The following is a 115,343-nucleotide window of genomic DNA, read 5'->3' as shown; positions in this document are numbered from 1 at the left end:
GAAGAATCAACCAACAAACATTAGCACTGTGCACATTGGTAGCATCAACGCTAGTATCGTTCATCCTAGGGAGGTCATGAAAACAGCCATCCTTAGCAATGCCGCTTCAATCATCTGTTGCCATCCACATCCATCTGGTGATCCAACACCAAGTCCTGAAGATATTGAGGTAACGGAACGATTAGTCGAAGTAGGGCAAATTGTTGGAATTGAGGTAATCGACCACATTATTTTGGGAGATGACAGATATGTATCATTAAAAGAGAAGGGGTATTTTTAAATGAATTTAAGTAGTGCATGAGCTCTAACATCTGAAAAAGGTGTTAGGGCTTTTTATTTTTCCATGAATGGGATGTGAAGTAAATGAAATCAGCAGTAAGGTTAAATGAAGTATTAGGAAAAAAGCTAAAAAGGAAGATAGGACTTCATGAAATAGGGTATGAAACAATGTGGTTTATGCATGATGAGTTAGATGAAGAGATAGTGCCTTTGAATATCATTTTAAATTTGGCAGAGCCAGTTGTTTGTGACAGTGCAAATTATACGGATGATAAAGGTAACTATTATACATTGATTGTCATCGAAACAGGTAACGTAAATCCTCACGAAGTATGGCTAGTAAATGATAAAGTGATACCCAATTTTATAGAAGAGTATTTAGTTTAAAAGATTAGGAAAAGTAACCGTAAAGGAGCACACTGTGTTTCTAAAAAGATTAGCGGAAATAGGAGGGGTAGAAATGTTAGAAGAATTATTAAAAGTAGTTATTATTGCAGTAGTAACGGCAGTCATTGATTATCTAATTACTGAAAAGCAAAATAAAACGTTAGCATATTAATAAGCAGAGGGAGTAGCGATTGCTGCTCCTTTGAATTTTTTTGAATTGAAAAGGTAAGGAAAACACCATAATTCTGTACTAAAAAACTAATCAACATTTGAAAATCCCCCAATTCCCCCAATGTTTTGTAGGTGAGAAACAAAAACATCTTTGAATCAATTTTTTTTGGAAAGTCAGGATGTTTTCCAATCAAACTCTCCGTAAAAAATCCTTTTACTCATTATTTAGAGGGGGATAAGGGGGATTGTTTAAAAGGTGTTTTATTAGTTTTTAAAAATCGATAAAAATTACCTATAAAAATACCTATTTTTTACTTCTGTTTTAAAATCTTTTAGGTTTTGGAATGAGCCCAGCCTGCTACTTTAAATTGGTCCTGATATAGCAGTTAATTTAAAAGAGATATATTTATGATTTTTATGATTGAAAATACATTTTTATATCATTTTTTTATTTTTGTTCGGATTATTATGAAGTTGAAAAATTATAAAAAGGTTGTATTATTCAATCTGTCAGGACATTGCGATAAAGAAAAACAAGTTACTTTATAGCAATGTATTTTGTACAGCAACATTTAAATCAAACATCTGTGATTTTATGGATGTACAAAGAGGAGGGTAGTTCAATGGATCAAGTAGAGTTGAAACCACTAGAGCAACAGGTAGCAGTAGATTTAGAAGGATTTATTCCTTCTATCTGTAAAGGAACGAATAAAACTAAGTCTAAAGCAGGTGTACTAACAATTGTAAATTCTAAAAAGAATGGTAAACGTGTTGTTCTTTCAAAAGAATTAATGCAGGAGTTAAATGAACCTAAAGAATTGCAAATTTCATATGGTTCGGAAGCTGTTGCAATTGGTTCAAACATCTTGGGTAATGAAAATTATTTCACGTTAAAACCACAGAAAACAAAATCGGTCATTTATTCTAGTGAACTTGTAAATGAAATTACAGAGCTTTATGACCTTAAATTTGTTGATAATGTATCGCAAACATTTTACCAAGTGCAGTATCAGGGAGAAGAAACGAGTAAGATTGCAATAATTTCGATGAATAAAAAATAATTAAAACAAATATAGGGGGTTTTACCATGTTACGTTACGATCTTAGTCAACCAATAAATGAATTAAGTGTTCCAGAAGAAGGGAAATATACTGCTACCATTCTTAGCATTAAAGAAGGAAAAGTACGTGATACCATTTGGGGAACAACCCCATCTGCTGTATTACTGTTTGAACTTGAAAATGGTCAAAAGGTGATGCAATCTATGTTGATTTATGTTGGGAAGGATTCTTTATTACAAAAGTTAGTCGAATCCACATTGGATACTACAGATAAGGAGGTAGACCTGTATGAGTTGATTGGAAAATCATGCATTGTGAAAATCGGACATGTACACCAACATGAAACCACTTTTGCAAATGTAGTCGATGTTTTTCCGTTAAGTGAACAACAATCTTAAACTGAAAGCTATACTTGTGCTCCCTTTCGTTGCTTGCCTATTATTCAATAATTGAAGGAGATTGTTTTATGGAAAGAATGGTTTTAAAACCAAAGGATACCGATGAGGTTCAATTAGGCCAATTTATTTTAAGAGACAAGACTTTGTATATCATAAAGGATACGAAAAACGGAAAAGAAAAAGTATTTCTTGCAAATGCCTCAAAAATTAAAAGCATTACTCGAACTATGGAAACAGGTCAACTAATGCTTGAAATTGAATACTTCTCATTTGATCGATGGGAGACTTTAAAAATTCCGAGAGGAAAATTAGTTCGAACAGAATTATCCTATTTACTGGATAAAGGTATGGATGTAGCTGGTCATAAAATGCAACCTGTCTTTCAATTTCTAGATTTCCATGAAAAAAGCATCAAGCCTACTTATGTTCATCAAAAGTTAGGTTGGATGAAGTTCCAGGAAGATACTTTATTTCGACTGAATGAAGCCATCCAAGGCAATGGGCGATTTTCTACTTATGAAGGTAAGTATTCCATTCAACCCAAAGGTAGTGAAGATGAATGGAAAAAGATCATTCAAAAGGATGTAATCGGACATACGGCGTTAGAAACTGTATTAGCTGCCAGTTTTGCTGCCCCAGTTGCTGCATGGTTAAATTTAGAACAAAAAGGTGACGTTGATTCCTTATTAATTAGTTTAGTAGGAAACTCTTCGTCAGGAAAGACAACTGCTGCAATATTAGCTGTTTCACCATTCGGTAATCCAAATATCTCTCAAGATGGGTTGATTCAAAGTTTTAATGGGACTATAAATGCTTTGCAGGCAGCTATCGCCGAGAATTATGGTGTTCCAATTGTTTTTGATGAGACATCTATGCATACAATGGGTGCAACTAATCTGACATCGTTCATTTATAAGCTGGCACAAAATAAGGAAAAGGCTAGATTGAATAAAGAATCAGAGCTTAAAGACCATCAAGCATGGTGTACAGTTATTTTCTTTACAGGAGAAGGCTCTATTCTTAAACAAGCAAAAAATAACGAGGGTTTAAGTGTTAGATTATTTGAATTTAAAAATATTAAATGGACTGATGATGCGGATCATTCAGAACGTATTAAGGTAGGATTATTGAATAACTATGGATATGCAGGAGCAACTTTTGTAGAGCATTTAATTCATTGTGGAGTGGATGCCATTGAAGAAAAATGGTCTGAGTATAAGACTTTAATGCTTGAAAAAATGCCTGAAACAAAATTTAAAACACGTATATCTAATAAGTTCGCTATCATTCTAACTGGAGCCTATTTTGCAAATGAAGCGTTGGACTTAAGCTTATCTATTGATGGAATTGCTGACTTTTTAGTTGAACAGGAACTAGATTCTATGACTAATAGAGAATTAGCACCGCGATTTTATGACCTACTTCGTCAAAAAATTATTCAATACCGTAAACATTTTAAGGTAAATAATAATTACACAGGTGAAAATCAAGAAATTTGGGGCATAATAGAAACTAAAAATAAAAAGACATATTGCTATATCCTTAATCAAAAGTATGAAGAGATAGCAGCAGAACTAGGTTTTACCGATGCTAATATACTACTAGAAGAGCTGAAAAAGATGGACGTTTTGAAACATGATGGGAATAAACTTAAAACAAAAAAAGTAGTGTTTAAAAAAGGGGAAGCCGAGCTACGTGAAATGTCTTTGACTGGTAAAGCATTTAGCTCAAGAGGTGATTATACTGTTTGTATTGTATATGATGGAGACATTTTGAAGGATTACTGTAAGGATTCATTGGATAACTTCAATCCGAACAGTGCAAATATATTTAGAAATGTTAATTCTATAAAACCAAAAAACGAGCTTGAAGCAATGGTTGAAAAAAGTAAGAGCAAAGGACTTTTTGACGAATGAAAATGGATGAGTGTCTAGTGTTTTTCAATCATGAAAATAAGCAATTAAGTGTGGGTACTCTTAAAGAATATAACAAGGATATTACTAACTTCAAAGCCTTCTTACAAAGTAAATACACTGAATATTTAGATATTATAAAGATTAATGAACAAGATTTGAATGATTATTTGAATATGCTTACGACTGATAAGGGCTATATGCCCTCCAGTCGTAACCGCCAAATGAATACGTTACGTACTTTTTTTAAGTTTTGTAAGAAAAAGCGTCTTATTGATGCAAATCCAGCTGAGTTTCTTGAACGATTAGAAGAACCTCCAAGGCAAGCGGTGTTCCTCACTTCAAATGAAGTGGGTGAATTGATTACTGCAATAGACCATAGACTTATCCAGTTAGTAGTACTGACTTTATTTTATACAGGGTTAAGAATTACTGAATGTTTAGATCTCGAACTAACCGATGTGGATTTTCAACAAAATAGCATTACGGTTAGGCATGGTAAGGGGGATAAACGTAGAGTCATTCCTCTGCATTCAGAATTAAAAACATACCTTCTAAATTACACTCAACAATGGCGAGTGAAAAGTAAATCCAAGCGACTCTTTTTGACAGAACGTACAAACGGTTTATCAGATGTATATGTTAATAAAGTACTGAAGGAAACAGTAAAAAAATTAAAGTGGGACAAGCATGTAACGTGCCATGTTTTAAGGCATTCTTTCGCTTCAGCCCTTGTACAAAATAATGTAAACATCGTTGCCATACAAGAACTACTGGGGCATGCAAGTTTAAAGACGACAAGTTCATATACACATATTCATCAGCAAACTGCTGATGAGGGTATTGAAACACTTACCATTTTCTAATTGTCCCCCAGATCCCCCGCCAATTTGAGCAAAAGACGGAATGAAAAATACATTCACATTCATTTTTTGTAGAAAGTCAGGTTGTTTTCCAACCACGATAAAATAGATTTCATTCATAAATGAGTGGGGGACATGGGGGATTAAATGAAATTTTAGTAATATATCATAAATTTAGATGGATTAATAGTAGCTGTCTTGTTTGAATGTAATGAATCAACATAAGGAAATTTACCTTTTGAAAAGGTGAATTGTATCGTTTGGCTTAGAAAAAATGGACAGTTTCAGTAATGAGATTGAATTTGTTCAACTTTTAATAAAAGTAGGGTAACAAATGAGCAAGTCTGACCTTATGTTTTTACAAATTCATAAAGCTAGATATGAATCTAATTTTCAAAATAAAAGGAGTTGCAATGATGGTAACGACAAACGAGGTTGTGTTAATACTAGCAGAAATGTGTGAAGCATATATTTTAGGCGAAAATGGAGGGAGTTCGAATGACAATGAATCAAACTAAATATGCAGCTATTTATGCACGTGTTTCCACTACAGGCAGATGAGGGGTACAGTATTGATGAACAAATTCGAGTGTTACGTGAATATTGTAAGCGAGAAGGCTACATTATTTTTGATGAATACGTAGATAGAGGTATCAGTGGTAAAAATATTAAAGGTAGACCAGCCGTACAGCGATTACTAACAGATGCTGATGAGAAAAAGTTCGATCTTGTTCTTGTATGGAAAATGAACCGATTAGCACGAAAAAGCGTAGACCTTATGAATATGGTGGAGAAATTTAATAGTAAGAACATTGCCTTCCGTTCTTACACTGAGAAATATGAAACAGAATCGCCTACTGGTAAACTCCAATTTCAAATGATGGCTGCCATTGCTGAGTATGAGCGAAACAACATTGCCGAAAATGTAAAGATGGGCATGTTAGCTCGTGCAAAAGAAGGACGTTGGAATGGTGGGCATGTTCTTGGCTACGATGTAGTAGAAATAGGGGGTGAGAATAAAAAGCGTAAAAATACTGGTCTTGTAATCAATGAACGAGAGGCAAGTATTATTCGGAAAATATTTTATCTTTACACGACAGGGAATGGTTACAAGGCGATAGCGAATCAAATTAATAAAGCTGGCTATCGAACTAAATTAGATAAGACGTTCTCCTTGAATGCCATTAAAACTATTGTTACGAATCCAGTGTATGCAGGATACATACGTTACAATGTCCGTAGAGATTGGAATGAAAAGCGTCGTAATAATATCAACCCTACCCCAGTCATTATTAAAGGGGAACACGAAGCAATTATTTCAGAAGAAACTTGGAAAATTGCTCAAGAAGTTTACAAAACAAGATCATGTAAACCAAACCGTGTACATGATGGTGAGTTCCCTCTAACGGGGATTATGCGCTGCCCTAAATGTAATGCAGGGATGGTTGTTGGGCGTACTACAAACAAGTTAAAAGATGGCACGAAAAAAGTCATTGAATACTATGTATGTGGTGCTTGGAAAAACAAAGGTACCAATGCTTGTCATTCCTATGGTGTACGTACTGATTATGCTGACCCATATGTATTAAACAAACTTGAAGAACTGATGAAAAGTGACAAGCTGATTCACCAGTTAGTCAGTAGTATTAATCATAAACAAGAGTCTTTGGTTGCTCCTATTCAAAGGGAGTATCAACAATATGCTACGGATTTAGCTACTTTAGAAAAGAAGCTTTCCAAGTTATTAGACGCTTACATGGATGAGGTAATTTCTAAAAGTAACTATCAAATGAAAGCTAGAAAACTAGAAGAACAAATTGCCTCATTAAAAGAATTAATGCACCCACTAAATGAACAATTGAATACAACAATCTCTAGTGAAGTGACATTTGAACAAGTAAAGACCGTACTACAAAATTTCCAAAAGGCTTTCAAACAATCACTTACAAGGGAGCAAAGAAAACGCTTGTTACATTTACTTCTTCATCAAATTACTATTGATGAAAATCGTAATATTGAGAGTATCCAACTCAAATTAAATAACGATTTGCTAGAAGAATTAAAACTGGGAGTAGGAGATTCATCTACGGATGAATTTTCTGCTCCCTTTTCTGTTTTAGTTGCTATTTAAGAGTAAAAACATTATGAAAAAGGTCATTCATAATTAACTAATAGTATTTTATTACTAACCTTTTATGGTAATTGATGTTAAAATAGTTTTTGTGAAGTTTTGGAAATCGTTATCTTTTATACTAAATAAAGAGAGGTAAAAGTACTATGTATAAAAAAATATTAGTATCAGTAATGGCGTTAGGATTATTTTCAACAGGAGTTTATGCAGGAACTGTTATCGGGCAATACAAAACGCCACGAGGTAATTTTGCAACAATTGAGAAAGAAGAAATTCATAAAAATCGTATTGGTATTACTGTTAACGGTAAGAAAGTAAATAGTAACTCTTGGTATAGTGAAGAGGAGAAAACATTCGTTAAATTACGTGACGTTGCTGAAATGCTAGGTGCTGAAGTTGTTTATAATGAGAAAACGATGTCAGCTGACATCATTACAAAAGACAATGTAGCTCAAAGTGGTAAGGATGAAGTAAAACCAGAGCCACCTGCAGTTGATATTACTGATTATGCTTCACAATCTAAACTAGTTGGTGATAACTATGTTTATGAAGGAAAATACTTTACTTTGTATGCTCCTAAAGATCTTAAAGGAGATATTAATGCTGCAGTAAAATATTTAAATGAAGGTGTAACATTAGCATTAAAAATTTATGAAGGTCGAATTCCTGAATTAGAGGAGAAATTAACTTCTAAGAGTACCCACCCTACTAATTATTATCTTCAATCTAAAGAGTCACAAAATTATAGCTTTGAGTTCCCAGAAAACTTTGCTTATGGTGGATTAGATAAAATGGAAACTAATATCAAAATAATGGCTCCATCACTATATAAAGGTCACGGTACATCAGTAGATGGAATGTATAACTTTGATAACAATTTCGCTCGTAAAACATATGTTTCTGAATATGTGCGAGTTGTTGATAATTTATTAATGGAGAAACATATAATGAGCCCTGACTGGTATGGAGCGGAAGTTCCGGATTGGATGTTTAAATCATATGTGAAATACAAAACATTAATCTCTGTTAATGAATACAATGCTTTTGCTAAAACTGTAAAAGGTAAAATTAAATCAACTGATGTAAAATTCACTGACGGAAACTTACGTGTTACAGTTACTGGTACTAACTATCTTAATGTTGGTGTGCTTGCTATTGCATTTTTAATCGAGACTTATGGTGAAGACAAGTATAATTCATTCATTGATAGCGAAAAAGAAACAATGAGTGAAGCATTCGTAGACAACTTTGGTAACTATAAAGATGTTGAGAAGAAATGGTCAGAATGGCTAAAGAAATGATTTAGATTATATTGAAGAAATTAGAACAGGAAGTTCATCAGCTGATAATTTACCTGTTCTTTTAGTAAATTCAAGGGCTAAGGCTTCCGCAGTGGCATCTGTAAATATATATTCTTTGAAAAGGTAGGTTTGAATGATGATACCAAATGATATGGAAGAATTAAATAGAATTTATAACGAAGCAAAAAGTATGGTAACAAAGAGAGCTACAATGTCAGGTTTAACTGCAGCTATTCCAATACCTGGTGTGGATGTAGCAGCAGATGTAAGCATCATGCTAGAACTGTTACCAGCTATCAATCGCAAGTTTGGGTTGTCCAATGAGCAAATTGACCAACTAGACCAAAATGTTAAACAACAGTTACTAGTGATTATTACATCAGTTGGAACGGAAATTGGTAAGCAATTAATTGGTAAAGTCATTGGAAAAGAAGTAGTGGCTGTATTGTTAAAAAAGGTGGCTACTCGAGTTGCTACGAAACAAGTGACTAAATTCATCCCAATTATTGGACAAGCTGTAGCAGCAAGCGTAAGTTTCGGAGCTATGAAGTACCTTGGGAATAGTCATGTAGATGAATGCTATGCAGTATGTAAAAGAGCAATTCAAGAAGGTATTGGTAAAGAAATGGATGGAAATATTGGGGATGAATATGTAGAAACACCTTTTGGGATTATGAAAAGGATAAAGGCATGATCCTTAAGTAAAAGTATTAATTATAGATAAGAATATTAAATAAAGAAGAGCCTTGGATAACAATTGTTATTCAAGGTTTTTTCAAAGGAAATGGAGAGATACGATGAAGAAAAAACAAAAATTAAGTGATATGTTAAAATTTCAACCTTCACCGAAAAAGGTAAAAGATAATGTTATGGAGAAAGTAAAAGGGGCTAAGAAAAAAATTAAGAAGAATACGAATAGCTTGAGTGACTAGAGCTACGACTTCAGTCACTCAAGCTACAATTGCAATTATTAACGGTGCACACGATAATCACTGAAAAATAATACATATATCAAACATACAGGAGGGTCATGATATGGGAAGAGGGTCTGATTATTCAGGGAAAAGTCATCAGGATATTGATCCCCAGGAGGTTAAAGGGAAAATAAATCGAGAACTCATTACCACCGAAGAGCTAGCCTTATATTTGAATGAATTCGGAACATATTACAAGAAAAAAAGTATAGGTAAAAAAACGATAGAAAATCACTTAATAAAAATTTGTAAAGAAAGTAATGGTCTGTTGAAAATTACAGACTTTCAAATCAATGGAGTATATGCAATTGATCCCAAATTTCACGGTCTATTATTAACAATTCTTGATACCAATTATTTTGATGGAAGAAAAAATAAAAGGAATTTAATTAACAGGGAGGAATTGTTTTCGGATTTAGTTGAAAATATCAATATTTATTTATTGGAAGAGGATATGCAAGAAATAATGAATAACTCCTCATATCTTAATGCTGTTCTGGAAAGTGAATTGACGAAAAGATTATCAAACGAATTGGTCATTTTATTTCGAGAGTTGTTTCATGCTGATTCCAGGGTCCGTTATAGAATGATGAAATATGTAATAGAGAGTATAAGCAAAACTAGAAAGTGGATATCGAGTACAGATGCAAAAATTTTTACGGATAAGATGGTATACGGAGCAAGAATTGCTAGGGAAGAAAACAAAGCGAATGCTGAGATCTTAAAAGAGAAGATTCGGTCAGATTCGTTAGAAGAATTTATCATGAAATGCTTGGCGGATAAAGTTAATCAAAGAAAGAAAGATGAAGAATCAGATGATGAGGAAATCATTGGATATCCGACTATATATTTAACGGATTTGTTATATCAATTAAATTTTAATAATAATACTGAAATTGAAAGACATCTAAAGGAACTTGATGACAAATTATCTTCTCAGGAGCAGTATAAGAGGATTGAAGACAAGGCAAAGGAAATCCTTAATACGGAAAACCCTTTAGAAAGTGTTATTTATAATGAACTAATTAACTTATGTAAGATATATCTAGTTGCACCTCTTGTAACAACAAAGGAATATGGAAAGATACAGGATTTTATTGAGGAATCCATGCAGAAAGATAAATGGGACATACTTAGAGAGTTTCTGAGAAAATAATTATATTTTATTTTTCTTGGACTAATCTTATCAGATGATGGCATATTAGTTTTAAAACTATATGGAGGGCTTTAATATGGCAAATATTCCTGCGAAGATAATAGAAAGAAAGTTGAAAAAAGAAGGTATTAAAGTTGATGGATATAATGTAATAAGCAGCATTGAATTGGATTATATCGCTGAGGCGAATAGATTAGGGATGAATGATGGTATAACAGAAGAATTTGAATTTGAATCTGAATATTCCATGGAGGGTATTAATATTACATTTAACGGTAAAATATGCGAAGATTATCGACAAATTTCACCTACCCAGGAAATCCCATATTATTATCCTTACATTGAATCATGTAAGATTGAGATAGAAAATTCAGAAGAAAAACTAGTTGAAATAGAAGTGTTTTGGTAAATGAACTAATAAGGAAACTTGTAATATAAAACATTCTAAAGCGAAGAAGAGAAATCGGTTATCAATGATTTTTCTTCTCCTTATTTTATTTACTTTGTTATTTAAAAGGAAGAAAAGTATTCTAGATTGAAATAAATTACAGATAAAATTTGTCATAAAAATAGACCATTTTTTAGGGAGTTATTTATTTGACTGGGGGATTTACTTTGAAAAAGAGAATAGTTGAAAGAATTTATGAACCTTGTAATGCTTGTGCATTAACTTGTAAGAATGAAGTCATTTTTTATGATAATATACAGAAAAAAGAAGATATTAAAGTGATGGTTATATTTGAACAACCTGGTGGTAGATTTGGAGATGATGATGATTATATAGAGAAATCCTTACCTGAAGAAAAAGCTAAATACTATAGGGGAACTTTCCCTTCATGGTTAGCCAAATACTACACATACAATATGGAAATTTTTCGTAATTTAAAAGAGCATAATTATATCACACAAGATCTAAAATATTTTGAAAATGCTATGGATGAGGTTTATTTTACGGATGCAATAAAGTGCAGAGTAGAGGGGAAAAGTAAGGATAAAGAAGAAAAAGTGGAAATGGAAAATACTAAGCCAAATTATAAAAAGTGTACTGAAGAGTATCTGGAACAAGAAATAGAGGAATTACCCAATTTAGAGTTGATAATAACTTGCGGAAGAAAGGCTTTTAACTCATTGAGATATTTATGTGCAAGATTTCCAAAAGAAATTAATATATCTCTAGAACCTCTTAAATCTTATCAAAATCAAAGTTTTGCCCATGGGGATATATATGAGTTCAAGTTTAAAAAAAAGAGATCTATAAAAGTAATTCACTTTGCACATCCAAGTTATATTTATAGTCGTAAGGTAAAAGAAATAAGACCAATATACAGGGAAAATAAATTTCTAAAAGATGCTTGTGCATTTGCATTTAAAAATCTCATTTAGATAAATTACATCACACCTATCACAAATAAAGGCGGTTTCTTCTGTAGGTGTGATGTCAAAACCTCACTTAGCCCTATTGAGGTGAGCCTTATCATAAATAAGGGCTTTTTGAATAAACGACTAATCATTATCAATATGATTAGTCATTTATTTTGCTTCATAATTAATAGAGAAAGCTGTATATACATCTATCTTTTTGACACGGTTTTAGACTTCTCTAGATTCAGATTAAAAATCCTGTTGCTCCACGTATTTTGTACGGTTTTAAAATCATGTCCCGTTTCATTTGCTATTTTCCGTAACGAATAACCCTTCTCCTAATACAAAAATTTGATAAGATGAACTTGTATTATTGTAAGTATCCTTTCCATTCCTCCTAATCGACTTTTTTGCCAATTAGAAGGTTAGTAGATTTGAAGGGTACGGACAATGATATTTTTTTACGTTTTAAAGGACCTATAACTGCTAGAATTTCCACTTACAATCTGCTCCGTTTTTATTTTTCCCTAAACATTTTATATTAATATGAAATTCCACGTAATCAACCATATATAAATTGACCCGTAGTCATAATTAATAATCATAAAATAAATATTCTAAAATTTAATCAATAGTATAATAAGATAAATATTGACCACGAGTATAAAAAGTATTATAAATAGTTTAGAAGTTATTTCCAAAAAGGGGAAATGTGAGTTGTCTAATACACGTATAAATTTTATGGATTTTTTAAAAGTGTTTCTTTCTTGCACTGTAATTGTCCACCATGCAGGTCAACCTTATGGCGGGGCAAATGGTTTTTGGTATGTACGAGATTTGGGTGTCGATTCTGATTTGGGCGTTTTTTTTGGGATAAACTCTGCCTTTAATATGAGTCTTTATTTTTTTCTTTCTGCTTATTTTATACCTCTTGCGTATAAACACAAAGGGAGTATAGGTTTTTTGAAAGATCGGTTGAAGAGAATTGGTATACCTTTATTATTTGGATTTATAGTAATAATTCCTTTAATAATGTACTTTTATTATAATGAATTTCGTGGTTACCCTCACCTATCGTTATATGAATACTATAAAAATATTTATCTAGGATTTGGTGAAAAGCCATTGAATTGGGCAGGACCATCTTGGCCAGACCTAAATTTTGGCCATCTTTGGTTTATTGAACATCTTCTTATTTATTCACTGATATATCTAGTATTAATGAATCTTTTTAAAAAAATTAATTTACCAAAAATTTCAATTTACCCAACACATAAACATATTTTTATATTTGTTATTATCATATCGTTAATCACTTTTTTAGTTCGAATAAGTTATTCGATTGATGAATGGATTGGTGTTCTAGGTTTTATCCAAATGGAGTATGCACACTTTCCTCAATATTTAGCATTTGTAGTTTTGGGAATAACAGCTGCTAATAATAACTGGATTTATCATATCCCTAAAAGTGTTGGTAATTTATGGTTATTTATAGGAGTTTTATTAATTGCTTTAAATGTAATTGGGTTTGTACCACATTCAAGGGGTGGATGGGATAGTAGTTCACTTATTTATGCAGTCTATGAGACCTTTTTATGTACAGGACTTTCAATTGGTTTAATTGAATTATTTCAACGTAAATTAAATAGAAAATCAAAATGGATTGAGGCTTTATCTAAAAATTCCTTTTGTGTTTATATTATTCATATTCCGGTTTTAATTGGAATTCAATATATTTTAATTAGTGTATCTGTTTCAGGCTATATAAAATTCGTATTAGCATCACTATTGGGGATCGTATTTAGCCATTTAATATCGTATTTTATTATTCGAAAATTACCGGTTATTAGTCAACTATTCTCTGGGACAAATCATAGACGTTCTCAAGGTTTAGTGAATAAATTTAATAAGAAGAGTATATATTAGTTCTCTGCTTGTCTCCAATTCTCTCTTTGACAACATCCCTGCGAGTTTTTATAACACAGGCTATTCTCGCAGGATTACTTTGGAAATCAACAGGATCTTTATGATGATATTCCTTTAAAGAAAACATCAAAACTCATCATAAGTTGTGTAATAAGATCATCTTCGCCACCACCAAGACACCAGTGGGTTAATACACCAATAAACATTTGAATAGTTAAGTCTGCCAGTGTTTCAGGGGATAATTTTTGTGTAAATTCCCCTTTTTCTTGTCCATACTTAAAAATTGGAATCAATAAAGCACGAAGATTATTCATATTATCTATGTGATTATTTAAATTATTAGCACTTGAGAGAGTTGCCATTAAAGTTGCTCTTCTTAATGACCTTGTATAGTTTAAATTATGTACGATATTAATTAACGAAGAGAGTATTTTAGGTACTACTGGACTTGTGATATTCATTAATTTTTCAGCTTCCGAATAGATTGAAAATCTTTCAAAATCTTCTATGACTGCTTCTTTTGTCGGAAAATAATTAAAAAAAGTACCCTTAGAAACTCCAGCTAATTTCACAATATCTTCAACCCTTGTCGACTCGTATCCGTTTTCCGAAAATAATTTGAAAGCAGCGTTTGTTATAGCTAATTTAGTTTGTCGTTTCTTTTCTTCCCTTCCCAACTTTATTCACTCCATTTCTTGCAATAACGTTATTATTAATTCTACTATAAATAACTGTTTAAAAAGTATTATTATGAATAACAGACAGCTATTATTGATATGCTCCCAATTAGGTAGACAGATAAAGAAATTCATCTTATCATTACATTTAAATTTATCGAATTATCCATAGGCGAAAATTCTGTAAAACGAAATTTGGTGTGAAGCTTCATTTACGCCTTGCCTATATGGCAAAAAGGTATTGTTATCCGGATTAAGCCTTACTGACAAATGCCATCGAAAATGACCACCATCATTTAGGAGTATTCATTGATGACAAAGAATGCATGTACATCTTTGGCCGTGGCTACTTAGATTACGAACGGTTTAATCGAATGACAGAGGAAGGGTATTTTGCTGTTACTCGTTTGCGTTACCCGAAAATCCATCTGTTTTATCCGATGAACTGGTCGTAATTGAGACGACACAAAATCGGTCTGAAAATGTACTTTTCTTAATTAAAGTCCTCGATTCAAAAGGGAACGAACGTATTTACAAATCAGTAGTTATTTAAAAGCTGCTTTATGGAAATCTCTACGTAAAATTCAAGGAGAGAGCGTTTTATAAAGAATTAATCATCGTTGTTGCACAAGCCACAGGATATAGTAAAAAGTGGTTGATTACTACCTTTGTTTAACTACTTACGCATATATTTTAACGTAATTTCCCATTTTTTATTTCCGGCTTGGAGAGTAAAAACGACCACACTGAAATGTAAAATTTGTAGAAAAAGTATCAGGCACTATTAAAAGTGCCTGATACTTTTTTGTTTTATTGGGAGTGGATTGGGTATTAACTATCATAAGCAAGTTATATAGCAAGAAAGGTTTGTAGGAATAATCGAAAGAGAAAGGAGTTATAGCCAACATGTTGTTGAATAAAAAGTTTTTATTGGTCTTAAGTACAATCGTAGCCTGCATGTTGTCTGGTTGTGGAGAGAAGCAGAAGCTTGAAGATGGATCTGAACTGATCAATAAAAATCAATTTGTTTTTGCTACTTCTGGTGAATTTAAGCCATTTAGTTATATAAATGACGATCTTACAATGTCGGGCTTTGATATTGAGGTTGGTGAAGCGATTGCAAAGGAAATGGGCCTTGAGCCGGTTCAGAAACGAATCAAGTTCAAAGGGATTGTTGAAGGGGTGAAAACGGGAAGAGCGGATGCAGCCGTTGCAAGTCACACGATTAACCCGCAGCGGAGTAAACATGTTTCTTTCTCTACCCCCTATTATTATTCAGGGCCGAAAATTTTCACCAGACCGGATAGTAAAATTAGGACTGTTGAAGATTTAGAGGGAAAGGAAGTAGCTGTTGCAAAAGGATCAACATATGCCGATACAGCTTCCAAGTATACAGACAACATCAAAACATATGACAGCGATATTACGGCATTAAAGGCGTTGAGTAGTGGGCGTCATGATGCAGTAATTACAGATTTTGTTACAGGAAAAACTGCTGAAAAGGAAGGTTTTAAGATTAAAGGACAGCAATTAATTAATCGCAGTGAACAAGCGATTGTGTTGCCTCAGGATAATCCAAAGCTATTGAAGCGAGTAAATGAATCTTTGGAACAACTTCGGGAAAATGGAACATTGACTCAAATCAGTATCAAATATTTTGGTGAGGACATTACCGAAAAATCAGAATAAACCAATGCTATAAAAGAAAGGAAGTAGTACTTTGCCAAGTTTTTCGCATTTTTTTCAAATACTAATGGAAACAAAAGGTGTATTCTTTAAAGCTATGCTTTTAACATTAGAGCTGACGGTGGTTTCTATCTTACTGGGAATCATCATCGGACTAGTCTTTGCCTTATTAAAAATTTCTAATATAAAAATTTTAGAACTTATTTCAGATATATATGTCTATTTGGTTCGAGGAACACCACTGATTGTTCAAATATTTATCCTCTACTTCGGAATTAGCGGGATTTTCCTTCTTCCTGATTTTTGGGCTGCTTCCCTTGCTCTAGCGCTACATAATGGAGCTTATATTTCTGAAATCCTTCGTGGAGCAATTCAGTCAGTCGATAATGGCCAATTTGAAGCAGGACGTTCTTTGGGAATGACAAAGACACTGACATTAAGAAGGATTATTCTCCCACAGGCATTCCGTAGAGCATTGCCGCCTTTAGGCAATCAATTTATCATCAGTTTAAAAGATTCTTCGTTAGCCGCATTTATCTCCATGAATGAGCTGTTTAATGTGGCGACAACACTTGGGTCGAATAATTTCGATGAAATGACCTACTTACTCATTGTAGCAGTCTACTATTTATTGCTGGTAGCGTTGATGACATTTGTAGTGAACCGAACTGAACTAAAATTAGCAGTAAGCGACAGATAGGAGCTGAAAAAATTGGACACTAAGGAAATGATTAAAATAAGTCAATTGAATAAATCGTTTGGAGACTTACATGTATTGAAAAATATCGACATGACAGTCTACGAGAGCGATGTTGTCTGTCTAATAGGATCGAGTGGGTCAGGGAAAAGCACCCTCCTTCGCTGCTTGAACTTTTTAGAAAGAAAAGATAATGGCAATATTATAATTGAGGGAAACGAAGTCAATCCACGGACAGATGATCTTAACAAGATTAGAGAAAAGGTTGGGATGGTGTTTCAAAATTTCAACTTATTCCCACATAAAACGGTTTTAGAAAATATTATTGAAGCACCTGTTATGGTAAAGGGTGTAGACAAAGAAAAAGCTATCATCAAAGCAAAACAATTACTGAAAAAAGTAGGTTTGGAGGATAAGTCGGATGTCTATCCTAGTAAACTATCAGGGGGGCAAAAGCAACGGGTGGCGATTGCTAGAGCACTTGCGATGGAACCAGACATTATGCTTTTTGATGAGCCAACATCGGCACTCGATCCTGAGCTTGTGGGAGAGGTTTTAACAACCATGAAAGATTTGGCTGAAGAAGGAATGACTATGGTTGTTGTAACCCATGAAATGGGATTCGCAAAAGAGGTAGCTGATTGGATTGTCTATATGCATGATGGGAGAATTATTGAACGCGGCACACCTGAACAATTTTTCAATCATCCAAAAGAGGAGAGAACACGAGAATTTTTAACTGCAACAATGCTTAAATAAAACTAAAAGGTTCTGAACGGTAATGTTAGGATCTCTTATGGTTTTACATTAAATATTCGATTACTAGATAAAGCATGTACAGAAAAACTGCACATAGACTCGTTACAGCCAACCTTATCATGAGTAAGTGAAATTTAAATAGCAAAAGGAGAAATTGCAAAGCGCAATTTCTCTTTTTGCTGGAACTGTACTTATTTAATTATAACTCAACTTCGGTAACTTCATTATTACCATTACCATTACCATTACCATTGCCCGGCTTTTCAACCAATACATCAAATGTTAATGTGTGGTCACCATACGTTGCTGTAATTGTCGTAGTACCTTGACCTTTACCTTTTACAGCCCCTGCTTTTACAGTAGCTATTTTATCATTTGCTACTTCGTAGGTTGCAAGCGTAGTAACATCTTTTTCTGTTGTTCTACCCTCAAAAGTAGTTACTTCAGTAATCTTAACCATAACCTCTTTACCTATTCTAGTTTCAACCTGAGCTTGATCAATTTCTAGTGTTACGATTGGTGTTTCTACAACAGGTGCTTTTACTGTAACATTTACCGTAACTTCATGATCACCATATGAAATAGTAATCGTAGTAGTGCCCTCACCTACAGCAGTTACTAATCCATTTGCTATTGTTGCAACATTTTCATCTCCCACAACATAAGTTGCTTTTGAAGTTACATCTTCCTCTGTTGCTTCACCTTCTGGAGGAGTAGATGTCTCTGTTACCGTAAGTTGTGCAGATTCCCCAGCTGTTAGGTCTAGCTCAGTTGGATTGACAGAAAGTGTTACTTTTGGTTCAACTACATCTTTTTCAAATATTAGTGCTTCACCAACATTCCCAGCAGCGTCTTCAATTTTTACTGATACAGCATTAGTTTCTGTTGTTACTGGGAATGTGAAGCTACCGTCTTGATTTAATTCAAAAGGAACAGGCGCTTGTATTTCGCCATTCACAGTCGCAATATAGGAAGCTTTTAATTTATCATTTAAATTGTAGTTTAAACCATATAAATATAACTCTTCATTGTAGTCGATATACTTATCTGTTACCTTTCCTGTAGCGACACCTTCAGCTACTGAACCAGTAATTTCTGGTTTAGTCGTTTTCACGATAATTGGTCCAACATAATCGGAAACTACCCCTGATGCCGCAAGACCAGTAAAGTCAATAGTATAGAGACCATCTGGAATTGCTGTGGCAGGTTCTGTTCCCCATGGTTTGTATTGCCCAGCGATATTCAGCGTATAAGAGCCTTTTCCTAGCGCAGTACCTGCATGTAGATAACCGATGTAGCCATCACCATATTCTCCACCTTGAGGATTCATAATATCCCATAGCTCGATATAGTTAGTTGTTACATCGCCAGTTAATGTAAATGAAAGTACAGCTGAATCTTTCACGCCATCTCCATTAAAGGAGAGGTCTGTTTCTGTAATCTTTAAATCTTTAATTTCAGTTACTGCCTCACTTCCAAAGTCAGCTGCGAATGGCAATGAAATTTCTGTAGCACCACCGCTGATGTGAATATACCCCAGTATTTCCGAGCCGTTTGGAGCTGTAGCTTGTGAAGCCGTTAATGTAAGATTTAACACTTGCTCACCAACTAGATTAAATGTTGGCTGGTCGACTGTAACAGTTGCATCACCAAATGATTTTGTCACATCAATTGATACATTATAATTACCGCCGTTCCCCTTTATATCTTTTACTAAAACTTGTTTCGTTACGGAAATATTCTGGTCTTTAAGTGATTGTGGACCAAAAGTAACTGTCCCTTTTAAGTTTTCTGAAACAGCTCCTGTTCCATCTAAAATTGCACTATCCAATGCATAGGCAAGAATTTCTGGATGTGCAGCAGCATAAGCATTTACACGACCTGCACCTTGAGAGAACACATCGTATTTTGTTTTATCTAAAACCTTTGCTGTATTAGAAAGCGCCACTTTTATGTCGAACGCATTCCAATCAGGATTTGCTTGTTTAAGTAATGCAACAATACCTGTAATATGCGGTGTTGCCATAGAAGTTCCTGTTTTACGATCATATGCCTCTGCATAATCTGCAATAGGGAAGTCCTTTTTATACATTGGAATCGTTGACATAATGTTTGTTCCAGGTGCACTTACATCTGGTTTAATATCAAAGTTTGGCGTAGATGGGCCACGGGAACTTGAATCGTTTACTTCATCTCCCAGTGTCTTTGTGGAAGTAAATTGACTAAAGCTAACTTTTCCAGTTCCACCGGCTAATGCAGCACGAATTGCATTGCCATCCGTTTGGGACATATCAAATGTTGGTAGAAAAGCAAAAGAATCACCCAGGAATGTACCTGAAATATTAGGTGCATTTGTTCCACCAGCAAAGTTATGAATAATTGTGGCGACTGCTCCATTTGCCTTTGCATTCGCAATTTTATCAACAAATGCGATACTGCCACGAGAGATTAATGCCACTTTACCTTCTACATCGATTCCCTCATAGTCTTTTACTTCTCCGTTTCCAGGAATAGCAACTAGGTCAAATTCTCCTTGAAGCTGTGTTGCTAAATCCCTTCCAAAAGTTGTTCCCATTAATGGGAGCTGTTTTGTTAAGTTGTAGTCACCAACTGTAACATTCACTTCACCGCTATACATTGTTTCTGGATTTGTTGTGTTACCCACAGCAATTCCTAAACGAGCGGTTGCAGGCGTGCCCATTGTTCCTCGATTTGGGCCGGAGTTCCCTGTTGCAATTACTCCGATTGTTCCAGCCATCATTGCATTATTAATAGCAAATGAACCAGCGTCCGTTTCAGAGTTAGCCCCCCCACCAAGAGAAAGGTTGATTATGTCCATTTTTTCTGTTACAGCCGTTTCAATTGCTTTAACAATACCAGATGTAGCCCCACTTCCATATGCACCAAGAACACGGTAAGCATAAAGGTCTACTTTTGGAGCAATTCCTTTAATGCCGAAATTGTTAGCCCCAATTGCTGCAATAGTTCCAGCAACATGAGTACCGTGAGAAGTATAGAACGAGCTTCCCTTTTCATTAAATTCGGGTGTTCCAGCAGGACGCTCAGAAGGCAAGGTTTCCGATGCATCGTCATCTGCCCGAGGCTTTGTGTAAGTTGATGAATTTGGAATGAAGTTTTTCCCACCCTTGTAAATTCCGGCGAACTCAGGGTGATCTGTGTCAATACCAGTATCTAATACTGCTACCTTTATACCTTGTCCTTCAATTCCTTCATTCCAAAGCTGTTCGATGCCGAGGAAAGAAATACTTGTATTCATTTGAGCCTCTAATTGATCTTCCTTAATCAGTTCTGATGATTTCATTGTATTATCTTCAGATGCGTAAACAATTGCATCAGGTTCAATTAATGTTATTCCTTCTATTGAAAGCAGCTTTGGGAGATCATTTGCTTTCACAGTTGCTGCAAAACCGTTTAAAACAGTATCAAATGTGTAGCCTTGAGTCATTTGAACATTTTTAGTAGCTAATTCTTTCTTAACTTGTGCTTGTTGAGATTTTACATTTGATCGAACTTCATTTGCTCGCGCATTAGAGAACTTTTGGCCTTTCAATTGGCTCATTCCTTGCTCTAGTGCCACAGGCTTTTCAGATAAATGTACGATGACTGCAACTTCTTGATTGCCTGATACATTTTGTAAGCTTTCGTGAAGAGTTGGACCATCTTTAGACAAGCTTAGCTGTTCAGCGATAGCCGCCTTTAATTGAAGTATACTTTCACTTTGGCTATCCTGCTTGAATGGCTTCGAATCTTCAGCATTAGCACTCGATAATGGAACCAATAGAAAAAGCACCATAACGAAAGCTATCATACTACTTAAAAACTTCGTAAACTTAAACTTTTTCAAATCTCATTTCTCCCTCCGCTCTTAATTATCACACTTTTCAGTTTAGTGTGATATTTCCAATTTATCACAGGTGAGATAATTCGAATATCGGAATATTGAAAAATCTCAAAATATTGATAATTAGTATTACTTTGTCAAAAACGTATTAATTCTATTTTCCTAGTAATTTAATAAAAAAGTAGAACTTTTAAATGAGTATTGACTTACAGTGATTCATACTTTTTATCATTTAAGAGTTTTATAAAAAATCCATTTGACGTCCTGTATTATTTTTTGTACGATATTGAAGAAAAGAATGCCCGGACTAGAACGGGAGAGGTTCATAGCTGATACCCTCTATAAAAAACTATGGAAACATGACAATATGCCATGTCCATATCGGACGTGGCTTTTTTTATCTGTTTACTTATGTTTTAAATAGAATGATTGGTGATGCCTCTCTTGAAAAGTGTTGGGAAACATTTTACAAGGAGGTTTTTTTATGTCTGGCAGAAGTCATGAAGAAGGATTAAAGGATTTGACCCTATTAGGTAATCAAGGTACAAAGTATTCCTATGATTATGCACCTGAGGTATTAGAGGCAGTGGATAATCTTCATGCTAATCGAGATTATTTTGTTAAGTTTAATTGCCCAGAGTTTACTAGTTTATGTCCGCTTACAAATCAGCCGGATTTTGCAACGATGTACATTTCATATATCCCAGATAAAAAAATTGTTGAAAGTAAATCTCTAAAGTTGTATTTATTCAGTTTTAGAAATCACGGCGATTTCCATGAAGATTGCGTGAATATCATTATGAATGATTTAATTGCATTACTTGATCCAAGATATATAGAGGTTTGGGGGAAATTTACTCCACGTGGGGGTATCTCGATTGATCCATGGTGTAACTATGGGAAGCCAGGAACTAAATACGAAGAAATCGCAAATTATCGTTTAATGAACCACGATCTTAACCCAGAAAAAATTGATAATCGATAAATGAAGCAAGACAGAGGTTTTTAGCTACCCTCTTAAAAAAACTAAGAAGAAAGCAGCACTTTTTCTTAGAGTGCTGTTTTTTCGATATAAGGGAGTCTTTATAGATGAAAAAGGAAAAAGCAATTGTAGTATTTAGTGGAGGTCAGGACAGCACAACTTGTTTGTTCTGGGCAAAAGAACGCTTTGAAGAGATTGAGGCAGTAACTTTCGATTATGGTCAAAGGCATCGTCTTGAAATTGACTGTGCGAAGGTGATAACAGAGGAGCTTGGTATCAAGCATCACATACTTGATATGTCTCTCCTGAATCAACTTGCTCCGAATGCATTGACACGACAAGACATAAAGGTGAAGGACGGAGAAAATGGTGAGCTCCCATCGACTTTTGTGCCTGGCCGCAATCTCCTTTTTCTTTCATTTGCGGGCGTTTTAGCGAGCCAAGTAGGGGCAAAGCATATTGTAACAGGTGTTTGTGAAACTGATTTTAGTGGATATCCGGATTGCCGAGATGTCTTTATTAAATCTTTAAATGTAACGTTAAATTTATCGATGGATGATTCCTTTGTGATTGATACACCCTTGATGTGGCTGAATAAGGCACAAACATGGGAATTAGCTGATCAGCTTGGGGCACTTGAGTTTGTACGACAAAGAACGTTGACTTGCTATAACGGTGTCATAGCAGATGGATGTGGTGAATGCCCTGCATGTAAATTGCGAAATAAAGGGCTTGATGAGTATTTAAGTTATAGGAAGGAGTCTTAAGGCATGTCAGATTTTAAAATCGTTGAGAGACTCCAGAGAATTGATGTGGATATTCAAAGAAATCAATTGAAATATCATGCAAAGCGTGTTCTCATAAGCAAAGAATTTACCTTCGATGCTGCTCATCATCTACATCATTATGAAGGGAAATGTAAAAATCTACATGGGCATACCTATCGAGCTATATTAGGACTGAGTGGCTACACAGATGAACGTGGTTTGATGATTGATTTCGGCAATATAAAAGAAATATGGAAACATAAAATAGAGATTCATTTGGATCACCGTTATATAAATGAAACGCTTCCACCCATGAATACGACGGCAGAGAACATTGTTGTTTGGATTTACGAAAAGTTGACTGAGGCTTTGCTTGATGAAGGATATAACGGTGTGCGTGTAGAGTTTATCAGGCTTTACGAGACTCCAACAAGCTATGCAGAAGCTAGACGGGAGTGGATGGAAGTTGAGTAAAGTACCTGTTATCGAGATTTTTGGGCCAACGATTCAAGGAGAGGGTATGGTCGTTGGCCAGAAGACAATGTTTGTAAGAACTGCGGGCTGCGATTATTCCTGTTCTTGGTGTGATTCATCGTTTACATGGGATGGCAGTGGAAAGCACCTTATTGTCCAAATGACAGCGGAAGAGATTTGGTCTGAGTTGAAACGTTTAGGGGGCAATGGTTTTTCATTTGTCACAATTTCAGGCGGCAATCCTGCACTCAATCCGAATTTAGCAGAGCTTATTGCCATTTTAAAAGAAAATGACATAAAAATCGGGGTAGAAACACAGGGGAGTAGGTGGCAAAAGTGGATGTATGAGATTGATGAACTGACAATTTCACCAAAGCCACCTAGTTCTGGAATGACCACAGACTACTCGGTGCTCTCTTATATCTTCGAAAAACTTAAAGATCGGAACAGCAATCACCATGTATCCCTCAAAATAGTCGTTTTTAATCAAGAGGATTACGATTATGCTAAACAAATTCACCATCGATATCCCATGATTCCTTTTTATCTTCAAGTCGGTAATGATGATCTCACGGCAACTGATAATTCACAATTAATGATGAATTTATTGGATAAATATCGTGCACTGATTGATAGAGTAATGAAGGATGAGGATTTAAGAGATGTTAAAGTACTGCCACAGTTACATGCCCTTGTGTGGGGAAATAAAAGAGGCGTGTAGGGTGCTCTTACAAAAATTAAATTTACTTGAGGAGTAATAGTTTGAGAATATTATTTTATTTATTATCTATTGTTATTGCTAATGTGGTAACGGCAGCATTTGCACCTTTCCATTTTGGTATGTTTATTGTCCCAATGGGAACGCTTTTAATTGGGGCAACCTTTATTTTTCGGGATCTAGTACAAAATAAATATGGTAGAAAAAAGACGTATTTATTTATTATTACAGCTTTAATTTTATCAGCTGTGGTGTCATTCCTACTAGGTGATACACTTTTAATTGTGGTAGCCTCAGCACTATCATTTGTTGTCGCTGAAACGGCTGATACTGAAATTTATACTCGATTAAAATTACCAATGGCTTGGCGTGTGTTCTACAGTGGTATTGTTGGAGGATTTCTAGATTCTGCAATTTTCGTAGTAATCGGCTTAAGTCCACTTGGTGCCAATATATTGCCGTGGGAAGCGGTACCTGCCGCCATTTTGGGGCAAATTATTGTGAAGACGATTATACAAATGATTGGTGCAATTATTTTAAATAAAGTTGGGCCAATGAAAGAAAAATATATTATTCCAGAATAATTATTCCTTGTTATGAAGATACGGATCACAAGTAAGCTTTTTAAAAACAGGCCCATTCGCTTTATTCGAATGGGTCTGTTTGATTTATATTCTTTCTAATGTACCTCTTGCATTTTTTATGCTGTTTTCTTTTGTTTAAGGTCTAAATGATAACTAAAGAAAGTTAGTAGACTTGCACCGACGGCAACTATACCACCGACCCATGTGACATTCATCAAATTTCCTTGATGATATACAATGCCGCCTAATGCAGACCCAAAAGCGATGCCTACGTTACTTGCCACTGGCATAAGAGAAGCAGCGAGTCCTTTAGCATCTGGTTTATAAATTTCGGCCAAATCTATTAAATAAAGTTGAGTAGATGTTGTTAAGAGGATGGCCATAAGTGACATTAGTCCGATGTTCGCTAATCCTAAAATAAAATGGTTTGTTGTCCAAAATAAGCTTGTCAATACAATAGCTTGTGCGAGAAAGACAAACCGAAGTCGGCCGATGGCATTGTGAGTGGCAATTTTACCGGCAAGAATGTTGCTGAAAATTGAAAGAAAGCCGTAGCCGAATAAGATTAAACTTATAGAATTATTTGGTGCACCCATTCCCTTTAAAATAGGAACAAGGTACGTAAAGACTGCATAGGTTGCACCAAAACCGAGAGCAGGAATGAAAAAGGCAATTAAAATTCGAGGCTGAATCATTAAAGAAAATTGATCCCGTATTGAGCTTCGTACTTGGCTGAGTCGAGTAGGTAAGACGAAAAAAGATGCCGCAAACGCCAACCCTCCGAGAAGAGTGGTTAACATAAAAGTGGCATTCCAGCCGTACCATTCAGCGATTACAATTCCAATGGGTACTCCAACTACATTGGCCAGTGTAAAACCACCGAAAACAAATGATATAGCAAGGCCGCGTTTATTAATCGGCATGGTTTCGCTTGCAACAATCATGGCTAGAGAGATCAATACACCTGTTACAATCGCGGTCATAACCCGAAGTATAAGGAGCATAATATAGCTCGTTGAAATTACACACAGAGCATTTAAGGCAATGAAGGAACCTATCAAAAACAACATCCATTTACGCTTTGGAAAATGGCTTGTTGCTGACATCACGAGTGGTGTAGCGATGGCAAATGTGATAGCGAACGCAGAAACGAGTGTGCCTGCTTTTGCATTTGTCATATGAAGGCTTGAAGAAATATCAGTTAAGATCCCGACAATAACAAATTCGCTTGTCCCAAGAACAAATGTTAATAATGCAAGTGTTAAGATAAGTAACCAATGTCGCTTGGATAACTGTGTATGATGCATAAATACCTCTTTCTTTGAAGAATGTAACTGTGCTACTTAGTAGACACACAATTTAAACATCATATCATAAAATGCATTTATGAGAAATTAGATTGGTTTCCTGTAAATATCAGTGTTTATTTCCAACTTTCTACCTCTAAAGAAGGATTTTGTAAATATTACTCGAATTTTTTAATTGGAAGATTAACTTTGTAATTTTATCAATTTGATATCTATACATAATAAGGGGATAAGGGGGATTCACATGATTCAATTCCTTCAGATGGGAGCAAATACAGTTATAAGTTCCCAAAAAGGTAGTGTTACTATTAGCTACGAAATGTCTAATTCGATCGATATTTCGTTAACTGCATTCCTTTTAACGGATGTAAACAAGGTACAAGGAGATAGCGGCATTATATTTTATAATCAACCAACTAGCTTATCTGGTGCAGCTACCCTGATACCATCTGAGAATGTAGGGAATATAAAAATACATAAAATGAATTTTGACATGAGTAAAATCCCTGAAGGTATTACTAAAATAGCTATAACACTTACAGAAGATAATAGCCGAGGTTTTTCAAATGTGAAAAATTTAAAGGCAGAAATACGTACTGATAACAATATTATCAATTTAGTACCAGCTAATTTTGCAAATGAAAATGGAATCGTAGTATTAGAATTATATCTAAGAAATAGTCAGACAAAGGTGAGATCTATTTGGCGGGGATTTGCTTCTGGGTTAGAGGGGTTATGTAAAAATTACGGTGTTGAGGTTGAACCTGAAGAACAAAACAAGTTTTCTAAATCAACAACTATAAAAAAACAAATGCTGATAGAACCTGATCAATCATTAAATGTTCCAGAAAGTACAAATAGACAAAGCATGTTGTCACCGATAAATCTTGAAAAGGTAAAGGGGAATGTCAGTCTCACCAAAGGTCAAAAGCCAGTTATCATTGATAAAACGCCTGAAATTACTGCTACGGTATCATGGCAAACTGGTACTGACTACGATATATATGCTTTAGTCTATACAAAGGATGGTCAGCAGATCGATGTAGCTATGTTTGGGGCGAAAAATACACCTCCACTTAGGAGTTTTCACAACGGGGTAGTCGAACACATGGGGGATGTTGGGAGAGATGCTGGTTCAACAAAAACTGAAGTAATCAAATTGAGATTAAATAATAATGTTTTAGCTGTTGTTCCTGTGGTTTATTCCGCCCAATCAAATGGCACAGGCTCATTCTACAGATATAAGGTGTCTATGAGTATAGATAATCATAATGGAACCTCCGTTACTATTTTTGCTAAAAATGCTAATAATAATGATAGAATTTATTCCTGTGTGCCTGGAATACTTCATAATACTCCAGATGGCGTGATTATCAGCCCATTAGAGCTTTATAGTGAACCAAATTCTGAACGTAGACCTAAGCTGAAGATGGGCTCTTCTAATATGGTAGAAGTTCTAATGGATAAAGGCCCAATAAATGATTACAAGTAAAAGCAAATAAAAAGGAGAGTGCCGAAGCCAATCTCCTCTTATTTATTCTCCTTTAGTTCGTGGGCAATATACGCAGCTAGTAATTCACGGACTTCATCCGTAGAATGTGCACCCAGTAATTGAACTCTCAATTGACTAGCCCCTTTGAAGCCACGTACATATATTTTAAAGAAACGTTGTAATGCTTTAAATGAACGTGTTTCGAATTCCTTGGAATAGTGGTCATGAAGATTAAGGTGTAAGTATAGTAAATTAAGGTATTCTTTGGCACTATGCTCTTTAGGTTCCTTTTCAAAGGCAAATGGGTTTGAAAACACCCCGCGCCCAATCATTACACCATCGATACCGTATTGTTCAACTAGTTTTAGCCCTGTTAAACGATCAGGAATATCACCGTTGATCGTCAGTAATGTGTGGGGAGCAACTTCATCACGTAGTTTTTTGATATCTCCAATTAATTCCCAATGTGCAGCGACCTTGCTCATCTCTTCCCTTGTACGGAGATGAATAGAAAGATTGGCGATATCCTGTTTTAAAATATGTGTAAGCCACTCACGCCATTCTGCTACATCCGTAAAGCCAAGTCTTGTTTTGACACTAACGGGTAAGCCTCCTGCTTTGGCTGCTTGAATAATATCTGCGGCTAGGTCAGGATGAAGAATTAATCCAGCTCCTTTACCTCTTTCTGCTACATTATCAACTGGGCAACCCATATTAATATCAATTCCCTTAAAGCCTAATTCCTTCATACCAATACTCATTTGACGAAAATGTTCAGGGTTGTCTCCCCAAATATGTGCAACAATAGGCTGTTCATCTTCTGTGAAAGCTAAGCGGTTACGTACATTATCTAACCCATCTGGATGACAATAGCTCGTCGTATTGGTGAATTCCGTAAAATATACATCGGGTCTCCCTGCTTCCTGAATGACATGACGAAATACAACATCTGTCACATCCTCCATTGGAGCTAAAATGAAGAATGGCCGTGGTAAATCAAGCCAGAAATTTTTTTGATTCATTGCTAAAAATCCTCTCTTTCCAAAATACTACCTTGCAAAAAGATATCATATTTATTTTATTTCTACATAGTTAATTGGCTTAGCTTAAGGATAGAAATGCATCATTGTAATTAGACTTAGGCTCTCTTAGATTAGAAAGTAATTAAAAATATCCAACAAAATCCTGTATTATCTATAATGATATAATATGTAATATAATGTAGAAATTTAGGGGGAGAGTTGAAGTGGGAAAATATAAATATAAAACAATCGATGTGAATGATGTACCCACAATGGCTGAATTACTCGAAAATAGACAGAGCCTTGAGGGTGAAGTATATCCATTTCTAAACAATAGCTGTCTTAATGCTGAACATATAACAAATATGCTTGAAAACTTATTTGCTCATAATACTATTAAGGGGATTGGAGCATTTATTAAAGATGACCTAGTAGGATATTTAATCGGAGTCATCAAGAATGACTCTCTAAGAGGCAGACATGTATGGGTACCCTATGAAGGGTTGGCAATCAGAAAGGATCAATCCGCTGAGCTTATTAGAAAATTATATGCAGAGATTTCAGTGGTATGGCTAGAGCAAGGTTGCTTTATGCATTACACGATAATCCCTCTTGGAAATCAAGCTTACTATGATGCCTACCAACGATTAAGCTTTTCTATACAACAAGTACATGGGGTCATGAACATTGGGGATTATAAACCATTTGAAAATATATGTAATGCAGAGATTAGGGTTGCAAAGAAAATGGATAGTGAAATGATGGGGAAAATGTCTAGGATCATTCAATCGTATCAAAATTCCGCACCTACATTTGAGCCTGTATTCCCTGAGGTTGTCATGAGCATAAAAGACTCATATAAAAGTATAGTAGAGGAGAATGATGATACATGTTTCGTTGCAGTAAAGGATGGGCAGGAATTAGGATTTCAAAAATATTATCCTATACATTCAGATTTGATGACACCGGAGCATGCAATAGAGCTAACGATTGCAGGTACTTACTCTTCTCAAATGGGAAGAGGTGTGGGAAAAAAGTTGATGAATGAAGGCTGTAGAAGGATGAAAGAGGCGGGCTATGAGAATATCATTACAGATTGGAGAATAACTAATCTTGCTGCATCGGCATTTTGGCCTAAGTGTGGTTTTAAGCCAGTAGCCTATAGAATGGTTAGGTACATTAACAGTGATATAGCCTGGGCAAACTTTAATAACCCAAGTATAGGATTATTGTAAATTTAGTTAGATTTATTAAATTCTGCTGTTATGAAGAATTCAAACAGCTGGCTAGACACTTAAAATTTAGTTTTAGATTGCTTGCCTATACTTCGTAAATATTGACATTTATTTTTTAGACAACTAAGCTTAATGGAAAAATAGTGCTGGGGGGCTGCCAGTGGAATTTATTAAATTAAATTGTCCAAATTGTAATGGGAAAATTGAATATAAAGAAGAGCAAACATTCAAATGTCCTTTTTGTGATACGGAAATCATGTTGAAAGAGAATAAAATTTATTATGTTGATCAAACGATTAATAATTATTATGGAACAGCTTCTCCTCATACAACATCCCGTCCAAAAACAAATTTAAAGCTGCTCTTTATGATACCAATTGTCATGATGTGTGTATTCCTTGGGTATTTTCTTTTAAATAGTAATCAAACAGAGGATGGAAACCGTGAAGAACTATCCGTTCGAACAGTGCCTGAAAGTGAAGTTCTTCTGTTCTTTTTAAAAGATATTTTTGATAAAGGTGGGACGATGCCAGCAAAAGAAGAGATTGCAAGTATTCGATATTTGGCTGCCTACTATTCTGACGATCAATGGCATTTTGATTATAGTCTAGAAGATCCTTTTACAAATAAGGAAGCTAAAATTTCTACTTATATCATTATGGATAAATTATTAAATACGCAAAAAATTGAACAAAAGGACTTTGAGGCTTTTACTGGATTAACGGTTTTAAAGCTCATGAATGATTATGAAATATCACAAAGTGAAAAAGTAAGCTTCCAACATCTTGAAAACTTAAAAAGTTATACAGGTAGTTTTAATGAATCATTTAGTAAAATCGCAGGATATTTTAGTGATAAGTCAAATGTTAAAGAGCTCTCTATCCAAATTAGAAGTAATGATGAACTTGCTTTATTATTAGAGTTCCCCAATCTTCAATCTCTAGAACTATCTTATGTGGCTGAAGAGGTGACAGATTTTCAAATTCTAAATAAATTATCGCTGAAATCACTTTCCTTAAAATCAATTAATGATTTAAAGTGGCTGTCTACACTAACTAATCTAGAGTCGTTAGCAATAGACATTAGTGAAGCTACAGATTTTAGCCCACTTTACTCATTGACTCAATTACAAGAATTGAAGCTTACGTCAGTAAGAAATTTAAAAACGCTTGATTTTATACAAAACATGCCTAAACTACAATCTTTAGATCTTGAAAACATGAATATCATCAATTTAGATAGACTTAGAAATATGTCATCTTTAACAAAGCTACGTTTAGCTTCTCCTGGTCAAGTGGAATTGTTGGATATGGTTAACAGTCTAACGTCATTGACAGAGTTATCGTTAACTGGCTATCATGGTGATATTTCATCGATTGTAGCGCCCCATTTGAAAAAAGCAGAGCTGAAGAGTTCATTTTTACCAAAGCTAGAAGCACCCGCTTTAAGAGATTTGACGGTTTCTATAAGTGGATCGGATTCGCAATTGAATGGTGCAGAACTACTGAAATACCCACAGCTAGAACAGCTTACAGTCATGGAGTATGGAATTCTTACAGGTATTCGTTCATTAAATGACCTACCTCATTTGCAAACAATCAATTTAAATGAGACCCTCTTTTATGAAACCAATGACTTATTCAATTTACAGCATGTAAAAATGTTAAACTGTAATGAATGTAATTTTCAAGTGAATAGCAAGCCATTTACGAACAACGTGCTGGAGCATTTAACTTTAAATGATGTTTCCATTCAAATTGGTAATGGGGAATGGGTGCAAGAAGTAGATAAGATCATGCCTTACTTTGCTGGCTTTACAAATTTACGTTCATTCACTTTACAAGATAGTTCACTACAATCGTTAAATTTCTTGGGAAATTGGCAACAAATAGAGGTGCTTCATTTAGAAAATAATGCTATTTCGAATGTAGAACCCTTAGTGAATTTGCCCAACTTAAAAAAACTATATATTTTAGGGAATCAGGTACAAAATCAATCTGTATTAGACAAGGGAATTATGATTTATTGAAATAATGTGAATTAATAGCAAACTACGAAATTAATATAGTAGAAATAAAAAGAGACAATGACAGGAATATTCTGTCATTGTCTCTCTTGGATTTGTCCTACAGTTTGGATAGTTTTATAATGAATTGATGCTTAACAAGAGGAGTTGAAAAGGATATGTTCGTACGTAATAAAGGTTTGTTTTTTATGCTATCTCTGCTAGCCATTATTGTTGTTTTGACAGGCTGTGGTACAGCTAAGGATAGTGAGAAAACTGAGGAAAAAACAGCTAAAGAAACACAAGAAACAATGGATTATGCGTCAAAAGTGAAGGAAAATCCAATTGTGACGATTACGATGAGCAATGATGAAAAAATTGTTATTGAATTGGAGCCTACTGTAGCACCAAATACAGTAGCTAACTTTATTGCTTTAGTAAAAGATGGATTCTATGATGGTCTTATTTTCCATCGAGTTATTCCTGATTTTATGATTCAGGGTGGAGATCCTAAAGGGAATGGTACTGGAGGACCTGATTATTCGATTGATGGTGAGTTTACCTCAAATGGATTTGAAAATAATATGAAGCATGAACGTGGTGTTATTTCGATGGCTCGTTCAGATGATCCAAACTCAGCAGGCTCACAATTTTTCATTATGGTAAAGGAAGCATCACATCTTGATGGAAAATATGCTGCTTTTGGCAAGGTGATTGCAGGTATGGAAACAGTTGATGCCATTGTTGGAGCAGAGCGAGATGCTACAAATAAACCACTAGAAGATCAGCAGATGAAAAAGGTAGAGGTGGATACAAAGGGCTTTGATTATCCAGCACCTAAGGTAAACAAATAGTTTTCGTCCCAATGCTATTGGTTAAAATCTATACTATAAACATTAAAAAGGCTAAATCAATTGAGATTTAGCCTTTTATATTTGTTAAAAAATTGAAATTATAAATATTTTTGAGTAATATGAGAAGAAATTTAAGATTGAGCGATGTTTTATATAAAGGATCCTTTATGTTTGTGGAAGAAAGGGTGTTTGCATGAGGGTAACAGATGAAAATTTTATAAAACATCTTAAGAAAAAACGAGAAGAAGCACTTCAATATGTCATTGATGAATATATGGGGATTATCAAAGCGATTATTTATAATGCTCTAAAATCCTATAATGATCCTCAAATAATAGAGGAATGTATTAGTGATACATTTCTAGGGGCTTATGAAAATGCTAAACAATTTAGAGGCGATAAAGAGGATTTTAGAAGATGGATTTGCACGATAGCAAAGTTTAAAGCCATTTCGAAACAAAGAAGGTTGTCTAAAACGCCATATTTTTATGAGCTAAATGAAACAGGTGAAGCCGCAATATCGGCTGAAGAGGAATACTTAATCAAGACAACAACGGAGGAAGTGCTCATCATGATGACGCAATTAGAGCAATTAGACCGTGATATTTTTACGATGAAATACTTTTTAAATATGAAAAACGAAGAAATTGCTATTCATTGTGGTTTAACAAAAGCCGCTATTGATAATCGATTATATCGTGGGAAAAAACGATTACAGCAAATTCGTTTGGGGGGAAGTATGACATGAAAAAGCTATATAAACAATTTAATGATTTAAATCTTGATATAAATATAGAGCCGATGGAAGTGAGCTCGCTTGAAAAAGAGAGAGTGAAAAGAAATGTCATGATGGTCAAAAAGAAAAGGCATTTCATTAAAAATTTTATTGTTGCAGCTACTTTTTTTATTGCATCCAGTATGACACTTGGTTATACGTTTCCTACATTTGCTGCAAATTTACCGTTTATCGGAAGTATATTCGAATTGTTTATTGATGATGAAAGGTATGTATTTAACAATTATGATCAGTATTCTACCAGTGTCGGAGTGAGCCAAGAAAGTAATGAAGTTGAAGTCACTGTTACAGATGCTATATATGATGGCGAAAATATTACTATTGCTTACACTATTAAAAGTGAAAAGGATTTAGGAGAAAGGCCAGTTTTATATGGTGACAATCGTGAACTAACTGCTAAGGAATTTGGAAATAGGTATCGATATGGCGGCTATTCAACAAATTATATGGTTCAAAAGATAAACAGCAATGAGTATGCAGTATTGTATATTTTTGAACTCATTAGAGGCTCTAAGCCCGAGGAAGTTCACATTAATTTTCAAGGAAATCAAATTGTTGATTTAAATAATGTAAATAATTCAGTAGCAGGGGACTGGGCATTTGAATTTGCTTTAGAGAAGCTTGAAAGTGAAACAATAAGGGTGGAAAAGGATAGTATGAAAACAGAAGGAAAAGGTATAAAAATTGAAGCTTTTAAAATAACGAAAACACCTATCGCTACAACATTTTATCTTTCCGAAGAAGTCTTGGTAGAAAAAGAAAATGAAGCTTGGCAAGGAGTTCTCATTGACTATATTGTGACAGATGATTTAGGGAATGATTATAATGTCATTCATTTTAGAGGAACTAGTCATAATACAGATTTCAAAGGGCGTGAAAATTTTCCTCGTATTGTTGCAAATAAATTTGATGAACAAGCTACCTCGATTATGATTACCCCTGTAGTAGGTGTATACAAAATTAAGGATAGTACAGGGGCATTAGAACTGATAAAAGAGCCATATACATTAAAGCCTATTGCTGTTCCGATAAAGTAAAAAATTAAAAGAGTATGTAAGAAGAACAACCTTACATACTCTTTTTACTTATCATCTTTCTTTGGGATCGAAATAAGCCATAAAAAATCATCTTCTATTAATATTTGAATGTCTTGCCCCTCACGGATTAGCTGCTCAGCTTTATGCTGCTTGGCGCTTATCCCCCTACGTTTATTACCAAGCACAACGAAATCAGTATGTTGTGTAACAGCTCCCTGTAAATACCCTCCATATGCTTTTACTTGTTTGGAGGCTTCGGATCGTGTCATGGTAGAAAGGGCGCCTGTGAATACAATTTGTTTCTTATAAAAGGGGTGGGTTAGATTTTCAACTGGATCAGAAAAGAAAATGATTTCTGAGTTATCCTTATTGATCATATTCGTTACTCCTTAAAAAATTAATCGATAAATAAATCCACAAAATTTTATATGTATGCTACATTAAAATTAAAAATATAAAGAGGTACATAGACATGAATTCGCAATTGACTGCTTTCATTACTCTTAGCTGCACATCAGGTGTACTAAATTTGTATTTATGTTTATACGTATTTCTAAAACGCTACAATTATACAAAAATTGCTCAATTGTTTATTAGTTATACCGCATTAATTGCGGTATATTGTTTTGCCTCTGCTTTTGGTTTAATCGCTACAACATTAAGTGCCATAAAGGTTTGGACGGCCATCCAATATGTAGGTATGGCTTTTTCAACGCCTCTCGGATTATTGTTTATCATGCAATACCTAGGCTTTCATCTGACAAGGAAAAAGATAATGGCTCTTCTTGCCATTCCATTTATTAGCTTAATCATGGTTGCTACAAATGATATACACCATTTTCATTATAGAGTATTTGAAATAGATCCTATATTAGGGGCACCTTACATTCATCAGGAAATTGGCATATGGTATATCATTCATGGCATCTTTACTTTTGGCTGTATGTTCGTATCTTTTTTATTAGTATTAATCCATTGGAAAGAGACTACTAAGGCCTACCGGCAACAATTAATTGCCTTAATGTGTGGTCAACTTATTCCTATGATAACAGCATTCATCTATTTATTGGGCTTAACACCTCAAGGAGTTGATCCTGTCCCTATGGTATTATGGGCTTCTTCATTTTTATATTTATGGTCTATTAATTCCTCACGGTTATTTAGGGTGATGCCTGTTGCCAAGGATGCAATATTTCATAGTATCAATGATGGGGTTATTGTGTTAGATGAATCTGCTCGATTAATAGAGTTTAATCAAGCCTGTAGCAAGGTATTTCCTCAGCTAACCAGATCAATGATAGGTAGGGATATTGGGGAAACATGGATTGAAGTAACTGGACAACCGATGCCATTTACATTGGAGGCAGTGGTGAATACGCAAGACATCGAGATTGTGCTTTCTGATCATACTTATCAAGTGCGTGTTACAGAGCTGCAACATGTTAATCATGGTAAGGGGTTATTACTTATTTTCACTGATATAACAGAGTTGAAGGAGCTACAAAGACAGTTAGAGCAACTCGCTTTTTACGATGAACTTACACAAATTTATAATCGTCGAGCTTTTTTTCAACAATGTAATCAGGCTTACAGCGAGGCAAGAGAATCATCCTCAGCTTTTACTGTCATTTTAATGGACATCGATCATTTTAAAAACGTCAATGATACGTATGGGCATGCTAGCGGTGATCAATTACTAGTTCATGTCGTAAAGGTTTGTCAGAGTGTGTTGAAAAAAGGAGAACTGTTTGCACGGTATGGCGGTGAGGAATTTGTTCTTGCACTCAAGGACTCTACATTATTAGAGGGGCAAGCATTAGCTAATTTGCTCTGTAATAGTGTAGAATCCCAGCCACTTATGACTACTGAGGGAGCAATTCGTGCTACCATTAGCTGTGGTGTAGCAGAAGGCACAAAGGGACAAGAGACACTGTATCAACTTTTAAACAATGCGGACAAAGCACTGTATGCGGCAAAACAAGCAGGCCGTAATCGAGTACATGTTTTTCTAGAATAAAAAAGCTAAAATATACAATCATTGAGGCAATGATGTATATTTTAGCTTTTTACTTACCAATTTGTATGGAAAACACCTTGTGCATCAATTCGTTCATACGTATGCGCACCGAAATAATCACGTTGTGCCTGTAACATATTAGCATTAGATGAACCTGTTCGATAACTATCGTAATATGTGAGAGAAGCACTCAAACAAGGGAACGCGTTTCCTGCTTGGATGCCTTCACAAACTATTTTTCTTAATCCATTTTGATAGTCCATCGACTTTTCTGCAAAGTATGGATCAATTAATAAATTATTTAGAGAAGGTTGCTTTTGATAGGCTTCACTAATAACATTTAAAAATTCTGCTCGAATAATACAACCACTACGGAAAATTAATGCAATATCTTTTAATGGTAAACGCCATTCATAAAGCTCTGATGTCATTTTATATTGTGTAAATCCTTGCGCATAAGCACATATTTTCCCCATATACAGCGCTTGGCGGACGTATTCAATCCAGACATCTTTATCTAGATTTTGTTGTTTATAATTTGGTCCAGATAGTATTGCCTCTGCTTGAATTCGTTCCTCTTTTAATGATGAAATATAGCGAGCGAATAAGGCCTCCGTAATAATTGATGTAGGAATACCATTGTCTATAGATTGCAGGCTTGTCCATTTCCCAGTACCTTTTTGACCAGCTTTATCAAGTATCATATCAATCAGTGGTAATCCTGTTATCTCATCTTTTTTCCTTAAGATTTCAGCTGTTATTTCAATTAAATAGCTTTTCAATTCGCCCTGATTCCATGTTTCAAAGATAGTAGCAATTTCCTCAACGGATAATCCTATATTTTTTCTTAAAAACGTATAGGCCTCCGCAATGAGTTGCATATCTGCATACTCGATTCCATTGTGTACCATTTTGACGAAGTGACCTGCGCCCTTGGGACCAATATACGTACAGCATGGTGTATCATTCACTTGTGCTGCAATCTTTGTCAGTATAGGTGCTACTTTGTTATAGACCTCTTGATCACCACCAGGCATAATAGATGGTCCTGTCAATGCTCCTACTTCACCACCAGAAATGCCAATCCCTAAATACCCAATTCCTAAAGCTTTAAGTTCATCGTATCTACGCTCTGTATCTTTATAATGAGAGTTACCGCCATCCATAATGACATCGCCCTTTTCAAGGAAAGGCACTACTGATTGAATAACTGAATCAATAGCATTCCCAGCTGTCACCATCAAAAAAATCTTTCTTGGTTTTTCTAAAGCTTGTACAAACTCTTCTATTTCATAGTAAGGAGTTAGCGCTTGTCCTTCAATTTTTTGTAGAAGTTTGTCGGTTAAATCTCGTGTGTAATTATAAACGGCTACTTGTTCGCCCTTATTAGCCATGTTTAAAGCGATATTACTGCCCATAACACCTAATCCAATAACGCCAATTGTGTTTAACATTGTACTTGCTCCTTTTTAACATTATTTAAACAAATAAACTAAGTAATAAAATAAATCCTAAGCCAGCTACAGATACAATTGTTTCTAGCAAGGTCCAAGTAGCGAATGTTTCCTTCATGCTCAATCCAAAATATTCTTTAAACATCCAGAAACCTGCATCATTAACATGTGAAGCAATTAAGCTTCCTGCACCTGTTGCCAACACGACCAAGGCAAGGTTTACATCACTTTGACCTAACATTGGAATGACTAACCCAGCTGTTGTTAAAGCAGCAACCGTAGCTGACCCTAATGAAATGCGTAAAATAGCCGCAATAATCCATGCTAGTAAAATTGGCGATAAGGTAGTTCCATGGAAGAGTTCAGCTACATAATCACCGACACCACCATCAATTAAAACTTGTTTGAAGGCACCACCGCCCCCAATAATTAAGAGCATCATACCGATATGGGAGATTGCTGTTGTACATGACTCCATTACTTGCTTAATAGGAATTTTCCTTGCGATACCCATTGTATAGACGGCAACTAATAAGGAAATTAACATGGATGTACCAGCTTCACCGATGAAGCGGATACCTGCTAAGAAGCCATTATCTTCAAAGCCAATTGTTTTTTGTAACAGTGTAATAATAGTAGCAATGGACATTAAAATAACGGGTAATAGTGCAGTAAAAACACTTATTCCAAAACTCGGTGTGTCCTCTAGTTCAAATGTTTTTTGTTCACCTAGAGAGGCAATATTTCCAGTTTTGTTGAATGATTCAGGCACTAACCTTTTCGCTAATTTTGTAAATAATGGTCCAGCTAAAATAACAGTCGGAATGGCGATGATAAAGCCATAAAGCAACACCTCACCAATATTTGCCCCAAATTCGCCAGCAATAACAGTTGGTCCAGGATGTGGTGGCAAAAATCCATGTGTGACAGATAAGGCTGCGGTCATTGGAATTCCTAAATATAAAATAGAAACCTTTAATTGTCTTGAAATAGCAAAGACAATTGGGATTAATAGCACAAGACCTACTTCAAAGAAAAGAGCGATACCGATAATAAAGGATGCTGCTACAACTGCCCATTGAATGTTCTTTTCTCCAAATTTATTCACAAGGGTCATGGCAATACGCTGTGCACCGCCAGAATCGGCAATTAATTTTCCTAGCATCGCTCCAAGACCAAATATTAGTGCCAAGTGACCTAATGTTCCACCTAACCCTGCTTCAATCGTTTTTACGATAATATCCAAAGGCATCCCAAGAGCTAAAGCAACACCGAATGAAACAATGATTAATGAAATAAACGTATTTAATTTAAAGCCCATTATTAAAATTAACAGCGCAATAATACCAATACCTACAATAACTAATGGCATGTATTCTCCTCCTCTTTAGTCGGGCTTAATTAAGCTCCTTTGATACTGAGCAATTGACGTATAGTCGTCTGCTAAAACTCTAGATAAACGAATGAAAATTGGGAGTAGCTGTCTATATTCTTTGGCTGCTTCTTCGATTGGCGTATGTTTATAAGTGTCACCAACCATATCAGCGACAACGTCAAAGGAATCAATTTTTCCTGTAGCATATAAGCCTAAAATACAAGCGCCTAGACAGGAGCTTTCATAGCTTTCAGGTACTACCACTTCGGATTCAAAAATATCCGCCATCATTTGTCTCCAAATCTCAGAGCGTGAAAACCCGCCTGTTGCTTGAATACGAGTGACAGGGCTTTCCATACATTCCAGTAATGCTAAATAGACAGTATATAAATTGTAGATAACCCCTTCGAGGGCAGCTCGTATCATATGTTCCTTTTTATGAGACATAGTTAAACCAAAAAATGAACCACGGACATCTGGATTCCATAAAGGCGCACGTTCACCTGATAGATAGGGATGGAATAGCAGCCCATCAGCACCAGGTCTAACACGTTCAGCAATTTTCGTTAACACTTCATATGGATCAATACCTAGTCTTTTAGCTGTTTCAATCTCAGAAGAGGCAAACTCATCGCGAATCCAGCGTAATACCATACCACCATTGTTTACGGGTCCACCAATGACCCAATGGTTTTCTGTTAGTGCATAGCAAAAAATTCTACCCTTTACATCTGTTTTGGGCCTATCAATTATGGTACGGATAGCACCGCTTGTCCCAATAGTGACAGCAATTTCGCCTTCTCGAATGGCGTTCACACCTAGATTAGAGAGCACGCCATCACTTGCACCAATGACAAAAGGTGTTTGTGGGTCAATACCAATTTGTTTAGCTAAAAGGTCATTGCAATTTAAAAATAGTTGAGTTGTTGGTACGAGTGTGGATAATTGTGCTTTCGCAATACCTGCAACAGCTAAAGCTTCTTCGTCCCAATCTAATGTATGGAGATTCATCATACCCATACACGAAGCTAATGAATAATCGACGACATATTGATCAAAAAACTTTTTAAAAATGTATTCTTTAATACCGATATATTTTTTCGTTTTGCGCGCGATTTCAGGATGTTCATGCACAAGCCAAGTAATTTTGCTTAGTGGTGACATTGGATGAATAGGTGTACCTGTTCTTTTATAAATTTCATGGCCATTCCAGTCAGTTTTAATTTTATGTGCCCATGCTTCACTACGATTATCCGCCCAAGTGATGACAGGTGTTAACGGTTGATCATTTTCGTCCATAGCGATCACACTATGCATAGCACTACTAAAGGAAACAAATAGTAATGGTTTATCAGAATGGACTTTCATAATGCTGGTAATGGCTTGTAGTACAGCTTGAAAGATTTCTTCTGGATTTTGTTCTGCTGTCGAAATATCCGGTGTATATAATGGATACCCAATATTTTCTTGTTGAATAACCTTCCCATGTTGACTAAATAATACGGCCTTAGTGCTAGTAGTCCCTATATCAACACCTAACATATAGTTAGTCATTTTGTGGCTCAACCCCTTTAGATAGCATTTGCTGTGACCGCCATAAATCTTCTACTTTGCCTTGAACATCATCAAAATTTTCATGTAAGGATTTAATCATAAGCTCTCGATCTTTGGCTCTAATAGCGTCAATATAGAGCTCATGATTTTTCACAATACGAGTAAAATCCTCATATTTCTCTTTAAAGCGCATGCGCATAGATAGTAAAATCAAGCCTTCCATTACTGGCTTTAAATTATTCCAAATCATGGTGATATAGGAATGTCCGATGGAACGAATAATTGTCTCATGGAACATAACATCCTGATAAGAAAATTCGTCTGCATCGTTATACTTAATGGCAACTTTCATCATTTCTAATGTTTTGCTAAGTTCTAGTGCTAAGCTAGTTGTATCCATTTTTATGAGACGTTCAAACACAAATGTTTCAATCAGCAATCGAACATCATAAATTTCTTCAATCTCTTTTTCAGATAAACCAATGACAACAGCACCCATTTTCTCTAATCGAATGATATTTTCAGAAGCTAATATTCTTAAGGCTTCACGAATGGGTGAACGGCTTACTTCAAAATCAGCTGCCAGTTTGTTTTCTGAAAGAATGGTACCGCTTTCAATTAAACCTGAAATAATACGCATTCTAAGTTCATATGCTACGCGATCACCTGTAGAAGCCTTAGAAAGCCATTTTTGTGGATATAAATAATCATTATATTCGCTCATAATATCACCCTTTTTGATTTTGAGTATACTTGTATACAAGTATTATAGTCAGAAAGAAAATAAGATTGCAAGCGACTTACTAACAATCAAAAATTGAAAAATCCTCAACTCTATACTTAGCTAAAAAAAATAATTAATGCACATTCTTTTTTCCTCCTTGGACAAACTTTAGAATGAAAAGTTCGTAAACCATATATAAGGTTTAAAAGCTTTTCAAATAATCGATGAAGGATGGTTATGTCAAATATGGATACAAATCGTAACAGATCAAATGGTACGAAAAGTGCAAATAAAACAAATCAACAGCGTCAGACACTTCATCGTGAGGAGTTTGGTGCTGAATTTGAGCTTGATTCAGCTTCAGCACAAATCAATAACTTTGCTGAAACACAAGAAAAAACAGATATCAAGCAACCAGTCAGTGAGAGGACTGCATGGCACTAATTTATATTTGACAACTATTCATGACATTGAGAGGAGGACTAAGGCATGTGCCTTAGTTCTTTGATTATAGCCTGGGAAATATTGTGTTTATTTTCTTCCATACATATTATCAGAGCAATTCATAATACTACATTAGAACAATGAAAACATTTTTAAGAAGGGAAGATATATACATTGGCTAAGCACTCCGATACAAGTTGGAAGCAGGATCATCCTAGCACATTGTTTAGTAACTCCGTGCAAAAGGCGGATCGTCTATTAAAGCATGCAAAATCACATCCAGAGGAAATAGCAATAGAACATGCATTTAATCAGATTAAGCATGCTGAAAATGCACGTTTCAATGCAGAACAATATGGTGAGCATTTGGATACGGTTCAGCAAAATAAAGAATATCTAGAGCAGATTAAACAACAATTACATGAAATGAAAAATGATACTGAATAAAAAATAACAATATACAACGGCTTAAATTCACGTAGTGAGGTTTAAGCCGTTGTTTAAATGTGATTAAATTAACACCAAACAATGATTTCATAGGGAGTGGTTTGAGCAGGAATACTCCTAGTGGTAGGACCATAAACAACAATGAGGTTTCGATTGGCAGGACTATTGGTAAAAGGCTGCCCATTTTTAAGTGAAATAATCGTAGTAGGAGAAAGGTTTAATTGTAATTGTCCATCACTACTCAGTAATTGTTGATTAAAGAAATCTACCTTTACATTATGATAATTGCTTTCTTTTACAATAATTAAAGCACGGTATTGTGGCGGGTAAATCATCGGTACAGGTGCATCTCCATCATAATATCCTGTTACCCATTCACCAGTAGTGACAATTTCACGATTAACAAAATAGGTGGAGGGAGAAATAATAAAATTGACGACCCCACCAGCACCATCTTCTAAGGTCATTATTTTATAACAACCGTTCTTATCTCCGTTTTGCCCAACAGAAAAATCACTGATTTGAGTGATAACACCCCGAAAAGATTTAAAATTGACCATACCCATTCCCTTCTTACATATTTCTCATTTTTAGCGTATCATTTTAATTTATGTAGCATTGTAAAATTAGGTGACAGACAATGAATAGGATGCTATTTGATAGCAATCAACTTATACTAAACATGCTTACTATTAGGACAGAGGAGTGGCATCTATTGAATTGGATTTCTAAAAATAAGAAAATCTTTCTATTGTTAATTTTCGTTGTTATTGTTGTCGCTGGTATATTGGATTAAATATGAGGGATTATTCTTTCAGCTATTACCTACATCAATACAAACATTTTTATCTAATTTATTTTGAAATGTGGAGAACCGTACCTAAAAGAGTGCGGTTTTTTCATTAGCAGAATTTTTGCCACAACATGCAACCAATTGTTTGGATTATCTACTTTATAAGTAAGAGTACATAAAAGGAGAAAATGCAAATGGACGATGAAAAAATAGTTGCTTTATACATACAACGCTCACAGCAGGCTATTTTGGAAACAAGGAAAAAATATGGAGCATATTGTAGAGTAATAGCAAGAAGAATCTTGGCAAATTTGAGGGATGTTGAAGAATGTGAGAATGATGCCTACCTAGCTGCATGGAACACAATCCCTCCACAGATACCAAGAAAACTATCTATTTTTTTAGGGAGAATCATACGTAATATTGCACTTGATAAGCATAGCTATAATACAGCCAAAAAGAGAAACAATGAGTTTGAGGTCATTCTCACAGAGCTGGAAGAATGTCTAGCTTCTTCTCATACGGTAGAAACATCCTATGAAGCGGGTGAACTTGCTCAATACATTAGCCAATTTTTATATACCTTAGATGAACAATCTAGAAATATATTTATTCAACGATATTGGTACTCCTATTCTATAAAAGATATTTCCTTACACTTTCAAATGAGTAGTAGTAAAGTTAAGTCCAACTTATTTAGGACACGTAATAAACTAAGATTTTATTTGGAAAGCGAGGGATTGTATATATGAAAAAAGAGGAGTTGTATCGTGAAATTGGATTTATAGAGGAAGAATTAATTGAAGCCGCCAACTATGAAGTAAAGAAGAAAAGTTTTTCTAAAAAATGGCTCGCTGTGGTAATAAGTATGATGATCGTAAGCTCAGTTTCTACTGCCACAATAGCAGCAGCTTACTATAAACATCAAAATAATGAGCTTTATATTCGTTATTTATCAGCAGAGGATATGGAACTAATGCCAGCTACAAAATATGATGCAGATAAATTTCTAAAAGCTCTAGATAGTGACAAAGAGGAGTATATCTATATTGCAATAAATAGACTAGTAGAGAGCTATAATGATGAAAAGTTGAGAAATAAGGCGTTAAAGGCTATTCAGCCATTTATACAAAGTGATAACAAAAAAATTGCAAATTCGGCTATTTTTGCTGTCGATATTTTATCGGGAAGCTTTAAAAGTCAGCAGGTATATAAATTAGCAGATGGGAGCGTCTTCTTTACTTTATTCAATAATTATTCAGATTACGGAAGCCAAAATGTTCTTTGGCGTATAAAAGATGATGTGCTAGAGGCATATTCTAGCTTCTCCAGTCCATCAATGTATATTAAAGAGATAATTCCTTCACCTGATCAGAAATTAATTGCTATTGTCACGAACTCTAATAAAAGTGAATTTGTTGAAGTCATCAATGTGGAAGAGCGAATGGTAAGCCCAGAGTTAGTAGAATCTTCAAGGGTTAAATATGGTGCTGAGCAAGGGTTAGATACTTGGATTCGAACAGATCATGAAAACTATAGCTATGTGGATCAACTTAGATGGAAGGGAGATGCTACCATAGAATTTGAAGCTAGTCTTTCCTATGATGATACGGCGATTATTAAAAACGTGGTAGTCACTTATGAAGTTAGCCAAAAGAAATTAACTGTTAAAGAAATTAAATAAGAAGCAGATAAAAACAGAAAACGTATTTAAAGGTTTTCTGTTTTTTCAATAGTATTGTAGAAATAAATCAATTAAAAAGGGAGTGAATGATATCAATGGCAAAATGGAAAATAGCCTTAGAAACGTTCCTGAAAGAATGGCAAGATAAAGAGGAAGTTGTAGGAGCGCTCGTATGTGGGAGCTATATTACTGGAAATCCCTCTAAGCGCTCTGATATCGATGTTCATATTATTTTGGCGGATAATGTGGGATGGAGGGAAAGAGGGAATCGTGTTATTGATGGTTTTTTAATTGAATACTTTGCGAATCCACCAAGTCAAATTCGTGGGTATTTCCAAGATGATTTTAAAAAAAGAAGAACCATGTCGATGGTCCAATTTAAAACAGGTAGAATTTTATTTGATTATACTGGAATAATAAAAGACTTGAAATTTGAGGCAGAGGAATGGCTCGAAGAAAAATATAACACAATGAATAAAACGGTCTTAGAAATAAAAAAATATGAACTATGGGATGCACTAGATAATTTAAAGGATTGTTATGAGCAGGATAGAATGGACTTTTCCTTTACCTACCATAACTCATTAGCCAATTTATTTTTGGTGTACTGTCAGTTTTTAAATCTAGAAACGATACCCTTTTATCAAATCTATGCCTATCTTGAAGATCCAATTTACCTGCAAAAATATAGTAAGTCAGCATTTCCAGATGAGGACTTTAGAGAAATTTTTATGAGAGCAATGCATGAGGACAATGCTGAAAAGATGATGGCGTCATATGAAGCAGTAGTAGAGTATGTGTTCATACAAATGGGTGGTTTTCATATAGATGGCTGGCATATAAAAAGCCCAATCGAAAGTTAATCTGTGGGAAATTGAAAGTTAGTTCAGATACAAGACGAGCTCCATATTTATATGTTATTATACAGATATAATAATAAAAAGAACCTATTTTTTATGAAAATGTCAACCATTTTTAGGCCGATTATTCCAATAAGCTTAAATAATTCAATTTTTACCTAGAACAAAAAGTGATTTTTTTGCTTGAATTATGATTGGAAAGGCTCGAAAAAAGCTGATAACTCTCATATAAATAGTTGATATTTTATTCTTGAACTAATTGTGATAAACTGCAATAAGGTAATAATTGATACAGAAATGGTGTGCTCCGAGGTTGCTCCATGGCTACAGTACTTCTAAAGTGGGAGTGCTTACATCCTTTCTGCAAATCTTAACATATAAGGAAGGTAAAAATGAGTAACAGACAAATTAAATCAGATGTTATCTTAATTGGTGCCGGAATCATGAGTGCAACTTTGGGAACATTACTCAAAGAATTAGCACCAGATTGGAAAATTACAGTGTTTGAAAAGCTTGAAAAAGCAGGCGAGGAAAGTTCTCACGAATTAAACAATGCGGGAACTGGACATGCTGCATTATGTGAGCTGAACTACACATCAGAGAAAAAAGACGGATCAATCGATATCAAAAAAGCGATTAATGTTAATGAACAGTTCCATGTTTCAAGACAGTTTTGGTCGTATCTTGTAAACAATAAGCTGATCAATAATCCACAAGACTTCATTATGCCTTTACCACATATGAGTTTAGTACAAGGGAAAGAAAATGTTGAGTTTCTAAAGAAACGTCATGAAACGATGACAAAAAATCCTTTATTTGAAGGAATGGAATTTTCTAATGACCCTGAAACACTAAAAAAATGGATTCCACTTATTATGGAAAATCGTCCTGCTGGTGAAGACATTGCTGCAACGAAAATTGACACTGGTACAGATGTTAACTTTGGTGCTTTAACACGTATGTTAATTGATCACTTAAAAGCAAAAGATGTAGATGTTAACTATAATCATAGTGTTGAAAGTTTAAAACAAGCTAGTGATGGTACATGGGAAGTACGTGTGCACGATTTGGATGGCTGTAAAATGGAATATCATTCAGCAAAATTTGTCTTCCTTGGAGCTGGTGGAGGAAGCTTAGAATTACTACAAAAATCAGGTATTCCTGAAGGGAAACATATTGGTGGATTCCCAATTAGCGGTCTATTCTTAGCATGTAATAATCCAGAAATAGCTGAACAACATCATGCAAAAGTATACGGAAAAGCAAAAGTTGGTGCTCCACCAATGTCGGTTCCGCATCTTGACACACGTTATATTGATAACAAGAAATCATTACTATTTGGACCATTCGCAGGTTTCTCTCCTAAGTTCTTAAAAACAGGTTCAAATATGGATTTATTTGCTTCTGTAAAACCGCATAATATCACAACTTTATTAGCTGCGGGCGTGAAAGAGATGGGCTTAACAAAGTATTTAATCCAACAGCTTATGCTTTCAAAAGAACAACGTATGGAAGAGTTACGTGAGTTCATTCCAAATGCAAAAAGTGATGATTGGGATATTATCGTAGCTGGACAACGTGTACAAGTTATTAAAGATACAGAAGCTGGCGGTAAAGGAACACTTCAATTCGGTACAGAAGTTGTAAGTGCTTCTGATGGCTCGATTGCAGCTTTACTAGGAGCTTCACCAGGTGCATCTACGGCTGTACATGTTATGCTTGAAGTTCTTAATAAATGTTTCCCTCAACATATCAAGGAGTGGGAACCAAAAATTAAAGAAATGATTCCATCTTATGGTCTATCATTAGCAGAAAACCCTGAGCTTCTAAAAGAAATAAATGCAACAACAGATAAAGCACTTGGCTTAAAATAAGTCATGGTAAGCGTTTAAGAAAGAGCTCTCAATCTATTCTGATTGAGAGCTCTTTTTAATTTGAATAAATTCTTTCCTGGGAAATTTTAAATCCAATTGCCTTCTTTTTAATAAAAGAACCATCAAATTTGCTATAAATCTTGCCCTGTATTTTATGACACTATAGCTCTATGTCCCATTGTGATATAGATGGTAGTTTTCTATACTTTGTATATACAATAAGAAGGGAGCCAATCTATAGATGATTAAACTACAAGATATTGGAACATTTTCAGAACTACCAGAGCTTGCAATGTATATCTATACTGGCGATATTACAGCTTTGCGAGTTGCGAGGGATAAAGGCTGGATTATTGAAGAAGAGATATGTTTAAGTCAGCATACATCATTAAGCCCATTGGATTTAGCGTTGATTGCACAAAGATTGGATGTAGTAAAATTATTAGTTGGATATGGGGTTAATTTAAATGTGGAAAAAAATCCTTCTTTTTTAAGAGCTGTTCGATATTGTAAAGAAAATATAGTACGTTACCTTGTTGAACAAGGAGCAAAATTAGATGGCTATAACCAAGTGGGATCTGGAGCCTATTCTCAGGCCTACTATGGCAATAAAAGAAATATCCCTCTTATTCATGAACTTGGGCTTGATATAAAGCAGCATGGAGGTCCTGTATTGCGTCAGGCTGTGTCGAATTTTGATAAAAAAACAGTCACTTATTTACTTGATCAAGGAGTAGATATTAATTATCAAAAGCCTGATATGGTCTATCCCTATGAAGCAACACCATTAACAGTTGCAACAAGAATGGGAAATATAGCTATGGTGAACTATTTGATTGAACGAGGTGCAAACGTCACTTTAGCGGAGAAAGATGGTGAGAGAGCTTATACAATTGCTGTACGTATGAAAAATATGGAACTAGCAAATTACTTAAAGGCTTTAGAACCAATAGAACTCCATACTATTGAAAACAAAAAAGAGACATTGAAAAAATACAAGTTACCAGATGAATTGATTAATTTTCTGACAGGAGATCGACTACATCTTGAGCTTGCACCAAATGATTATGACATTCACTTTATCGATTTTTTCAAACTAACTGATACAATTGAGATGAAACTAGGTCATAGAGAGCTCCTCCTTCTTTCCGCAAATATCGACAATTACTCTGATTTGCAAATAGTCTGGAACCCAAAAGGAGAAGGCCATATAGGGTGCTATGATGTGGAGCATGAGGAGTATGCTAATTTATGTAGTTTTAAAGAATTTATTGGTAGACCTGAAATATACCTTATCCGTTTTCTTGAAGGAGAACTATAGCAATGTTTTAAGCTACTGATAAAAATGTGAATCAACTGATTAAATGAGCCTTCCTGCTATTCAACTTAAAAGTCGATGAGAGTAAGCATATTCTTTCTAAGAAATATGCTTACTTTTTATTGCTCTATATTCGAAGAGTTGACAAACAAAAAACAATAGAACGTTTAATATATATGGCACAAAAGAACAACAGTAGGGCTATTAACAGGGCGAAGGGGATGCTGAACATAACAGGAAGTTCTACGCCATACCAAAGGCCCATTTTAATTTGATCCACTCCGAATGTTCGTAAAAAACCAGCGAGTATGGATAAGCCAGCGCTTAAAAGTAATCCAACATAAAGTACAGATAATACCACTAAAGCTAATGAGCAAAAAAAAGTCTTTAGCATTTTTAGAAGTATCATTCTTTTTCCCTCCGTATAATGTGGTGCACCTTTGAACTCGAAGCTATCGAATAATCATCCGTATAGTAAAGTGTCCCAATCACACTATTTTCCCCAACATGGACGACTTCCCCTTCCACAAACTCTGCATTCGTATTAGATAATTGTAGGTGTTTTCCACTAATTGTGTGACAGCGTAATATTTTTTTAAATAACGGAAGAAGGGTTATCCTATCCTTTTCTATTACCACATTTTCAGCCCTTAACCTGTCAATTCCGCTTTCTCCCGATAACTTCAAATGAAAGTGATGAGCGATTATTTCCGCAGCCTTGACTATTCCAATGGCATCAAATTGCTCGCTCTGTAATTTCTCTTCAACCATTAGCTTTCCAGAACTATTGATTTTTTGGATAAAACCATTACGTATTTTAATATTCCCAGCATTTGTAAGTTCTCCGATTTGGCAATAATCCTTTAACTTACACGAGCCAGTACTATTAAATATCTGCGCTGTAACTGGATAATAGAAGGAGCTATGACCATGAGTGGACACTTTTATTAAGTGTACTTCTTGTTGTAACGATACAGCGCCTCGAATGTTTAATTGTTCATAATCAGCATCCAAATGTTTAACGGTGCCATTCGTTTGTGTAAGGGTACGGAGTTTTTGAAACATAAAGTCACCTCATTATAATTTAATTAATATATATTTTAATTATTAAAATATATATTAATTAAATTATATGCTACTTCCATTTGTCAAGAACAAAAGCACAGCTTAAATTAAACAATAAAAAAAGGATTTCAATTTGTTGAAATCCTAAAAAATTTTATTCATTAATTGGTTTACTTCGCGTAAGATGTTGGTCATGTCTATGAGTTTATCCTGAGAAAACTTTAAAAAGATTTCTTGAACCTTCATGTCACCAATATTGGTTAAAGCCATTTTGACCACACGTCGATCATTATTTTCTCTAATTCTTTGTATGAGTTCGAGTTTTTCCAGTTTATCGCACATGGAAGTTACAGCTCCGGGTGTTACACTAAAGAATTCAGCAATTTCTGTTGCCTTCATCCCATTATTTATTTTTAGCTGTAGGAGTAATATTAATTGGTTTTGTGATAATGCTTCTCCTTCAGATAAAAGATCTACAAACATTTTCGACTTCTGCTGTATTTCCAGCATTTCTTTCATAATAATTTCTACATTGTTTAGATTTTCTGGCATATAATCACGTCCACTAAAATATTTAATAATTAAATTATATAGCAATTAAATAAATGCTACCAAGTGTAGAATTACTTTAAGAAATATTTATTTTTTAAAAGTCGTACGCATCCATTCGAAAAATCTCTCTTTTTCTTCGAACTGGGGGTAGTGAGCAGATTGTTCATATGCTATGAATTCTTTTTTCTTCGCGATAATTTGGTCGAAGTACTTTTTAGCGCTATTCGATGATGTTTGATAATCATAATCTCCCATTACAAAATAGAAGGGAAGAGTCAGTGAATTGACTTTCGCAGGAAGTGGGGACTGCAAGACTTCGTTTACTAAGACTTCTTGGGATAGGGATATCCCTTTGCTATATCGAATAATATCTAACAAATTATATTCAGTACTAAAAAGCATCCCTAACATATTTCCATCAGGGTTAGTAATAAGTCTTGTAGCTCCACCGTATTTGCTCACTAAATGACGAGGCGTAAATGTTTTACCACTACTAATTTCCTCCATTAACCTCTGTAAATGTGCAACATCCTCTGTGTTACTCTTAAGCTGAGCCTGTTTGATCGTAAAGTGTAAACTGTCCATCTCACTTTCAACGGTATTACTCATTTGACCAATCCCAACATAGGCCTCATATTTATCAGGAGCTTTAGCAGCTGCTTGTGTGGCAATATAGGTACCGTAGGAATGACCAATTAAGATAATTTTTTCTTTATCTAGATGATTAGCAATATAGTCAGTCAGTGCTAGTAAATCCTCCACAAGCAAATCAGATGAAAGATTTGAGTAGTCCTCAAAAAAATGATAAGACTTCCCACTAGCCCTTTGATCATAATTTACCACTGTAAATTCGGTTTCCAATAAATCTTGATATTTTTTAGCGTAGGGTATTTCAGAGCAACCTGGTCCGCCATGGACAAAGATGATTACAGGATTATTTTTGTTATGGCCTCGTATCATGATTTCATGGTCACTGCCGTTAATTTCTACCTGTTCTAGCGTACTGATGCTGTTCATGTCTTCTATAGATGATGTCCATGTTGGAAATACAAGTGTTAATAATAGTAAGGAGGTCATAATCAAGACAAGATATTTAATGAACTTTTTAATCCTTTTCATACAATACCTACTTTACATGCGTTTCATAAAGCTAGCATGATACATTTTTCTTTTATACACATAAAAATACATACTCAGAGGCCACCAAAGTGTCACAAAAATAGGGTAAATCGCCCATATAACGCTTGGTGAAGAAACAACATTTACTGTAATGAAAAAGATACTAATTAGTATCGTAGCTGTAACGGAGAATGCTACAAAGGTTTTTCGTTGCGCGTGATATAAAGCTAGAGGCCACCATATCACTAAAAAAGCAGGATAAATTGCCCAAGGGTATTGAGGAGATACAATCATATTCAATATAGAGTAATAGATGATGGTAGAAGCACATCCAATTAGAGCTGTTTTTAACGTTTTTGCCTTTTCATCTAAGTACATGAGGATTGGCCACCAGATAATTGGATAAATCGCATAGATAAACCATAAATGATCTGGTGCGTAAATATAATTTTCAACTATTAGAAATGTAATAATTAAGGCACTACAAACAATTGAGTATTGTTTATACAATTTTTTAGCCATAAAGAATAACGTAATAGGCCAAAGCAGTAGCAATAAGCATGGATATACAAACCACATTGTTTGAGGAGATGTCGTATAATTAACAACCCCTAAAAAAATCATTGTCATCAAGCTCCCCGCTATAGAAAAGTTAATAAAGTTCCTCATGTTTATTCACCCCATTTCTTACGAGACCACACAAAGTACATCGATAAAGGCCACCAAAGAATGGCGAAAATCGGATAGATTGCCCAAATAGTATGTGGTGTGTAATAAAGATTAATAAAAATAAAAAATGCAATGATTAAGCCACTACCCCAAATTGAAAATTCTAAGTTTAATTTAGCCATGTTTTTCTTCGCTGGTTCTTTAACACCTAACTCTTGCTTTAAGTCTTCGATATCTCCAAATTCTACAATGGCTTTATTAATGGCATCCTCTTGTTCTTTACCTTGGTCCATCAAATAAAATACTTTTTCTTCAAGATTTTCAATGATTTCTTGTTTAACCATTTCCGTTTCGTTAGTTCGAGGAATGTCTTTAAAAAGCTCATCAATATGGTTTTTTATTCTTTTCATTCTAAGCCCTCCATAAATAAATCGATTATTTCCTTTACTTCCGACCATTCTTTCACTAGCTCATTTAAATAGGCCTTACCTAGTGATGTAATACGGTAATACTTTCTTTTGCCTCCATGTGAGACATCTCCATAATAGGCTTCAATAATTTCTTTTTTTTCGAGACGTTGAAAAACTGCATACAAAGTTGCTTCCTTGATTTGAAACCGATTGTTTGTACGGAGACTTATTTCCTGAGAAATTTCGTAGCCATAACGGTCTTTTTCTGAAATTAACCGTAAAATAATCGAATCCAAATGTCCTCGGATAATATCACTGCGAACCATAAGTCACCTACTTTTTTTATTGCTCTATCTGTCAGAGTAATAGTAGCAAACATTACTCTGTCTGTCAAAGTAATTTATTCCCCTTTTTTTACAATGATGATGAGATTTTCAATAAAAAAACCCATTCGCTGAAAAGCCCAAAAGGACTATTTCATAGCGAATGGAGTTCGAGTACTCTTTTTACATATACAATGCAGCAAGGAAAATCCCTAAAGACTCCTCGTAAATGTCATCAAACTGGCTGATTGGTAAAGGATTTGTACCACTTCCTAATTCAACAGTGAAGCCTGGTCTACGCCAATCTTGAATAAACCAATCTTTATAACCAGCATAGCTTCCAGCAGATTGAACGGGCTCATAGCCACTTACTCTACTAAATTCATTTACAAGCACCTCTGATTCTGGGGGCTCTAGATTTTCAAAACCCCAATATATGACACGTCCCTGTGTATGAAAGGCTAATACTCTTGAAAAATCACGTTGCTTGGTCAAATCAGCCATTGCAATGGCTTCAGGTTCAGATAGTGGTCTTTCACCACCATAATCTCTTGGCCCTGGTGTTTTTGGATTACGGGCACTTTCAAGCTCCCATTTGGCAGGGAATTGGTCATTCAAATCAATTCCATGAATATTTGCTTTCCAGCCAGAAAAATCAGCGTTATCATTATTCCATGCAATTAGTTGATTTCTTAATGCTTCATCATTTGGTGGGCCTTGTATTACTAAATCAACGCCATCAGGATTTACCATAGGAACGATAGAAAGGAATGTTTGCTGATAAAGAGAAAATGGAGAAATTCCACGAATACTACTTTGATTGGTGAGGGCGAGCAAATAGTCATTTAAAAATGTTAGAATAATAGGTGTAGTAATCCATTCGTTTGCATGGAAGGAGCCATTATAGTGTACACGTTTTGCACCATGGCCAATCGACAGCTCAGGTAGCTCCTTCCCTAAAACGGAACTGCCAATGTTTGAGCTATGAAGAAAAGGATATGCATCAAGGAGCTTTCTGAGATCATTTATCAGATGGGTATACGTGTAAGTTTGCTTACCTTCAACTAAACGCCATGTGATACGTTGGGGTATGCGAATCATTTGACCGATTTGTAATCGATTTGGATTGAGATCAGGATTAACAAGCAATAGGGCGACTAGGGGGAGGTTTCGGCTCTGGGCAATCTGCCAAAAAGAGTCTCCTTGTTTAATTTGATAGTTGTTGGTCACAAAACCAGGAATACGAACCCGTTGTCCAACTCTTAAAAATTGGGGATTTATATTTTCATTAGAATCTAAAATGAGTTGAAGAGGAATTTTAAATACCTCACTGAAATGCCAAAGTGAATCTCCTGGTCTTACGATAATATCCACATGTTTTCTCTCCTTAATTAGAAATGGTTCAATATAAAATGTATATGAAAAATACAGAGACTTATTGATACAAAATCAGCAAAATTTCTTTATTTTGAATCTAAAATAGGAGAAAATGAGTTATTTTTACATGTATACTAGTAATCATACTAAAGTAAAAGAAAGGTAAAGGTAGGAAAACCAAATGTTAAATAGATTAAAATTGGGTATACGCTCAAAGATTTCATTAGGTTATATCGTAATCATTCTTTGCCTACTTGCGGCAGTTGTCATATTAAATAATCAAATTACATCTTTGCAGAAGGAAAGAAATTTTATTATTAAGTACGATTCCAATGTTCTAACTTTAACCAATGAAATTGAAAAATATATATTGGATATGGAATCAAGTCAACGGGCTTTCATCATTACGGGTAAGCAGAGTTATCTGGAACCCTATGATAATGCAGCTGAAAATTGGAAAATAGATTTTAATGAACTCTATCAACAAATGAAAGATAAACCAGCTCAGCAGGACAAACTTAAAGAGATAGAGGAAACAATTGAACATTGGATAGCAACGTCAGGCGAACCAACTATTCAATATAAAAAGGATAATAATATAGAAGCATTAAATGATTTTTTTAAAGTGGATAATGGTCGTCAGGATATGGAAAAAATGCGCAAACTATTCGATTCATTCCGTGCCACTGAAAATGCTTATACACAGGCAAAGGCAAATCAGTTAGACAAGCAAAATAGTAAATTAACTAGTGCTTTATTTGGGATCTTAATTTTAGTTTCTACAATAGCTATTGCTATCGCTAGTGGCATTTCCCGTTCAATTGTAAAAACGATAACGGAAGTAACACAAACAATTCAAGAAATAGCAGCTACAAAAGGTGATTTTACAAGAAGAATCCATGTGAATACAAACGATGAAGTGAATGAACTTGCTAATGCAACGAATACGCTTTTAGAGTCCGTCGAAAAGAGGGAATGGCTACAAAGCAATGTAGCTGAAATCGTGACAAATTATCAAGGTATTTCAGCAATTACAAAATTAGCGGAGACCTTCCTATCAGAAGTAGCACAGAAAACCCAAGCATCCCTTGGCGCATTTTATGTTCGGGAAGTAACAGAGAACCAAGTACAGTTTGTGAAAAAGGCTGCTTTTGCTGACACGGATGATTGTGTTGGCATGGAGAGTTTCAAAATAGGACAAGGGTTAATCGGTCAATGTGCATTAGAAAAGAGAGTGCTATTCTATGATAATATTCCGAGAGACTATCGTTTAATCAAAACGGGATTAGGTGAAATTAGACCACAAAATATTTTATTGATTCCTGTCATTTTTGAAAATGAAGTTATAGCGGTTGTTGAAATAGCAACAATGGCTAAATTCAGTAAGTTACAGCAAGAATTAGTGAGACAGGTTACTGAAACCTTTGGACTAACAGTTAATAGTGTTTTAGGGCGTATGGAAATTGTACGTCTATTGAATGAATCTAGAGCAATGACAGAGGAATTACAGGTCCAATCAGAAGAGCTTCAAACACAATCAGAGGAATTACAAATGCAGACAGAAGAGCTGACTATGATTAATGAGCAGCTTGAGGAACGCACGAAAGAGGCAGAGTCCAAATCAAGAGAGCTAGAGAAAGCGAAGAAGGAATTAGAAGAAAGTGCAGAGCAGCTTATCCTTAACTCTAATTACAAATCCGAATTTTTAGCGAATATGTCACATGAATTAAGAACACCTTTAAACAGCATATTAATATTATCGGAAATGCTAGCAGAAAATAGCCAACACAATCTAACGGACGAGGAAGCAGAGTTTGCTAAAGTTATTCATTCTTCAGGAGAGGACTTGCTTGCTCTAATCAATGACATATTAGATTTATCTAAAGTGGAGGCCGGGAAGCTTGATATTATTTTTAATGAAGTGAATATGAGCGAAGTACCTGTACAAATTGAACATACCTTTGCACCAGTTGCGAGGAAGAAAAACTTAGCATTCCATATTTCAAAGGCGGATCATGTAGTGGATGTATTCTATACGGATGAGAAGAGATTCCAGCAAATCTTAAAGAATTTATTATCGAATGCCTTTAAATTTACTGAGCAGGGATCTGTCACATTAGACATTAACCAGCTTACACCACAACAACTAACAAACAATATGCAGGATATAAGTACGGATTGGTTAGAAATTACTGTTTCAGATACAGGAATAGGTATTCCAAAAGACAAACACCAGCTGATTTTTGAATCATTCCAACAAGCAGATGGAGCTACGGTCCGAAAATATGGTGGAACGGGTCTTGGTCTTTCTATTTGTAAGGAATTTGCAAAATTACTTGGTGGATGGATTACATTACAAAGTACTGAAGGACAAGGTAGTAGCTTTACGTTAACGATTCCGAGTCTACCAAATGGAATTGAAGAGGAGCATTGCCAAAAGCTTGCCATGAACGAAGTGGCAGTGACGACGGTGGAAGAGGAACAAATCAAAGAGCAGCCAGTAGCAATGGAAGAAGCCCTTCAACATGAGGTTGAGGTGTTTCAAGGGAAAAATATTTTAATAGTTGATGATGATAACCGTAATATTTATGCGTTGAAAACGGCATTAGAAAAAAGAGGCATGCATATTCTAGTTGCCAAAGATGGACTAGAATGTTTAGAGGTCTTGCAGGCTAATCCAGATATCGATCTTGTTCTGATGGATATAATGATGCCTAATATGGATGGCTATGAAGCAATGACTATTATTCGTCAGCAAATGAAACGTATCGATTTGCCAATCATTGCATTGACTGCTAAAGCGATGAAAAATGACCGTGATAAATCATTGCAGGCAGGTGCATCTGATTATATTAGTAAGCCATTAAATTTAGATCAATTAATATCAGTTTTAAGAGTATGGTTAGTTTCTAAGGGGAGTTAATGAACATGGAACAACAATTTCAGCCTTTGGAGCAAAATATACAATTAAATAGGCATACAAATTTAGAAATTGATTTGTTACTAGAAGCTATTTATCGTTTATCGGGTTATGATTTTCGGCAATATAATCGTTCATCCATTTCACGCAGAATCTACAATAGGATGGGGATAAATAACATCCCAACGATTTCACGTGTACAAGAAAAGGTCATTCATGATAAAGAATTTTTAGAGCAGATATTAAATGATTTTTCGATAAATGTAACGGAGATGTTCCGCAATCCTAGCTTTTTTAAGGCCTTTCGTGAAACGGTCATCCCTGTTTTACGAGAATATCCAGAAATCCGTATTTGGCATGCAGGCTGTGCAACAGGTGAAGAAGTATATTCTATGGCTATCTTGCTTCAAGAAGAGGGGCTAATAGAGAGATCTGTAATTTATGCAACAGATATGAACGAGCAAGTATTAGAAAAAGCTAAGAAGGGGGCCTTTCCAATTCATAAAATGCAGGCATATACAAAAAACTATATGCTTGCTGGAGGTGCCCATGCTTTTTCAGAATACTATCAAACAGATTATCAATATGCTTACTTTCATCCAACATTATTGAAAAATATTATTTTTGCTCAACATAATTTAGTAACAGATCATTCATTTAATGAATTTCATGTTGTTCTGTGCAGAAATGTTCTTATTTATTTTTCACCTAAGCTTCAGAGCCAGGTACATCAATTATTTTATGAAAGTCTAAGTGACAAAGGTTTTTTATGCTTAGGGGATAAAGAAACATTGCGATTTGAAGAGGTTATTTCAAAGTATAATGAGATTTCTGGAAACGAAAGAATTTATCAAAAAATGTATTAATGAGTAAGAGGCTATCTTTAATGGATAGCCTCTGCTTTTTTATATAGTATTAGTGCTAGCTTGAATCATTAAAACACACATGTCATCAGGCTGATTCTCTTGTTTATCCTTAGGCAAAAGGTTATCGATTAGGCATTGCGAATAATCCCACTTGGAGGATGTTAGCGTTTGCAAATGCTTTTCTGATTCTAATTCACAGGGTCCCATTGCTTCTAACACACCGTCTGTAAATAACACAATTTGAATGTCATGCTCATATTGGATAAATTGCTTTTTCACTTTTATTTCATCAAAGAACCCGACTGCACAGCTACCCTGATCTAATGGAATACATGTTTTTTCATCGATTAGTGCATATCCAGGAGGATGGCCAGCATTTATGTACTCGACTGTTTTTTGCTCTGTATCAATGATTAAATAAATCGCTGTAAAATAATAAAGATTATTCTCTTTCCCATCTTGTAATAGCGTCATATAACGATTCAGTTCTTGGATGACAAGCTCAGGTTCAACCAATTGCTTAACCGCCTCTCTTAGAACAGAGGAGATGAACATACAAACCAACGCTGCAGATATACCGTGACCCATCATATCCAATAATATTATGGCATAACGATGATCGTCTATTTTGTACCAATAATACATATCTCCTGCCAAATTAGAGGATGGTAAATAAGAAACTTCAATACGGATGTCCTTCTCATTTAACGGTGGGCTAAGAAGACTCCTTTGTACATGGGTTGCTAAATCTAGTTCATATTGTATTTTCTTTTCATGCTGTGTGTGCCAGTCTAATTCTGCCTTTAAACGTAAGGCAACACGCATTCTGGCAAGTAGCTCTGTTTTATTAATTGGTTTAGTAATATAATCTACACCACCAATGTCTAGGGCTTCTGCCAGTTTGTTTTTATCCTCGAGTGCTGTAACAAAAATGATTTGAATATCTTTTAATCTCTCATTTTGCTTAATGCGTTTGCAGGCCTCAATACCATCTACTTCCGGCATCATAATATCTAACAAAATTAAATCTACTGAATTTCCTGTCGGATTGGGTGCATCTAATTGTAAATAATCAAATAGCTCATAAGCAGATGAAAGAGAAACACAGTTATCATAACCTGCATTTTTTAGTATTTTCTCAATGACAAATAAATTGACTTGATTGTCATCTACTAGAAGAATGGTCATAGTACTTTCCCCTTACTCTGATTGAATTGTGCAGATTATTTTTCTCATATATAAAATACTTTCAACTTAATCATTATACAAAACATCAGAGAATAAAGGTATTTTGGCGATTTGAATGTATGGTTTACTAGGTATATGAAGTAGAAGGGCGTTATATTTTCGCTTTTTTAAATCCTTGGTAGATATCAAATGCATTTGCTAAAACAGCAATAATCATACTGACAAGTAGGATTTTATCAATAGTGAAGGCAACTTTAGCTGAGGTTGTTTCTGTAATAGCCGCAATATAAGGGATAGAGGCGCTGTGAATAAAATCTTGGTGTATCGCTATTAAAATAAACACAATTGTTCCTACACTTTGAAGTAGTGCATTAGTGATGGCGATAGGCATTGTCCACTGTCCTGCACGCCATTTTAATAAGGTTAAAGTTAGACTTAGGATAATACATAGTAAGACCATGGGAACAAACGATTGTAAAGTATTTTGATTAAAGATAGGCATAACAAATTTCAAGCTGCCGTTGTCATTCGTTGTATAAATACCTAAAAGACGATAGGCATTCCAGTAAACAAAAGAAAAAATAAGTATTCCTAAAAGGCTAAAAATCGTATCACTTATAGGAATGATTTTATCTTTGGGAATCTTTTTAATTTGTATTAAATCATCAGGTGACCATGGCTTGGTATCTCTCAGAAAAGGGATCGAAAGCTTTTCAGCCCCAGAACGGCCCTTAATGATAAAAATAACCGTAACCCAAAACAAAACGTGAAATAACACAGCAATAATTGCAACAATCATCCCTACAAATGCTGTAATAATGGTTGTGAGAAGTGCTTCTTCTCCAGAATAGAGAACCATCTTCTCTATTATTTGAACAATGATCGTAATAAGAATTGCCCAAGGAATAATTAGCTTGATGGTTCTTGTATATTGTTCAAAATTCTTTGGACCAATTAAAAAGTGGGGAGTATCCTGATAGCGTGCAGCAACTTCTGAAGGGCTTCCAAGCTTCTTAATTACTTCCTTCACCTCAGATTCTGTATATTGCTCTGGCAACATATCCTCAATAGTAGCCTTTAGTTCAACCTTGATTATCTCACGTTTATTTTTATGTAGCCTTTTAGTCACTTCGTGAATATATGAATCAATTAAAGTCATACATTTTCCTCCTTTAATCATTTTCAGTACTCATTAATTAGTCGTGGTAATATATGTTATTATGGGGTATAAAAATTAATATGAAAAATTCGTGAACAACATGCAACAATTTGAAAATGGAGGGGACATGATGAGGGTTGTAGAGAAATTATTAAAAGAGCAAGATTTTGTAGCCTTTGTGAATATCGTTGTAGGAGCGTATCCAGGAAGATTGAATGGAACACAAATAACAAAAGAACAGCTGAAAAAGCTCTTTATGCAAAATCAGAGCAATGATGAATCTCTTCATTATTACGGACTTTGGGAAAAGGACAAACTTATTGGTGGTATGCGACTACATGACTTTCAAATGAATCTGTTCTCTAAAATGCTACCAATTGGTGGGGTAGGACTTGTTGCAGTTGATTTATTACATAAAAAAGAGAAGGCTGCAAAAGAATTAATCCAACATTTCTTTAACATCTTTTTAGAAAAAAATATTCATTTTTTGGCCTTGTATCCGTTTAGACCAGATTTTTATAAAAAAATGGGTTTTGGCTATGGACCGAAAATCTATCAATACTTGGTAGAGCCTTCAAGCTTCCCGAAAGGACCAACCAAAAAGCACCTTAAATATTTGACAGTTGAAGATCAACAACAGCTAGTAGATTGCTACAACAGGGTAGTAGCAAAAAAACATGGGATGTTTCTTAAAACACAATCGGAACTATCTTTTATTTTTAATAATCCAGATAACTATGTGATTGCAATGGAACAGGAAGGTACAGTTCAGGGCTATATTGCCTTTTCTTTTAATAAACAAAGCGATAGTAATTTTATGCTAAATAATTTGGTCATTAAGGAGTGGATCTATGAAACTCCGGAGGCTTTGCTAGAGCTTAGTACATTTTTAAACAGTCAAGCAGATCAAGTAAACCGAATCGAATGGAATACACAAGAAGAAAATGTCCATTTCTTTTTAGAGGATGTAAGAAATGGCACAAATCATTTAATTCCAAGTGTCTATCACGCAAGTGCCGTGTCAGGAATTGGTCTAATGTACCGTATAATTAATGTGAAGGGCTTTTTTGATGAGCTACTAACACGCAATTTTAACGGTGTCACTTTGACCTTTAAATTGAATGTTATGGATTCGTTACTGGCAAAAAATAATCAGCAACTTATTGTTGAGGCTGTTAACGGTACAATTAAAATGCTAGAAAGTGATAGCTATGATGTTGAAGTAACGATAGATGTAGCTGAGCTTTCATCACTAGTAATGGGCGTAGTAACGGTCCAAGAGCTATTTATGCTGAGTCGAATACAGATTAGTGATAATCAGTATTTACAGGCTTTACAGCAATTCTTCTATGTGTTTGAAAAGCCCACATGTATATCTGCATTTTAGAATGGGCGTGAGGGCTTTTAATCTTTTTTAATGAGAATGGAAGAACGTGTTGGCCTTTCAAGTGGCGTTATATTAATAATAAAGTAGCTTATGATTAGTATGAGGATAATTAATGAATAAATTAACGTATTTAGAGGATGATCATGCTCCACAATAATTAGTCGAATCATTGCTGTGATACCTATATAGATAAAATAGCGAAGTGGAAAATGGTAATCCTCCTTAAAATATTTAATGATCATTGTGATGAATTCGAAATATAAAAAGAAAATAAGAATATTGGCAAGGAATAGTTTATAATCACCATCTTCCTTAGCGAATAGTAATATTTTAAGAAATTCAATTAGCTCCTTAAATAATAAAAAGCAGAGAATCAGTGCTAATAGTACAAGGCAAACATTGAGAAAGAGCTGTAGAGATTTTGGCACAGCTTTAATGAGCTGTAAATAAGTCGTATTTTTTTGATTCATCCAATTCCTCCAATCGGTTTTGTAAATACATCATCATATGGTCGAGTAGTAGTGTATTATGATATAAATATAACAATTTGTCGTAAATCTTTTCTTAGTATTTTGTAAAGTTTTGGTATATTTTAATGAAAGAAAGTTTTCAAAATAATTTAGTGGTATGCTAAAATAGATGTGCATGAATATAAAATATAAAAGGGGTTTTTAAAATGGCAAAATCTGCAAAAACTGATGCGAAAATTACACCAGAACGTTTAGAAGAAGCGTTAAATGTTCGTGATCGACTTATTATCGAGCTACTGGTACAAGTACTTGATGAAAAGCTAGTAATTGAGCGTCCTGTATTACGTGAACGTCTAGGGAACCTTGTAGATCTTGCAGATCACGATGCAGAGCTTAAGGAAACAATCCACGCAGTAATTAACAAACTATAATGTAAAAGAGGAATGCTACGGATATGCGTAGCATTCTTTTTTATATAGTATTTTATCATGTAAAGCGTTCTACCAAGTCGTACATGCGCTCTGCCTCTGTATGAAGCTCCATAGAGGAGTGCATGATAGATGTCACTGCTGACTTTTGTTCGTCAATAGAAGCGTTAATTTGTTCGGTAGCTGCGGCAGATTGTGTAGCGACACTTGCTATTTCATTGATGGCGTTCATCACGACTATTCGATTTTCCGCCATGTCATTCATTCCTTTGTCTAAAGAAACAAGGTGCTTTGTAATGCCATGAATGGAGTCTGCTAGGAAAGTAAAGGCTCCCTTTACTTCCGTAATCGACATGGCCTGATTTTGTGACAGTTGGAGCGTGTGTATCATTTTTGAATCTGAATTAGCGGTATCGACCTCAATACGCTGTAATAGGTTTCTAACCCGATTAGTAGCTTCATTCGTATCCTCAGATAAATGACGGACTTCCTCAGCTACGACAGCAAACCCTTTGCCATGTTCACCTGCACGGGCTGCTTCAATACTTGCATTTAGCGCTAATAGATTTGTTTGTTCAGAAATGGATGTAATTGTTTGTACGACTTGATGAATTTCTTTCATTTGGCTCGTCAAACTTGAGAAAGTTGTTCTTAATTCCTCAATCACTTGCGTAAACTCACTTGAATTTTGTAGTAATACATCTACTTTTTGTCTACCGTTTTCTTGTGATTGATTAATGATATTCATATTTTCTGTAATCTCACTATATTTATCTGTAGCATTTGAGATAAGTGAGGACAGTGTTTCTACTTTACTAATGGCCATTTCTGCTTCCTCAGCTTGTACTACAGCTCCCTTAGATATATCATTGATGGCTTGATGAATTTCATCAGCAGAAGCAGTCGTCTCCTCAGTAATGGCACTCAGCATTTCTGAAGAAACGCGCATTTGGGACGCACTATCCTTTGTATTGTTGACCATTTCGTGTAAGCTATGTTTCATATTATTCACGTTACTAGCTAGTATACCTAGTTCATCTTCTGTAGTAACAGGTATGTCATCACCAGTTAGCTTGCCTTTAGCAATATCAGATGTAATGACCATAATTTTTCGTATATAGGTTGTCATTCGTCCAGAGAAGAACCAGAAGAGTGATACACCAATAATCGTTGCAAGGATGGTCATGCCTAGTGTGTAGTATAAAACGTTATTCGTACCTGCATTAAAGTCCATTTCGTATGTACCAGCTGCTATAATCCAGCCCCAATGCTTGTCCTTTTCTACATACGTTATCTTAGGCGCAACGATTTCAGGATTTGAGGGAAGGGCCCAATCATAACGTACATATCCTCCTCCAGCATTTGCTGCTTCAATCATTTCTCGTACAAAATAGCGCCCATCCTCTGTTTGTAAATCTGAAATATTTTGTCCTTCTAGGGATGGATGAGTTTCAACCATACCACTATCTTGGAAAGCATAGAAATAAAAATTATCTCCATATTTAACAGGATTATCAATGGATCTTTTGTTATCTTCAATTTTATTACCAACGATCTGTGTTCTAGCACTTTCCTGAGCTTCTTCTAGCGTTAATTTCCCATTTTGAACTTGAGTATCTAACTGTGCAATTAGTTCAAGTATGCCAAGTGTGCCATTTTTAAGACTATCTCGACCTACCTGATCGAGTTCTCCTTTCACCACCATATAATTGACGGTTCCAACTAGTCCTGTTGATAGTAGAATAACTATAATAGCAAGACTAACAAGTTTATTACGTACTGACTTCATAAGATACAACCCCCGTTCCTTCATTCCTTCAATATAGTTCTATTATAATATATAATTTTTTAATAAAATAGAAAATTCTGAAAATAAATACGGTATTTTAAGTGAAATAGGTCCAAAAAAATCACCCCAATCAAGAGTAAAAAACAGCTCTTAATTGGGGTGATGTTGAAGCTTAATATAGCAGGTTTACATCGATTAATACACTTTATCTCCATTGAAAATAGAGTTCTTTACGATTACATAATCAACATTGCGAATAGCCTCTAGCTTTGTGCCACCAGCATATGAAATAGATGACTGTAAATCTTGTTGCATCTCGATTAACGTATCTTTGATGCTACCTTTATGTTCAACGTACATTTTCTTACCTTCGACGTTTTTACGTTCACCTTTTTGGAATTCAGAAGCAGAGCCGAAGTATTCCTTCACTGTTCTACCCTCGATTTCGATTGTTTCACCAGGTGACTCTTCATGACCAGCGAATAATGAACCGATCATTACCATTGAAGCACCAAAACGTACAGATTTAGCGATATCTCCATGTGTACGAATGCCACCATCAGCAATAATTGGTTTTGTAGCAGCCTTTGCACACCAACGTAGTGCAGCTAGTTGCCAGCCGCCAGTACCAAAACCTGTTTTGATTTTAGTAATACATACTTTACCTGGTCCAATCCCAACTTTTGTTGCATCTGCACCAGCATTTTCAAGCTCGCGCACCGCTTCAGGTGTTCCTACATTACCTGCGATGACAAAGCTTTTTGGTAAATGCTTTTTAATATGCTGAATCATACGAATAACAGCATTTGAATGACCATGTGCAATATCAATTGTAATAAAATCAGGTACCAAATTAGCAGCTGCTAATTCTTCAATAAATGTATATTCCTCTTCTTTTACACCAACGCTAATAGAAGCAATTAAGCCATTTCTTTGCATTTCTAGAATAAAGTTTCGACGAGTTTCTGGTTGGAAACGGTGCATGATGTAAAAGTAACCGTTTTCAGCAAGTTTCTTTGCAAGATTTTCATCGATAATTGTTTGCATATTTGCAGGTACTACTGGAAGTTTAAAAGTGTGACCACCTAAAGTAACAGAAGTATCACATTCTGAACGACTTTCTACAATACATTTTGCGGGAATTAGTTGAATATCCTCATAGTCAAATACGTTATCCATTATATACACTCCTAAAATACGAATATTTTTTAAGATTTAATTTAAATTGTTCGCCATTTGGTAATTTACATGATTTTTGAGTAAATGTCAAAGCTTTTGTGAAAATAAATAAAAAATTTAAAAAGAAAGGAGACAACTTACTTTGAAGATGAAATATTCTAGTTATAATTTGTGTTATGTTTTGTAATCCATGTACAATAGAATTGTTTCAAAAAATGACAAAGGAGTGTTGAAAATGGCAGTAGAGGTTTATTTGAATTTTAATGGAAATTGTCGAGAGGCAGTTGCGTTTTACGAAGACGTTTTTAATACGGACAAGGCTGAAATTATGACGTTTGGAGAGACACCACAAAATCCAGACTATCCATTACCAGAAGAAGCAAAAGATCTTGTCATGCATACACGACTTATTGTATTCGGTAGTAGAATTATGTTCTCAGATACATTTCCAGGCATGCCATTTTCCACAGGGAATAATGTCACATTAGCTGTTGTATCCGATGATGAAGAGCAAATGCGTCAAGCATTTGATAAGCTTAAAGAAGGTGGTAACGTGAGAATGGAGCTTCAAGAAACATTTTGGAGCAAATGTTACGGCTCACTTACAGACAAATTTGGCGTTGAATGGCAATTTAGCCATGAGGTAAATGAATAATTAAATAACAAGATAAAAGCACGATGATAGGGCTAAACCAAGTATCATCGTGCTTTCTTATTTAGTAATTAAAACGATCTACATAGCCTTGTAATTCATCTGCCATATCAAGCAATGTTTTAGCAGAAGAGGCGATTTCCTGCATGGAAGATAATGTTTGTTCCGTTGAAGCGGCAACCTCTTCAGATGCAGCTGCGTTTAGTTTTGCATGATCTGACAGTTCAATAGCAGTAGCGGATACCTCCTCTACAACGGCAGACATTTCTTGTGCTGAAGCTGATATATCCTCCATTTTAGGAGCAATTTCTCGAAGACTTCCCACGATACTTGTAAATTTCTTTTTCGTATCCTCGGATAGCTGTAAACCTTCTTGAACGTCTGCAGAAGCTTTCGTCATCGTTTGTACAGATTTAGCAGTATCTTGTTGTATGCCAGTAATCAGAGTAGAAATTTGCTCTGCTGATTGATGAGATTGCTCCGCTAATTTACGTACTTCATCTGCTACAACTGCAAAGCCTTTACCGTGTTCACCTGCTCGTGCTGCTTCAATAGCAGCATTAAGAGCAAGAAGGTTTGTTTGGTCTGAAATAGCGCTAATAATTTCTATAATGGAGCCAATTTCTTTTGTACGATCAAATAGGGATTTAATCATCGTATCGGATTGAGCCACAGAATCATGAATGGATACCATTTGATTAACAGTGTGCTCAACAGATTGACTACCTTCTTCCGCTAATTGGATGGCCTGGCTGGATAGGTCTGAAACTTGTAGGGCACTATCTGCTACCTCTACAACACCTTTTGCAATCTCCTCAATAGAAACAGCATTTTGATCGATTCCTGTTGTTTGTTTTTCCGTACTAATCGCTACCTGTTGCATAGCCTCTGTCACTTGCTCAGATGTAGCGATATTTTGCTCAGCATTCGCTGAAAGGCCTTGTGCCGAGGTTTGAACATGTTGTGAGCTTTGATCAACATTGCGGATCAGTCTTTTTAAGCTAACTTTCATTGAGACAAATGCTTCAGCAAGCTGTCCTATTTCATCTTTGGTATGAATATCAATAAACTCTGTCAAATCACCTTCACTAATTTTAAGAGCACTTTGCTGTAGTTGTTTAATTGGGTTAACAATAGATTTAATCATTGAGAGCATAAAGATAATACCAACAATAATAGAAATACCAATAATAAGTAATGTAATAGTAAAGGTTGAGGTAGCAGCGTTAGTAGCCTCTGCAATGAACATTGTACCAATTATCTTCCAGCCTGTGATTTCATTTGTTTCAAAGCGTAAATGACGGTCACCTTCAGTAATAATACCTTCCTGCTTTTCGTAAATTTTTGAAACATAATCTTCCGTTGCCTCTGTGCCGCTTTCCTTATCTTTTTGAGCAATATATAACTTATTATTATCTAATAGAGAGGCAAAGCCCGTTTCTCCAATACGTGTTTGATCTGTCAGTGCACTTAGAAGAGAGATATTTAAATCTAAGGCAATTACGCCAGAATCATCAGGAAGAGCTTGCATAACTGTCACAACGATGTTATTTGTTGATTTCGAGATATATGGAGAAGTGATGGATACATGCCCTTTATTATCAATGGCTTCTATATACCAAGGACGTTTACGAGGATCATAATCACTTGCATAGTCATGGACAGGTTCATCAATGATTCGCCCATCAGCAGTCCCTATATATACTAGCTCCACTTCTGGGTGTGTATTTACATATTCTTGAAAAAGCCCTTTTAATTCAGCTTTTTTATCATCTTGTAAATAAGACTGATTTATTTTCTTGGCAAAATATTCGATATCATGAACTCTAGGAGCAATTGTATTGGTAATATTACTATTAAGCATACGCACACTTTCCTTGGCGCTTGCTTGCTGCTCTTCGAGTATTTGATTTTTGGTACTTTTAAAGGAGGTGTACCCGATTAAAAGTGCGGGAATGAGAAGTATGACTAAAAATGCAAAGATGAGTTTCTTTCTTAAACTAATTCGTTTCATATAGTATTCCTCCTTAAACGACATTATTGAAGTGTAATAGAATTAACTACGTGATTGGTTTTATTACACTAGTAGACTCCTAAGTCGTTCAAATGTTTAATCTGATTCTAAGAGGAAAATGAATAATAATCAACACAATTTTCTGAAAAATCTGGAAAATAAAGTTATGCAACGCTATTATTTGTAGAAAAATATCTTATTTTGTAATTTCCTATCTTTTTGGAATAGAAAAAATCTGAGTTCAATACTATCGTGAACTCAGATCTAGCAGTTAAATAATTAATATTTAAAACGATTAACATAACCCTGCAATTCATCCGCCATATCAAGTAGAGTTTTGGCAGACAAAGCCATATCTTGCATAGAAGATAAAGTTTGTTCCGTTGAAGCAGCAACTTCTTCTGTAGCAGCAGCATTTAATTTTGCGTGATCGGAAAGTTCAATAGCAGTCGCTGAAACTTCTTCTACAACGGCAGACATTTCTTGAGCAGATGCTGAAATATCCTCCATTTTCGGCGCGATGTTTCGAAGACTTTCGATAATGCTCGCGAATTTTCTACTTGTTTCTTCTGTCAATTGTAAGCCCTCTTGAACATCTGTCGACGCTTTGACCATTGTCTCTACAGATTTTGCCGTATCTTGCTGAATAGTAGTTATAAGCGCAGAAATTTGCTCTGCTGATTGATGAGATTGCTCTGCTAATTTGCGTACTTCATCTGCCACTACCGCGAAGCCTTTGCCATGTTCTCCTGCTCTAGCAGCTTCTATAGCTGCATTAAGCGCTAGTAAATTCGTTTGATCTGATATAGCACTAATCATTTCTAAAATGGAACCAATTTCTTTCGTGCGATCATACAGTGCTTTAATCATTGTATCTGATTGAGTTACAGAATTATGGATAGAATTCATTTGCTGTACCGTTTGTTTGACAGATTGTCCACCTTCTTCTGCCAATTGGATAGCATGACTAGATAGGTCAGAAACCTGCATGGAACTGTCTGCCACTTCAACAACGCCTTTAGCAATTTCTTCAACTGAAATGGCATTCTGAACAATACCTGTTGTTTGTTTTTCTGTACTAATTGCCATTTGGTGCATGGCATCGGCAACTTGCTCTGAAGCAGCGATGTTTTGTTCTGCATTAGCAGATAAATTTTGAGCGGCTGTTTGGACATGTTGTGAGCTTTGATCAACATTACGAATTAATTTTTTTAAGCTCACCTTCATAGAGATAAAGGCTTCTCCAAGCTGACCTATTTCATCTTTAGAATGGATTTCAATAAACTCCGTTAAATTACCGTCACTAATTTTTAATGCGCTTTGCTTCAATTGATTAATTGGGTTAACAATAGACTTTATCATAAAGAGCATGAAAATAACGCCAATGAGAATGGAAACAATAATGATAATTAAATTTATATTCAATGTGGATGCTGCAGCTTTTGCAGCTTCCGCAGTAAACATTGTACCAATTACCTTCCAACCCGTTAACTCATTCGTAACAAATTGTAAGTGACGGTCTTTTTCAATGATAGTACCGCTTTTCTGCTCATAAATTTTTGTTATGTAGCTTTCCGTTGCCTCTGTACCACTTTCTTTATCTGGCTGAGCAATGTAAATTTTATTGTTATCTAAAAGAGAAGCGAAGCCCGTTTCTCCAATACGAATATTATTCGTAATGTCACTTAATGTAGAAATATTTAGATCTAATCCTAATACGCCAGAACCATCCGGTAATGCCTGAGTAATTGTGATGACAATGTCACCTGTAGATTGTGTAACATATGGTGCAGTAATTGAGGTCTTCCCATTATTAACTAAAGCCTGCTTATACCAAGGTCTTGTCCGAGGGTCGAAGCCATCAGGATACTCTTGAACAGGCTGATCAAACAGTTTGCCTTCAGCAGTCCCAATATATATCAGATCTACTTCAGGGTGCATGTTGACATATTCACTTAATAATGACTTCAGTTCTAAAATGCTCTCATCTTGAAAGTAAGTTTCACTAAATTTCTGTGAAAAATATTGTACATCTTTCAATTTAGGTTCAATCATGTTTGTAATATTGGAATTTAGAATGCGTACACTTTCAGTCGCACTTGCGCGTTGCTCCTCTGAAATTTGCTGTTCAGCACTTTGGTAAGATACTATTCCAATCAAGAGTGTTGGGATGAGAAGCATGGCTAAAAACGAAAAAATAAGCTTTTTTCTTAAACTTAGTTGTTTCAATTGTATTATCCTCACATAATATTTTATTCTATACTTTTCCCTTAAAGGTAAATAATACTCATTCTATCAGAAATAAAATAAAAGTTAAGTACTTTGAATTAATTATTTCTTAGTAATGTATATCATTATCAATTGTTTGAAATTTCCTTAAATTGATGGCGTTAGAAGCTATATAAAGCTGCTTTTTGATGTATACTAATGCTCAAAAGAGGAGGGAATGAAGTCATGATTCATCAAATAGGACAAGTAATGTTATATGTTAATGATCAAGATGCAATTGTTAAGTTTTGGACAGAAAAAGTGGGGTTTGTGGTCATTTCTGAACAGGAAGAGGCAGGCATGCGCTGGATTGAAATTGCACCAACTGAGGAAGCTCAAACATCCTTTGTGCTTCATAACAAAGAAATTATTGCTAAAATGCAACCTGATCTAAATTTAGGAACACCTTCTATTATGTTTTACGCTGATAAAATTGAAGAGATGTACCAAGATTTTCAGGCAAAGGGCGTAAAAGTAGGAGATCTAGTCATGATGCCAATGGGTAGGGTTTTTAACTTTGCTGACCCTGAAAATAACTACTTTGCCTTGGTTGAAAAGAAAAAATAAATAACGGAATCTGCTTGTTTTTTGTTAGAGTTAAGTAAAAATGAGCAGATTCCTGTTTTAGATTATTTAATAGCTAGATTTGTCGTCTATGATAAATCCTCACCAAAAATACCAACCGTTTGCCGATCTATTAAAAATTCATGGCCATTCCATTTTAAAATATTTTCTACATAGCCTAATCCATCAGCATGATATCTACCTGCAATTTCTTGATATCCTAAAATTTCATACGTTCCATCTCGGTCGTAATCAACAGGATATAGTCCTCCAAAAGGATCTACCCAGCCTTCAATCGGTTGCTTCAAGGTGCCATCTGGATTATAAATTTCAGCTAAGTAGTCGGTTCCTTTATACTGTAAATCAATTGTGTATTTAATAGCAGGATTAAAACTCTGAACAACAGCCTTATAATGATCTACATAATTGACCTTATATTTAAGTTTATTATTAAAAGACTCTGCATCAAAGATGGAACGAACTTGATTGTTGATGGAGGAAAAAATCTCACCATTTACAATTCCGCCGCTACCTCCTGTATCAGACACAACCAGAATATCCTCAATATGATTACCAGTAAAATCGCCCAAGAAAATGGTCGGATTATAGCCCATATTTTGTTTCAATGGAATTTGCTCCATTTGTCTTGTTTGACCATAAAAAATAGACAGTGTTAGATTTCTCCAGAAAGGACTATCAGGCTGTTTAGTGCCCATTAAAAAAATGGTTTCAAAAAAACCATCCCCGTTAATATCTCCAAACTTAGTTTGAATAACTTGTGGAGCCGAATGGGTTATGATTCCACCGTTTAGTGGCGAATTTAAATTATTGGTCATATATGCACCTCTTTCATTAGTCTTAGCATATGTTGTAAGAAAAGCTTGGTGCATGAATCAAAGGTAAAAGTTGAAACTTTGTAATACATATTAAACTTACAAAAAAACTTGAATTTCACCCATTGACATTTTCTAATGCGAAAAGTATTATAAGTGTCAACGAATCAGAAAATTCAGTACCAAATAGTATCTCACTACATTCATGTAGCAAGAGATTTTTTTTCATTATCAATCCTTAGTAAATTTATACGATTTATATATATTGGGAAGAAGGAGATTCATTTGAAGAATTTATTTGTAAAGACAGAGCGACAACGATATTGGCTAGATCAACTAGCTGCTATAGCTGAGCCAATCAAGGCAGAGGCTGTTGAGGTAGATGAGCAATCTCGTTTTCCGTTCGAAGCTCATCGATTACTTTTACAAATTGGCTATCCTCAACTTACTTTACCGAAACAATATGGCGGAGAAGGGTTATCTGTTTATGATATGGTGCTTGTACAAGAGACGCTAGCAAGCTATGACGAAAATGCCTCTCTTTCCCTTGGATGGACATTAGGTGTTGTTGGGGAAATTTATGAAACTAAACTATGGACTGATGATCTATTAATAGCTTTTTCTGAAGAAATAAAGAGAGGGGCCATGATTAATAGAGCTGTTAGTGAGGCTGCAACAGGTAGCCCAACGCGAGGAGGGCGGCCAGGGACAAATGCCATTTCTACTAAAGGTGGCTGGCTAATAAATGGGCGCAAGATTTTTACGACTGCATCTCCAGTGCTCGATTATTTCCTTACCTCCGCTTGGATTGAAGAAAAGCAGCAAGTTGGCTTCTTCCTCATTCATAAGGATGCAGCAGGTCTATCCATTGAGGAGAATTGGGAGATGTCTGCAATGCGAGGCACAAGCAGCCACGACCTTGTGTTAAAGGATGTGCTTGTTGCAACAGAGTATTTAGTAGAGTTACCAAGTCATCCGAGTGGTGGCAAAATAAATGGCTGGATACTCCATATCCCAGCAACTTACTTAGGTATTGCACAAGCAGCCCGTGATTATGCTATTCATTTTGCTAATCACCATCAACCGAATAGCCTGAATGCGCCAATTAGTACGTTGCCAAACGTACAACAGCTTTTAGGGGATATTGAATTAAAGCTCCATCAAGCACGTTTTGTCTTATACGGAGTGGCTGAGGCTTACGATGATCCTGCTAGACGTGGACTAATAACAAATGAAATGGCTGTTGCTAAACACACAGTAACAAACATGGCAATAGATATAGTCGATAAAGCGATGCGTGTAGTAGGGGCGAAAAGCTTACAACTATCCAATCCATTACAGCGTTTTTACCGCAATGTTCGTGCAGGGCTTCATAATCCACCGATGGATGATATGACGATAATTAAATTAGCGACTGCCGCTATTGAACAGCAGAAATTATATGAAAATCAATCATTAAATCATGTGAACAATAAGGAGAAATGACATATGAAGAAGAATAAGATTTTTCAATTTGCTGCAATTGGTTTTGCCTCTATAGCATTATTAGCAGGTTGTAATTCAGGAGAGTCTGCAGATAAAGATTCTGGTGATGGTGAAAAGGTACGTACAGTAAAAGTAGCCTACGATCAAGCGTCAAAGCCTATTAGTTACATTGACGATAATGGAAATCCAACTGGTTATGATGTAGAAGTAATGAAATTAGTAGATGAATTGCTACCTGACTATCAATTTGAGTATGTAGGTACAACAAGTGATGATTTATTAATTGGTGTGGAGCAAGGGAAATATCAAGTAGGGGTTAAAAACGCATTCTTTACTCAGGAACGAACAGAGAAATTTATTTTCCCGAAGGAATTCTTAGGTTTAAGTAGCGCAGGTTTAGTTTTGCGTAAAGAGGATGAAGGCGTGAAAACATTAGCGGATTTTGCGAAAAAGGGCTATTCTTTAGCACCGATTGCTGCAAATAATGCTCAATATACAATTATCGATGAGTATAATACGGCAAATCCAGATAATAAAGTAAAACTTGAGGCCGGTGACGCCTTTACTGTCGATGTAGTGCAGTGGGTAAATGAAGGCCGTGTTGATGGTGGTGTCATGATTGAAGGCCCATTTAAACAACAAGTACTTGCAGAAGATGGACCATATTATAACCTAAAAGATGACGTTGTCTATAACGAATTTGCTGTTATAAAAACATGGCCACTGTTCAATAAAAAAGAGCAGGAATTTGCTGACGCTTATGATAAAGCAATAGCACAGGTTAAAGAACAAAAGAAAACAAATGAATTAAGTACAAAATTCTATGGCCGTGATTTATTTGAAGTACTGGAAAACGTAAATCGTTAGTTTAAAACGGAACGAATAGTAAGGCTGTTGAGTCAGTAATGCTCAGCAGTCTTTATTCATAAAAACAAAAGTTGGTGAGGAAATGGATAAATATTTTGACGCAACCTACATTTGGAACGCAATCCCAGTGTTATTGCCATTTTTAAAAATTACGTTCTTAGTTGCAGGGTCCTCCATTATCTTAGGTACCCTATTCGGCTTATTGCTGGCGGCTGCTAAGCTATCTTCAGTCAAGTGGCTAACTAAATTCGCTAATCTGTATACAACGATTATGCGTTGTACACCCTCCATTGTTTTGTTATTTCTTGTCTACTATGGCGTCCCAGCATTAGCGGAAAATGTTGGTCTTAATCTCCATTCAATTGAAACGGCCATATTTGTTGTCGTAACATTCACCTTACAATTCACGGCAATAATGTCTGAGGTGATACGGTCTGCCTACTTAGCCATTCCAAAAGGGCAGTTTGAAGCAGCCGTTAGTGTCGGGCTAACACCATTCCAAGCCTACCGTCGAATTATTTTTCCGCAGGCGCTGGTCGTCGCTTTACCGAACTTTGGCAATGGCATGATCGCTTTATTACAGGAAGGTGCACTTGCTTATACAATTGGTCTAATTGATATTGTAGGTAAGGCAAATCTAATTATTGCAAGTAACATCAATGCTCATGCCTTAGAAATTTATATTGCATTGGCTATTATCTATTGGGTGTTATCTATTATTATAGAGAAAATATTTACTATATTAGAAAAGGTATTTGGCAAGGGTAAGAAGACCCTAGAAACAACTTAAGGAGGCGTGAGGGTGAATTATCAATTTTTACTTGAAACATTTTTCGTAGCTTTGTCTGGTGTTCCTATAGCGCTCCTAGTCACAGTTGTTGCTTTGGTAATAGCTTTGCCAATGGGGTTTTTATTAGCACTAACTAGGATCAATAAAATTCCAGTTATTCATCACCTCGCGAAGATTTATGTTTCTTTTGTTCGAGGAACGCCGATTATTATACAAATTTTTATTATCTATAGCAGTATACCTTTAATGTTAAAAATTATTTTTGAAAAATATCATATTGCGTATGATATTTATAAAATCAATCCAATTTGGTATGCGTTTATTGTATTTGCATTCAGCTCAACAGCCATTTTGATTGAGGTCTTTCGATCGGCGTTAAGTACCATTGAAAAGGGGCAACTAGAGGCTGCACACTCAGTAGGTTTGTCAACATTCCAAGCATATACTCGCATCATCATTCCACAGGCATTAGTAGTGGCATTGCCGAATATTTGCACAGCTACAGTTAATCTTATTAAAGCTACATCGCTAGGCTACGCAATGTCGCTTCCTGAAATTACACTGAAGGCAAAAGTAGCGGCAAACGTTGGCTACAATTATGTAGAGGCCTATTTGGATATCTTTATTGTGTACTTAATTTTATGTAGTACGGTTGAATACTTGTTTAAGCGTTATGAGAAATATTTAAGCAAATACAAAATGGCAAATGTCTAAGGGGTGAATTAGCATGTTAGAAATTAAAAATATTCATAAATCATTTGGTGGCAATGAAATCTTAAAGGGTGTTGATTTAGCCATTGATAAAGGGGACGTTGTTGTTATTTTAGGTCCCAGTGGTTCAGGAAAAACAACATTATTGCGTTGTATCAATTTTTTAGAGAAGGCTGATCAAGGCCATGCGACATTTGGAGATATTCAGGTTGATTTTCAACATGTAAAGAAAAAAGACGTGCATGCAATTCGCCAGCGTGTCGCATTTGTCTTTCAAAACTATAATCTATTCACTAATAAAACAGCATTAGAAAATGTAACGGAAGGATTAATCATTGGACGTAAAATTCCTAAAGCACAGGCTGTGGAAATTGGTAAAAAGGCACTTGATAAAGTAGGTTTATCAGACAAATATGATGCCTATCCAAGTCAGTTGTCAGGAGGTCAACAGCAACGTGTTGGTATTGCACGAGCAGTAGCTTTGAATCCTGATATTATTTTATTTGATGAACCAACGTCCGCACTTGACCCTGAGTTGGTAGGTGAGGTTCTACAGGTCATGAAAAATATTGCAGCGGAGGGTACAACAATGCTTGTAGTAACACACGAAATGGGCTTTGCCAAAGATGTTGCCAATCGCGTAATTTTCATGGATGGAGGAGTGGTTGTAGAGGAAGGTAGCCCTCATGATATTTTCGTCAGCCCAAAAGAGGAGCGAACGAAGAAATTTTTAAAACGTGTTATTCCAGAAGACTATACGTTCTATATATAAAACAGCAAGAGAACAGGAGAATCTGTTATTTACAGATTCTCCTGTTACCTATTATTGAAGGAAATACGTTAATTTGTTGATCGAGTAAATGTGAAGCTCATGCATAGCTCTCGTACACGCCGTATAGAAATAGTACCGCTCGCTTTCTCTTGAGTAATTAGCGGCAGATGCATTATAGATGATTACCGCATCAAATTCGATCCCTTTCGCCATGTAAGCTGGAAGTAATAAAATACCCTTCTTAAACTGCTTTGAATTATGGTTGATTAATTGAATATCTACTCGATTGTTTAATTGCTTATAAACGGCAGAGCATTCGGCTGCGGTTTTACAGATGACAGCAATTGTTTCGAATTCAATAGATAAATGGTCGATATTTTGAATAATTTGATCCATTAATTCCAATTCATTTGGCACAATAGTAATCGATGGTTCAGGGCCATTTCGGTTAAATGCTTCTACTTCACTACCATCATTCAATATTTTGGCAGTGAGTTGTATGATTTGCTTTGTCGAACGATAGCTTTTGGTTAATATCATTTTTTCTGCCTGCTCACCATATAATTGAGTGTCGAGTAGAGAAGGATTATTAAAGGTATGTGGATGAATCGTTTGGTGGCCATCACCTAAAATGGTCATACGTGCTTTTGGAAATAACTGCTGTAATACAGTAAGTTGAAATGGCGAATAATCCTGTGCTTCATCTATTAACACATGACGGATCATCCTATTGGTCTGTTGTCCTTCAATTTTGTCCTGTAAATATAAAAATGGTGCAGTATCCTCATAGGCAATCAAACGCTTTGCTAAATTAGGGAGTGTTTGTAGACAAATGTCCTCCCAATTGTCTGGCATAAGGTGTTGTAAATCCCTGTTAATAGAACTATTCAAATCAAAGAGCTGTCGATATGTACTCAACATATGGACAAACTTTAACTTGTTAACAGAGTTACGTAATGGTTTAAAGTGTTTTTTGACAATTTGTCTCGCTAATTTATAGCGTTCTTGATCAAAATCGTCAAATGAGTTTTCAGTATAGCGACCCTCATATAAAAGTTCACTATAAGATTTGGAGTAATCTTCTTTATCTAATAGCTCAGTAGCTTCTTCTACCCATTCCTTTGTACGCTCAGCCTTTTCCAATTTCGTTAGTTGCTGCAATAACCATTCTTTTACTAATTGTAGGCGATCTGGTATCGACATAGTAGAAGGGAAAGAATAGAAGTATTCGGTAATTTCCTGTGCAGTAATAATTCGTTCTCCACGAAAAACGATATTTTTAAATAACAAGCCTTTATCGGATAAATAACTCGCATATTGATCGATTAAATGTTTATAAGCGAGACTCGCTTTAAAAGAAATGATGCTTAATTTTGTTTGATACTGGGCATCATCCTTTTCTGTTAACAGTTCTTCAAGCTGCTCATAAGGATACTCTAATTGAAACTGTTTACCTAATCGTTTTTCAGCATATTCTATAAACGTTAACTGCTGCATATTGTCTTCCCCTAAATCAGGTAAGACAGAATGAACATATTGATTAAAAAGTTGGTTAGGTGTAATTAGCAGAATTTGATCGGCAGTCATTTCATCACGATAACGATAAAGTAGATAAGCTACCCGCTGTAAGGCTACAGCTGTTTTGCCACTACCTGCCACACCTTCAACAATAAGATAGCGTGAATTTACATGGCGAATAATTTTATTTTGCTCTGCTTGGATTGTCGCAACAATACTACGAATATGCTCATTTGCATTTTGCGCAAGGATATCGAGCAGTAGGTCATCACCAATTGTAAGGCCCGTATTAAACATGGATTGTAGTTGACCATTTTTAATAATAAATTGCCGTTTTAACAGCATTTCTCCATGAATTTCTTCACCTAATGTTTCGTAGGATGCATCACCAGGTGTGTAATCATAATACATACTTGATATAGGCGCTCGCCAATCAAAAATGATGATATTTTCATCCTGTTCATCCAATAATGTGGCTACACCAATATAAATTTTTAAAGGGTCTTGTTGACCATCTTGTACAAAGTCAATACGAGCAAAATAGGGTGACTGTTGTAAACGTTCATATACCTTTACATTACGAATTGCACGTTCCTGTGCTAGCTCTGAGTCAGATAAAAGCTCTGCCTGCTGCTTAATTGCAAAAAAGGTTTCGTCTACATCCTCAGCGGTATCTAGATTGACTCTCACATCGTTCCAAAAGGATTTCTTTAAGGCAACAGCATTTTCTTTAAAACCTTTTTCTTTATGCTCTAACTCTTTTATTTTATGAACAATAATGTTTAAAGAATCCTCAAGATGATGCTTTTCTTCTAGCCATTCTTTTTGATTTTCCAACGTTTACTCACATTCCTCTCCATAGTTATTTGCTTCCTTTGACAGTAACCCTCACCTCAATAGATGGTGAGAAGAACGTAATTGTGATGCTTTTTTAACTGTTTGTCCAACCACAAATTTGAATATAGTGAAAGTATCCAAATGCACATGATATGGGGGGATTGAAGCAGGAAATTTATCATACATCTACTTCGGAAAGAAGTATAGTCTAGAAATTATTGTAAATTTATGATACAATAAATGTGTAAGGTAATAAGATATTGATAAACAGAGACAGCTCTACAAAAAGGTGGAGCCGTCTTTTTTATATGTAATATTGCTTCATATTATGACTGATTATCATAAATTGTTATTAAAAATAATGGATGAAATGCTATTGAGACACTAAAGAATGTGGCATGCCATACGATAAAGAAACTTGAAGGGAGGTGAAAAGAATGAAGGTAATCTTTACAGTGGGGTTGCCTGGTAGTGGGAAAAGTACATTTGTGAAACTGTTAGCTAAAAATGAAAATGCAATTGTCCTATCAAGCGACGCTATACGTCAGGAGTTATTTGGGGATTCAACAAGGCAAAAATCACGTATAGTCTTTCGTACATTATATGAACGTCTTAATGACTTAGTGGCAAAAGGGTTTTCTGTCATTGTGGATGCAACCAATATTGAACGAGAGCGCAGGATGTTTGCACTTCGTAAAATACCAAGTAATGTGCAGAAGGTATGTTATTACTTTGATACACCTTATTCAATCTGTGTAGCTAGAAACCAGCAAAGGAAAAGACATGTACCATTAATCGTGATGGAAAAAATGAGAAAGCATTTAGAGTTCCCGACAGTAGGAGAAGGGTTTAATGAATTGCATATTATTCATGAATCAAGTCCCTATGATCTTTCTCGACAACAATTTGTTTCACTCATACAAGGTCACCCCACCTATGAAGAGCTTTTTCAAACACTTCAAGCAGTCCCACTTTTCAAAGAAATTTATCAATTCGATCAAGAAAACCCATTCCATCAATTTTTACTATGTCAGCATACGTATTTTGTGTACGCGTACATCAATGAGTACTACTTAGAAAGTGATAAACTAGCTCTACAAATAGCTGCATTGTTTCATGATGTCGGTAAACCAGCTTGTAAAAAATATAAACCTTTGCAACAGCGTTATGGTTATTTTGGGCATGAAAATGTCTCTGCTCAACTGGTTTGCCATTTTCTATTAGAGTTGGGTTTTGAAAAGGAATTTGTATTAAAGGTTGTTCATTTAGTGCAATTTCATATGTTAATCCAGTATGGGGGAGATAGAGGTGGAAGCCAAATTTATCATTTATTAGATGGTGATTTATTAACAAGGCTTTATTTTTTCCGTGAGGCAGATCAATTTGCCAAGTAAACTTTAGGAAAGGAAGGTGAAAATATGACGAAATTAATGAAATACCCAAGAAGTTTTCATTTACCATGGAGCAGGGGTTATACCGATGATGATAAAGTTGCTAGAAATGTGAATCATTTTATTGGAAAGGAGGTTGTTGTCACTGAAAAGTTAGATGGAGAAGGGACAACACTTTACAGAGACTATATGCATGCTAGAAGTATTCATTCAGCCAACCATCCTTCTAGACATTGGGTAAAAACATTTCACGCGAATTTTGCGTATCGGATTCCAAAGGACTGGCGCTTATGTGGTGAAAATGTTTATGCCAAGCATTCTATTTATTATCAAGAATTAACAAGCTATTTCTATTTGTTTAGCATTTGGAATGAAGAAAATATTTGTTTGAGCTGGGATGAAACCGTGGCCTTTGCAGCAGAGTTAGGTATAGAAACAGTGCCCGTTTTATACCGAGGGATTTTTGACGAAGAACAGATAAAACGTACATTCACTGGAAAATCATTCTTTGAAGGGGAACAAGAGGGGTATGTCATTAGAAATACTAGCTCATTCCATTACGAAGATTTCCGCTATAATTTAGGGAAATTTGTGAGACCGCAACATGTTCAAACAAGTGAGCATTGGCTACAAGAAGAAATTATTCCAAATAAATTAAAATCCTAACCAATTAAGAAGAGAAGGGACTGAGCACAATGTAATACTATAGCAAGCATTCAATAATCATCTATTACGAGGTAGGTGCAAGGAGTGCATATCCCTTTCCAATGGGAGTACGGGTTCGATTCCTGTTATCCTCGCCATAAAAAAATGAACTCTCTTTATTAGGACGAGAGTTCATTTTTGTTTGTTTATTTAGTGTAATTATCGAAGTAGCCTTGAATGTAAATCATTGGTGTTCCTTTGTCACCCGAACCAGATGTAAGGTCAGATAGGGAACCGATAAGGTCTGTTAAACGACGCGGTGTTGTTCCTTGTGCAGCCATTTGACCTGTTAAATCTTCATCTTTATTTTGGATGTATTCAGAAATAGCAGCCTTTAGTTCTTCGCCTCGAAGGTCTGCAAAATCATTGTCCGCTAAATATTTTAATTTAACCTCGTTCGGTGTTCCATGTAATCCAGCGGTGAATGCTGGGGATACAACAGGATCTGCAAGCTCCCAAATTTTACCCACAGGATCTTTGAATGCGCCGTCACCATAAATCATAACTTCTACTGTTTTTCCTGTAGCTTCTTTAATTTTTGCTTGGATTCCATCAACAATGGGTTGGCAAGTATGTGGGAATAATTTAACACTATCCTCTGTTGCTTTGTTCGAGCCAAGTAGACCATACTCAGCATTGAAACCAGAGCCATTAATTGATTCAGCTAAAATATTATCAAGGCTGTAAACTTTTTCTGCACCGTTCGCTGTTAGAATACGTTTTGTGCGGAAGCGTGAATGAATATCACACGTTAAGATACTCTTTGTGTAATTTAAAATTGTTTTTGGATTATTTGAGAAGATGACCTCACACGTAGCCCCTTCTGCTTCGATTAACTCTTTATAGTATTCAATATAATCTACACCAGTAAATGTGTGTTTTTTATAGCCAAAATGCTCGCGGAATTCAACCTCATTGAGCGTATCCGTCCATGGGTTAATGCCTTTTACATCGAGCTCATCAATATCTACAAGATGATTACCCACTTCATCAGATGGGTAGCTTAACATTAATACTACCTTTTTTACACCTTTAGCGATGCCTCGTAAACAATTGGCGAAGCGGTTTCGACTTAAGATGGGGAAAATAACACCTACCGTATCATCTCCAAACTTAGCCGCTACATCTATGGCAATATCATCAATTGTAGCGTAGTTTCCTTGTGCACGTGCCACGACAGATTCAGTTACTGTCACAATATCACGATCCTCTATTGTATATCCTTCAATATGTGCAGCATTTAACACTGTATCTACAACAATTTGTTCAATATTATCGCCTTCATTAATAATAGGACCACGAAGACCTCTTACAACTGTACCGATTACACGTTCCAATTTAATCTCTCCTCATTCTATCTAGCGTAAAGTGATATAAAAACCATATGATTTTACTATAAGGCTCGTTAATGATATAAGTAAAATTAATAGTTCATATAATAGCTATAAGAGGTGCTTATATGATAGGGAAATTAGATTTATATCGTGTTTTTAGTGTTGTAGCAAAAAATAATAGCTTTTCTAGTGCGGCAAAAGATTTATATATGACACAGCCAGCTGTAAGTCAGGCAATGATGCAATTAGAAAATGAGCTTGGCACACGTCTTTTTAATCGAACTCCTAAAGGTGTGACATTAACAACAGAGGGTAGCCTACTTTTTGAATATACTAATTCTGCTTTAGGGCTTTTAGATGCTGGTGAAGAAAAGTTACTTGAATTCAAAAATTTAACAACAGGGCAATTAAAAATAGGTGTAGGTGATACGATCTCACGCTTCTTTTTAATGCCTTATTTAGAAGCATTCCATACAATGTATCCGAATATTAAATTGCAAATGCTAAATGGCACAACCTCTGAAATTTGTAATTTTATTAAATCGGGTGAAGTAGATATAGGGTTTTGTAATTTTCCAATTGAAGATTCAACATTACAGTTAACGGTATGTACAGATATTCAGGATATTTTTGTCTGTGGGGAAAAATATAAAACACTTTCATCTAAAAGTTTAAGCTATGAGGACCTTTTAAAATTTCCACTTATCTTTCTAGAGAAAAAATCGAATTCAAGGAAGTATGTGGAAGATTATCTTTTTGCAAGAGGCGTTCACATAGAGCCAGAGTTTGAGCTAGGCTCACATGATTTGGTACTCGAATTTGCGCGTAGTAACCTCGGCATTGCATGTGTAACAAAGGAATTTTCAAAGGACTATCTTCAACGTGGACTTCTTTATGAATTAACTTTAAGGGAAAGTATTCCTACGAGAAGTATTGGTATGTGTTATTTGAAGTCAGTACCTCTTTCTAGAGCAGCAATGAAATTTGTTGAAATCATTGAAAGTAAACATTTTAATACGAGAAGAACCATAAAAAGAGCTTAGCGACGAGAAAAGAATCGCTATGCTTTTTTTATTAAGATATCAATCAGTATGTCGACATTGTGCTTATTTTTCATGGTAGGTGAGCAAAGATAAGAAAATGTTCGCATAAAGTGCTGTCCTTCAAGGCGCAGAATAGTCATATCTCCATTTTTTAATTCACGTTCTATCACACAGGCAGACAATAAAGAAAGACCAAGTCCCTGCATTACACTCTCCTTCACGCCCTGATTACTGCTAATAGTCAAAAGCGAATGAATCTGTAAACCATTTGCTCTGAATAAATGATCCAGATAATAACGTGTTCCAGAGCCTTCTTCACGCGCAACCCAGCTTTGCTGCTGGAGTTTATCAGCAGTCAGAGGTTGTTGCTTTGTAAGAGGATGTTTACTGTCGCTAACAATAAATAACTCATCTTGCATAAATGGCTTAATGACTAGTTCATTATCATGAGCCTGTCCTTCAATTAGACCTATATCGACTTGCAGTAATTTTGTATATTGAATGATTTCTTTTGTATTGCCAATAATAATTTGAAGTTCAAGTTGTGGGAATTGTTGCTGTAAGCTTGCAATAATTGGAGGTAATATATATTCGCCAATTGTAAAGCTTGCCCCAATGACTAGCGTACCTTGTACCTCTTGATGATAGGCAGCGATATCTTCTTTTGCAGCTTCAGCTATCGCCATGATTTGCTTTGCTCGTTTATAAAGAATTTCACCAGTTGGTGTAATTTGCACCGATTTTGGGGAGCGAATAAATAAGGTTGTTTGTAATTCTTGCTCTAGATTCTTAATGTGTAAGCTAACACTTGGTTGTGAAATATGAAGTATTTCAGAGGTCTTTGTAAAATTATTGACCTCAACCAGTGTGATAAATGTTTTTAAAGCATCCAATTGCATATCTTCACCCCTATTATTAGAAATATTAATAATAATAATTATATATATGTATTTTACTAATAGTGCACTCTTTATTAAAGTAATAATCAACAAGGGAGAAAGAAGTGAACATCATGGTTAATAGACAGCATAAATTAAAATCTACTCTTAATCCAAATTTCTTGAAGGGGATATTGTTAACGCTTCTTATTGCTTTAGTAGCGAAATATATTGCCACATTTCCTTTCCTTTCAATATTGGGACAGTTGGTTATTGCCATTATATTAGGGATGACCTGGCGAGCAACATTTAAAGTACAAGATTCTTGGCAAGTAGGTATTTCATTTTCCAGCAAGAAGCTATTACGCTTTGGTATTATTTTATTGGGTATGCGCTTAAATTTGGCAGATATTTATCATGCGGGTGCTAACGTTTTTTTAATTGCAGTCATTAATCTGCTATTTGCCTTAATTGTTGTGTACGGCCTAACAAAAATATTTAAAGTCGATCAAAAGCTAGGGATATTAACGGCTTGCGGGACTGCCATTTGCGGAGCTGCTGCAGTAGTGGCAATTGCACCTCAAATTAAAGCAAATGAAAAGGAAACGGCGGTAGGGGCAGCGATTGTTGCGTTATTGGGGACTATTTTTACACTTATTTATACGGTACTTTATTCCATCATCGATTTAACACCTACTGCGTATGGGATTTTCGCAGGGGGGACATTACATGAAATTGCGCATGTAATTGCAGCTGCATCTGCTGGTGGAAATGAAGCAATTGATATAGCCGTCATCGTGAAATTAACACGAGTGGCCCTACTCGTACCTGTAGCAATTGTTATTGGTATTTTCTATCGAAGAATGGACAAAAGTGAAGAGAAAAAAGCCTTTTCTTTATCCATCATACCGTGGTTTATTTTAGGATTTTTAGCGATGAGTGCTATCAACTCTTTAGGGATTATACCGGCGAATGTATCGCAAGCATTAGTTGATACTGCTTATATCTTAATTGCGATGGCAATGGCTGGTCTAGGGCTAAATGTTGAAATGAAAACATTTAAGGAGCTAGGTGTAAAGGCATTTATTGCAGGTTTAATTGGCTCGGTCTGTCTATCCGTGCTGGGCTATATACTAGTCATTCTTTTATATTGATTTAATCAATGTTTCTTATACCAAGAAAAAAGACCCTGCATGATCGTTCAACCATGCAGGGCTTTTTAGATAGAATCAGAAGATAATGTATAAGTAATTTAATCGTCGTTTATTAATTTAAGGCTTCAATAGAAGAAGCTAATTCCGCCACCACTATTTTGCTGCCGATAATTGGACTGTCAGCCTTTTCTCCCTCAGAGCCCGAATTTGGGCGTTGATGGGCTGCAGCAAATGCATCGCTATTACGCCATGCTTGGAAATGCTCCTTAGATTCCCAATACATATTAACACTCATTTCATCATAAGTAGGATCATCAGTTGAAATTAATACCTCTACTTTATGAAAGCCTTCAAACTGTTGCAGAGGACCTGGCTTTGTAAAATTTGGTGCCATTCTCGCAGCAAAACCGGGTTTTACTTGAATACGATTAGTTACAATAATCATGCTTTTACCCCCCTTAATTTCATTTACTAGGTTTTTGAATGAATTATCATTGATTATCATTCGCACTCAATGATAAGTGGCTGAGGAAGACATTGTCAATAGATGTCCTCTATATAATCTGTGCTAGTAGTTTATGGGTAATGGATAGGCTGACATTTAACTGACATAATCCAGTGCTATAATGAATATAAGAGTGAACTAGTAGCGAGGTGATTGACTTTGGCAAACATTCTAGTAATAGAGGACGAATATCCAATAAGCCAGGTTTTAAAGGTATATTTACAAAAAGTGGGTTATAGTGTGACACAATGTTTTAATGGTGGTCAAGCCTTGGTCATGTTTCGTGAAACAAAGCCAGATCTAGTGTTGCTAGATATTATGTTACCAGAAAAAAATGGTTGGTCCATTTTAAAAGAAATAAGAGAACGAAGTACTTGCCCAGTTATCATGTTAACAGCATTAGGTGAGGTTAATTACCGTCTAGAGGGGTTTGATCATGGGGCAGATGATTATATTGCCAAGCCTTTTATCGCAGATGAAGTTGTTGCAAGAGTGAGGGCTGTTTTAAGACGTGCTGTAGGTAGTTCTGATTCAGCTACTAGTAAGCAGTATGGGTCTCTAGTGATTGATTGTAAAGCGCATAAAGTGCTTTTGGGTGGAGAAGAGATTGTATTAACGCCAAGAGATTTATCAGTGCTCATGTTTTTAGCTGACCACCCTAATCAAACATTTACCCGGGATCAGCTTATAGATCAAGTTTGGGGATGGGAGTATGAGGGTAGTGATCGTGCTGTAGATTTAGCTATAAAGAGGCTAAGGAAGGCTTTAAAAGAATGGGATGAAGAGGAAGGAGAAATAAAGACACTACGTGGATTGGGGTATCAGCTAAGTGTTCAAAAAAAATAAGCGAATATCCTTACTTCAATATTGGACGAGCCGATATTTACTGACACTTTTTATAGGCTTAGCTATTATATCTTTAATCTCAGCAGCGTGGATTCGACATACAACATTTGAAAATCGATTAGAATTAATGGAGTTTTTAGCAGACGAAACGGTCTATCGTTTAACGGATACAACAAATCCTAATAATGGACCTATAAATGGTATTCCAGGTTTCATAGGGGATCGTCAGCGTTTTAATATGAAAGAGATCGATCCGATTTTGTATGTTGTAGATACAGAGGGAAATATACTGACTAGCAACCGTCCTGTACCACCTGGTAGTGCTAAAAATGTTGCTGGCTTGTTAGATGGAAAAGAAGGTACTAAGGAAATAAAGGATGGACTTGAACCTGAATATGTAGTGAAAAGAAAGATAGAAAATAATCATGAGTTATTGGGCTGGGCCCTGGTGATGGAGAAGAAGGAGAATTTAACAAGAGTTAACCAAGCATATGGACAGCTTGCCATATTAATTGGAGCATTAGCATTATTAGGCTGGATCGCTATTTACTTTCTGTCAAAGCGTTTGGCCTATCCCATTAAACAAGTAGCTGAGGCTGCCAAGCATGTACAGGAAGGCAATTATGCAATTGATTTGCCTCAATATAGTAAGGAAAAGGAAATCTATGAGCTTGTTTCCTCCTTTAAAAATATGGCAAATAAATTAGAACAGCTGGAGAAAACTCGAACGGAATTACTAGCAGGTGTCACCCATGAATTGAAAACACCTGTCACCTCTATAAGTGGTTTATTACAGGCTGTAAGAGATGGTGTTGTAACGGGACAGGATGCTATGGAATTCATTGAAATGGCTATGGTCGAAACGACAAAAATGAAAACAATGGTTGGTGACTTACTTGCCTTTAACCATTTTGCTGTCGATGCTGTTCCTGTGCAGATAGAGTCAGTAGATGTTAATCAGCTACTGCGAGAGGCGGTGGCACAGTGGGAAGTCATGCAGGAAGATGAACATGTAAAAGTTCATTTACATTTGTTGGAAAAACCTGTGCTTGTACAGATAGATATTGTTCGTATCCAACAGATCATTACAAACCTATTAACCAATGCTAAACAGGCGATGGACAAAGGAACAATAACCTTGAGGTTGATAGATCATGCCGAGGCTCTGTCAGTGATGGTGAAGGATACAGGACATGGAATCCCTCTAGAGGATCAGTCATTTATTTTTGAGCGCTTTTATAGAGGGGGAAATAAAAAATATACTGTTCGTGGCTTGGGTTTAGGATTACCACTTAGTAAAATGATGGCCCAATCTGTTGGGGGCGATTTGCGATTAATTGAAAGCAATCCCTCTGGAACACATTTTGAATTAGTATTGCAAAAGGCTACTACGCTATAAGAGCGTAGTAGCCTTCTTAGTGTTGGTTTAATCCGTCTCCCAGAAATCTGCTTTGTTTTGTAAAAGAGAGTTGAAGAATTTGTAAAGCTGACATCTGCCTGACACAAAAGCCCTTTATAGTAAACGATGTAGACGGGAAATGAACAAAGGGACGAGCAGCATTAAATGTTAGTCAGTCTGACACTAATACAAGTAGGGAGAGTGATGAAATGCCAATAGTTACTTCATTTAATCCAAATGGTCGCCAAGAAATAAAGCAAGCGATCTCTTATCCAGATTATGCATTATTAAAAGCCAAGCTTCAGCATGTTATGCAGCGTGATCATCATGCTGGCTTAGACGGTAAATATTTAATTCGTAGTACGTACTTCGATAATTTTGCCAATAAAGTGTTAAATGAGAAAAAAGAAGGCTTTATTAATCGAGATAAATATCGAGTACGCATATACGGCAAGTCTAATAATGTTATTAATCTTGAGCGGAAGAGTAAGCGTAACAATGTGACCTTTAAAACAAAATGTTCAATATCTCAAGCTGAGTATGAAAAACTACGTATTGGCGAGATAGCCTGGATGAAGAATGATGACCGAGCGCTAATTCTAGATTTATATCATGAGATGAATTACAACCAGTTGCGACCTACTACGGTAGTGGATTACGAGAGAGAAGCCTATATCTATCCGTTTGGCAATGTGCGTGTGACATTTGATAGTAAGGTGCAATCGAGTCTACGCAACACGGATATGTTTAATAAAAACTTGCCTATGGTCGATGTGCTGGAGCCTAATCTTGTTATTTTAGAGGTAAAGTACGATGAATATCTACCAGACATCATCAAATATTTACTACAGTCAGTGGATACTCGTGCTGAGGCCTATTCAAAATATCAACTTAGTCGTATGTACGGCTAATAATAAAGGAGAATGAACAATGGATACAATTAAATTTAGTGATATTTTTAAATCTAACTTTTTAGAAAAAACAACCTCGTTTTCATTAATCGATTCAATTATTGGTTTAGTAGTAGCGTTTTTTATTGGGCTTTTCATTTATGCTGTTTATAAGAAGACCTTTAATGGAGTCATTTACTCACATTCATTCAATATCTCACTACTTATAATGACAATGGCAACAGCACTAGTGATTATGGGAATCAGTTCAAATGTTCTGCTGTCACTTGGTATGGTTGGTGCTTTATCTATTGTACGTTTCCGTACACCTATTAAGGATCCCATGGATTTAGTCTATATTTTCTGGGCAATTGTTTCAGGTATTTTATGTGGTGCTGGCTTTATTCCTTTAGTGATTATTGGTGCTATTTTAATCGGACTTGTATTGCTAATATTCGTTAATAAAATAACGGTAGAAAATCCGTATTTACTAATTGTAAAGTTTGAAGAGGAATTGGCTAATGCTGAAATTGAGAGAATTATTGCTGCGCAAACAAAAAAATTCGCTCTCAAATCGAAATCCATTATGCAACAGAATGAAATCGAAACAACTTATGAAATTCGTGTAAAACAAAATGATGCAAAATTGATGGATGAACTAACAAAGGTAGCTGGTGTAAAATCAGCCATTATGCTGAGCTATGATGGGAATTTCACAGCGTAATGACCTCATTAACAAATAGAACTACGATGAGAGGTGACGGCTATGATTAAAACACGAATTGTCTATCTATGCATGGTGATTTTACTCCTTCTCTTTGTCGTGATATATGCTGTACTTCCGAATGTAGGCATTGAAACGAAAAATTCTGAGTTCTCCTATGAGAATATAGTATTTAATAAAAATAAAGTAACAACAGTTGATATTGAAATTGCTGAGGAAGATTGGGCTGACATGCTCGAAAATGCTTCTGCTGAAGAATTAAAACAAGCAGATATTACAGTAAACGGCAAGAAAGTTGAGAATGTTGCTATTCGTACAAAGGGCAATCTATCACTACGATCGGTTGTCAATAGTGACTCAGATCGCTATAGCTTAAAAATCGATTTTGATTATTATGATGATACACAAAGCTTGTATGGCTTAAAAAAATTAAATTTAAACAATAATTATAGTGACTCTACATTAATGAGAGAGTATATCTCCTATGAACTGATGGAGCAAATGGGTTTACCAACACCAGCACACTCCTATATGTATGTCACAGTGAATGGTGAGGAGCGGGGTTTGTTCTTAGGGGTAGAAGCTGTGGATGAGACATTCCTGGCTAATAATTACGGCTCTAATGATGGTTTTTTATTTAAGCCAGATGGGACAGGCAGCGATTTAAAATATATTAGCGACGATATCGAAGACTATACAGGTATCGGATTAAAAACAAATGAAGGTACTATTAATCAATCCAAATTAGTTGAAATGCTAGACGCAATTAATAATGGTGGAGACATAGAAAAGTATATCGATGTGGATGAAATGTTACGTTATTTTGCCGTCAACACAGCACTTGTGAATTTAGATAGTTATCAAGGGAATATGAAACATAACTATTATTTATATGAACAGAACGGTGTGTTTTCTATTATTCCTTGGGATTACAACATGTCCTTTGGTGGCTTTGGGGCTGGAGGCGGTAGAATAGCAGGAGGAAACGGTGAAAATCAAGCTGACGTTACTACTAATATGGAAAAACCAGTGGCACAAAACAATGGACAACCCGATCAAACTGGCGATGGGGGTATGCAGCAACAACGAGGTGGCGGCGTTGACATGGGAATGGGCATGTCGGGCAATCTAATAAATGATAGTGCTATTAATTTTAGTGTGACAACACCTGTTTCTGGCACAACATTAGAGGAGCGGCCACTCTTGAAGGCATTGCTTTCGAATGATGAATATCGTGACAAGTATGAAGGTTATTTAGAAGAACTAGCGACAACTTATTTAACAGAAGAGTATGTGCAATCCATTACTAAAAAATTAGCTGTCTTATTAACTACTTATGTGGAGGCGGATCCAACCAAATTCTCTACTACGGAGCAGTTTTTAGAAGCAGTTGAAGGTGAAAATAGCTTGCCGGAATTTGCCAAACAGCGCTCAGAATCTATATTAAAGCAACTGTCTGGGGAGCTTGTTGTGGAAGCATCTACGTCTTCTCAGGGCAATATGGGTATGCCAATACCAAGTGAAAATGGTGAAATGGATTGGATGCCAGATGATTTTGATCCAAGTCAGCTACCAGAGGACTTTGATCCATCAAAGAGCCCACCTTTTAATAGAGAGGGCGAGGGTCCGAGAAATGGACAAAATGGAGAACAAATGCAACCTCCTGATGGAAATGGAGCCCCAATGGGAATGCCTGGTGCGAATAGTGAAGCTGCGAATCACGTGCCTGTTATTGATAAAAATACAATGTTTACAGCCATTACATGCCTGGTGCTACTCCTTCTTGCACTTCTCTTTGTTGTTAAATTTAAACGTAGAGGTCGTTAGAAAATAACCATATCCAATATCTTTGGGTATGGTTTTTGCTTTTTATCGTGTTAAAATAAAGCATTCTTTTCTGAGGAGTCCTTTCATATGAATGAACAGCAATTTGATAAACATTTGCATATAAACACGGTGGGAGAGCAATATGGCTTTCCTAAGCTTGCACACTATCATCGTTATGAACCAACACCCTACAGAGGATTGGAGCAATTATTCGCTGCGTATCAGATGCCTGACAATCCAGTATTTATTGATATGGGGTGCGGGAAAGGGCGAGTTCCTATTTATGTGCACCATAAGTTCCATATACCAACCATTGGGATAGAAATGGATGCAGGGTTTTATACGGAGGCTGAAGAAAATAAACGTAGTTATCTTCAAAAAATGAGAGCACATGCCCCTATTAAGTTTATTCATACAATAGCCGAATCATATGAAATAAAGTCACGTGATAATGTGTTTTTCTTTTTTAATCCTTTTTCAATCCATATTTTTCGCACAGTCATTCACAATATTTGGAAATCCTATGAGCAGCGAATGCGAGATATTCATATAATTTTATATTATCCGCCTTACGATTATTTACAATTTTTACATCATGGAACACCATTTGAGTTGCTTCATGAAGTGCATTTAGAAAATGAAACAAATATTAATGAGCGCCTTTGTGTCTTTGAATTAAAAAAAGCTTAGAGTATGGGGAAACCCACTCTAAGCTTTTTCCTGTTAGCAGTACAGATATAAGCAATTAGTTATTCGTTTTCTTTTGATTATTTTCAGGGAAATAATTGTAATAGAGGAAGAGGTTCTATAAATTAAGCAGACTTTATGTTGAAAAAACAATTTCATCTGATAGTTTTGTACTAGTCTATAGTTTGAATTAAAAGATAATTCATAAATAACTAATTATACTGAAAAATCACTCTAGACTAAATATAAAGAATGTTTTACAATGAAAAAGGCTTATATGAATAATATTTTCTTTTGTTTTTAGATAGTTATAAATAATTATTTTGGCTATTGAGTAAATGAATTTAATTGTTTATAATTATCAGAAATATCTAATATTTGAGAAATTTTCAGGGGGAATTTAATTATGAGAGAGAGCAAAAAGCTTAAGAAGTTCGGTTCACTTTTAGTAGCATCTTCATTACTTGCTGGTGTTCTTGCTGGTTGCGGTAACGGAGACGATTCAAGTTCTGGCGGAGGCTCATCATCAGGCGGAGGTTCATCTGATGGCGATACAATTAAAATCGGTGCCAACTTAGAGCTTTCAGGGAATGTAGCATCTTATGGTTCCTCTATTGGGCTAGGTGCAGAACTGGCTGTAAAAGAAATTAATGATGCTGGCGGTATTGATGGTAAGAAAATTGAACTGATTAAAGTAGATAATAAATCAGAGAACTCTGAAGCAACTTCAGCTGCTATTAAACTAGCAACGCAGGATAAAGTAGTAGCAATGCTAGCACCTGCAACTTCAGGTAATACAGTAGCTACTGTTCAAATTGCAAATGATAATAAAATTCCTATTGTTACGGGTTCTGGGACAGCACCGAATATCACGGTAAATGAGGATGGCAGTGTTAATGAATATGCTTTCCGTACATGCTTTATTGACCCATTCCAGGGGATTGTAGCAGCTAATTTTGCTTCAGGTGAGCTAGATGCGAAAAATGTAGCTATTTTTGCAGATAATGCATCAGACTATGCAAAAGGTTTAGCAAAATCCTTTAAAGAAACGATTACGAAGAGTGGCGGAAAAGTTGTAAAAGAAGAAGCTTATGTAGCGAAGGATACAGATTTCCGTACACAATTAACAAATATTAAAGCGGCAAATCCTGACTTTATCTTTATCCCTGGATATTATGAAGAAGTAGGTTTGATTGTTAAACAAGCACGCGAAATGGGCATTGATGTACCTCTGATGGGTGCTGATGGTTGGGATTCTCCAACTTTAATTGAATTAGCTGGCGCGGATGCATTGAATAACACATTCATCACAAACCACTATTCTGCTGAAGACCCAGATCAAAAAATTCAAGATTTCGTAAAGGCATTTAAAGCGGCAAATGGTGACAAAGCGCCTGACGCATTCAACGCACTTGGTTATGACACAATTTACTACATTGCTGATGCAATTAAACGTGCAGGCTCTACAGATGGGGAAGCAATTAAAAATGAATTAGCTGCAACAAAAGATCTTTCTTTAGTAACAGGTACTTTCTCAGTTGACGAAAATCATAACCCAATTAAAACAGCAACAGTTCTTGAATTTAAAGACGGTAAACAAGTGTTCAACTCTAAAGTTAATCCTTAATGTTTTGTAAGCAAGGGGGAGGCGGGTAAACACGCCTTCCTTTTTTGTGTGTTAGATAACTAGAATCGTAGAGCAAAACATAACTTTTAGTATCGATCTATGTACTTATTTTTCAATTTTCAGAAAATTTAAAGGAGTGAATGCGCATGGAATGGATACAGCAACTTGTGAACGGTATTTCACTTGGAAGTATCTACGCGTTAATAGCGTTAGGGTATACGATGGTATACGGTATTATCAAGCTGATTAACTTTGCTCATGGTGATGTCTTCATGATTGGGTCATTTATTGGCTTTTACGCTATTGCTAAATGGGAGCTTGGTTTCTTCCCAGCATTATTATTGGCGATGTTAGTTTGTGCAATTTTTGGTGTATTAATTGAACGTATTGCCTATAAACGTTTACGAAATGCGACACGTATCGCAGCTTTAATTACAGCGATAGGTGTATCGCTATTAATTGAATATACAACAATTTTCTTCAGAGGTGCACAACCAGCAGCATATCCTGAAGTTTTCAAAAATAAATCATTAGATATTTTTGGCGTTCAAATCAGCAGTACTTCCATCTTAATTTTATCAGTCGCAGTTGTACTGATGATTCTTTTACAATTCATCGTACATAAAACAAAAATCGGTAAAGCGATGCGTGCCGTTTCCCACGATGCAGATGCAGCTCGCTTAATGGGTATTAACGTTGACAATACAATCTCTGCAACGTTTGCGATTGGTTCAGCTTTAGCTGGTGCAGCAGGTGTTATCTTTGGGGTTTATTATACAAAAATTGACCCGTTAATGGGGGTTATTCCTGGGGTTAAAGCATTTATCGCAGCTGTTCTTGGTGGTATTGGTATCATCCCTGGCGCTATGGTTGGTGGTATGTTACTAGGTGTTGTAGAGTCCTTAGTAAGTGCACTTGGCTTCTCGTTATGGCGTGATGCAGCGGCATTCGTTATTTTAATTTTAATCTTAATCTTCAGACCATCGGGTATCTTTGGTAAAAACGCCCGTGAGAAAGTGTAGGTGAGCGGTTTTATGAAAAAGTCTAAAGTTTTCTGGGGCTATGCCGTAATAGCGCTAGTCATCTATGCAGTTGTACAATTGTTGATTACAACAGAAGTAATTGATTTGTACTATAAAAATATGTTGATCACAATGTGTATTAACATCATGTTGGCTGTCAGCTTGCATATTGTTATTGGTGTTACTGGACAGTTTTCAATTGGGCATGCTGGGTTCCTTGCAGTTGGAGCATATGTATCCGCTATTATTACAACAAAGTTAATGTTACCATTCCCATTGGCCATCTTATTAGGGGCTGCTGCAGCAGCAGTTGCTGGTTTAATCGTAGGGATTCCAACGCTTCGTTTAAAAGGGGATTACTTAGCGATTGCTACACTTGGATTTGCAGAGATCATTCGTATTATCTTTTTAAATACGGATTATGTTGGTGGCGCAGCAGGGATGCAGGTTAAATATTTATCGAACTGGACATACGCATTCTTTGGCGTAGTGTTAACGATTCTAGTTATCTCAAACTTTACAAATTCTCGTCATGGGCGTGCGTGTATTTCCATTCGAGAAGATGAAATAGCAGCAGATGCGATGGGTATTAACACAACTTACTATAAAGTTGTTGCATTTGCGATTGGGTCTTTCTTCGCAGGTCTAGCAGGAGCCATTTTTGCACATAACTTTTACATTATTCAACCGACAACATTCGGTTTCTTAAAATCATTTGATATTTTAATTTACGTTGTACTTGGTGGTTTAGGAAGTCTTTCTGGTTCAGTGATTGCTGCGATTTTCCTAACAGTCGTGTCTACTTATCTAGCAAACTTCCCAGAAACGCGTATGATTATTTACAGTTTAGTATTAATTATCGTGATGCTTTATCGTCCAACAGGCTTAATGGGAACGAAAGAGATAACACAATTATTTAAGTTTGGTAAAAAGGGAGGTACGAAATAATGACTGGAAACCTTCTTATCAATGTTGAAAATATGGGTATTCAATTCGGTGGTTTAAAGGCAGTACAGGGTGTTAATATGTACCTTAACCAAGGCGAGTTGGTAGGACTTATTGGGCCAAACGGAGCTGGAAAAACAACTAGCTTTAATATGTTAACAGGGGTATATACACCTACGGAAGGTACAATTACTTTTAATGGTCTGAAATTGAATGGACTTGCACCCTATCAGGTTACACAGAAAGGGATCAGCCGTACGTTCCAAAATATTCGATTATTTAAAGAGCTATCTGTTCTTGACAATGTAAAGGTAGCCAATCATTCACTTGCAAAGCATTCTATGTGGGCTTCTATTTTTCGTTTACCTACGCATTTCAAAGGTGAGGCCGAAATGGAGCAACAGTCCATTGAGTTCTTAAAAATCTTTGGCTTAGATGTCTATAAAGATGAGCTAGCTAAGAATTTGCCATACGGGATGCAACGTCGTTTAGAGATTGCTCGTGCGTTAGCAGCAAATCCCAAACTGCTTCTATTGGATGAACCAGCAGCAGGGATGAACCCACAAGAAACTCACGATTTAATGGAGCTAATTGCATTTATTCGTAAAGAGTTCGGCTTAACAATATTGCTGATTGAGCATGATATGAGCTTAGTTATGGGTATTTGTGAGCGCATTTACGTACTTGATCACGGACAATTAATCGCTGACGGGACACCAGAAGAAATTCGCAACAATCCAAAGGTAATAGAAGCATACCTTGGAGAGGAGGTTATCGGCTAATGCTAAAAGTACAAAATATCGATGTTTTTTATGGCAACATCCAAGCATTAAAGGGCCTCTCTTTAGAAGTAAACGAGGGTGAAATTGTAACGTTAATCGGTGCAAATGGTGCTGGAAAAAGTACGCTCTTAAAGACATTGTCAGGTTTATTAAAGCCAAAAGGTGGCATTATTGAATATGAAGGCTTTTCGATAGCTGGGAAAGCGGCACAGACTATTGTTAAATCAGGGATTTCTCACGTTCCAGAAGGACGCCGTGTTTTTGCCAATATGTCAGTTGAGGAAAACTTAGAGCTTGGTGCGTATCTGCGTAATGATAAAGCAGGTATTAAGAAAGATATGGATCATGTTTTCGAGTTATTTCCACGATTATTAGAGCGCCGAAAACAGCAGTCAGGTACATTATCTGGTGGGGAACAGCAGATGCTGGCGATGGGGCGCGCCTTAATGGCAAAACCAAAACTGTTATTAATGGATGAACCTTCGATGGGTCTTGCACCGTTGATGGTGAAAAATATCTTCAATATTATTGAACAGGTTAATAAAGAAGGAACAACCGTATTACTTGTAGAGCAAAATGCTAATATGGCATTATCTGTCGCTAACCGTGCATATGTACTTGAAACAGGGCGTATTGTTTTATCTGGTTCAGCAAAAGAGCTACAAGAGAGCGAGCAAGTAAAGGCAGCTTATTTAGGCGGATTATAAAAATGGTAGGACATCTCATGTTGAGATGTCCTTTTTGGCTTGTATGTTGAAAGAAAATCAGAGGTAGCATTTCCACTTTACTTTTTGGTAAGGTTGAAAAAAGGAGTGATGCTTTTTGAAGTATTCAGCACAATATTTTATTGAACATTTAAAGTTAGCCGAACATCCTGAAGGGGGCTATTACATTTCATCGTTCCGTGCATCGGACGATATAGCAGTGAGAGATGTACAGAGACCGATTTATACTAGTATATATTTCCTTCTGCGCTCACAGGATATTTCACATTTACATCGTCTACAATCGGACGAGCTATGGTATTATCACGCTGGAAGCCCACTAACAGTTCATATGATTTTCCCAGATGGGACATATGAAGCGAAGAAGCTTGGCTTGAATATAGAAGCGGGGGAAGTCCCTCAGCTTGCAGTACCAAAGCATACAATTTTCGGCTCGTCGGTGGAGGAATCTGAGACGTTTAGTTTAGTCGGATGTATGGTGGCGCCAGGCTTTGACTTTGAGGACTTTGAATTGTTCACACAGGAAGAGCTTTTAGTAGATTATCCTCAGCACAAGGAAGTTATTTATAAAATGGCCTACAAAACAATTGAATAGAAAAACAGCCGTCTCAATTATTTTGAGACGGCATGATTCGTTCACCACAGTATTTCTTCAGGATAATTAAGTTGAATTTGAATATCATGTAATGCTTGTTTCGTTGCCATAGCTGCTTCCATCAGGTGGGATTTTAATGCTACATATTCATGGTCCTCTACCATTAATCGCACAGCAAATGCAGCTAAATGTGCCTGACGTTCCTCTTTACTTAATTCAATATACTCTAGATTTAAAACATCAACGTATTGTGTTGCAAAACGGAAAGTTAAGGGGTTTTTAGCATGTAACATTCTTAAAAACACAACATAATCTTCGTCACTTACCTCCTGCTCTAAACATTCAGCAATAGCCGCTTGAAATTTACGAATAATAGCTATCTCATGATTCCATATAGAAGCATTGTTTAATTTTTGGTGCAGTTCAATAAAATCATTTAATGCGATTGCACTAAAGATAATTTCTGGCCAAAGAATTTCTGTTGAAAAATAGACATTCTTATTTGGAAAGATGAGTTCATGTTGTGTTAGAACACTCTTATTAAGTCCATTACTAACAAACTCTAGGTGATGCTCACCAAGCATAGCATGTCTTAGTTTATAGCAAACGCTTAAAATACGTAGTCGAGGACCCTGATAATCATAGTATTTATTTTCGTCACCAGTTACTTTATAAATAGCATTAATTAGTTCATCTAAATCCCAATAATCCGCGCTAATTCGTACCCCTGTTAGTTGTTCTGTGCTTTGAATGGATATCATAGTCCTCGTCCCTCCCTTTGGATGTATCTATTTTGGTGTGTAATTGAGTAGTTTGAATAGTTCTGTTCGTTCCTTCTCCGTTAAATCACGCCATTGCCCTACCTTTAAATTACCAAGCTTAATATTCATAATACGAATGCGTTGTAGACGCTTAACGGAATACCCTAGTGCTGAGCACATTCGACGAATTTGGCGGTTTAAGCCTTGCTCTAAAATGATTTTAAATACTTTATCTGAAATCTTTTCCACATGGCATGGTAAGGTTGTTGTATCTAAAATATCGACACCTGCACCCATTTTTTGGATGAATTGCGCAGTTATAGGCTTATCAACTTGAACAATGTATTCTTTTTCATGATGATTTTCAGCACGTAGAATTTTATTGACGATATCACCATCATTCGTTAATAATAATAGCCCCTCTGATTCCTTATCAAGACGCCCAATATGAAAAATACGTAGAGGATGATTGACAAAATCAACAACATTGCCTTTTATATGACGCTCTGTCGTACTTGTAATGCCGACAGGTTTATTTAGAGCAATGTAAACAAGCTGTTGTTCTTTCTTTACCTCTTTTCCATCAACGCAAACAATGTCTCCTGTTTCAACTTGACTACCAACCGTTGCCAGTTCTCCGTTAATTGTTACCTTTCCTTCTGCTATCCATTTATCAGCACCACGACGAGATATGATGCCTGTTTCACTTAAATATTTATTAATACGCATATTGTTCTCCTATATTTTATATTATTTTTAAGTATACCTTAACGTCGCACATACAGTGAATGCTAGAAGCTTTTCTAGCAAAAATAAATTAGTTGGAAAAGTTTTTGAAAAAGTTGAAATTATTTTATGTTTCTGACAATATATTAGGTGAGAGGGTTTCTATGAAAATATTGTTATTCCGATATAAAATAACGTTTTTTGTAGATAGTTCTCATTAAATTGTGTAAAGGGGAGAAGTAAAATGGTTTATGCATTTCCAAACACTGAAGGATCGGTAGTTCAATTCAAAGAGAAATATGATAATTATATCGGTGGCGAATGGACACCCCCAGTGAAGGGTCAATACTTTGATAACGTTACTCCTGTTACTGGACAAGTTTTTACACAAATAGCACGTTCCACAGCTGAGGATATTGAACATGCATTAGATGCGGCACATGCTGCTAAGGATGCATGGGGTAAAACATCACCAACAGAACGCGCAAACATTTTACTTAAAATTGCGGACCGTATCGAGCAAAATTTAGAAAAGCTAGCCGTTGCTGAAACATGGGATAACGGTAAAGCGGTACGCGAAACATTAAATGCAGACATCCCTCTTGCAATTGATCATTTTCGTTATTTTGCTGGGGTATTACGTGCTCAAGAGGGCTCAGTAAGCCAAATAGATAACGATACAGTTGCTTATCATTTCCACGAGCCAATTGGCGTAGTTGGCCAAATTATACCTTGGAACTTCCCGTTATTAATGGCTGTATGGAAGCTTGCGCCAGCACTTGCAGCTGGAAACTGTGTCGTATTAAAACCTGCAGAACAAACACCAGCATCTATTATGGTGCTTTTAGAATTAATAGAAGATTTACTACCACCAGGTGTCATTAATGTTGTGAATGGATTTGGCTTAGAAGCAGGGAAACCGCTTGCATCAAATCCACGCATTGGTAAGATTGCCTTTACAGGTGAGACAACAACAGGGCGTTTAATTATGCAATATGCTTCTCAAAACCTTATTCCAGTAACATTAGAACTGGGTGGTAAGTCGCCAAACATTTTCTTTGAAGATATTATGGATAAAGATGATGCCTTTTTAGATAAAGCTGTTGAAGGCTTTGTGCTATTCGCTCTAAATCAAGGGGAAGTATGTACTTGTCCTTCCCGTGCACTGATTCAGGAATCAATTTACGATAAATTTATGGAGCGCGTATTACAGCGAGTAGAAGCCATTAAAGTTGGCAACCCACTTGATCCAAACACAATGATGGGTGCACAGGCATCTAGTGAGCAAATGGAAAAAATTCTTTCTTATTTAGATATTGGTAAGCAAGAAGGTGCAGAATGTCTAATTGGAGGAGACAAAAATAATGTAGGTGAAGGCTTCGAAAATGGCTACTACATTAAACCAACTGTTTTCAAAGGACATAATAAAATGCGTATATTCCAAGAAGAAATTTTTGGACCAGTAGTTGCTGTCACGACATTTAAAACGAAAGAGGAAGCATTGGAAATTGCGAATGATACATTATATGGTTTAGGATCAGGTGTTTGGACGAGAGATATAAATACGGCATATCGCTTCGGTCGTGAAATTCAAGCTGGTCGTGTTTGGACAAACTGTTACCACGCATATCCTGCACATGCTGCATTCGGTGGCTACAAAATGTCGGGTGTTGGTCGTGAAAATCATAAAATGATGTTAGCGCATTACCAACAAACGAAAAACTTATTAGTTAGCTATAGCGAAAACAAACTTGGTTTCTTCTAATTCGTAGGGAGGTGCATGAGCGTGGTTGAACGTGTATTAGCTACGGAAGAAGCGCTAGCACTAATCGATCTATTAAAAGAGAAACATGGGCCCGTTATGTTTCATCAATCAGGCGGATGCTGTGATGGCTCCTCACCAATGTGTTATCCAGAAGGGGATTTGCTAATAGGAGATCAGGATGTGTGCCTTGGTGTAGTGGGTGGTGCCCCTTTCTATATGCACAAAAATCAATATGATTACTGGAAGCATACACAAATCATATTGGATGTGGTGGACGGCAGAGGTGGCATGTTTTCACTCGAGGGCGTAGAAGGAAAACGTTTCCTAACAAGGTCAAGAGCCTTCAAATCTGAAGAACTGCAAGAGCTAGGGTTAATTTAACAAGTTATCTGTACAGCGGCAAAGTTTTTCTGCCGCTGTTTTTTTATCTGAAAGTAGAAAAGTTATTGTATGGAAAGGGAGGCTTTAGGACACATGACTCTTTTCTTATAGGAATGATGAATATTGATTTTGGGGTACAAGTGTTTTGATATTAATTTTTATGGAAAAGAGTATGTAAAGCGATATTATTGGATGAATTTTTTAGGAAAAGGAATAGATTTAATCGATCCTTTAAGGTCATGGTAAATAATAATTTCTTTGTGGTTTTTGCTAACATCGGCCATACCTCCTTTATAGGTTGTTAATATTTTCTATTAAATCAAATAAAGTAAGTAACATACATTAAATTATGTTTACTTTTTATGTTAATTGTTACAAAGAGGGTGAATCTTTCTCACATTATGTTACGTAAAACGGGTAAAGGAGTGTGATAAATATGGATTATGTGATGATTGAAAATGAATTTGCCAATACAGTAGAGGAGGTATCAAAGGCTGCAGGCTGGACGGTGGACCGTAAAATTGTATTAGCTATTGCTAGTACATTTGTAGCCTCAGAAAAAACTTTTGATGCAACGAAGTATAAAAATGTTTTACAAGAGATGAAGAAGCAATCTTCATGGCTGTCTCCTTTACGGACAACCGTTGGATATAGTATTGCTGCCAACCTCATGGAGCAAGATGATGCAGAAAAGGCAGTGAAGAATTTACTTACGAATGTGAGCATCTTAAAGGAAGCGAAATTCAGAAGCGGCAATTTTAGCTATATTGGAGCACAATTCTTGACGGAGGATGAACAGGATAAAAAGACGCATGCACAGGTGGCAAGAGCCTTATTTGATGCTATACGTAAACATCATCCATTTTTAACCTCATATGAGGACATTCCTTATGCCATATTATTAAGCAGTCCATCTGATGATGTTGAATTGCGCGCGGATACCATGAATCGATACTATAAAGAACTAAGAACATATAATTTTAATGCTGGCAATGAGCTCCAATGGCTTTCACAGGTATTAACATTTTTATCACCCAAATTTGATGGTCAGCTAGTACCCGATGTTGTAACCCTTCGTGATGGGCTCAAAAAGCAAAACGTTAAAGTCAAGGCTATGCATTATCCTTTACTTGGCTTTTTAGCCATACTTAACCTGGATAAAGCACAACTTCAAGGGTTGATTGATTTATACCATGAATTAAAAGACATGAAGTTATTAAAATGGCATCGTGAATTTGTGCTCTTTATGGCTGTACAATTTGCTATTTATGATATGGCAAAGGTACAAAAGTCTTTGTCCATGACCATTATGTCTTCTATTGAGCTATTAATCCAAGCACAGCAAGCAGCAATGATTGCAGCGGTTAGTGCAGCTGCCATTGCGTCTAGTTCAAGTTCTTCGTGATAGAATAAAGAAGAACATGATTATTTGGAGGTGCATTTGAAGGATGAAGGATACAAAACTTTGGATTAATGGTCAGTGGCATGATGCAGAGGAAAGCTATGAGCTAGCTTCTCCATATAGCGGTGAGGTTATTGCTCATGTAGCTAAAGCATCTATTCAAGATGTAGAGAAAGCTATCGAAGGTGCGCAGCAGGCATTCCAATCGTTTAAAAAGACAACAGCCTACGAACGTGCCGAAATATTATATAAAGTTGTTGATATGATGCGACAAAGAAAAGAAGAACTTGCAGAGATTTTAGCCTTGGAGGCTGGAAAACCTATTGTTGCAGGTTTAGCTGAAATTGACCGTACAATCGCAACCTATCAATTTGCGGCTGAGGGAGCTAAACAGGCAAAAGGTGAGACGGTTCCAATGGATGCAGCCCCTGGAGCAGGAGATCGAATAGGCTGGACAAAAAGAGAACCTTTAGGTGTAATATCTGCCATTACGCCATTTAATTTTCCATTCAATTTAGTGGCACACAAGTTAGGTCCAGCGTTTGCAGTAGGCAATACAGTTGTATTAAAGCCAGCTACACAAACGCCACTAAGTGCTATCGTTATGGCTGAAATTTTCCGAGACGCAGGATTACCCGATGGGGCATTACAAATTGTGACAGGAAGTGGGGGTGAGCTTAGTGATACGCTTGTCACACATCCATATGTCAAAAAAGTAACCTTTACAGGTAGTGGTAAGGTTGGTTTGAAGATTAAAGAAAAAGTAGGCTTACGTAAAGTAACTTTAGAGCTGGGTTCTAATGCAGCAGTAATTGTCGAACCATCTACGCCAATAAATAAAATTATCAGTCGTTGTGTAAGCGGGGCTTTTAACTTTGCTGGACAAGTATGCATTTCGTTACAACGTATATATGTGCATTCCTCCATTATTGATGAATTTACTAAAGCATTTGTTGCAGAAACAGAAAAGCTTATAGTAGGAGATCCATTAGAGAAGACAACAGATGTTAGTGCCATGATAAATCCAAATGAAGTGGAACGTATTAGGGAATGGATTGAGGAGGCACAAGAACAGGGGGCTATGATTGCAACTGGAGGCGTATTTACTGAACGTACTTTAACGCCAACAGTTATGACGAATGTGTCAGCTGATATGAAAATTGTTTGTCAGGAAACATTCGCACCAATCGTCTCAATTGTTTCATATGAAACATTAGACGACGCAATTCGACTTGTAAATGAGTCGGACCTTGGCCTAAATGCAGGTATTTACACGAATATATTGTCAGATGCTTTATATGCAGCAGATGAATTACAGGCTGGTGCTGTCATTATTAATGATATTCCGACATTCCGAGTAGATAACATGCCATATGGTGGAGTAAAGATGAGTGGTTATGGACGTGAAGGAATTAAGTGGGCTATAGAAGAAATGACTGATATGAAATTTATTTCGATGAAAAAATCGTTCTAAATTTGCATCAGCTCTTTTTCTGCGATACGATGACGAAAGAACAACATGAGAAGGGAAGTTGCAAGAATTATGCCAAACAACGCTGTACCCATGAGCCAATCACGTACGGTTCAATCGCGTCTCGTATTACCCCCAGACACAAATAATCACAATTCTATTTTCGGTGGAAGAGTGTTAGCTTATATTGATGAAATTGCTGCTATTACAGCAATGAAACATGCGAAAGGCCTTGTAGTGACAGCTTCTATTGACTCGGTTGATTTTTTATCCGCTGCACATGTAGGAGATATTCTTGAAATCGAGAGTATTGTTTCGTCTACAGGACGTTCTTCAATGGAGGTTTATGTTCGCGTTGTTTCTCGCAATATTGAGACTGGCGAGGAAAAATTAACGACAGAATCATTTGTCACAATGGTTGCAGTAAATGAGGAAGGGAAACCCGTACCAGTTCCCTCAATCTATCCTGAAACAGATGAAGAGAAGCGTTTATTTGAAACTGGGCCAGCAAGACGAGAGCACCGTAAACAAAAACGTGCATTGCCGCATTAAGGAAAAAGGGAACTCCAAATGAGTTCCCTTTTTTATTTTACATATTTAGTTCATTGACAACATTTATGAGCGAGTCGGAAGAAGAAGAGACTAGTGTAGCACCTTGCGATAATTCAGTGATTAAATTAGATATAGCTGAAATATCTCTCGATGTATTTACGTATTGCTGCTGAATGCCAGAAACTGCATCAGCAATATCATTAAATGACTTGGATAGACTTTCTTGTGTATTGACACTATGTTGAATTTTTTGATCAACATTAGTAACTGAATTAGCCATAGTCGTAATATTACTTTCTGTTTCCTTAATAAGGTGTGAAACATTTTGGACGGCATTTTTTGTTTCCTCCGCAAGTTTACGAACTTCCTCAGCCACTACTGCAAAGCCTTTCCCATGTTCTCCAGCTCGTGCAGCCTCAATAGAAGCATTTAATGCTAATAAATTGGTTTGATCAGCAATGCCTGTAACTAGCCCAACGATTTCAGAAATTTTTTGAGAAGAGGTACGTAGTTGGTTCATCGTTACCTCAAGACCATTGACACTTTGCAAAATAACTTGGATTAAATCATTTTGTTCTTTCAATTGCTGTTGGCCTCGTCTTGATTTTTCTTGTGTATCTGCTACGAAGTTCAATCCTTGCTTGGTTGCTACAGCAATATCATCTGTTTGTGAGGAAATCACTAATAATGATGCGGCTGTTTCTTCACTAATGGCATTAAGCTCTTCTGCAGTACTTTGGATCGTCGTTACAAGGGAATTTTTTGTTGCATCTGCTGCTGAGCGAATACGTTCTTCCTCTTTTTCATATGCCTCAATCACGAGTTGTTGCTCGAAATTAATGATTTTACAAAAAGCGTTTATAGCACGAATAGCATCTGTTTTAGAAATATCCACCTCGTTCACAAAGTTTGCAAAAGTAGTAGTGAGTGACTGGAATGAGGCAATATACCACTTTGACTGCAAGCCAATTCGAACGTGAGCCTCAGCAATGGCTTTTCGTTCAGCAATGTAGGCATCATTAATATGACTTTCAAAAATGTCACTTAAATGTTTATGTAACGTGATTTTCAAACGATCAATATGTGATGTTCTATTAATAATATCAAGTAAATCTTGGCTCAAACTAATGGCTGCATAAAATTTCTCCACCATTTCAGGAATTAAGTCTTTAGCTAAAGGCTGTAGCTGCTTAATGATAGCTAAATCCTCAAGTGTTAAATTTAAAAGTTGTAATTGTTTTTGAAGATTGGGGTGGTTCAATACATCTAACTGTACACCGCTCTTAAAATTTTCAGGTGTTAATGTAATTGCGTAGCTAGAACTACTATTTTTTGAAAACCAACTCATTATTATTTGCTCCATTCTTAATATCCATAATAAATTGTAAGTAAATAAGCACTTTTGAAATTTGTTAGGTTTGTATATTTAATAAATAAATGGGATTAAATCTATTTTACTATTATTTGCTGAATATTTGGTTAAAAAATTGGATATTTCTTTATTTTTTTACTTTATTGTTAGTCCAAATGGTGAAGCGATGTAAATTTGAATTTAAAATAGGAAACCTGTAAAATACGAACTGTTTAGCAATCTAAAAATCGTACGAAAATAAAAAATGGAAGGAGGGGTGGTATGGAGAAAAAACGTTTTAAATTTGTTATTCCTGTCATGGTGATTGTTGCCATTGGTTCTGTTTATATGCTACGAAACTACCATGCTGAGGTACCAGATGTTGAGCAATTATTAATTACCATATGTGCATCTTTGGGATCAGGGGTATTAGCCTACTTTTTATTTCCACAGCAGGGTGATAATAAGATTGATGACAGAGGACCGTATTAATAGATTAAAAAAACTGCTCGTTTTCATTAAAACGAGCAGTCTTTTTATGGTTTAAACAGTTTAAACCAGCCTTTATGTTTAAAGACAGCCAACATAAAGATAACGATAATTATCATAATCCCAAGTACAATAAAATAGCTGTATTGCCCATGTAGTTCAGGCATGTTATCGAAATTCATCCCATACACACCAGCAATGAAGGTAAGTGGTATAAAGATAGTTGATACAATTGTTAAAGTCATCATAATGCCATTCATGCGGCTAGAACTCATAGCCATATAACTATCCCGCATGTCTGCTGTAAGCTCTCGATTAGATTCAACCATCTCTGTTAGCTTAAGTAGATGGTCGTAGATATCTCCAAAATAAGCTCTCTCCGATTTTTTTAGTGAGAAACGGTAAGAATTGAGAATGCGATATAAAAGATCACGCATTGGTAAAATAGTACGTCTTAAGTCAAGCAAGTCACTACGGAACTCGAAGACAATTTTCATGGCATTTACATTACTTTGGTATGTAAGTTCACCTTCTAAAGCATTTAGATGATCTTCAATTTTGTAAACGAGTGGAAAATAACTATCAACAATTTTATCGATAGTTTGATACGTTAGGTATACAGTACCTCGCTCCCAATTCTTCGGTTGGTTTTCCAGCATCTTTTGCACCTTCTCTATCTCAGGGACAGGATTTTTATGGAAGGTTATGATGAATTTATTGGAGGCAAAAATATTAACCTCCTCCGCAGCTAACGTCTCTTCGTTTACCCGATGAATGACAAAGAAATGAAAATCATCATAAAAATCGAGCTTAGGACGCTGCAACCTCATTAAGCAATCTTCAATAGCGAGAGGGTGAAAGTGGAAAAATGTATCCAACAATGATTCCTCCTCGGCTGTAGGACAATTAAAATCAACCCAATACCATTCAAATTCTTGCTGATGTATCTCTTCTAATGGAAAATCCTTTAACAATTGTTGTTGCTTTGTAATACCAATGGTGCTTATCACGGTTTTCACCTCAAATTATTTACTACAAAATAGTTAGCGCTCCTCTTTAAAGCATACCCAACCACCGAACAAAGTAGTGGCAAAAAATCTAGAAGGTTTAGTAAAACCCGCACTTTGTAAAAGTATTAAAATTTCTTCTTCACTCATAAAAGAAAGGGAACGAATGGATTTTTCCATCTCTACTACATCGGATAAAGAAAGTCTAGTATGCTGTAGCCAATAAGAACGCCATAAATCAAATTGTAGTTCTGTTTCTAAAGAGCCTAGCTGACCATATTTTGAAACAAGGACAAATGGTGCTCCAGGTTTCAAATGTCTTGCTATTTCTGTTATTGTTTCGAGCTTTTCTTTATAATCATGAATAAAATGCAAGACAAGAACACAACTTGCCGCATCATACTGAGTAGAGGGCAGCGAAGCATCAAGTATTGTAGCCTGATGGAATGACATATCATTAGGAAGAGTGAGTAAACGCTCTTTAGCTATAGTAAGCATGGATTCTGATGGATCAATGCCAGTGAATGACCAGTGAGGTCTTCCTTCTGCAAGCTGTATAATTTCATTGCCACTTCCTGCTCCCACGACTAGCATGTTAGCATTTTCTGATAGCCTAGAATGATAAAAAGTTTGTATTAAACGTAGCATGGCATCATAACTAGGCAATGTACGGCGAATACCCTTTTCATATTCATTTGCTAATGTGTTGTTAAATTCCAACGCTCCTCACAGCCTTTCAAAAAAATTTTAAAAAATCTTTCTTAATGTGAAACTATTACGGGTATAGTTCCGTAAATAGTAGTACATAAAACATAGAATAAAGTTCAAAGAAAGGGTTGATATATATGGAGACTAAATGGTCTAAAGTAATCATACACGCAAGTGCATTTTTTGCGCCATGGTTAGTGCCCATTATTTTCTTTTTAATTAGTTCGGATGAGGAAGTAAAGGCAATTTCTATTCAAGCACTGCTATTCCAAATTGTCATGGGTGTTTTAATTGCTATCTCTGTTGGTTTAAGCTTTGTCCTTATTGGCTTACCATTTTTAATCATTTTCGGCATTATGGTATTTGTGGTACCGATCATCGGTATCGTAAAAGCATTGTCTGATGAACCTTGGCGTTATCCAATTGTTGGTCGCTGGGTATAATTTTCATAGACGCAAGTATATGCTAGTTGCATATGCTTGCGTTTTTTCTATGACGAATAAGGGTACATTAGGTGTATAAGGAAATTATTAAACCGTAAACAAATGATCGAAAAAGGGCTCTTTTCGGCTCTTAAAAAGCCTTTTTCAAGACTTTCCACTTTTCTATGGGCGAAATCATTGCAATTTTTTTCAAGCGTTTTGTATAATATACTCAAAGAAAGTCAAAGATAGTCAAAGTCAGTGAAGCAAGCGAGGTGTATTCCTAAAATGCGTAATATATCAGACATCATAGAGGGTTACTTAAAGCAAGTACTTGAATTAGGTGGAGAAGGGCATATTGAAATTAAACGTAGTGAAATCGCTGATAAATTTCAATGTGTACCATCACAAATAAATTATGTTATTAATACAAGATTTACTGCCGAGCGGGGTTACCTTGTTGAGAGCAAACGTGGTGGTGGTGGATACATTCGAATTTTACGTGTCCGCGCGAATTCACAGATTGATTTAATCGACGATGTTCTCAGGCAAATTGAAGGTGGGGCATCACAAACAATGGCAGAAGATTTGGTTTATCGACTCATTGATGAGCAGGTAATTTCCAAGCGAGAAGCGAAATTAATGTTAGCAGCAATTGATCGCTCCACGATCGACTTGCATCTCCCCTTAAGAGATGTCATTCGATCAAAAATATTGCGAGCAATGCTGACAACAATAAAATATGAACAACAAAAATAGTGAGGTGATGGAAATGATATGCGAACATTGTAAACAACGTAATGCGACAGTTACAGTAACACAAGTTCAAAGTGGGCAAAAAGTAGAGCATCATTATTGTGACGTCTGCGCCTCACAATTCCATCCATTTCATGCAGAGTTTAAACAAGAGCCAGTATCTATTCAACAGTTATTGTCTAACTGGTTTGGCTCTCCTACATGGCAAAAGGTGGGGGAAAAACAACAGGTACAACCACAACAGCAAACATGCCCACAATGTGGATTTTCGTATAAGCAGTTTTTAAAAGAAGGAAAATTCGGGTGCCCAAGCTGTTATGACACATTTGGAGATCATTTGCCAAAGCTTTTTAATCGTATTCAGGCGGGTCCACAACACATTGGAAAAATGCCTGGTGCTCGCAGTAATGTGTATGTTATTAAAAAGCAAATAGAAGATATCCGCAAGCGTATGAAATCCGCCGTAGATGAAGAACAGTTTGAAGAAGCGGCGAAGCTACGGGATGAAGTTAAAGAGCTAGAGAAGCATCTACAATTTGAAGGTGGTGATGTGACATGATGATTGAATCATTTTTAGAGCGTGCGACACCAACTTGGATGCATATCAAAGATGATTACTCAGATATCGTCATTAGTACACGGATCCGCCTTGCACGAAATTTAGATGGCTATCGTTTTCCATTAGCGTTTTCAGAAAATGAGGCACTGCAAGTGGAACAGGCCGTTACACATGCTGTCAGCGATAGCCCAACTCTTCAAAATGATTATGCTTATTTTGCTATAAAGGATTTAACCCCTTTACAGCGTCAAATTCTTGTAGAAAAGCATTTGATTAGCCCGCAACTGGCTAAAAAAGAGCAAGTGGGCTCTATACTACTCTCTGAAGACGAATCCGTTAGCATTATGGTGAATGAAGAGGATCATTTACGCATTCAATGTATGACAGCAAGTTTTCAACTTCAAAGTGCTTATGAACAAGCAAATAAGATTGATCGTATCCTAGAGAAAGTATTACCGTATGCTTTTCGAGATACTTTTGGTTATTTAACAAGCTGTCCAACGAATATTGGTACGGGTCTACGAGCATCCGTCATGATGCATTTACCCGCTCTTACATTAACTGGGCAAATGAATCAAATTATAAATGCCATGACACGCTTAGGAATGACTGTAAGAGGTATATATGGTGAAGGAAGCGAAAATTTAGGGAATGTTTATCAAGTGTCTAACCAAATTACACTTGGGAAGACAGAGGAAGATATTTTAGCAGATATACAAAGCGTCGCTGAAAAGATTATTCAAAAAGAGCGGCATGCAAGAGGTAAATTAATGGAAAAGGCAGAGCTTGCGCTAGAAGATCGCGTATATCGAGCTTTAGGTACCCTTACACATGCAAGAATTTTAACAAGTGAGGAAGCTGCTACTTGCCTATCTAATGTTCGTTTAGGAGTAGATTTACAATTGATTGATGGTATACAAACAACGACCTTAAATGAATGTGTTGTTAGTATGCAACCAGGTTTTTTACAGCACTATGCAGGTGAGGCATTACCACCTGCTGAGCGGGATCGTGTACGAGCGGAGATGCTTCGTGAGACATTATCTCAAGAACATGCGAATAAGCCTATAAATGGGGAAAAAGGAGAGGATTTATATGATGTTTAATCGTTTTACACAACGCGCGCAAAAAGTATTACAGCTTGCTCAGGAAGAGGCTATTCGTTGGAAGCACGAATCTATCGGTACAGAGCATATTCTATTAGGGCTTATACGTGAAGGCGGCGGTATTGCTGCGAAAGCGTTAGAAGCCATTGATATTAGTCCTCAAATGATTGAAGCTGGCATTGAAGAATTAGTTGGTAAGGGCAAAGAAGATGTCGGTCCAATCGTTCATTATACACCAAGAGCTAAAAAAGTAATTGAATTATCTGTTGATGAGTCACGTAAACTAGGTCACTCCTATATCGGTACAGAGCATCTATTATTGGCGCTTATACGTGAGGGTGAGGGCGTGGCAGCTCGCGTTTTAAACAATGCGGGAGTCGGTTTAAATAAAGCTCGCCAGCAAGTATTATTGCTATTAGGTAATAATGATAATGCACAATCTGGTCAACAAGCAGCCCAAGCTGCCAATACACCAACATTAGATAGCCTAGCACGTGATTTAACACAAATTGCACGTGAAGGTACTTTAGACCCTGTTATTGGCCGAAGCAAGGAAATTACACGAGTTATTGAAGTTTTATCGCGTCGTACGAAAAATAACCCTGTATTGATTGGTGAGCCAGGTGTTGGTAAAACAGCGATTGCTGAAGGATTGGCACAGCAAATTATTAATAACGAAGTGCCAGAAATCCTTCGTGACAAACGTGTAATGACACTAGATATGGGGACAGTTGTTGCAGGTACAAAATATCGTGGAGAATTTGAAGATCGTTTGAAAAAAGTGATGGATGAAATTCGCCAAGCAGGTAACATCATTTTATTTATTGACGAATTGCATACATTAATTGGTGCGGGTGGTGCTGAAGGTGCGATTGATGCATCAAATATCTTAAAACCATCTTTAGCACGTGGGGAGCTTCAATGTATTGGTGCCACAACACTTGATGAGTACCGCAAGTACATTGAAAAGGATGCCGCCTTAGAGCGTCGTTTCCAACCAATCCAAGTGGATGAGCCGACAGTGGAAGAAGCTATTCTAATTATTCAAGGCTTACGCGATCGTTATGAAGCGCATCACCGTGTGAAAATTACAGATGAAGCGATTGAAGCAGCGGCAAAAATGAGTGATAGATATATTTCTGACCGATTCTTACCAGATAAAGCGATTGACTTAATCGATGAAGCAGGTTCTAAAGTACGCTTACGCTCATTCGCAGTACCACCAAACTTAAAGGCGCTTGAGGATAAGCTTGAAAATGTTCGTTCTGAAAAAAATGCAGCCGTATCAGGTCAAGAATTTGAAAAGGCAGCAGCGCTAAGAGATACAGAGCAAAAGCTGAAGGATGAAATTGAAGCTACTCGAAAAAATTGGAAAGAAGAGCAAGGAAAAGCCGAATCTAAAGTGACTGTGGATGATGTAGCAGCAGTTGTATCAATGTGGACAGGAATCCCAGTAGCTAAAATTGCTTCTGAAGAATCTTCGAAGTTATTACAGCTTGAAGAAGAGTTACACAAACGTGTAGTAGGGCAAGGAGAAGCAGTAGAAGCGATTTCTCGTGCAATACGTCGTGCAAGAGCAGGCTTAAAAGATCCAAAACGACCAATTGGCTCATTTATCTTCTTAGGACCTACAGGAGTTGGTAAAACGGAGCTTGCAAGAGCACTTGCTGAGGTAATGTTTGGCGATGAGGATGCGATGATTCGTGTTGATATGTCCGAGTACATGGAGAAACATTCGACTTCTCGTTTAGTAGGTTCACCTCCGGGCTATGTAGGCTTTGATGATGGTGGCCAACTGACAGAGAAAGTTCGCCGTAAGCCATATTCAGTCGTTTTATTAGATGAAATTGAAAAGGCACACCCTGATGTATTCAATATTCTATTGCAAGTGCTTGAAGATGGTCGTTTAACAGACTCTAAGGGACGTGTAGTAGACTTCCGCAATACAGTGGTCATTATGACTTCAAACGTTGGTGCGGATGCATTAAAATACCAAAAGAACCTTGGTTTCAATGTAGGTGGTGCAGAGTCTAAGCATAAAGACATGAAGGGTACGATGTTAGAAGAATTGAAAAAAGCATTCCGTCCAGAATTCTTAAACCGTATCGATGAAATGATTGTCTTCCACGCATTAGAAAAAGAGCACTTAAAAGAAATCATTGCGATGATGGGCAATGCTTTAACAAAACGCTTGCAAGAGCAAGACATTTCGTTAGAGCTGACTGATGCAGCACTTGAAAAAATTGCTGAAGAAGGCTATGACCCTCAATATGGTGCTCGTCCACTACGTCGTGCATTACAAAAACAAGTAGAGGATCGATTATCAGAAGAATTACTAAAGGGTAATGTAGAAAAGGGTAATCAGGTTGTCATTGATTACGTAAACGATGAGTTTGTTGTAAAGAAAAAAGAGGGAGTTTCCATCTCTAAATAATTTCAAGGAAAGACAGTAAGGCTTTAAGTGCCAAGCTGTCTTTTTTTCTGTACAATTAAGGATAAGAACAAATATTCGAGGTGAAAGCAATTTGGCAAAGAAAAAAACGAAATTTGTATGTTCAGGCTGTGGCTATGAATCTGCTAAATGGATGGGAAGATGCCCTGGGTGTGGTGAATGGAATAAAATGGTGGAAGAAGTAGAAATGGTTGCAAAAGGCCCACGTGGAGCATTTCAACATTCTGCTACAGTTACTCAAAAGGCAATCCCGATTATCCAAGTGGAAGCTACTGAAGAATCGCGCGTAGCAACAGAAATGGGCGAACTCAATCGTGTATTAGGCGGGGGCATTGTACCTGGTTCTCTAGTATTAATTGGGGGTGATCCTGGAATAGGCAAATCAACATTACTATTACAGGTTTCCGCATTACTCTCGAATAAAGGGCATCGCGTACTTTATATTTCTGGAGAGGAATCTATTCGTCAAACGAAATTACGAGCAGAGCGTTTAGGAGTGATTTCTCAAGAGCTCTACATATACTCCGAAACAAACCTAGAGTTTTTAAACCAAACCATTGATGAAGTACAACCTAAATTTGTCATTGTGGATTCCATACAAACGGTTTTTCATCCAGAAGTAACAAGCGCCCCAGGTAGTGTCTCACAGGTTCGTGAATGTACAGCTGAGCTGATGCGAATCGCTAAAACAAAAGGCATTGCTATTTTTCTAGTAGGACATGTC

General features: G+C 36.0%; 110 protein-coding genes, 2 pseudogenes and 1 riboswitch (2 of these 113 cut by a window edge). Of the genes and pseudogenes, 76 read left to right on the top strand and 36 right to left on the bottom strand.

Annotation, left to right across the window (positions count from 1 at the left end):
* The 14 genes from radC to AC1RFD_RS17885 form a co-directional block, all read left to right on the top strand.
* On the top strand, positions 1–280 hold the 3' portion of the coding sequence (gene radC / locus AC1RFD_RS17950) for a RadC family protein (RefSeq protein ID WP_492475154.1). It extends 167 nt beyond the left edge of the window; the window shows 280 of its 447 coding nt (coding positions 168–447); its start codon lies beyond the left edge, outside the window; its stop codon occupies positions 278–280.
* Between the two features lie 83 nt (positions 281–363).
* A complete protein-coding gene (locus AC1RFD_RS17945; protein WP_492475153.1) occupies positions 364–666 on the top strand; it encodes a hypothetical protein in 303 nt (100 codons plus the stop codon).
* Between the two features lie 794 nt (positions 667–1,460).
* Positions 1,461–1,898: a hypothetical protein gene (locus AC1RFD_RS17940; protein ID WP_492475152.1), complete on the top strand. Its 438-nt coding sequence runs from the start codon at positions 1,461–1,463 to the stop codon at positions 1,896–1,898.
* Between the two features lie 26 nt (positions 1,899–1,924).
* Positions 1,925–2,296: a hypothetical protein gene (locus AC1RFD_RS17935; protein WP_492475151.1), complete on the top strand. Its 372-nt coding sequence runs from the start codon at positions 1,925–1,927 to the stop codon at positions 2,294–2,296.
* A 68-nt stretch (positions 2,297–2,364) separates the two neighbouring features.
* Complete coding sequence (locus tag AC1RFD_RS17930) at positions 2,365–4,212, top strand: DUF927 domain-containing protein (protein ID WP_492475150.1); 1,848 nt, start codon at positions 2,365–2,367, stop codon at positions 4,210–4,212.
* Complete coding sequence (locus tag AC1RFD_RS17925) at positions 4,209–5,075, top strand: tyrosine-type recombinase/integrase (protein ID WP_492475149.1); 867 nt, start codon at positions 4,209–4,211, stop codon at positions 5,073–5,075. The genes AC1RFD_RS17930 and AC1RFD_RS17925 overlap by 4 nt, the downstream gene beginning before the upstream one ends.
* Before the next feature lie 517 nt (positions 5,076–5,592).
* Complete coding sequence (locus tag AC1RFD_RS17920) at positions 5,593–7,203, top strand: recombinase family protein (RefSeq protein WP_492475148.1); 1,611 nt, start codon at positions 5,593–5,595, stop codon at positions 7,201–7,203.
* 146 nt (positions 7,204–7,349) lie between these two features.
* Positions 7,350–8,504 (top strand): stalk domain-containing protein, encoded by a 1,155-nt coding sequence (locus AC1RFD_RS17915; RefSeq protein WP_492475147.1) that lies wholly within the window; start codon positions 7,350–7,352, stop codon positions 8,502–8,504.
* A gap of 133 nt (positions 8,505–8,637) precedes the next feature.
* Entirely contained in the window at positions 8,638–9,198 is a 561-nt protein-coding gene (locus AC1RFD_RS17910; protein WP_492475146.1) for a hypothetical protein, read from the top strand.
* Positions 9,199–9,301: 103 nt separating this feature from the next.
* Complete coding sequence (locus tag AC1RFD_RS17905) at positions 9,302–9,436, top strand: hypothetical protein (RefSeq protein ID WP_492475145.1); 135 nt, start codon at positions 9,302–9,304, stop codon at positions 9,434–9,436.
* 103 nt (positions 9,437–9,539) lie between these two features.
* Positions 9,540–10,634 (top strand): hypothetical protein, encoded by a 1,095-nt coding sequence (locus AC1RFD_RS17900; RefSeq protein WP_492475144.1) that lies wholly within the window; start codon positions 9,540–9,542, stop codon positions 10,632–10,634.
* A 76-nt stretch (positions 10,635–10,710) separates the two neighbouring features.
* Entirely contained in the window at positions 10,711–11,043 is a 333-nt protein-coding gene (locus AC1RFD_RS17895) for a hypothetical protein (RefSeq protein WP_492475143.1), read from the top strand.
* 206 nt (positions 11,044–11,249) lie between these two features.
* The gene (locus tag AC1RFD_RS17890; RefSeq protein WP_492475142.1) at positions 11,250–12,017 is read left to right on the top strand and encodes a uracil-DNA glycosylase family protein; all 768 of its coding nucleotides are present in this window, start codon (positions 11,250–11,252) and stop codon (positions 12,015–12,017) included.
* 696 nt (positions 12,018–12,713) lie between these two features.
* Positions 12,714–13,922, top strand: a complete 1,209-nt coding sequence (locus AC1RFD_RS17885; protein WP_492475141.1) for an acyltransferase family protein — start codon at positions 12,714–12,716, stop codon at positions 13,920–13,922.
* A 98-nt stretch (positions 13,923–14,020) separates the two neighbouring features.
* Here the strand turns inward: AC1RFD_RS17885 and AC1RFD_RS17880 are convergent, their stop codons facing one another.
* A complete protein-coding gene (locus tag AC1RFD_RS17880) occupies positions 14,021–14,599 on the bottom strand; it encodes a TetR/AcrR family transcriptional regulator (protein ID WP_288583365.1) in 579 nt (192 codons plus the stop codon).
* Between the two features lie 176 nt (positions 14,600–14,775).
* Here AC1RFD_RS17880 and AC1RFD_RS17875 point away from each other — a divergent pair.
* The 4 genes and pseudogenes from AC1RFD_RS17875 to AC1RFD_RS17860 all read left to right on the top strand — a co-directional run.
* Positions 14,776–15,125: pseudogene (locus AC1RFD_RS17875) on the top strand (IS4 family transposase); the annotation flags it as partial.
* 380 nt (positions 15,126–15,505) lie between these two features.
* Entirely contained in the window at positions 15,506–16,288 is a 783-nt protein-coding gene (locus AC1RFD_RS17870) for a transporter substrate-binding domain-containing protein (RefSeq protein WP_328013109.1), read from the top strand.
* Positions 16,289–16,319: 31 nt separating this feature from the next.
* The gene (locus tag AC1RFD_RS17865; RefSeq protein ID WP_004233396.1) at positions 16,320–16,985 is read left to right on the top strand and encodes an amino acid ABC transporter permease; all 666 of its coding nucleotides are present in this window, start codon (positions 16,320–16,322) and stop codon (positions 16,983–16,985) included.
* Between the two features lie 27 nt (positions 16,986–17,012).
* Positions 17,013–17,741, top strand: a complete 729-nt coding sequence (locus AC1RFD_RS17860; RefSeq protein WP_167444822.1) for an amino acid ABC transporter ATP-binding protein — start codon at positions 17,013–17,015, stop codon at positions 17,739–17,741.
* A 199-nt stretch (positions 17,742–17,940) separates the two neighbouring features.
* On the opposite strand, the gene AC1RFD_RS17855 is transcribed toward AC1RFD_RS17860, so the two are convergent.
* Complete coding sequence (locus tag AC1RFD_RS17855) at positions 17,941–21,606, bottom strand: S8 family serine peptidase (protein WP_492475140.1); 3,666 nt, start codon at positions 21,604–21,606, stop codon at positions 17,941–17,943.
* Positions 21,607–21,915: 309 nt separating this feature from the next.
* A riboswitch (PreQ1 riboswitch) is annotated at positions 21,916–21,962 on the top strand.
* Positions 21,963–22,087: 125 nt separating this feature from the next.
* Between AC1RFD_RS17855 and queF the strand changes: the two genes are divergently transcribed.
* From queF to AC1RFD_RS17830, 5 genes are all read left to right on the top strand, one after another.
* On the top strand, positions 22,088–22,588 hold the full coding sequence (gene queF, locus AC1RFD_RS17850) for a preQ(1) synthase (RefSeq protein WP_004233404.1): 501 nt from the start codon (positions 22,088–22,090) through the stop codon (positions 22,586–22,588).
* A 104-nt stretch (positions 22,589–22,692) separates the two neighbouring features.
* Positions 22,693–23,352 (top strand): 7-cyano-7-deazaguanine synthase QueC, encoded by a 660-nt coding sequence (gene queC, locus AC1RFD_RS17845; RefSeq protein ID WP_054548829.1) that lies wholly within the window; start codon positions 22,693–22,695, stop codon positions 23,350–23,352.
* A gap of 3 nt (positions 23,353–23,355) precedes the next feature.
* The gene (gene queD / locus AC1RFD_RS17840; RefSeq protein WP_054548830.1) at positions 23,356–23,826 is read left to right on the top strand and encodes a 6-carboxytetrahydropterin synthase QueD; all 471 of its coding nucleotides are present in this window, start codon (positions 23,356–23,358) and stop codon (positions 23,824–23,826) included.
* On the top strand, positions 23,819–24,547 hold the full coding sequence (queE, locus tag AC1RFD_RS17835) for a 7-carboxy-7-deazaguanine synthase QueE (RefSeq protein WP_004233410.1): 729 nt from the start codon (positions 23,819–23,821) through the stop codon (positions 24,545–24,547). Before queD ends, queE begins: the two co-directional genes overlap by 8 nt.
* A gap of 41 nt (positions 24,548–24,588) precedes the next feature.
* Positions 24,589–25,128 (top strand): VUT family protein, encoded by a 540-nt coding sequence (locus tag AC1RFD_RS17830; RefSeq protein WP_054548832.1) that lies wholly within the window; start codon positions 24,589–24,591, stop codon positions 25,126–25,128.
* Positions 25,129–25,244: 116 nt separating this feature from the next.
* Here the strand turns inward: AC1RFD_RS17830 and AC1RFD_RS17825 are convergent, their stop codons facing one another.
* A complete protein-coding gene (locus tag AC1RFD_RS17825; RefSeq protein WP_259950945.1) occupies positions 25,245–26,435 on the bottom strand; it encodes an MFS transporter in 1,191 nt (396 codons plus the stop codon).
* Positions 26,436–26,679: 244 nt separating this feature from the next.
* Between AC1RFD_RS17825 and AC1RFD_RS17820 the strand changes: the two genes are divergently transcribed.
* Positions 26,680–27,927: a TerD family protein gene (locus AC1RFD_RS17820; RefSeq protein ID WP_387256424.1), complete on the top strand. Its 1,248-nt coding sequence runs from the start codon at positions 26,680–26,682 to the stop codon at positions 27,925–27,927.
* 38 nt (positions 27,928–27,965) lie between these two features.
* On the opposite strand, the gene AC1RFD_RS17815 is transcribed toward AC1RFD_RS17820, so the two are convergent.
* On the bottom strand, positions 27,966–28,949 hold the full coding sequence (locus AC1RFD_RS17815; RefSeq protein ID WP_326141258.1) for a tRNA dihydrouridine synthase: 984 nt from the start codon (positions 28,947–28,949) through the stop codon (positions 27,966–27,968).
* A 224-nt stretch (positions 28,950–29,173) separates the two neighbouring features.
* Between AC1RFD_RS17815 and AC1RFD_RS17810 the strand changes: the two genes are divergently transcribed.
* The 5 genes from AC1RFD_RS17810 (at position 29,174) to AC1RFD_RS17790 (ending at position 34,876) form a co-directional block, all read left to right on the top strand.
* Positions 29,174–30,184, top strand: a complete 1,011-nt coding sequence (locus AC1RFD_RS17810; RefSeq protein ID WP_492475139.1) for a GNAT family N-acetyltransferase — start codon at positions 29,174–29,176, stop codon at positions 30,182–30,184.
* Between the two features lie 160 nt (positions 30,185–30,344).
* The gene (locus tag AC1RFD_RS17805) at positions 30,345–32,213 is read left to right on the top strand and encodes a leucine-rich repeat domain-containing protein (RefSeq protein ID WP_288583382.1); all 1,869 of its coding nucleotides are present in this window, start codon (positions 30,345–30,347) and stop codon (positions 32,211–32,213) included.
* Positions 32,214–32,368: 155 nt separating this feature from the next.
* A complete protein-coding gene (locus tag AC1RFD_RS17800) occupies positions 32,369–33,043 on the top strand; it encodes a peptidylprolyl isomerase (protein ID WP_492475138.1) in 675 nt (224 codons plus the stop codon).
* A gap of 193 nt (positions 33,044–33,236) precedes the next feature.
* Positions 33,237–33,791, top strand: a complete 555-nt coding sequence (locus AC1RFD_RS17795) for a sigma-70 family RNA polymerase sigma factor (protein ID WP_054548839.1) — start codon at positions 33,237–33,239, stop codon at positions 33,789–33,791.
* A complete protein-coding gene (locus tag AC1RFD_RS17790; protein WP_403020829.1) occupies positions 33,788–34,876 on the top strand; it encodes a DUF4179 domain-containing protein in 1,089 nt (362 codons plus the stop codon). The genes AC1RFD_RS17795 and AC1RFD_RS17790 overlap by 4 nt, the downstream gene beginning before the upstream one ends.
* A gap of 44 nt (positions 34,877–34,920) precedes the next feature.
* On the opposite strand, the gene AC1RFD_RS17785 is transcribed toward AC1RFD_RS17790, so the two are convergent.
* Positions 34,921–35,253, bottom strand: coding sequence for a BRCT domain-containing protein (locus tag AC1RFD_RS17785; RefSeq protein ID WP_048395281.1), 333 nt, complete (start codon positions 35,251–35,253; stop codon positions 34,921–34,923).
* A gap of 95 nt (positions 35,254–35,348) precedes the next feature.
* On the opposite strand from AC1RFD_RS17785, the gene AC1RFD_RS17780 reads away from it, so the two are divergent.
* Positions 35,349–36,893, top strand: a complete 1,545-nt coding sequence (locus tag AC1RFD_RS17780) for a histidine kinase N-terminal 7TM domain-containing diguanylate cyclase (RefSeq protein WP_492475137.1) — start codon at positions 35,349–35,351, stop codon at positions 36,891–36,893.
* A 53-nt stretch (positions 36,894–36,946) separates the two neighbouring features.
* Here AC1RFD_RS17780 and gnd read toward each other — a convergent pair whose 3' ends face one another.
* Genes gnd through AC1RFD_RS17760 form a run of 4 tightly spaced genes read right to left on the bottom strand, consistent with a single transcriptional unit; the run spans position 36,947 to position 42,000 of the window.
* Positions 36,947–38,347, bottom strand: a complete 1,401-nt coding sequence (gnd, locus tag AC1RFD_RS17775; protein ID WP_257962076.1) for a decarboxylating NADP(+)-dependent phosphogluconate dehydrogenase — start codon at positions 38,345–38,347, stop codon at positions 36,947–36,949.
* A 25-nt stretch (positions 38,348–38,372) separates the two neighbouring features.
* Positions 38,373–39,719, bottom strand: coding sequence for a GntP family permease (locus tag AC1RFD_RS17770; RefSeq protein ID WP_048395286.1), 1,347 nt, complete (start codon positions 39,717–39,719; stop codon positions 38,373–38,375).
* 15 nt (positions 39,720–39,734) lie between these two features.
* Positions 39,735–41,276 carry a gluconokinase gene (gntK, locus tag AC1RFD_RS17765; RefSeq protein WP_112116923.1) on the bottom strand — a complete coding sequence of 514 codons (1,542 nt, stop codon included), beginning with the start codon at positions 41,274–41,276 and terminating at the stop codon, positions 39,735–39,737.
* Positions 41,269–42,000 carry a GntR family transcriptional regulator gene (locus tag AC1RFD_RS17760; protein ID WP_048395289.1) on the bottom strand — a complete coding sequence of 244 codons (732 nt, stop codon included), beginning with the start codon at positions 41,998–42,000 and terminating at the stop codon, positions 41,269–41,271. The genes gntK and AC1RFD_RS17760 overlap by 8 nt, the downstream gene beginning before the upstream one ends.
* Before the next feature lie 237 nt (positions 42,001–42,237).
* Between AC1RFD_RS17760 and AC1RFD_RS17755 the strand changes: the two genes are divergently transcribed.
* Both AC1RFD_RS17755 and AC1RFD_RS17750 read left to right on the top strand, forming a co-directional pair.
* Entirely contained in the window at positions 42,238–42,444 is a 207-nt protein-coding gene (locus tag AC1RFD_RS17755) for a hypothetical protein (protein ID WP_112116922.1), read from the top strand.
* Positions 42,445–42,618: 174 nt separating this feature from the next.
* Positions 42,619–42,891 carry a hypothetical protein gene (locus AC1RFD_RS17750; protein ID WP_004233441.1) on the top strand — a complete coding sequence of 91 codons (273 nt, stop codon included), beginning with the start codon at positions 42,619–42,621 and terminating at the stop codon, positions 42,889–42,891.
* A gap of 68 nt (positions 42,892–42,959) precedes the next feature.
* Here the strand turns inward: AC1RFD_RS17750 and AC1RFD_RS17745 are convergent, their stop codons facing one another.
* On the bottom strand, positions 42,960–43,451 hold the full coding sequence (locus AC1RFD_RS17745) for a hypothetical protein (protein WP_048395293.1): 492 nt from the start codon (positions 43,449–43,451) through the stop codon (positions 42,960–42,962).
* Positions 43,452–43,878: 427 nt separating this feature from the next.
* On the opposite strand from AC1RFD_RS17745, the gene AC1RFD_RS17740 reads away from it, so the two are divergent.
* The 5 genes from AC1RFD_RS17740 to AC1RFD_RS17720 all read left to right on the top strand — a co-directional run bounded on the left by AC1RFD_RS17740 (position 43,879) and on the right by AC1RFD_RS17720 (position 49,423).
* Positions 43,879–44,436: an RNA polymerase sigma factor gene (locus tag AC1RFD_RS17740; RefSeq protein ID WP_054548847.1), complete on the top strand. Its 558-nt coding sequence runs from the start codon at positions 43,879–43,881 to the stop codon at positions 44,434–44,436.
* A complete protein-coding gene (locus AC1RFD_RS17735) occupies positions 44,433–45,368 on the top strand; it encodes a hypothetical protein (protein ID WP_403020817.1) in 936 nt (311 codons plus the stop codon). The genes AC1RFD_RS17740 and AC1RFD_RS17735 overlap by 4 nt, the downstream gene beginning before the upstream one ends.
* 95 nt (positions 45,369–45,463) lie before the next feature.
* The gene (locus AC1RFD_RS17730; RefSeq protein ID WP_333880958.1) at positions 45,464–46,231 is read left to right on the top strand and encodes a nucleotidyltransferase domain-containing protein; all 768 of its coding nucleotides are present in this window, start codon (positions 45,464–45,466) and stop codon (positions 46,229–46,231) included.
* A gap of 389 nt (positions 46,232–46,620) precedes the next feature.
* The gene (locus AC1RFD_RS17725; protein WP_004233452.1) at positions 46,621–48,102 is read left to right on the top strand and encodes a malate:quinone oxidoreductase; all 1,482 of its coding nucleotides are present in this window, start codon (positions 46,621–46,623) and stop codon (positions 48,100–48,102) included.
* Between the two features lie 241 nt (positions 48,103–48,343).
* Positions 48,344–49,423, top strand: coding sequence for an ankyrin repeat domain-containing protein (locus tag AC1RFD_RS17720; RefSeq protein ID WP_333880957.1), 1,080 nt, complete (start codon positions 48,344–48,346; stop codon positions 49,421–49,423).
* Between the two features lie 402 nt (positions 49,424–49,825).
* On the opposite strand, the gene AC1RFD_RS17715 is transcribed toward AC1RFD_RS17720, so the two are convergent.
* The 7 genes from AC1RFD_RS17715 to AC1RFD_RS17685 form a co-directional block, all read right to left on the bottom strand.
* On the bottom strand, positions 49,826–50,485 hold the full coding sequence (locus AC1RFD_RS17715) for a hypothetical protein (RefSeq protein ID WP_048395305.1): 660 nt from the start codon (positions 50,483–50,485) through the stop codon (positions 49,826–49,828).
* Between the two features lie 144 nt (positions 50,486–50,629).
* Complete coding sequence (locus AC1RFD_RS17710) at positions 50,630–51,037, bottom strand: MarR family transcriptional regulator (protein WP_492475136.1); 408 nt, start codon at positions 51,035–51,037, stop codon at positions 50,630–50,632.
* Positions 51,038–51,124: 87 nt separating this feature from the next.
* Positions 51,125–52,156 carry an alpha/beta hydrolase gene (locus AC1RFD_RS17705; protein ID WP_485601019.1) on the bottom strand — a complete coding sequence of 344 codons (1,032 nt, stop codon included), beginning with the start codon at positions 52,154–52,156 and terminating at the stop codon, positions 51,125–51,127.
* Positions 52,157–52,168: 12 nt separating this feature from the next.
* Positions 52,169–52,825: a hypothetical protein gene (locus AC1RFD_RS17700; protein WP_328023963.1), complete on the bottom strand. Its 657-nt coding sequence runs from the start codon at positions 52,823–52,825 to the stop codon at positions 52,169–52,171.
* A 2-nt stretch (positions 52,826–52,827) separates the two neighbouring features.
* The gene (locus AC1RFD_RS17695) at positions 52,828–53,235 is read right to left on the bottom strand and encodes a permease prefix domain 1-containing protein (protein ID WP_048395459.1); all 408 of its coding nucleotides are present in this window, start codon (positions 53,233–53,235) and stop codon (positions 52,828–52,830) included.
* Positions 53,232–53,561 carry a PadR family transcriptional regulator gene (locus AC1RFD_RS17690; RefSeq protein WP_004233468.1) on the bottom strand — a complete coding sequence of 110 codons (330 nt, stop codon included), beginning with the start codon at positions 53,559–53,561 and terminating at the stop codon, positions 53,232–53,234. Before AC1RFD_RS17690 ends, AC1RFD_RS17695 begins: the two co-directional genes overlap by 4 nt.
* Positions 53,562–53,741: 180 nt before the next feature.
* Complete coding sequence (locus AC1RFD_RS17685; protein WP_492475135.1) at positions 53,742–54,932, bottom strand: M14 family metallopeptidase; 1,191 nt, start codon at positions 54,930–54,932, stop codon at positions 53,742–53,744.
* Between the two features lie 184 nt (positions 54,933–55,116).
* Here AC1RFD_RS17685 and AC1RFD_RS17680 point away from each other — a divergent pair, with 184 nt between their 5' ends.
* Both AC1RFD_RS17680 and AC1RFD_RS17675 read left to right on the top strand, forming a co-directional pair.
* Positions 55,117–57,858, top strand: a complete 2,742-nt coding sequence (locus AC1RFD_RS17680) for an ATP-binding protein (protein WP_492475134.1) — start codon at positions 55,117–55,119, stop codon at positions 57,856–57,858.
* 5 nt (positions 57,859–57,863) lie between these two features.
* Positions 57,864–58,721, top strand: coding sequence for a CheR family methyltransferase (locus tag AC1RFD_RS17675; RefSeq protein WP_326141267.1), 858 nt, complete (start codon positions 57,864–57,866; stop codon positions 58,719–58,721).
* A 39-nt stretch (positions 58,722–58,760) separates the two neighbouring features.
* On the opposite strand, the gene AC1RFD_RS17670 is transcribed toward AC1RFD_RS17675, so the two are convergent.
* Positions 58,761–59,909 carry a SpoIIE family protein phosphatase gene (locus AC1RFD_RS17670; protein WP_066038328.1) on the bottom strand — a complete coding sequence of 383 codons (1,149 nt, stop codon included), beginning with the start codon at positions 59,907–59,909 and terminating at the stop codon, positions 58,761–58,763.
* A gap of 151 nt (positions 59,910–60,060) precedes the next feature.
* Positions 60,061–61,068 carry an HAAS signaling domain-containing protein gene (locus tag AC1RFD_RS17665; RefSeq protein WP_492475133.1) on the bottom strand — a complete coding sequence of 336 codons (1,008 nt, stop codon included), beginning with the start codon at positions 61,066–61,068 and terminating at the stop codon, positions 60,061–60,063.
* A 130-nt stretch (positions 61,069–61,198) separates the two neighbouring features.
* Between AC1RFD_RS17665 and AC1RFD_RS17660 the strand changes: the two genes are divergently transcribed.
* Positions 61,199–62,455 (top strand): GNAT family N-acetyltransferase, encoded by a 1,257-nt coding sequence (locus AC1RFD_RS17660; RefSeq protein ID WP_387256434.1) that lies wholly within the window; start codon positions 61,199–61,201, stop codon positions 62,453–62,455.
* A 17-nt stretch (positions 62,456–62,472) separates the two neighbouring features.
* On the opposite strand, the gene psiE is transcribed toward AC1RFD_RS17660, so the two are convergent.
* Positions 62,473–62,925 (bottom strand): phosphate-starvation-inducible protein PsiE, encoded by a 453-nt coding sequence (gene psiE / locus AC1RFD_RS17655; protein ID WP_004233484.1) that lies wholly within the window; start codon positions 62,923–62,925, stop codon positions 62,473–62,475.
* 206 nt (positions 62,926–63,131) lie between these two features.
* Here psiE and AC1RFD_RS17650 point away from each other — a divergent pair, with 206 nt between their 5' ends.
* Entirely contained in the window at positions 63,132–63,356 is a 225-nt protein-coding gene (locus AC1RFD_RS17650) for a hypothetical protein (RefSeq protein ID WP_016992248.1), read from the top strand.
* A 55-nt stretch (positions 63,357–63,411) separates the two neighbouring features.
* Here the strand turns inward: AC1RFD_RS17650 and AC1RFD_RS17645 are convergent, their stop codons facing one another.
* Both AC1RFD_RS17645 and guaC read right to left on the bottom strand, forming a co-directional pair.
* Positions 63,412–65,142, bottom strand: a complete 1,731-nt coding sequence (locus AC1RFD_RS17645; RefSeq protein WP_054548511.1) for a methyl-accepting chemotaxis protein — start codon at positions 65,140–65,142, stop codon at positions 63,412–63,414.
* A 195-nt stretch (positions 65,143–65,337) separates the two neighbouring features.
* On the bottom strand, positions 65,338–66,321 hold the full coding sequence (guaC, locus tag AC1RFD_RS17640) for a GMP reductase (RefSeq protein WP_492475132.1): 984 nt from the start codon (positions 66,319–66,321) through the stop codon (positions 65,338–65,340).
* 235 nt (positions 66,322–66,556) lie between these two features.
* On the opposite strand from guaC, the gene AC1RFD_RS17635 reads away from it, so the two are divergent.
* Entirely contained in the window at positions 66,557–66,976 is a 420-nt protein-coding gene (locus AC1RFD_RS17635) for a VOC family protein (RefSeq protein ID WP_016992246.1), read from the top strand.
* Between the two features lie 61 nt (positions 66,977–67,037).
* Here AC1RFD_RS17635 and AC1RFD_RS17630 read toward each other — a convergent pair whose 3' ends face one another.
* Together AC1RFD_RS17630 and AC1RFD_RS17625 are read right to left on the bottom strand one after the other, a co-directional pair.
* Positions 67,038–68,987 (bottom strand): methyl-accepting chemotaxis protein, encoded by a 1,950-nt coding sequence (locus tag AC1RFD_RS17630; RefSeq protein ID WP_492475131.1) that lies wholly within the window; start codon positions 68,985–68,987, stop codon positions 67,038–67,040.
* 279 nt (positions 68,988–69,266) lie between these two features.
* Positions 69,267–71,216, bottom strand: a complete 1,950-nt coding sequence (locus tag AC1RFD_RS17625) for a methyl-accepting chemotaxis protein (protein ID WP_492475130.1) — start codon at positions 71,214–71,216, stop codon at positions 69,267–69,269.
* Positions 71,217–71,441: 225 nt separating this feature from the next.
* Between AC1RFD_RS17625 and AC1RFD_RS17620 the strand changes: the two genes are divergently transcribed.
* Positions 71,442–71,822, top strand: coding sequence for a VOC family protein (locus tag AC1RFD_RS17620; RefSeq protein ID WP_054548514.1), 381 nt, complete (start codon positions 71,442–71,444; stop codon positions 71,820–71,822).
* 86 nt (positions 71,823–71,908) lie between these two features.
* Here AC1RFD_RS17620 and AC1RFD_RS17615 read toward each other — a convergent pair whose 3' ends face one another.
* Positions 71,909–72,655 (bottom strand): YybI family spore inner coat protein, encoded by a 747-nt coding sequence (locus AC1RFD_RS17615; protein ID WP_259420042.1) that lies wholly within the window; start codon positions 72,653–72,655, stop codon positions 71,909–71,911.
* Between the two features lie 282 nt (positions 72,656–72,937).
* On the opposite strand from AC1RFD_RS17615, the gene AC1RFD_RS17610 reads away from it, so the two are divergent.
* The 5 genes from AC1RFD_RS17610 to AC1RFD_RS17590 all read left to right on the top strand — a co-directional run bounded on the left by AC1RFD_RS17610 (position 72,938) and on the right by AC1RFD_RS17590 (position 77,277).
* On the top strand, positions 72,938–74,137 hold the full coding sequence (locus AC1RFD_RS17610) for an acyl-CoA dehydrogenase family protein (RefSeq protein ID WP_259420043.1): 1,200 nt from the start codon (positions 72,938–72,940) through the stop codon (positions 74,135–74,137).
* Positions 74,138–74,140: 3 nt separating this feature from the next.
* Positions 74,141–75,004 (top strand): transporter substrate-binding domain-containing protein, encoded by an 864-nt coding sequence (locus tag AC1RFD_RS17605; RefSeq protein WP_492475129.1) that lies wholly within the window; start codon positions 74,141–74,143, stop codon positions 75,002–75,004.
* A gap of 82 nt (positions 75,005–75,086) precedes the next feature.
* The gene (locus AC1RFD_RS17600) at positions 75,087–75,794 is read left to right on the top strand and encodes an amino acid ABC transporter permease (RefSeq protein WP_048395479.1); all 708 of its coding nucleotides are present in this window, start codon (positions 75,087–75,089) and stop codon (positions 75,792–75,794) included.
* 12 nt (positions 75,795–75,806) lie between these two features.
* Positions 75,807–76,508 (top strand): amino acid ABC transporter permease, encoded by a 702-nt coding sequence (locus AC1RFD_RS17595; RefSeq protein ID WP_492475128.1) that lies wholly within the window; start codon positions 75,807–75,809, stop codon positions 76,506–76,508.
* Positions 76,509–76,521: 13 nt separating this feature from the next.
* A complete protein-coding gene (locus tag AC1RFD_RS17590) occupies positions 76,522–77,277 on the top strand; it encodes an amino acid ABC transporter ATP-binding protein (RefSeq protein WP_048395482.1) in 756 nt (251 codons plus the stop codon).
* A 51-nt stretch (positions 77,278–77,328) separates the two neighbouring features.
* Here AC1RFD_RS17590 and helD read toward each other — a convergent pair whose 3' ends face one another.
* The gene (gene helD, locus AC1RFD_RS17585) at positions 77,329–79,632 is read right to left on the bottom strand and encodes an RNA polymerase recycling motor HelD (protein ID WP_492475127.1); all 2,304 of its coding nucleotides are present in this window, start codon (positions 79,630–79,632) and stop codon (positions 77,329–77,331) included.
* Between the two features lie 437 nt (positions 79,633–80,069).
* On the opposite strand from helD, the gene AC1RFD_RS17580 reads away from it, so the two are divergent.
* Positions 80,070–81,026 (top strand): AAA family ATPase, encoded by a 957-nt coding sequence (locus AC1RFD_RS17580; RefSeq protein WP_492475126.1) that lies wholly within the window; start codon positions 80,070–80,072, stop codon positions 81,024–81,026.
* 24 nt (positions 81,027–81,050) lie between these two features.
* A complete protein-coding gene (locus AC1RFD_RS17575; protein WP_054548520.1) occupies positions 81,051–81,689 on the top strand; it encodes an RNA ligase family protein in 639 nt (212 codons plus the stop codon).
* Positions 81,690–81,874: 185 nt separating this feature from the next.
* Here the strand turns inward: AC1RFD_RS17575 and AC1RFD_RS17570 are convergent, their stop codons facing one another.
* Positions 81,875–83,065 (bottom strand): coenzyme F420-0:L-glutamate ligase, encoded by a 1,191-nt coding sequence (locus AC1RFD_RS17570; protein WP_054548521.1) that lies wholly within the window; start codon positions 83,063–83,065, stop codon positions 81,875–81,877.
* Between the two features lie 122 nt (positions 83,066–83,187).
* Here AC1RFD_RS17570 and AC1RFD_RS17565 point away from each other — a divergent pair, with 122 nt between their 5' ends.
* Complete coding sequence (locus tag AC1RFD_RS17565; RefSeq protein WP_048395493.1) at positions 83,188–84,105, top strand: LysR family transcriptional regulator; 918 nt, start codon at positions 83,188–83,190, stop codon at positions 84,103–84,105.
* A 17-nt stretch (positions 84,106–84,122) separates the two neighbouring features.
* Here AC1RFD_RS17565 and AC1RFD_RS17560 read toward each other — a convergent pair whose 3' ends face one another.
* Positions 84,123–85,004 carry a LysR family transcriptional regulator gene (locus AC1RFD_RS17560; RefSeq protein ID WP_492475125.1) on the bottom strand — a complete coding sequence of 294 codons (882 nt, stop codon included), beginning with the start codon at positions 85,002–85,004 and terminating at the stop codon, positions 84,123–84,125.
* A gap of 113 nt (positions 85,005–85,117) precedes the next feature.
* Here AC1RFD_RS17560 and AC1RFD_RS17555 point away from each other — a divergent pair, with 113 nt between their 5' ends.
* Positions 85,118–86,137 carry a YeiH family protein gene (locus AC1RFD_RS17555; RefSeq protein WP_054548943.1) on the top strand — a complete coding sequence of 340 codons (1,020 nt, stop codon included), beginning with the start codon at positions 85,118–85,120 and terminating at the stop codon, positions 86,135–86,137.
* A 112-nt stretch (positions 86,138–86,249) separates the two neighbouring features.
* Here AC1RFD_RS17555 and AC1RFD_RS17550 read toward each other — a convergent pair whose 3' ends face one another.
* Positions 86,250–86,582 (bottom strand): heme oxygenase, encoded by a 333-nt coding sequence (locus AC1RFD_RS17550; protein WP_048395499.1) that lies wholly within the window; start codon positions 86,580–86,582, stop codon positions 86,250–86,252.
* Positions 86,583–86,801: 219 nt separating this feature from the next.
* On the opposite strand from AC1RFD_RS17550, the gene AC1RFD_RS17545 reads away from it, so the two are divergent.
* The 12 genes from AC1RFD_RS17545 to AC1RFD_RS17490 all read left to right on the top strand — a co-directional run bounded on the left by AC1RFD_RS17545 (position 86,802) and on the right by AC1RFD_RS17490 (position 98,711).
* Positions 86,802–87,488 (top strand): response regulator transcription factor, encoded by a 687-nt coding sequence (locus AC1RFD_RS17545; RefSeq protein ID WP_492475124.1) that lies wholly within the window; start codon positions 86,802–86,804, stop codon positions 87,486–87,488.
* Positions 87,472–88,887 carry an ATP-binding protein gene (locus AC1RFD_RS17540; protein WP_492475123.1) on the top strand — a complete coding sequence of 472 codons (1,416 nt, stop codon included), beginning with the start codon at positions 87,472–87,474 and terminating at the stop codon, positions 88,885–88,887. The genes AC1RFD_RS17545 and AC1RFD_RS17540 overlap by 17 nt, the downstream gene beginning before the upstream one ends.
* 209 nt (positions 88,888–89,096) lie before the next feature.
* A complete protein-coding gene (locus tag AC1RFD_RS17535; protein WP_048395505.1) occupies positions 89,097–89,798 on the top strand; it encodes a polyphosphate polymerase domain-containing protein in 702 nt (233 codons plus the stop codon).
* Positions 89,799–89,817: 19 nt separating this feature from the next.
* Positions 89,818–90,501: a DUF4956 domain-containing protein gene (locus tag AC1RFD_RS17530; protein WP_004233537.1), complete on the top strand. Its 684-nt coding sequence runs from the start codon at positions 89,818–89,820 to the stop codon at positions 90,499–90,501.
* 42 nt (positions 90,502–90,543) lie between these two features.
* The gene (locus AC1RFD_RS17525; RefSeq protein ID WP_387256439.1) at positions 90,544–92,328 is read left to right on the top strand and encodes a CotH kinase family protein; all 1,785 of its coding nucleotides are present in this window, start codon (positions 90,544–90,546) and stop codon (positions 92,326–92,328) included.
* Between the two features lie 87 nt (positions 92,329–92,415).
* Positions 92,416–93,018, top strand: a complete 603-nt coding sequence (locus AC1RFD_RS17520; RefSeq protein ID WP_054548946.1) for a hypothetical protein — start codon at positions 92,416–92,418, stop codon at positions 93,016–93,018.
* 403 nt (positions 93,019–93,421) lie between these two features.
* Entirely contained in the window at positions 93,422–94,642 is a 1,221-nt protein-coding gene (locus AC1RFD_RS17515; RefSeq protein WP_016992165.1) for an ABC transporter substrate-binding protein, read from the top strand.
* A gap of 146 nt (positions 94,643–94,788) precedes the next feature.
* On the top strand, positions 94,789–95,664 hold the full coding sequence (locus AC1RFD_RS17510; protein WP_016992164.1) for a branched-chain amino acid ABC transporter permease: 876 nt from the start codon (positions 94,789–94,791) through the stop codon (positions 95,662–95,664).
* A 12-nt stretch (positions 95,665–95,676) separates the two neighbouring features.
* Positions 95,677–96,612 carry a branched-chain amino acid ABC transporter permease gene (locus tag AC1RFD_RS17505; RefSeq protein WP_048395511.1) on the top strand — a complete coding sequence of 312 codons (936 nt, stop codon included), beginning with the start codon at positions 95,677–95,679 and terminating at the stop codon, positions 96,610–96,612.
* The gene (locus tag AC1RFD_RS17500; protein WP_048395513.1) at positions 96,612–97,391 is read left to right on the top strand and encodes an ABC transporter ATP-binding protein; all 780 of its coding nucleotides are present in this window, start codon (positions 96,612–96,614) and stop codon (positions 97,389–97,391) included. Before AC1RFD_RS17505 ends, AC1RFD_RS17500 begins: the two co-directional genes overlap by 1 nt.
* Positions 97,391–98,098, top strand: a complete 708-nt coding sequence (locus tag AC1RFD_RS17495) for an ABC transporter ATP-binding protein (RefSeq protein ID WP_048395515.1) — start codon at positions 97,391–97,393, stop codon at positions 98,096–98,098. The genes AC1RFD_RS17500 and AC1RFD_RS17495 overlap by 1 nt, the downstream gene beginning before the upstream one ends.
* Before the next feature lie 115 nt (positions 98,099–98,213).
* Positions 98,214–98,711: a cupin domain-containing protein gene (locus tag AC1RFD_RS17490; protein ID WP_054548948.1), complete on the top strand. Its 498-nt coding sequence runs from the start codon at positions 98,214–98,216 to the stop codon at positions 98,709–98,711.
* Positions 98,712–98,752: 41 nt separating this feature from the next.
* On the opposite strand, the gene AC1RFD_RS17485 is transcribed toward AC1RFD_RS17490, so the two are convergent.
* Together AC1RFD_RS17485 and rluF are read right to left on the bottom strand one after the other, a co-directional pair.
* Positions 98,753–99,472, bottom strand: coding sequence for a DUF6904 family protein (locus AC1RFD_RS17485; protein ID WP_054548949.1), 720 nt, complete (start codon positions 99,470–99,472; stop codon positions 98,753–98,755).
* Between the two features lie 27 nt (positions 99,473–99,499).
* Positions 99,500–100,201 carry a 23S rRNA pseudouridine(2604) synthase RluF gene (gene rluF / locus AC1RFD_RS17480; protein ID WP_048395521.1) on the bottom strand — a complete coding sequence of 234 codons (702 nt, stop codon included), beginning with the start codon at positions 100,199–100,201 and terminating at the stop codon, positions 99,500–99,502.
* 241 nt (positions 100,202–100,442) lie between these two features.
* On the opposite strand from rluF, the gene adh reads away from it, so the two are divergent.
* Positions 100,443–101,963 (top strand): aldehyde dehydrogenase, encoded by a 1,521-nt coding sequence (gene adh, locus AC1RFD_RS17475; protein ID WP_004233561.1) that lies wholly within the window; start codon positions 100,443–100,445, stop codon positions 101,961–101,963.
* 21 nt (positions 101,964–101,984) lie between these two features.
* Positions 101,985–102,344, top strand: a complete 360-nt coding sequence (locus AC1RFD_RS17470) for a DUF779 domain-containing protein (protein ID WP_492475122.1) — start codon at positions 101,985–101,987, stop codon at positions 102,342–102,344.
* 151 nt (positions 102,345–102,495) lie between these two features.
* Here AC1RFD_RS17470 and AC1RFD_RS17465 read toward each other — a convergent pair whose 3' ends face one another.
* On the bottom strand, positions 102,496–102,621 hold the full coding sequence (locus tag AC1RFD_RS17465) for a hypothetical protein (protein ID WP_255409636.1): 126 nt from the start codon (positions 102,619–102,621) through the stop codon (positions 102,496–102,498).
* A 159-nt stretch (positions 102,622–102,780) separates the two neighbouring features.
* Between AC1RFD_RS17465 and AC1RFD_RS17460 the strand changes: the two genes are divergently transcribed.
* The 3 genes from AC1RFD_RS17460 (at position 102,781) to AC1RFD_RS17450 (ending at position 105,769) form a co-directional block, all read left to right on the top strand.
* The gene (locus tag AC1RFD_RS17460) at positions 102,781–103,749 is read left to right on the top strand and encodes a DUF4003 family protein (RefSeq protein ID WP_492475121.1); all 969 of its coding nucleotides are present in this window, start codon (positions 102,781–102,783) and stop codon (positions 103,747–103,749) included.
* A 43-nt stretch (positions 103,750–103,792) separates the two neighbouring features.
* Positions 103,793–105,220, top strand: a complete 1,428-nt coding sequence (locus AC1RFD_RS17455) for an aldehyde dehydrogenase family protein (protein WP_387256440.1) — start codon at positions 103,793–103,795, stop codon at positions 105,218–105,220.
* 69 nt (positions 105,221–105,289) lie between these two features.
* Positions 105,290–105,769: an acyl-CoA thioesterase gene (locus tag AC1RFD_RS17450; protein WP_004233566.1), complete on the top strand. Its 480-nt coding sequence runs from the start codon at positions 105,290–105,292 to the stop codon at positions 105,767–105,769.
* 37 nt (positions 105,770–105,806) lie between these two features.
* Here the strand turns inward: AC1RFD_RS17450 and AC1RFD_RS17445 are convergent, their stop codons facing one another.
* Both AC1RFD_RS17445 and AC1RFD_RS17440 read right to left on the bottom strand, forming a co-directional pair.
* Positions 105,807–106,451, bottom strand: a complete 645-nt coding sequence (locus tag AC1RFD_RS17445; RefSeq protein ID WP_233436352.1) for a methyl-accepting chemotaxis protein — start codon at positions 106,449–106,451, stop codon at positions 105,807–105,809.
* 120 nt (positions 106,452–106,571) lie between these two features.
* Positions 106,572–107,117, bottom strand: a pseudogene (locus tag AC1RFD_RS17440) (protoglobin domain-containing protein); the annotation flags it as partial.
* Between the two features lie 285 nt (positions 107,118–107,402).
* Between AC1RFD_RS17440 and AC1RFD_RS17435 the strand changes: the two are divergent.
* The gene (locus tag AC1RFD_RS17435; protein ID WP_492475120.1) at positions 107,403–107,612 is read left to right on the top strand and encodes a hypothetical protein; all 210 of its coding nucleotides are present in this window, start codon (positions 107,403–107,405) and stop codon (positions 107,610–107,612) included.
* Positions 107,613–107,656: 44 nt separating this feature from the next.
* On the opposite strand, the gene corA is transcribed toward AC1RFD_RS17435, so the two are convergent.
* Positions 107,657–108,619: a magnesium/cobalt transporter CorA gene (gene corA, locus AC1RFD_RS17430; RefSeq protein WP_048395530.1), complete on the bottom strand. Its 963-nt coding sequence runs from the start codon at positions 108,617–108,619 to the stop codon at positions 107,657–107,659.
* A 33-nt stretch (positions 108,620–108,652) separates the two neighbouring features.
* The gene (locus AC1RFD_RS17425) at positions 108,653–109,336 is read right to left on the bottom strand and encodes a class I SAM-dependent methyltransferase (RefSeq protein ID WP_288583462.1); all 684 of its coding nucleotides are present in this window, start codon (positions 109,334–109,336) and stop codon (positions 108,653–108,655) included.
* 125 nt (positions 109,337–109,461) lie between these two features.
* On the opposite strand from AC1RFD_RS17425, the gene AC1RFD_RS17420 reads away from it, so the two are divergent.
* From AC1RFD_RS17420 to radA, 6 genes are all read left to right on the top strand, one after another.
* Positions 109,462–109,767: a DUF4870 domain-containing protein gene (locus AC1RFD_RS17420; protein WP_048395538.1), complete on the top strand. Its 306-nt coding sequence runs from the start codon at positions 109,462–109,464 to the stop codon at positions 109,765–109,767.
* Positions 109,768–110,034: 267 nt separating this feature from the next.
* On the top strand, positions 110,035–110,505 hold the full coding sequence (locus AC1RFD_RS17415; RefSeq protein ID WP_004233573.1) for a CtsR family transcriptional regulator: 471 nt from the start codon (positions 110,035–110,037) through the stop codon (positions 110,503–110,505).
* 13 nt (positions 110,506–110,518) lie between these two features.
* The gene (locus AC1RFD_RS17410; RefSeq protein ID WP_004233574.1) at positions 110,519–111,061 is read left to right on the top strand and encodes a UvrB/UvrC motif-containing protein; all 543 of its coding nucleotides are present in this window, start codon (positions 110,519–110,521) and stop codon (positions 111,059–111,061) included.
* Positions 111,058–112,167 (top strand): protein-arginine kinase McsB, encoded by a 1,110-nt coding sequence (gene mcsB, locus AC1RFD_RS17405; RefSeq protein WP_048395539.1) that lies wholly within the window; start codon positions 111,058–111,060, stop codon positions 112,165–112,167. Before AC1RFD_RS17410 ends, mcsB begins: the two co-directional genes overlap by 4 nt.
* Positions 112,157–114,601, top strand: coding sequence for an ATP-dependent Clp protease ATP-binding subunit (locus AC1RFD_RS17400; RefSeq protein ID WP_048395540.1), 2,445 nt, complete (start codon positions 112,157–112,159; stop codon positions 114,599–114,601). The genes mcsB and AC1RFD_RS17400 overlap by 11 nt, the downstream gene beginning before the upstream one ends.
* 91 nt (positions 114,602–114,692) lie before the next feature.
* Positions 114,693–115,343, top strand: the start of a protein-coding gene (gene radA / locus AC1RFD_RS17395; protein ID WP_004233577.1) for a DNA repair protein RadA. It continues 726 nt past the right edge of the window; the window shows 651 of its 1,377 coding nt (coding positions 1–651); the start codon lies at positions 114,693–114,695; its stop codon lies off the right edge, out of view.

The organism is Lysinibacillus sp. GW823-FHT02G10, from assembly GCF_058797135.1.
The sequence above is the reverse complement of the archived record's forward strand: the minus strand, read 5'-3'. Positions and strand labels throughout refer to the sequence as shown.

Excerpts from the sequence above, each read along its gene's own strand:
- AC1RFD_RS17945 (WP_492475153.1), top strand. The coding sequence starts at position 364 with ATGAAATCAGCAGTAAGGTTAAATGAAGTATTAGGAAAAAAGCTAAAA.
- AC1RFD_RS17940 (WP_492475152.1), top strand. The coding sequence starts at position 1,461 with ATGGATCAAGTAGAGTTGAAACCACTAGAGCAACAGGTAGCAGTAGAT.
- AC1RFD_RS17935 (WP_492475151.1), top strand. The coding sequence starts at position 1,925 with ATGTTACGTTACGATCTTAGTCAACCAATAAATGAATTAAGTGTTCCA.
- AC1RFD_RS17930 (WP_492475150.1), top strand. The coding sequence starts at position 2,365 with ATGGAAAGAATGGTTTTAAAACCAAAGGATACCGATGAGGTTCAATTA.
- AC1RFD_RS17925 (WP_492475149.1), top strand. The coding sequence starts at position 4,209 with ATGAAAATGGATGAGTGTCTAGTGTTTTTCAATCATGAAAATAAGCAA.
- AC1RFD_RS17920 (WP_492475148.1), top strand. The coding sequence starts at position 5,593 with ATGCAGCTATTTATGCACGTGTTTCCACTACAGGCAGATGAGGGGTAC.
- AC1RFD_RS17915 (WP_492475147.1), top strand. The coding sequence starts at position 7,350 with ATGTATAAAAAAATATTAGTATCAGTAATGGCGTTAGGATTATTTTCA.
- AC1RFD_RS17910 (WP_492475146.1), top strand. The coding sequence starts at position 8,638 with ATGATGATACCAAATGATATGGAAGAATTAAATAGAATTTATAACGAA.
- AC1RFD_RS17905 (WP_492475145.1), top strand. The coding sequence starts at position 9,302 with ATGAAGAAAAAACAAAAATTAAGTGATATGTTAAAATTTCAACCTTCA.
- AC1RFD_RS17900 (WP_492475144.1), top strand. The coding sequence starts at position 9,540 with ATGGGAAGAGGGTCTGATTATTCAGGGAAAAGTCATCAGGATATTGAT.
- AC1RFD_RS17895 (WP_492475143.1), top strand. The coding sequence starts at position 10,711 with ATGGCAAATATTCCTGCGAAGATAATAGAAAGAAAGTTGAAAAAAGAA.
- AC1RFD_RS17870 (WP_328013109.1), top strand. The coding sequence starts at position 15,506 with ATGTTGTTGAATAAAAAGTTTTTATTGGTCTTAAGTACAATCGTAGCC.
- AC1RFD_RS17860 (WP_167444822.1), top strand. The coding sequence starts at position 17,013 with ATGATTAAAATAAGTCAATTGAATAAATCGTTTGGAGACTTACATGTA.
- queF (WP_004233404.1), top strand. The coding sequence starts at position 22,088 with ATGTCTGGCAGAAGTCATGAAGAAGGATTAAAGGATTTGACCCTATTA.
- queC (WP_054548829.1), top strand. The coding sequence starts at position 22,693 with ATGAAAAAGGAAAAAGCAATTGTAGTATTTAGTGGAGGTCAGGACAGC.
- queD (WP_054548830.1), top strand. The coding sequence starts at position 23,356 with ATGTCAGATTTTAAAATCGTTGAGAGACTCCAGAGAATTGATGTGGAT.
- AC1RFD_RS17825 (WP_259950945.1), bottom strand. The coding sequence starts at position 26,435 with ATGCATCATACACAGTTATCCAAGCGACATTGGTTACTTATCTTAACA.
- AC1RFD_RS17820 (WP_387256424.1), top strand. The coding sequence starts at position 26,680 with ATGATTCAATTCCTTCAGATGGGAGCAAATACAGTTATAAGTTCCCAA.
- AC1RFD_RS17815 (WP_326141258.1), bottom strand. The coding sequence starts at position 28,949 with ATGAATCAAAAAAATTTCTGGCTTGATTTACCACGGCCATTCTTCATT.
- AC1RFD_RS17800 (WP_492475138.1), top strand. The coding sequence starts at position 32,369 with ATGTTCGTACGTAATAAAGGTTTGTTTTTTATGCTATCTCTGCTAGCC.
- AC1RFD_RS17795 (WP_054548839.1), top strand. The coding sequence starts at position 33,237 with ATGAGGGTAACAGATGAAAATTTTATAAAACATCTTAAGAAAAAACGA.
- AC1RFD_RS17790 (WP_403020829.1), top strand. The coding sequence starts at position 33,788 with ATGAAAAAGCTATATAAACAATTTAATGATTTAAATCTTGATATAAAT.
- AC1RFD_RS17785 (WP_048395281.1), bottom strand. The coding sequence starts at position 35,253 with ATGATCAATAAGGATAACTCAGAAATCATTTTCTTTTCTGATCCAGTT.
- AC1RFD_RS17780 (WP_492475137.1), top strand. The coding sequence starts at position 35,349 with ATGAATTCGCAATTGACTGCTTTCATTACTCTTAGCTGCACATCAGGT.
- gnd (WP_257962076.1), bottom strand. The coding sequence starts at position 38,347 with ATGTTAAACACAATTGGCGTTATTGGATTAGGTGTTATGGGCAGTAAT.
- AC1RFD_RS17770 (WP_048395286.1), bottom strand. The coding sequence starts at position 39,719 with ATGCCATTAGTTATTGTAGGTATTGGTATTATTGCGCTGTTAATTTTA.
- gntK (WP_112116923.1), bottom strand. The coding sequence starts at position 41,276 with ATGACTAACTATATGTTAGGTGTTGATATAGGGACTACTAGCACTAAG.
- AC1RFD_RS17760 (WP_048395289.1), bottom strand. The coding sequence starts at position 42,000 with ATGAGCGAATATAATGATTATTTATATCCACAAAAATGGCTTTCTAAG.
- AC1RFD_RS17755 (WP_112116922.1), top strand. The coding sequence starts at position 42,238 with ATGTCAAATATGGATACAAATCGTAACAGATCAAATGGTACGAAAAGT.
- AC1RFD_RS17745 (WP_048395293.1), bottom strand. The coding sequence starts at position 43,451 with ATGGTCAATTTTAAATCTTTTCGGGGTGTTATCACTCAAATCAGTGAT.
- AC1RFD_RS17740 (WP_054548847.1), top strand. The coding sequence starts at position 43,879 with ATGGACGATGAAAAAATAGTTGCTTTATACATACAACGCTCACAGCAG.
- AC1RFD_RS17735 (WP_403020817.1), top strand. The coding sequence starts at position 44,433 with ATGAAAAAAGAGGAGTTGTATCGTGAAATTGGATTTATAGAGGAAGAA.
- AC1RFD_RS17730 (WP_333880958.1), top strand. The coding sequence starts at position 45,464 with ATGGCAAAATGGAAAATAGCCTTAGAAACGTTCCTGAAAGAATGGCAA.
- AC1RFD_RS17725 (WP_004233452.1), top strand. The coding sequence starts at position 46,621 with ATGAGTAACAGACAAATTAAATCAGATGTTATCTTAATTGGTGCCGGA.
- AC1RFD_RS17720 (WP_333880957.1), top strand. The coding sequence starts at position 48,344 with ATGATTAAACTACAAGATATTGGAACATTTTCAGAACTACCAGAGCTT.
- AC1RFD_RS17715 (WP_048395305.1), bottom strand. The coding sequence starts at position 50,485 with ATGTTTCAAAAACTCCGTACCCTTACACAAACGAATGGCACCGTTAAA.
- AC1RFD_RS17710 (WP_492475136.1), bottom strand. The coding sequence starts at position 51,037 with ATGCCAGAAAATCTAAACAATGTAGAAATTATTATGAAAGAAATGCTG.
- AC1RFD_RS17705 (WP_485601019.1), bottom strand. The coding sequence starts at position 52,156 with ATGAAAAGGATTAAAAAGTTCATTAAATATCTTGTCTTGATTATGACC.
- AC1RFD_RS17700 (WP_328023963.1), bottom strand. The coding sequence starts at position 52,825 with ATGAGGAACTTTATTAACTTTTCTATAGCGGGGAGCTTGATGACAATG.
- AC1RFD_RS17695 (WP_048395459.1), bottom strand. The coding sequence starts at position 53,235 with ATGAAAAGAATAAAAAACCATATTGATGAGCTTTTTAAAGACATTCCT.
- AC1RFD_RS17690 (WP_004233468.1), bottom strand. The coding sequence starts at position 53,561 with ATGGTTCGCAGTGATATTATCCGAGGACATTTGGATTCGATTATTTTA.
- AC1RFD_RS17680 (WP_492475134.1), top strand. The coding sequence starts at position 55,117 with ATGTTAAATAGATTAAAATTGGGTATACGCTCAAAGATTTCATTAGGT.
- AC1RFD_RS17675 (WP_326141267.1), top strand. The coding sequence starts at position 57,864 with ATGGAACAACAATTTCAGCCTTTGGAGCAAAATATACAATTAAATAGG.
- AC1RFD_RS17670 (WP_066038328.1), bottom strand. The coding sequence starts at position 59,909 with ATGACCATTCTTCTAGTAGATGACAATCAAGTCAATTTATTTGTCATT.
- AC1RFD_RS17665 (WP_492475133.1), bottom strand. The coding sequence starts at position 61,068 with ATGACTTTAATTGATTCATATATTCACGAAGTGACTAAAAGGCTACAT.
- AC1RFD_RS17660 (WP_387256434.1), top strand. The coding sequence starts at position 61,199 with ATGAGGGTTGTAGAGAAATTATTAAAAGAGCAAGATTTTGTAGCCTTT.
- psiE (WP_004233484.1), bottom strand. The coding sequence starts at position 62,925 with ATGAATCAAAAAAATACGACTTATTTACAGCTCATTAAAGCTGTGCCA.
- AC1RFD_RS17650 (WP_016992248.1), top strand. The coding sequence starts at position 63,132 with ATGGCAAAATCTGCAAAAACTGATGCGAAAATTACACCAGAACGTTTA.
- AC1RFD_RS17645 (WP_054548511.1), bottom strand. The coding sequence starts at position 65,142 with ATGAAGTCAGTACGTAATAAACTTGTTAGTCTTGCTATTATAGTTATT.
- guaC (WP_492475132.1), bottom strand. The coding sequence starts at position 66,321 with ATGGATAACGTATTTGACTATGAGGATATTCAACTAATTCCCGCAAAA.
- AC1RFD_RS17635 (WP_016992246.1), top strand. The coding sequence starts at position 66,557 with ATGGCAGTAGAGGTTTATTTGAATTTTAATGGAAATTGTCGAGAGGCA.
- AC1RFD_RS17630 (WP_492475131.1), bottom strand. The coding sequence starts at position 68,987 with ATGAAACGAATTAGTTTAAGAAAGAAACTCATCTTTGCATTTTTAGTC.
- AC1RFD_RS17620 (WP_054548514.1), top strand. The coding sequence starts at position 71,442 with ATGATTCATCAAATAGGACAAGTAATGTTATATGTTAATGATCAAGAT.
- AC1RFD_RS17615 (WP_259420042.1), bottom strand. The coding sequence starts at position 72,655 with ATGACCAATAATTTAAATTCGCCACTAAACGGTGGAATCATAACCCAT.
- AC1RFD_RS17605 (WP_492475129.1), top strand. The coding sequence starts at position 74,141 with ATGAAGAAGAATAAGATTTTTCAATTTGCTGCAATTGGTTTTGCCTCT.
- AC1RFD_RS17600 (WP_048395479.1), top strand. The coding sequence starts at position 75,087 with ATGGATAAATATTTTGACGCAACCTACATTTGGAACGCAATCCCAGTG.
- AC1RFD_RS17590 (WP_048395482.1), top strand. The coding sequence starts at position 76,522 with ATGTTAGAAATTAAAAATATTCATAAATCATTTGGTGGCAATGAAATC.
- AC1RFD_RS17580 (WP_492475126.1), top strand. The coding sequence starts at position 80,070 with ATGAAGGTAATCTTTACAGTGGGGTTGCCTGGTAGTGGGAAAAGTACA.
- AC1RFD_RS17575 (WP_054548520.1), top strand. The coding sequence starts at position 81,051 with ATGACGAAATTAATGAAATACCCAAGAAGTTTTCATTTACCATGGAGC.
- AC1RFD_RS17565 (WP_048395493.1), top strand. The coding sequence starts at position 83,188 with ATGATAGGGAAATTAGATTTATATCGTGTTTTTAGTGTTGTAGCAAAA.
- AC1RFD_RS17560 (WP_492475125.1), bottom strand. The coding sequence starts at position 85,004 with ATGCAATTGGATGCTTTAAAAACATTTATCACACTGGTTGAGGTCAAT.
- AC1RFD_RS17555 (WP_054548943.1), top strand. The coding sequence starts at position 85,118 with ATGGTTAATAGACAGCATAAATTAAAATCTACTCTTAATCCAAATTTC.
- AC1RFD_RS17550 (WP_048395499.1), bottom strand. The coding sequence starts at position 86,582 with ATGATTATTGTAACTAATCGTATTCAAGTAAAACCCGGTTTTGCTGCG.
- AC1RFD_RS17535 (WP_048395505.1), top strand. The coding sequence starts at position 89,097 with ATGCCAATAGTTACTTCATTTAATCCAAATGGTCGCCAAGAAATAAAG.
- AC1RFD_RS17530 (WP_004233537.1), top strand. The coding sequence starts at position 89,818 with ATGGATACAATTAAATTTAGTGATATTTTTAAATCTAACTTTTTAGAA.
- AC1RFD_RS17525 (WP_387256439.1), top strand. The coding sequence starts at position 90,544 with ATGATTAAAACACGAATTGTCTATCTATGCATGGTGATTTTACTCCTT.
- AC1RFD_RS17520 (WP_054548946.1), top strand. The coding sequence starts at position 92,416 with ATGAATGAACAGCAATTTGATAAACATTTGCATATAAACACGGTGGGA.
- AC1RFD_RS17515 (WP_016992165.1), top strand. The coding sequence starts at position 93,422 with ATGAGAGAGAGCAAAAAGCTTAAGAAGTTCGGTTCACTTTTAGTAGCA.
- AC1RFD_RS17510 (WP_016992164.1), top strand. The coding sequence starts at position 94,789 with ATGGAATGGATACAGCAACTTGTGAACGGTATTTCACTTGGAAGTATC.
- AC1RFD_RS17505 (WP_048395511.1), top strand. The coding sequence starts at position 95,677 with ATGAAAAAGTCTAAAGTTTTCTGGGGCTATGCCGTAATAGCGCTAGTC.
- AC1RFD_RS17500 (WP_048395513.1), top strand. The coding sequence starts at position 96,612 with ATGACTGGAAACCTTCTTATCAATGTTGAAAATATGGGTATTCAATTC.
- AC1RFD_RS17495 (WP_048395515.1), top strand. The coding sequence starts at position 97,391 with ATGCTAAAAGTACAAAATATCGATGTTTTTTATGGCAACATCCAAGCA.
- AC1RFD_RS17485 (WP_054548949.1), bottom strand. The coding sequence starts at position 99,472 with ATGATATCCATTCAAAGCACAGAACAACTAACAGGGGTACGAATTAGC.
- rluF (WP_048395521.1), bottom strand. The coding sequence starts at position 100,201 with ATGCGTATTAATAAATATTTAAGTGAAACAGGCATCATATCTCGTCGT.
- adh (WP_004233561.1), top strand. The coding sequence starts at position 100,443 with ATGGTTTATGCATTTCCAAACACTGAAGGATCGGTAGTTCAATTCAAA.
- AC1RFD_RS17465 (WP_255409636.1), bottom strand. The coding sequence starts at position 102,621 with ATGTTAGCAAAAACCACAAAGAAATTATTATTTACCATGACCTTAAAG.
- AC1RFD_RS17460 (WP_492475121.1), top strand. The coding sequence starts at position 102,781 with ATGGATTATGTGATGATTGAAAATGAATTTGCCAATACAGTAGAGGAG.
- AC1RFD_RS17455 (WP_387256440.1), top strand. The coding sequence starts at position 103,793 with ATGAAGGATACAAAACTTTGGATTAATGGTCAGTGGCATGATGCAGAG.
- AC1RFD_RS17450 (WP_004233566.1), top strand. The coding sequence starts at position 105,290 with ATGCCAAACAACGCTGTACCCATGAGCCAATCACGTACGGTTCAATCG.
- AC1RFD_RS17435 (WP_492475120.1), top strand. The coding sequence starts at position 107,403 with ATGGAGAAAAAACGTTTTAAATTTGTTATTCCTGTCATGGTGATTGTT.
- AC1RFD_RS17420 (WP_048395538.1), top strand. The coding sequence starts at position 109,462 with ATGGAGACTAAATGGTCTAAAGTAATCATACACGCAAGTGCATTTTTT.
- AC1RFD_RS17415 (WP_004233573.1), top strand. The coding sequence starts at position 110,035 with ATGCGTAATATATCAGACATCATAGAGGGTTACTTAAAGCAAGTACTT.
- AC1RFD_RS17410 (WP_004233574.1), top strand. The coding sequence starts at position 110,519 with ATGATATGCGAACATTGTAAACAACGTAATGCGACAGTTACAGTAACA.
- mcsB (WP_048395539.1), top strand. The coding sequence starts at position 111,058 with ATGATGATTGAATCATTTTTAGAGCGTGCGACACCAACTTGGATGCAT.
- AC1RFD_RS17400 (WP_048395540.1), top strand. The coding sequence starts at position 112,157 with ATGATGTTTAATCGTTTTACACAACGCGCGCAAAAAGTATTACAGCTT.